Consider the following 114758-nt stretch of genomic DNA (forward strand, 5'->3'; position numbering starts at 1 on the left):
CAGGCGGGTACGGGGTGCGGGTGCCCGGCAGCGGGGTGGCCAGGACGGTTAGTGGCTCTGCCTGGCTGCCGACATGGTGATTGCCCAGGCCAGCGTGCGCTTCCGCGACGCCATCGAGCACGCGCTGTGCTTCGGCTGGGTCGACAGCAAGGCCGTGAGGCGCGACCGCGACAGCTGCTACCTGAAGTTCCACCAGCGCAGCCCCAGGAGCAGCTGGGGGCGGGCCAGCAGGCGCTGACCCGCTTCTCGGCCTTCCCCTCGTCCTCACCACGACTCATCCTGCTGTGGATGTCCAGCGCAAAGAAGCTGGAGACACGTCAGCGCCGGATCACCAGGACCGTCGAGCTGGCGGCACACAGCATCCGCGCCAACCACCCCAGCCATAGGTCGTGAGGCGGTGTCATCCCAGCGTGCGTTGTGCCATCCTGGCTCACGTGGATCGGGCTGAGGCGAACGACGTCGTAGGGGCCTGGAGCTGTGTCAGCCAGGAGCGACAGAATTCGGCGGCGCTTGCATCGCGTGAGACAGGCTGTCACCGTTCTAGCGCGGCTCACATCGCCATAACGCATATACCCGTCGTCCTCCCCCGCCTCCCCCGCGCCCTGGTGTCCGTCACGCCGGGGCGGGACCGCCGTGTCACTTGCCGAGCTCCTCGCTGGCGATGGCACGGTGTCCGTCAAGGGCAGGACGCTATCGTCCCTGCCGCACTCTGGTGCCGTGTTCCTAGCGGCTGCCTGCTGGAGCCTGGGCCTGAGCCGTGACTTCTTCCCGCGTAGTTCCAACGAAAAAAGGGCCGCCGCCCGGCTGGCGGTGGCCCTGGTGGTCGGGGTGGCGGGATTTGAACCCACGACCTCTTCGTCCCGAACGAAGCGCGCTACCAAGCTGCGCCACACCCCGAGTGCGGCGGGGACAACTATAGCGGTGCGCCTGGTACGGACGGAAATCAGGTGTCCTGAGTGCTCGGTCACGTGATCTGGCTGTGGGGCCGGGGCGGGCTGGTGGTCGTCTCTATCCGGTGCCCAGCCCCACTGCTGCCGACCTGGCACGGCAGCCCGGCTGCTGCCGCACGCCGTCGGCCGCTCACCGCGTTCGCAGTCGGTGAATTATCTGGGGTGGGCCTGGTTTTCCTCTGGCGGCTGTGGCTAGCGTGTGCTCACGCCAGTGCAGCCCACTGGCAGACCACTGACGCAAAGGAACCACGATGTCGGTTACCCCCTCGCTGAACTCGCCACTGACACCTCTGTCGGCTGCGGCTCAGATGCAGGTTGCCGCTTCCTGCGTCATGTGTTGTCCGTGCGCGTCGTGTATGTGAGGTGCCTGTCCGCCGGAGCGGGTGCGGGATAGCGCTGCTGCGCGCCCCTGCCAGGTACGCCCGAAGGCGTGCCCGAGCCCAGGGTGGGACAGGGCGATGTCATCTACGGCGTCCTTCGCGCGCGGCCTCCTGCTTCTAGCCGTCACACTCTGCTCTGGCTAGCAGAGCAAGGAGGACGGGCCTGCGCCTGCGGGCGGGACTCAGCCGGATGCGGCTCCTACCGCTTACCAGAGTGACTGTCGTGCATCCGGCTGGCCTTCTTGCGGGACGAAGGAGCCGAGGGCGCCACAGCCGCCCAGGGCGCCAGACGTGCCTACGTCCCTGCGACGCCGACCTGCTCCGCCTCCTCCCTGCACGTCTCTGCTGCCTGCCCAGCCCGGGACCTTACCCACACCACGCGTCACTGTATTCACCACCAGAAAGGAACCACTATGTCCACGCTCTTCCTTGTCGAGCTCACGCCCTCGTCGGCCCCGGCTGGAAGCGACGGCTCGGCCCAGACCCGCCCGGACGTCTCCGGGCTGCTCAGCCGCCTCTCCCAGGAGGCTCCCGCCCACTCGGTGGAGCTGATCGAGGCCCAGGTGACCGCCGACCTGGCCACTGTCTTCGTCATCCTGGAGGCCGAGGACGCTGCGTCCGCGGCTGCTGCCGCTGCCACCCTGCCCGCCACCGCCTCCGAGCCCGCCCAGGTCCGCCTGGTGGGCGCCGAGCTGGACCAGGTCAAGGCCTCCCGGCCGGAGGCAGGCTACCTGGTGGAATGGGACATCCCGGCAGGTATCGACATGGACACCTACCTCACCCGCAAGGCGGAGAAGTCGCCCCTGTACGCCCAGGTGCCGGAGGTCAGCTTCCTGCGCACCTACGTGCGTGAGGACATGGAGAAGTGCCTGTGCCTCTACAACGCTCCGGACGAGGACGCCGTCCGTCGGGCACGTGATGCCGTATCCACCCCGATTGACCGCCTGCACGCCCTAGAGAAGGTTGAGCCCTGACATGACAGCCGCCACCTCTGCTACAGCCACCGTGTCCGCTCCTGCTGACACGGCCTGCTCCGCTCCCACCCCCGGTTCCCCTCTCTGGGCCACGGGCACCGACACCGGGCAGGAGGCTCTGCGCGACGCCGCCGCTCCCTTTGTCCGTGAGGCGGCGGCCCTGGCCAGCCAGGTCGACTCCGGCCAGGCCAGCCCCCGCCCCCTGCTCAGCAGACTGGGCGAGGCGGGGCTGCTTGACCTGGGAGTCCAGGAGCTCCTTGGCGAGGACCCCAGGGCTGCCGACGTGCGCGCACCCGCCTGGCTCATTGCCGCCCTGGCGAGGGAGTGCATGTCGACCGCCTTCGGCCTGTGGGCGCACCGCATGGTCCTGGACTACCTCGCCAGAGGCGTGCGCAGCCAGGCCACGCAGACGGTGCTCGGCGAGCTGCGTGCTGGCAGGCGTCTGGGCAGCACGGCGATGGCCTCCGGTCTCAAGTGGCTGGCGGGGGTGGGGGACCTGGCCGTCCGGGCGGTGCCGGACGGCCAGGGGTGGCGGCTCACCGGGTTTATTCCCTGGGCCTCCAACCTGTGTGACGACTCCGTCGTGGTCCTGCCTGCCAGCACCCCCCAGGGCACGGTTGTGGTCTGGGTGGAGGCCCGGGCGCTGGAAGTCCGACCCGTGACCGGACTTCTCGCCCTCAACGCCACGGCCTCAGGCACGATCCGCCTGCACGACGTCGCGGTGGGTCCCAGCCAGGTGGTCAGCACCGAGCTGGCCAGTCTGGCTCAGGGCTTCAAGCCGACAATGCTCATCCTCCAGTCCGCCTTCTGCCTGGGCCTGGCGCAGCGCTCCCTGGAGGAGGCCCGCAGCACCCAGGACCGGAGCGCCAACACGGTCTTCCACGAGGACGTCGCCATACTGGCCCACGAGCTGCAGCGGTTCTGTGAGCGCTGGGAGGCAGCGGCTGCCGACACCGGCAGTGCCAGCATGGCCGAGGTCCTGCGGCTGCGCCTGGAGGCAGCCTCCCTGGCAGGTCGGGCCACCCGGCTGGAGGCCACCCTGGCGGGCGGGCGCGGCTACCAGGAGAGGACCGACGCCTCACGCCGCTTCCGTGAGGCCGCCTTCCTCCCCGTCCAGTCTCCCTCGGAAGGACACCTGCGGTGGGAACTGTCCTCGCTCGCCTGAGACGCGCCCGGGTCCGCTACGGCGACGTGGACGCGCTGAACGACGTCAGCCTCGATCTTGCCGCAGGACGCCAGCTGGCGGTCCTGGGACCCAGTGGTGCGGGGAAGTCGACGCTGCTGCGGCTGCTCACCCGGGAGCTGGCCCCCGACTCAGGCAGCATCGAGTGGTCCTCCTCAGGCCTGCGTGAGGGGGTCGTGCGCCAGCAGCCCCTGTTGTTCGACTGGCTGACGATCAGGGAGAACGTCGCCCTGGGGCAGCAGTTCCGAGCCAACCACGTGGACCAGGACCTGGTGGGAGAGCTGATGGACCTGCTGGGGATAACCCCGGTGGCGCACTCCTACCCGGACCAGGTCTCGGGTGGCCAGGCCCAGCGGGCCTCCTTCGCCCGGGCGCTGGCCATCCGTCCCGACCTACTCATCCTGGACGAGCCCTTCAGCGCGCTCGACCCGGCTGCGCGCGCCGACCTCCAGCTGTGGCTGCGCCGAGAGCTGACCGGGCGGGGTCTCAGCAGCGTCCTGGTCACCCATGACCTGGACGAGGCCCTTGTGCTGGCTGACGACATCGTCATGATCGCCGCCGGGCGGGTGACGCGCCGCTGGGCCAACCCGGAGCCCGCCGCCGACCAGGCGGCGGCCCTGCACCACCCGCTGCGGCGCAGCCTGCGCGAGGCCTACGCCTGCCTCGCCCCAGCGACCCAGGACCAGGAGGACCCGAGGACCGCCCAGGCCACCAAGGACCGGGCCGGGGGTCAGGCTGAGGACCAGGCCGGGACGGCTGCGGGCCGGACTGCGGAGAACCACCGTGCGGCGCCGTGACCTGCTGGGAACCGCCGGGCACCTGGCCTCGCTCGGCGTGGTGGCTTCCCTGGCGGGCCGGGGCGCGTGGCAGGCGGCAGGCGCGCCCGGAGACGGCGGTCAGGGACTGCTGGGCCGTCCTCTGAGAGTGGGGTACCTGCCCGTCACCGACGCCGCCGCACTGCTGGTGGCTCACCATCGGGGCCTGTGGGAGGCCGCCGGGGTTGCCTCGGCCCCGCCGGTGCTCTTCCGATCCTGGGACGCCGTGGGCCAGGCGCTCGTCGTCGGTGAGGTGGACGTGGTCCATATGCTGCTGCCCATGGCCCTGCAGCTGCGGCTGGCCCAGGAGGCCCCGGTCCGCGTGGTGGCCTGGGGACACACCAACGGCTCGGCGATGGTGACCTCCACCTCCGTCACCGAGACTGCCCGGCTGGCGGGTCGCAGGCTGGCCGTGCCCTACTGGTGGTCGATCCACTCCGTCCTCTCCCAGCACCTGGTCGCCGCCTGCGGCCTGCGTCCCGTCATCGGGGTCTCACCGGGGCCGCAGGAGGTCGAGCTGGTGGTCATGCCTCCGGCGGAGATGGTCTCCGCCCTGGCCAGCGGGTCGATTGCGGGCATGACGGTGGCTGACCCCTTCGGTGCCGTCGCCGAGCTGGAAGGGGCCGGCCGGGTCCACCGTCTCCTGGGTGACGTGTGGCGTGACCACGCCTGCTGCGGCGTCGTCGTGCGCCAGGAGCTTATCGACACCGCTCCGGACGCGGTCCATGCCCTTCTTGACGGCCTCGTCATGGCACAGGACTGGCTGGAGGCCCACCGCCAGGAGGCCGCCGAGTTGCTGACAGGAGGCGGGTGGCTGCCCCAGTCCCAGACCGCCGTCGCCCGGGCGCTGCAACGCCCTGAGCCCGGTGGGGTGAGTCACCCGGACTGGCACGGGGAGCGTCTGGGCTTCTCCGCCTTTCCGCACCCGTCCTGCACTGAGCAGCTGGTGAGGCTGCTGGGCGACACGGCCGTGGACGGTGACCGCTCCTTCCTTGAGCGTCTGGACCCCGTGCAGGCCCACGACCTTGTTGTCGACGACCGGTTCGTGCGCGCGGCTCTGGAACGTGCCGGGCGCACGGTGCCACCGCGCCGTGAGGAGGTGTCACTATGAGCGTGCTCGCCAGGTCAGGTCGGCGGGTGGGAGCCTGGCGCCCGGTGCTGCCAGCCCTGGGTGTGCTGGCAGCCGTCAGCCTGTGGTGGCTGCTCACCGACGTCCTGCTCGTCAGTCGGCCCCTGGTGGCACAGTTCTCACCTGTGCGCACCCCGGCCGGACTGGGGGAGCTGGCCGGGGACGGCGCGCTCCTGGACGCGGCCTCGGCCAGCGTCTTCAGGCTGGTGGGAGGGCTGACCCTGGCAGTGGTCGTGGGTACCCTCGCGGGACTGGTCACCGGCTCCTGGCGCAGCCTGGACCGTGCCGCCTCGCCCGTGCTGCTGTTCCTGCGGATGGTCTCCCCGCTGTCCTGGGCGCCGGTGGTCATCATCGCCCTGGGCGTCGGCGACCGTCCAGTCGTGGCGCTCGTGGCCGCGGCTGCGGTGTGGCCGGTTCTCAGCGGTGTCGCCGACGGCGTGCGACGCGTGGACCCGGGCCACCTCGCTGTGGCCCGCTCCCTGGGGGCGACGCGTGGGGAGACGCTGCACCGCGTGGTCTGGCCCACCATACGGCCCGCGCTGCTGGCCGGGGTCCGCCAGGCCCTGGGGATCGCCTGGGTAGTCCTGGTTCCCGCCGAGATGCTGGGAGTCAGCAGCGGTCTGGGCTACCAGATCATGAACGCCAAGGACCAGCTCGCCTACCACCACGTCACTGCCCTCATCCTAGTAATCGGGAGCCTGGGCTACCTCGTTGACACCGTTGCCCGCTGGGCGCTGTCCACCCGACGCGATAGACAGGAGAAGAGATGAATCTGGTCGTGGTCTCTGCCGGCCACTCGCCCGCCTCCGGGACGAGCCGCCTGGGGAGGCTCGTGGCCCGCACGGTGTCCGAGTGCGGAGGAGCTGCCGTGGCTGCCGACCATGTCGAGCTGCGTGGCTTCGCCGGGGAGGTGGCCCAGGCCCTGGTCACTGGTACCCTTACCGCCCCGGTGCAGCGGGCCGTGGAGGCGGTAGGAGGCGCCGACGGCGTCGTCCTGCTCACGCCGACGGTCAATGCCTCCTTCTCCGGGCTACTCAAGTCCTTTCTTGACGTGCTCCCGCGCGATGCCCTGCGGGGCGTCCCGGTGCTGGTGGGGGCCACGGGAGGCACGACGCGCCACACCCTGGTGGTGGACCAGAGCCTGCGGCCCATGCTGGCCAGCCTGCGGGCGGTGGTGCTGCCCACTGCCCTGTTTGTCACGGCCGACCAGTGGCAGGGGCAGCAGCCGGGTGCTGAGCTGCTGGCGCGAGTAGTCTCCGCCGCCGAGGAGCTGGTCCGCTTCCAGGCCGTGGCCCGCCAGCCGGTGTTCTCTTGAGACGGCGCACGTCCTTGCCCCGGCCCTTGTCCCGGCCGCCCGCGTGTGGTTGACTGCAGATGTGGCTGGTGACACTCTTCCAGGTGGCTTCCTTACCCGCGACCCCCTGCCCTTGGAGGGACGTACCGTACTTGTCACGGGGGTAAGCCGCCGTCGCGGTATCGGGCACGCCATCGCCTGCCGCGCGGCCGCCTACGGGGCCAGCGTCGTGGCGCACCACTACGCGCCCCACGACGCGGCCCAGCCCTGGGGAGCCGACGACATCGGTGCCGTCATGGACTCTGTGCGCTCCCACCTGAGGCCAGGGGCGGTCCTGGTTGACGTGCCGGGTGACCTGGCAGTCCCCGGCGAGCCCCAGCGGGTCTTCGACACGGCGCTGCGGGCCCGGGGAAAGGTGGACGCCCTGGTGTGCAACCAGGCGATGAGCGGGCCGGACGGGGCGCTGGGGGCACTAACGGAGGAGGTCCTGGACGCCCACTGGGCGGTGGACGCCCGCGCCTCCCTCCTGCTGGCCCAGGCTTTTGCCACCCAGCCGGGCCTGGGGGCTGCGCCCCGTGCCCGGGCGCAGCCCGGCACTGGTGCGGGCACTGCCTGCGGACCTGCCGATCCGGCTGGGCCCGGAGGTGCTTCGGGTGGCAGCGGGAGCGCGACCTCAGCCGAGGGGAGCTCCTGGCGTGGTGGCGCCATCGTCTTCCTTACCTCCGGGCAGGGCCTGGGACCCATGCCTGGGGAGGTGGCTTACGCCGCGGCCAAGGCGGCCCTGGCCGGCGTCACCCTCACCGTTGCCGACCAGCTCGCCGACCAGCATATCCGGGTCAACACGGTCAACCCCGGTCCGGTAGACAGCGGCTACGCCACGCGGGAGGACATGGCGCAGACAGCACCGATGTTTCCCTTCGGCCGTTGGGGCGAGCCCGATGATGCTGCCCGGCTCATCACCTGGCTGCTGACTGACGAGGCACGGTGGGTGACAGGTCAGGTCATCAGCTCTGAGGGCGGGTTCGCACGCTGGCGGCACTGACACCGCAAGCCCGGCCTGCTGCGCCTGGGCACTTCCCGTCTGAGGAGCAGTGCCACCAGGAGCGGAGCCGCCTGGCCTAGGGCCCGGGATCTGCTGACTGGAGCGGGGCTGGGTCAGTCGGCTGGGCGCAGGGTCAGCAGCGTGGCCTGCGGCGGGCAGGCCAGGCGTACCGGCGTGTACGGGCTGGTTCCCAGGCCTGCGCAGACGTGCAGGTACATGCCTGACGGCCGTGGTGAGCCTGCCTGCCCCTGCGACGCTGCTGCGGTGACCCGGGGCGAGGATGTCCGCCCCGCCTGCCCTGTCTGCCACCAGGACAGGCCGGAGGCACGGCTCCTGTCCAGGTCGCAGTTGGTGACCAGCGCCCCGTAGCCGGGTACGCACAGCTGGCCTCCGTGGGTGTGGCCTGCTAGGGCCAGGCTGACGCCGTCAGCCTCCATCGCCTCCAGCACCCTGCGGTAGGGGGCGTGGAGGAGGCCCAGGCGCAGCCTGCGTCCCCAGGTGTCGGTGAGGGGCACGGGCGGGTCCCCCGGGGAGCCCACCGGGTGCGCGGACGGTGCGGGTGCCGGGAAGACGTCGCGATCCACGTGGGGGTCGTCCACGCCCACGAGTTCGATGCCGTACCCGCCCACGTGCAGCAGGCCGCGCCGGTTTGTCAGGTCCACCCAGCCGCCACAGGACTGGAGGTCGCGGACCTTCTCCCACGGCAGCGCGTCCGGGTCGCTCCCGGGCCGGTCCGCGGTGCGCGGGTCGTGACGCAGGTAGCGGGTCGGGAGCTTGAAGACTGTGCTGCGGTAGTCGTGATCGCCCATGACAAAGGCTCCGGGCAGTCTCAGGAAGGGCTCCAGGGCACGTGAGAGCGGCTCCAGGCCGGAGGCCAGGGACAGGTTGTCACCTGTATTGACCACGACGTCAGGCGAGAGACGGGCCAGGCCTCGCACCCAGGACACCAGGGCCTCGGTATGGGCTGTCAGGTGCAGGTCAGACAGATGCAGGATCGTCACAGGCGGCTGCCCCGGTGCCAGGACCGGGACCTCCAGGCGGCGCAGGACAGGACGTCGCGCCTCCAGCAGGCTGTAGGCCAGGACCCCGCCGCCCAGGGCGAGAGTCCCGCCGATAGCGCGTACCGCCGTCCGCAGGGGAGAGCCGGGGGCCACGGATCAGCCGGCCAGGTTGACTGAGGGGAAGTCCTGCACCGGCTCGCCGTCCAGGGCGGCCTCCATGTAACCCTTCCAGATCGGGATGGCCAGCGTGGAGCCGTAGATCGTGCCGTAGAAGCGTCCGCCGATGTACTGGTTGTTCAGGGTCCGGTAGCCGTCAGAGTGGCCCACCCAGGTGGCGGTTGACAGCTGGGGCGTGAAGCCCACGAACCAGACGTTGTCGTTGTTGTCGGTGGTACCGGTCTTTCCGGCCGTAGGCCGCCCGGAGAGCTTGGCTGTCTGGGCGGTTCCCCCCGACTGAGAGGTGGCAGTCAGGGTCTGGGCGGTCTTGTCGGCGGCGGTGGCGTCCATGACCTGGTTGCAGTCGGCGCTGGGCACTGCCATCTCAGCCCCGTCAGTGTCCAGGATCGAGTCGATGGCGATCGGCTTGCAGTAGACGCCGTGCGCGGCGAAGGTTGCGAAGGCGTTGGCCATGGCCAGAGGAGGAGTCTCCTGGGACCCCAGCACGATGGAGGGTCGCGGCTCCATGGGGGACCCGTCAGTCTTGGTCACTCCCAGGGAGGCTGCCAGGTCCGTCACCGCGCAGACGTCCATCTGGTTGAGCATCTCCGCGTAACCGACGTTGATGGAGTGCTTGGTGGAGTCAATGACGTTGTGGGAGCCGTCCAGCCCGGAGTCCACGTTCTTGGGGGTCCAGCTGTCCGCCAGCTCGGGGGCGCAGGAGATGTTCCACGAGCTGGCGGAGAACATCCGCGGCTTGGTGTTGAGGGTCGTGTAGCCGGACCTGCCCTCCTGGTACCACTGGGCCAGGATGAAGGCCTTGAAGGAGGATCCTGGCTGGAACCCGGAGACTCCCCCCTCTGCCGACTGCACGCCTCCGTGCTGGGAGTCCGCCGCGAAGACCACCTGGGTCGCCTCCGTGTCGCTCTCGCTAGGGTCACCGAAGTTCGTGTTCTGCGCCATGGACACGATCCGGCCGGTTCCCGGCTCGACGGAGACGACCGCCGTCTTGGCCTGGGAGGGGTCCCCGGTGGGGATGACGCCCTGGATGGAGTCGTAGGCGGCGTCCTGCTTGGCCCGGTCCAGCGTGGTGGTGATGGTCAGCCCACCGCGCAGCAGCAGCTGGCGGCGCGCGGCCTGGTCCTCGCCGTAGAGGTCCGAGCCGAGGATCTCGTTGACCACGTAGGTGCAGAAGTAGGCGGCGTTGCCCGCCGCCCCGCAGCCGGCGACGTCGTCGGTCACGTCAAGCATGTCCTCGACGCTGGTGGCGTTGGCCTCGTCGTACTCCTCCTGGGTGATGAACTCCTCCTCCAGCATCTTGTTGAGCACCCACTCCATACGGTTCTTGGCCACGTCCGGCTTGGTGACCGGGTCATAGACGCTGGGCGCGTTGGTCAGACCTGCCATGAGGGCGGCCTCGGCCAGGGTCATCTCCTTGGCCGAGTGGGAGAAGTAGTGCTGGGCCGAGGCCTCCACCCCGTAGGTGGAGGGACTGAACGCTGCAATGTTGAGGTAGCCCTCAAGGATCTGCTGCTTGGAGTACTTCTGCTCCAGGCTCAGGGCGTACTTGATCTCGCGCAGCTTGCGGGGGATGGTGCCCTCCGTCGCCTCCTGGATCAGCGCGGGGTCGTCCTCCTGGATGCCGGCCTCGACCAGGACGTTGCGCACATACTGCTGGGTGAGGGTGGAACCACCCTGGGTGGCGTCAGACTGGGCGTTGGACACCAGCGCGCGCACGATTCCGGTGGGGTCCACCCCCGTGTGCTGGTAGAAGCGCTGGTCCTCCACGGCCACGATCGCGTTCTGCAGGTTGACGGAGACGTCCTCCAGGGGGACCACGATACGGTTCTCCGCGTAGAACTGGGCGATATCGCTGCCGTCAGCAGCCTTGATGACGGAGACCTCGCTGGGCTCCTGGACGTTGAAGTCGCTGGGAAGCTCGTCGAACAGCTGGGCCGCGGCACTGGTCAGCGCCGAGGACGCCCCGACCAGGGGGGCCGCAAATCCCGCGGTGAGGATGCCGCCTGCGCTGGAGAAGAGCAGAAGCACCAGGAGCATCGACACGGCCTGGGCCGGGCTCAGTGATCGGCTGCGCACGGAGGACTTCGACATGCCTCCAGCCTACGTGGAAGAGCGCCGCTTGTGCGGGGCGGTCCAGGTGCTGTTCACCCAGAGGGGCAATGAGGGGCGATATTGCCGTGGTGAGCGGTGTCTCACCACGGCAAGTGGCGGCCACCCTGTCCTTGCTCCCTGCCCCGACGGGCGTCGGCACCCATCCTCCCCTGGCCGGCCGGGGGCCGCCTGCCCGTGCCCGCCAGGCGTCGGCGCCTATGGTGGTCTCGCTGTCAGAGGAATCGAGGGTGGGGACGCTGGTGTGCGGGTAGGGGGTGCTCCCGGTGCTGGGCGTTTGGTGCCCCGGAATGGCCTGGGTTGCGTCTGCCGGGGTGGCGTGGAGGGCGCGACGGCGGCCCGGGACGTGCGCGATCGGCGCAGCGGCGCCTGTATCCAGGTGTGGCGCCAAGGGCGAGCCGTCCCCGGCACGCACCTGGGTGCAGGTGCAGTCGCGGTGTCGATGAAGAGGTCTCTGGGCGGAAGCCTTCCGCTGTCGGGTTCCTGTCGAAAAGAAGGCTGACAGGAGGCTGGGCGGGGCGGGGTGGGGTGCTCGGGGCGTCGAGCGAGGCAGGGGCGAGACGGTTTTGCGTGTGACGCTCGGTTGTCATACCGTAACAGTTGTGATGTGGTTGACACCGAGGTCAGTTGCAACTGATTGCACAGGTGACTGGGGGAGTTATGTCAGTAGATGACCAGACCTGGGCCACGCGGGCGGCGTGCACGGCGATCGACCCCGATCGCCTTTTTGGCAAGGGCGCGGAGCAGCGTGACATCAGGTCGGTGTGCTTCTCCTGCCCCGTGCGGATGGAGTGCCTGGCCGAGGCTCTGAACTCCGGGTCCAGCTTTGGTGTCTGGGGAGGGCTGACGGAGCGGGAGCGCCGGGCGCTCCTGCGTCGCTTCCCCGAGGTGGACGACTGGGGCCTGTGGCTGCAGCGTGAGGACGACGACCTTGTTGCCGAGATCCACGCCCGGCGTGCGCCGCGTATCCTGACGCGGGTGCGCTGTGCCTCCTAAGTCCCTGCCTCGCAGGTCTCCAGGGCTTGCGGCCGGTCTGACCCTGCCCTCCCTGCCATTGTTTCCGCCATTGTCTCCTCCCCGGGGTTCCGTCCGTGCCGTGCCTCCCTGGTTGTAGTGTTGTGGCGGGGGGCTGCTCGCGCCTAGGCTGGGAGCCATGACTGCCACGACCTGGGAATATGCCACAGTGCCGCTCATTACCCACGCGACCAAGCAGATCCTCGACCAGTGGGGCGCTGACGGGTGGGAGCTCGTCCAGGTGGTTCCGGGGCCTGCGGGCTCGGACAACCTGGTTGCCTACCTCAAGCGCGCGACCTCCTGAGCGGCTTGTGCCGGGCGGACCCGGGCTGGTGCAGCCGGGACGCCGGAGCCAAGGCGCCCTCGGTTGCGCGGCGCCGAGGTGCGCCCTGGCTGCTCAGCGGGCGCGACGGCGCAGCCGGTCGATGTCAAGCAGGGTGACGGCGCGCCCCTCCAGGCGGATCCACCCGCGGGAGACGAACTCGGCCAGGGACTTGTTGACGGTTTCGCGCGAGGCACCCACGAGCTGGGCCAGTTCCTCCTGGGTGAGGTCGTGAGGCACGTGGATGCCGTCCTCCGTGTTGGAGCCGAACCGGTCGGCCAGGTCGAGCAGGGCCTTGGCGACGCGGCCGGGCACGTCGGAGAAGACGAGGTCTGCCAGGGCGGTGTTGGTGCGGCGTAGGCGCTGGGCGAGCGAGCGCAGCATGTCCTTGGCCAGCTGGGGGTGGGACTCCACGAAGTCCATGAGCTGGTTATGGTCCAGGGTGAGCAGCTCGGTGGGCGCCACGGCGCTGGCGGTGGTGGAGCGCGGTCCTGGGTCAAACAGGGTGAGCTCGCCGACGATCTCACCCGGGCCGAGCACGGCGAGAAGGTTCTCGCGCCCGTCCACGCTGGCGTGACCGAGCTTTACCTTGCCTGAGAGCAGGATGTAGAGGCGGTCGCCTGCGTCGCCCTCGTTGAACAGGGTCTCGCCACGGCGCAGGGTGGTCTGCGTCATCATGGCGCGCAGTTCCTCCTGCTCTTGCGGAGCCAGTCCCTCGAAGAGAGGGATCCTTGCGATGATGTTGTCTTCCACGGGGTCCTCCTGGTGGTGCTGGGGCTGGCCTCCCGTGAGACGGGAGCCCTCGGGTCTATCCTGCCACGGGCTTGTGACCTGAGGCACGCCGTCGAGCATTGTAGTCTGTGCGTGTCGCACGTCAAGCGGGATATCGTGTCTGCACCCACGATTGTGCCGGAGATTGTGACTGAGGGCGTAGGCTGCGTGTCGGCGCCACCAGGGTCCGGGGTCCTGGGGCAGGAGCCGGGAACGCTGTCAGGAACGAGGAGCAGGGAGGAGCCCGGGTGCTGACGGAGGCTGCGGTGTCGCGAACGACTTCACGGGACCGCGCGGCGGCGGTGGACGAGGAGCTGGGTCGTGTCTACCCGCAGGCGCGTTGCTCCCTGGACCACGACGGGCCCTTCCAGCTGCTGGTGGCCACGGTGCTGTCCGCCCAGACGACTGACGCCCGCGTCAACACGGTCACTCCGGCCCTGTTTCGGCGCTGTCCTGACGCGGCCGCCCTGGCCGGCTCCCGGCGTGAGGAGCTGGAGGACCTGCTGCGCCCCCTGGGGTTCCAGCGGGCCAAGGCGGGGCACCTGCTGGGGCTCGGGGCCGGCCTGTGCGAGCGGTTTGGGGGAGAGGTGCCTCGTGACCGTGAGGCCCTGATGTCCCTGCCCGGTGTCGGGCGCAAGACAGCCAACGTCGTCCTGGGCAACGCCTTCGGCGTCCCTGCGATTACGGTAGACACCCACGTCGGCCGCCTGTCGCGTCGGCTGGGGTGGACGACGTCGAAGAACCCGCTTCGGGTGGAGAAGGATATTGCTGACCTGTGGGAGCCGACGCGGTGGACCGACGGCTGCCATCGCCTCATCGCACACGGCCGGTCCGTGTGCGCCGCCCGCTTGCCGCGCTGCTCGGAGTGCGTGCTGCTGGAGGCGGGTCTGTGCCCGCAGGTGGGCGTGTGACTCGGCAGTGGGCAGCGGCCTGCCACCACCCTTGTGCCCGCAGTCACCCTCGCACCCGCAGCTCGGATATGCCCCTGGCTGCCTACTGGGTGCGCCTCAGGCGTGCTCGGACAAAAAGGGCAGCAGCACCCTGACCAGGTCCTCGGGGGCCTCCTCCTGGGGGAAGTGCCCCACGCCGCGGATCGTAACTTGCTGGAGGCGGCCGGCCACCCGGTGGGTGTCCCGGGCGTAGGCCTGGGCGGGCTGGACCGGGTCGAGCTCGCCCTGGACGGACAGGACCGGCACGTCTACCGGCTGTCCCAGGGTGGTGGCCTCGGCGCGTGAGACAAGGAGGCGGCGTGCGGGCTGCAGTGCGGTGTGCGCGGCGCCAGGGCGGGCCATGAGCTGGGCGTAGTAGTCGGCCGCCTGGCCCAGGGCGTCGCGGGTCGCGGGGGCGGCCCAGGAGCGCAGGAGCCGCTCCATCCTGGCTGGCGTGCTCAGGCGGCGCTCCGCCAGGCCACGGACCTGCAGCCCCAGGTACTGCAGCGAGCGGCCGGAGACGGCACGGCCGCGCAGGGAGCGTGTTGCCAGGGGGTGGGGGGCGCCCACCGGCACGATGGCTGCGGTCAGGTCCGGTGCCAGCCGGGGCAGCGTCCATGCGGCCTGGCCTCCTAGCCCCGAGCCGACGACGACGACCCGCTCGTGGCCCAGGCTGCGTACGACCCCCGCCAGGTCGGTGCCGAGGGTGGCCAGGTCGTAGTCCGAGGGCGGCCGGTCGGAGCCGCCGAAGCCGCGCAGGTCCACGGCGGCCACACGGTGCCCCTCCCGGGCCAGGGCGGGCAGGACGTGGCGCCAGGTCCACCAGCACTCGGGGAAGCCGTGGACCAGCAGGACCAGCGTCCCTGCTGCGCCGGTCGTGGTCTCCGGCCCGGCCAGGGCGGCGTGGAAGCGGGTGCCGCCCGCGGTGAGGTCGCGGTGGGTCCAGGGGCCGGGGCGGTTGACGATGACAGGCACTCCGGAAGCCTACTGGTACGGCGGGGCTCGCGGGAGCCGCCAGAGTCCCGTCCCTGCTTTCCGAGGAGTGGTTCTGAGGTGGTAGTCACATGATCGTCATCGACGCTTGTGGGCCCGATTGTCTGATGATGCAGTCTCGTGACAACAGGCTGCCGACCTGGTGGCTGCAGGACTGGTTTGAGCGGCTGCTGGCTGGCCTGACCGGGCGCGTTGGCACCACGAGCGGAAGGGGCTCCGTGAGCACCTCCTGACGAGTCGGACCCCGGTGGAGGCGCCGGGGTCCAGGGGCGTAGCGGCTACGGGACAGTGCCGGGGCAGGGCGTTCCCGCAGGGGCGGAACCCTCCACGGGGGGTGCTTCTCCTGTGGGGACTGCTGGCCCGTCGGGCTACGGCATCATGCCGGGAACCCACCGCGCGGCGGTGCCGGAGGGTGTGGCGCAGAAGGAGCCCCCTGAGGTCTGGGAGCGGGCGGTGGCCGCCTTCCAGGCGTGGATGAGACGCCGGCCCGGGCTGGTGCGCGCGCTGGCGCGTCTGACCCGGGTGATCCAGGTGGTGACACTGGTGCTGCTGGTGGCGGCGCTGCTCCTGGTGCCGCGTCTGGCCGTCGCGATGGTGCCTGCGGTCTTCATGATGGGCTGCCTGCTGGTCATGGGGCTGCTGGCACGCACCCGGACGGTGGGCGTGCGCCTGCTGTCCCTGGTGCTGGGGCTGAGCACCGCCTGGGCGCTGGTGGTGGCGCTGGCCACCCGGGAGGTGGCGCAGGCCGTGGGCCTCACGGTCCAGGACGACGGGGCCAGGATCGCTCTGGCCGCCTTTGTGGAGGAGCCGGGCAAGCTGGTGCCCCTGCTCGTGGTCGCGCTCGTGGCGCCAGGGTGGGTGCGTCGCCTGGCGGCGGTGGACTGGGGCCTTCTGGGGTTCGCGGCCGGTGCGGGTTTCACGGCGGCTGAGGATGCGGTACGCCGCCTGGCGCCTCCGACCCTCCTGGAGCAGGTCGTCGGGGAGCAGCGGCTGGAGTACTCGCTCAACCCGTGGACGGCGGGCTCCTCACCGTCCCGGAGTCGGGGCTGCTCGGCTACGTGCTGGGCCCGGAGCTGGACCCGGGAACGGGACCGATGGCGGTGGGCCACCAGGTGTGGACAATGGGCGTGGCCATGGCTGTGGGCTTGGGGCTGGTGCTGTGGCGGACCCGAAGGCCGTGGTGGCGGGTCCTGGCGTGGGTGCTGCCTGCGGCGGTCCTGGCGCTGGCCATGGTGGACCACGCGGGCTACAACGCTGCGGTCCAGTGGCTGGACTGGACTGAAGAGGGCTCCGGCATGCCAGGCTGGATCGGCTGGCTGTGGCTGAGGACCGGCCGGGGACATGCCCAGGTGACGCTCAGCGTGGTCCTGCTGGTGGTGTGCCTGCTGGTGGACGCCTACCGCCGCCACCAGGCGGGTGCGGCGGGGACCACGGTGGCATGGGCGCCCCGGGTGGTGGTACCGCCCATGGGGGGCGTGCCCGCCCTGGTGCGGCTTCCGGTCCAGTCGCTGGTCGCGCTGGCGGCCTTCTCCTGGAGCGACCTTGTGCTGGTGCGCTCCGCCTACGGGGCGGTGGGGCTCACGCGCAGGTAGCGCATGGCTGAGGGGCGGGCCACGGCCAACCAGGTGCGCGGGGTGCGCGGTGACGCCATGGCCGCCACGGTGCCCGGCCGCGAGCCGCTGGCCCGCAACGTCTTCCGCGTGGTGGCCCTGGTGGTGGGGGCCACCGTGGTGCTGGGGTGCCTGTGGCAGGGCACTACGGTGGCCCGTGAGATCGGGGCCTCGCTGCGTAGTGCCGGCGACTGGTTCTTCTTTGCCGGACTGCTGGAGGTCCTGGGGGACTTCTGGGACGGGCTGGGGCCGGGAGGGCAGATCCTGCTGACAGCCGTCGCGGTGGGTCTGCTGGGCATGGCGGGCATGTCGCTGGCCCTGGCCCTGGGGGTGACCGGCGTGGCCACGTGGGCGATGTCCCACGGCCGGGGCCTGTCCGCCTTTGTGCGCGACCCGATGGAGGCCACCCGCTCCTACGCGCGCGCCTTCACCCTGGAGCAGCTGGCTCTGGACGCCCTGGACTTTGGCCTGACCTTCATGCCGGGCTCGGCGCTGAGCGCGGGCACGCGCAGCGCGGCACGCAGCCTGGCCTCATCGCGCGCCGCAATGGCCAGGGCGGAGGACCTGGGGGAGATGTTCACCCACTTCCAGCGCCACGCCGAGCTGGACGCGACCCTGCGCGCCGCCCAGGTCAGGCTGGGCTCCATAATGCCGCCGGGGTACACCGCGAGGGACTTCGGGAAGAAGAATCTCAAGGACTCAGTTAAGCAGTTGAAGGACGCGGGCTACACCGATGAACAGATCACGGCTCTGAAAGACGCGGTGAGGGACGTACGGAATCTGCGTGGGGCGCGCAACCGGGCGGCGGAGTACGTGGGCGAGCGTGGTGGGGAGCAGGTCCTCACCCGTGAGGGCTACTACATCCCGCAGTCCTTCCGCTCCACCGGCCCCCACCAGGCAGGGCCTGGTAACTATGCCGTAGACAGCATGGCCGTCTCGCCCTTGGGTGACCATATCGTCATCCCTGAGATCAAGGGTGGTAGCGCCACCGTGAGCACCAAGCCGGTTCAGACTCTTCATGAGGGCTATGCCTCCCAGGCCACTCCGCCCTACGTGCGCGACCGCATGCTGCGCGACCAGCGGATGGTTCAGTTCTTCCGCGACAACCCTGCCCTGTGGGAGTCGGTCAAGATGCGGTGAGGCTGCCTGGCAGGTTGCGCAGTCCAGCCGCAAGAACAGTCAGGACAGAGTGAGACGGGCACAGGGCTGGTGGGCCAGAAGGGGAGTGTGGTTGTGGTGGAGATGAGGGTGCTGCCTGTGGTGTGGGTCCGGGCGTGGACCGAGCTGGAGTGGCCGGTGTCGTGGGAGACGGCGTTCGCGGTGCGTGACCGCCTGGGCTGGGAGACCAAGCCTCACGATGGTGAGATGTTTTGGACTGAATTGTCGGTTGGTGACGAGGGTGGTGTGATCTCTAACTTCCACGGCCGGGTTGATGATGTGACTATCCCGTTGACGACGCGGGTGGTACGTGGGCAGGAGGACGAGCACACCGCCCCGAGGGCGTGGGCTGCCTACCGGGCCTACGTGGAGGCGCTGACGGGCTTGTACGGCCCGGGGAGGCAGACGGCTGACCGAGGGATTGCGAAGACGGAGTGGGTGCTGTCTAATCGGGTGACTCTCAATGTGGGCGCGCTTCCGGGGGTGCTGACCGCTGAGGTGGAGTCGCCTGAGCTGACTGCGCTTGGTGAGTATGAGGAGTACTACATTGAGAAGTATGGGGAGGACGCCTGGTTCAACGGGTGAGCGCCTCTCAGCGCCCGGGAAGGATCTCCACGAACCGTGAGAAGCGGGCGTAGTAGTCGTCCTGCAGGGAGCGGAACGTGCCGTGCAGGAATCCTGGCTCCTCCTCGTAGCGGCTCAGGCCACGGTAGTAGAATGCTTTCTTCTCCTCCAGCACGATGAACGGCATGACTCCGTGGCGCAGGCACTGCTGGAACATCAGCACCCGCCCCACCCGGCCGTTGCCGTCCTGGAAGGGGTGGATCGACTCAAAGTGGTAGTGGAACGCAGCAATGTCCTCAAAGGACATCTGTGACGGCGTGCGGGCCAGCAGGTCCTGGACTGCGGTCTCCACCTGCTCTGGCGGCGTCGTGTCCTGCCCGCCGACCACGTTGGCCTGGCGCTTCCAGTCGCCCACAGCGAAGGACTGGCGACGGGCGTCCGCCGTGCCACGCTTGAGGATGCGGTGGTAGTCCTTCATCGTCTCGGCGGTGACTGGCTCGTCCACCCGGCCCAGCATCTCGTCAAACAGGTCGAAGCTGTTGACCGTCTCGACCACATCATCGACCGGAACGCCGTCTCCTGTGATCGTACGGGTCTCGTAGATGTAGCGGGTCTGCTCCTGGTCGAGTCGGCTACCCTCGATCCGGTTGGTGTTGTAGGCCATGAGCACCTGGGTCAGGTGGTACAGCCCGCCCTTCATCCGCGTGCGACGCTGGTCCAGGAGCGTACGCCGGAACTGAGACGCGTCGATGGCGTACTCCTCCTCGCGCACGGTGGCTCCTTCCTCCGCAGCGGCCTGTGGCTGAGCCTCATCCTACGACCCACACGCCAGGGCAGGCTCCGCCAGGCCCTCTCAGGCCATGGCCAGGCTCAGGGCGACATAGGCCGCCGTGCCACCCACCAGGGACAGGGCGATCGACCTGCGCCACAGGTGCAGCACCGCGGTCCCAGCGATCCCCACGGCCGCAGGTACCCACGTGGCAGGCTCCAGGGTGACCCCCTCAAGGGTGTAGGCCACGAGCACCACCATGACGCCCAGGGGCATCGCCCGTGACAGGAAGTCCAGCAGGGCGCTGTTCCCCCGCCCGCGCAGCAGCACAAAAGGCAGGATCCGGCAGCCAAAGGTGATGACCGCGACCACGAGGACAGCCACGGCGACCTGCGTGGTGCTCAGCACTGCGCTCCCTCCTGCCGGGTGTCCCGCTGGCTGCGGGCCGGGTCGTCGCGGGAGTCGCCGTGGGAGTCGCCCTGGGAGTCACCGTGGGAGTCGCCGCAAGAGTCGGCGTGGCGGCCGCCCCTGGGGCCTGGCTGGCCGCGTCCGTTCTTTCGACCAGGCCGTGGGCCACGGCGCCGCCAGGCGAACAGGGCCACCAGGCCCGCCGCCAGCACCGTCAGGGCCACCAGCAGTGCTGCGGACCCGCCCACGAGCAGGCCCGTGCCGCCCGCCAGCATCCCCAGGCACAGGACAGCCACGTCCGGGTGCGTCCTCCAGTTCTCGATGGCCAGCACCACGAACAGCGCCGTCAGGACGAAGCCCAGCAGCCCGATGCGCTCCCCGACCACGGCGGCCAGCCCCGTTCCGGCCAGGGCGCCCGCTGTCGTACCGGCCGTCCAGGCGGCGTGACTGAGGGCCTGGACGGTCAGGACGTAGCGTCCGCTCATGAGGCGGTGGTCCTTGGAGGCCAGCAGCGCGTAGACCTCGTCGGTGATGGCGTGGACCGAGTACAGGCGGGCGGCCAGGCGGCCTCGGACCCGCTCTAGGGGGAAGCCCAGACCGTAGAAGACGTGCCTGCCGGAGACGAAGACGGTGGACACCGCGATAGTGGCTAGCGGCTCCCCCGCACCAGCCAGCGGCACCAGCAGCATCTGCATGGTCCCGGAGTAGATGAGGAGGCTCCACAGCGGCGCCCACCACCAGGACAGCCCCTGGGCGACGAGCAGCACGCCTGCTGCCAGCCCTAGCGTCACGTAGCCGACGACGACAGGCACCGCGTCGCGGGCCGCAGCACGGGTGCTGGTGGGCGGCTGACCCGGTGTCTCGGGTCCCGGCGCTACCGAGGAGGCCGGGTCGTCACGTGCGGGCAGGTCGGTCACCGCTCAGAGGCCGGTCAGTCGTCAGTCGGTTGCCGGTCGGTCGTGGAGTCACGGTCGGGCTCGTGCGGCGCGGTGCGCTCGCGTCGCCCCGCGCGCCTGGCCGAGTCGGAAACGACCCCCACCATGACCATGAGCAGCCCCATGAGGACGAAGCGCCCGGTCAGCCCGTCGGCCATGACGTAGGAGGTCAGGGCCTCACCCAGCGAGGAGTGGGCCTGTAGCCGCTCGACGGTGGGGCCGACAAGTGAGGCCACCGCTGCGGGTGCCACAAGGAAGGGCAGGCCGAAGAAAAGGCCGAGGCCTCCGACCACGTAGGTTCCCAGTGAGGAGCGGTGCGCCATGAACAGGGCCACGACGAAGGCCGCCGCACCGCAGACCAGCTCGGTGGCACCCCTGACGCTGACCGAGTCGGGCCACACGGAGGCGTCCCCGCCGGTCATGAGGACGGCGCCGTCGTGCACCAGGAACCAGGCCAGTGGGAGCAGCGCCACGGCGACCAGCACCCCGGTCCAGTGGGAGGCGGTCCGGGAGCCCGGGCGCCGGGCGGCACGGCTCTCCTCCCGGGGCGTCTCCCTCCTGTGGGAGCCGCGGGAGCGTGACCGCCGGGAGGAGGCAGGGGGCGCAGAGGCTGCGGAGTCCGGCGTACCCGTGGACGTGGCGGCCGACAGGGGGCTGGGCGGCACGTCCGCAGCCGTGGTGTCTGGGGAGGCGGTGTCCGGCGCGGTCGTCGTGGACACTGCGGTCACCGAGCCGGACGGGACTGAGGCGGTGGCGGGTGGCTCAGCGGGTGAGGCCGTGGGGAGCCCTGCGGCCGAGGGCTCTGCCGCAGGGGGTTCTGCGGAGGAGCTCGTCAGGGAGGAGGCCTGACGGTCCGGCCCGCTCCGGGGGGCCTCCGGGGCCCCGGGAGCGGGAACCTGGTGCCCGGGGTGGTCGGCGGCCCCGTCCTGGCGGTCCGGGGACTTCAGGGACTCCGCGGGCTCCGCAGGCTCCGGGGACAAGGACGTCCCCGGCAGGTCGCGCAGAAGGCTCGCCGCAGCCGCAGACTCCTCCAGCCTGGCCGGGGCTGGGTCCGTGTCGGCTGACGGGGAAGGCGGCTGGGAGCCCCGGTCGATCGGCTGAGGGTCGGTCGTGTCCCTGCCGTCCTTGCTTGGCTGGTAGGTGCTGGGCGACCGCGGGCGGTGCGCCCTCACCGGGCTGGGGGTCCAGCGACAGCAGGGCGCGTCGTCGAACCGCAGTGTCCTCAAGGGCGGCCTCACCCGTCGGGGGCTGGTAGCGCCGTAGGCGGGGTGCATTCGGTCTGGTTGCGGGTGGCGTGGCAGGGGACGGGGACTGCTCGGGGGTGCCAGCGGCACGCGGGGGCGGGCCGTCGGTACTGGTCGCCGATAGCCTCTCTGGCACCTCCTGGGCACCCGCCCGAGTCTCTGCGGCCTGTGCTGCTGGGGTGTCGGGCAGTGCGGCGGATGCCTGGGCTGGCGGGGCGGTATCAGACGCTGCGTCCGGAGTCGCAGGTGCATCCTCGGCAGAAGCGGCGGTGCCGGGCGTGCGGCTTTCTCCTGGGCTGCCGCTGGCGGTCGCAGTAGCGGTGGCAGCACCCGTGGAGGTGGTGGACAGGGTGGCGGTCGGCTGCGCCTCCTCGCGGTCCTGCTGGGAGCTCTCGCCGCCCTGCCGCTCACCGCTCTGCTGCTCCTTGACGCTCTCAGCGGGCGCGACGGCAGGACCGCTGGTGGCAGGGGCGGCACCGGGAGCGGCAGGGGTGTTACTGCCCGAGTCGTCACCGGTGCCGGGCGTGTCAGTGCCGGAGGCGGTGGCACTGTCTCGGCCGGACAGCTCCTCCAGGTGCCGACGCACCTCCGCCTCGGTGATCGGCTTGCCGATGTCGCTGGGCAGCTCTGTGATGGGCTCAAGCTCTGGTGGAGTAGCAGTGGAGGGCTTGGGCAAGGGCAGGAGAGGGGCGTCAAGCCCTGGTTGGTCATCCTTGGCAGCCTCAGGCGGGGTGGGGCTGCTCTGGGGCTGCGGCTGGGTCTGCGACGCGTCGCCAGCCTGGGGCACGTCGGCCTGCGCAGGTGCCTCAGCCCGGGCAGGAGCGGTGTCGGCTGACGGAGCGGACCCGGACGACGCAGGTGTCCCGTCAGTGGCTGGGGAAGGCGTGGCTGGGGAAGGCTCGGAGGCGGCAAGGGTGTCGGAGGCTGCGGAAGGATCGGAGACCGGGGAAAAGGTGGGGGGTGCGGAGGAGTCGGGAGTCGCGGTGGAGGCAAGCATCGTGGAGGCGATGGCAACGTCCTGCGCCAGGTCGGGGGTGCTGGCAGTCAGGGAGGACTCCTCGGCCTGCTTCCTGGCCTGGTCCCCGGCCGACCGGGCCCGTGCCGGAGGCGCCAGGACGTCCTGGTGAGGTGGCACCTGGCCGTCGTCGTCCGGCTCGGGTGTGAGCCGGGGGTCTGCCGGGCTCGGGACGTCGTCGGGACGGCGGGAACTGTCGGTGCTCACGAGGACCTCCTTGCTGCTGGCACACGGTAACGGTCCGGGGGCCTGCGGGGGAGCAGGCGTGCCGGTGCTGGGTGGGCCGTACTGTCTGGGGCATACCGTACTCGCGGGTGGCTCGCGGGTACTGTGCGCTGCCTGCCCGCGTAACTGCCCTGCTCCCGTGCGCCGCTGCGGCCTGGTTGCGCTGCGGTGTGGTGGCACCGCGCGTCGCCTGCCTGCCACAGCCTGACCCTTCCTGCTCGTCTGCCTGACCTGCCTGGTCACCCGCCCCGTTGCTCGCGCAGTCCCTGCCAGTAGTCCAGGTGCTGGCGGATGCTGCGCTCGTGCCCGTGGTCGGTGGGCTCGTAGAGCTGCTGACGCTGCTGGCGCGGCGGGAGGGCCTGGGGCATGTAGTCGGCTCCGGAGAAGCCGTCCTCGGCGTCAGGGTCGTACTGGTAGCCCTCGCCGTAGCCGAGCTCCTTCATGAGACGGGCGGGGCCAGCGAGCCGGTCTGGCGGGCCAGGGCCGTGGCCCGCCCCAGCCCCCGGTAGACCGCTACGGACTTCGGGGCGGTAGCCAGGTAGACCACGGCCTGGGCGACAGCCAGCTCACCCTCGGGGGACCCCAGCCGCTCGTAGGCGTCCCAGGCGGCCAGGGCGGTCGTGAGGGCACCGGGGTCGGCCAGCCCGACGTCCTCGCTGGCGAAGCGCACCAGGCGCCGCGCCACGTACAGCGGGTCCTCCCCGCCCGCCAGCATGCGGGCCAGCCAGTACAGGGCGGCGTCGGGGTCGGAGCCGCGCATGGACTTGTGCAGGGCCGAGATAAGGTTGTAGTGCTCCTCGCTGGACTTGTCGTACAGGGGCGCCCTGGAGGCGACGACGGCGGTCAGTTCCTCGACGTCGAGGACACCCGTCCTGCCGGTTCCAGGCCCGTCGGCGTTCGTCCCGGGACTGCCGGGCTGGCCTGCGGGCTCGGGCTCACTGGTGCCGTCCACAGTGTCCGGGCTGGCGGCGGGTCCTGGTGGGGCGGTCGCGGCGAGCACCTGCTCCACCATGCCCAGCAGGTAGCGGCCGTCGCCATCGGCCATGGACAGCAATGCCGCCCGGGCTGCGGGAGTCAGCGGCAGCGGCCCTCCGGTCAGGGACTCGGCGCGCCCCAGCAGGAGCTCCAGCGCGGGCTCGTCCAGGCGCCGCAGGACCAGGACCTGGCAGCGTGACAGCAGCGCCCCGTTGAGCTCGAAGCTGGGATTCTCCGTGGTGGCCCCCACCAGCACCACGGTCCCGTCCTCCACGTAGGGGAGGAACGAGTCCTGCTGGGCGCGGTTGAACCGGTGGACCTCATCGACGAAGAGCAGAGTCCCCTGGCCGTGCTGGCGGCGGCGGGTGGCCGCCGTGAACACCTTGCGCAGGTCCGCGACCCCGCAGAACGTCGCTGACAGCGGCTCGAAGGCCAGGTCGGCGCGCTCGGCCAGAAGGCGGGCGACCGTGGTCTTGCCGCAGCCGGGAGGCCCCCACAGGATGGTTGAGGACAGGCTGCCCGCCTCCAGCATCCTGCCCAGGGGTGCGTCGGGGGCCAGGAGGTGGTCCTGTCCGACGACGTCCTCCAGGCACTGGGGGCGGAGCCGGTCCGCCAGTGGCTGGGGGGCGGTGCGAGGCGACTTGGCTGGGTGCCTGCTCGCACCTGGTTGCGGCCCGGCGGGGCGGCCGGAACCAACGTCGGACTTCTTCGCAGTGGTGGCGTCCGGCTCGGCGACGTGCGGCGCGGCGTCGAAGAGGGACGGAGGCTCCATAGCGGTCATACCACCAGCCTAGGTCGCAGGTGGGTGGTCCTGGCCGGGTGGTCGCTCGGGGTGGAGGGGCTTCCTTTCGGGTGCGCCTCGCCCCATCCTGGTGTGGTACCGGGAGACGGGAGTAGCCCGAGAGTTCGTCAGGGGCTGGACGTGCTGGCGTGTCGTCCGCGTGAGGGGGACACTACGAGTCCGGGGGGCAGCGGCTGGGGGACTGGAGGCTCAGGCTCCGTCCGTGTGTGCCCATGCCCTAGCCGTGCAGGAATGTCGTGCAGGAAGAGGGAAGACGGTGACCTTCACACCTACGGCCACGTCCACGGCGACGTCCGCGGCGACGTCCACGGCGACACTGCCGACGCCGTCCCAGGTCTCTGTCACCGGTCCGTGCGACCCTCCTGTGGCAGGCTCTGCCGAGCTGCGTGCCTACTGGGTGGAGCCCGACACCCTGGCCTGGCCCGTGTCGCTGCTGCCACGGGGTACGGGGCGCGAGGACGTTGTGGACGACGACGGCAGTCCTAGTGCCGGGGCGGGACTGTCGCTAAGCCTCGTGGTGGCCTCCCGGGGCGGCGCGCGGGTGGTCAGTGGCGCGGTGCGCGGCACCGACGGCCTGCCTGACCCGGTGGTCCTGCCGCTGAGGGTCGCGGGGGACCTGCCCCGCAGGGTCCTGGAGAACCGTCCCAACCTGGAGGGCTACATCGCCCTGACCCTGGTGGACGACGAGGGCGCTTCCAGGCTTGAGGAGGCTGCTGTTCGGGAGGCCCTGACCGGGCAGCTCCTCGTGGTGCAGCGGGTGCAGGTCCCTGCCGGTAATGCCAGTACTAGCGCTAGCGGCTCCAGCAGCTCCAGCAGAACCGGAAGCGGCTCCAGCAGAACCGGAAGCAGCTCCGGCAGCGGCGGCTTCGACAGCGCCGAAGAGGTTTCTAGCCTCGGTGAGGAGGCCGCAGGCCCCCCAGGTCCTGGCGAGGGCGTCGTCGACGCAGTCACCGGTGTCCAGACAGCCATCGTCCTCGACCACCTCTACGCCGACGCCGCCCGGCGCGCCGAGCTGGGCGTCTCCTTCTCCCAGGGGCGCCCCTCCTTCTCCCTGTGGGCGCCCACCGCTAAGTCGGTGACCCTCCTCAGCTGGCCGACCGGCGACCCCACCGGCTCTGTGCCCCAGGTAGCCGGGCCAGCGGTGCGTACCCCCGCCGAGCGGGGTGAGGACGGGTGCTGGCGCGTGCCTAACCGCGACGCCGCGATCCCGGCTGGCAGCCAGTACCTGTGGGAGGTGGAGGTCTACGTCCCCGTGACCGGGCGGGTGGAGACCAACCTGGTGACCGACCCCTACTCCGTCGCCCTGACCGTGGACTCCGCCAGGTCTGTGGCCGCTGACCTGTCCGACCCCCGGCTGGCCCCCCGCCGGTGGACCGATGCCCCCGCGCCGGTGGTGCCCAATGACGCCTCCCGCAGCATCTACGAGCTGCACGTGCGCGACTTCTCCGCCGCAGACACCACTGTCCCGGCCAGCAGGCGCGGAACCTACAAGGCCTTCACCCTTCCCGACTCCGCTGGCATGAGGCACCTGAGCAGGCTGGCCCGCGCCGGGCTGAGCACCGTCCACCTCTTGCCCGTTTTTGACATTGCCACGATCCCGGAGCGGCGCACCGGGCAGGCAGTCCCCGACGTCCCCGTTCACGCCGGCCCCGCCTCCACCGACCAGCAGGCCGCGATCACCGCCGTCGCCGACACCGACGCCTACAACTGGGGCTACGACCCCTTCCACTGGATGGTCCCGGAGGGCTCCTACGCCACGGACGGGCACCAGGACGGGGGTGCGCGCACGGTCGAGTTCCGGGAGATGGTCGGCGCGCTGCACGCCGTGGGACTGCAGGTGGTGCTTGACCAGGTCTACAACCACACCTCGGCCTCGGGGCAGGCGCCCACCAGCGTCCTGGACAAGGTGGTGCCGGGGTACTACCACCGCCTGGATGCCGTCGGGAAGGTCACCACCTCCACCTGCTGCGCCAATACCGCCACCGAGAACGCCATGGCGGAGCGGCTCATGGTCGACTCCGTCCTGTGGTGGGCCAGGCACTACAGGGTGGACGGGTTCCGCTTCGACCTCATGGGCCACCACTCCCGCGACACCATGGTGCGGCTGCGTGAGGCGCTGGACCGCCTCACCCTGGCTGACGACGGCGTGGACGGGCGTGCCCTCTACCTCTACGGTGAGGGGTGGAGCTTCGGGGAGGTTGCCAGCAACGCCCTGTTCACCCAGGCCAGTCAGGGCCAGCTGGACGGCACCGGGATCGGCACCTTCAACGATCGCCTGCGCGACGCGGTCCACGGGGGCAGCCCCTTCGACGTCGACCACCGTGCCCGCCAGGGGTTCGGCAGCGGGCTTGTCACCGACCCCAACGGGCACGACCACCGCAGCCCGGCCGAGCAGGCAGCGGACCTCGCCTACCGCACCGACCTGGTCAGGCTGGGGCTGGCGGGCAACCTGAGGACCTACGGGCTGACCACCGCGGAGGGGGCGGTCAGGCGGGGCGAGGAGCTGGGGTTCAACGGGTCGGTAGCGGCCTACGCCAGCGCCCCGCAGGAGAGCGTCAGCTACGTGGAGGCCCATGACAACGAGACGCTCTACGACCTGCTGGCCTACAAGCTGCCGCGCAGGACGACCATGGCCGACCGGGTACGCATGCACATCCTCTGCCTGGCCACGGTGACCCTGGGGCAGTCGCCCGCCTTCTGGGCGGCCGGTACCGAGCTGCTGCGCTCGAAGTCCCTGGACCGGGACTCCTACAACTCCGGGGACTGGTTCAACGCGGTGGACTGGACCGGGCGGGACAACGGCTTTGGCCGGGGGCTGCCGCCTGGGGAGCGCAACCGTGAGCGCTGGGGGGTGCAGTCCGAGCTGCTGGGTGAGCCGTCCCTGGTCCCCTCACCTGCCTATATCGCCACGGCGCGCGACCAGGCCCTGGATCTGCTGCGCCTGCGCGCCTCCACCCCCCTGTTCTGGCTGGGGGACCCCGGCCTGGTCCGCGAGCGGGTCAGCTTCCCGGGGGCGGGGCCGGGGGCGCTTCCCGGCGTGGTTGCCATGCTTATTGACGATCTTATTGACGATACTGGCTCTCACGGCTCCAGCGGCTTCCAGGACATCGACCCTGCGCTGGACGGGGTCCTGGTGGTGTTCAACGCCTCGGCAGCCAGGGTCGCCCAGCCGCTGCCCGCCCTGGCGGGGCGTGACTTCCGGCTCTCCCGCATCCAGGAGGAGGGCGCGGACGGGGTGGTCCGCACGACTCGCTTCGACCCGGTCTCAGGCACGGTGAGCGTCCCGGCGCGCACGGTGGCGGTGCTGACCCAGGCTCAGGTGTGAGTGTGGGGTGGCAGTGCCCTGCGTGGCGTGAGCAGCCGCCTGACGTGGAGGACTTCAGCAGTGTCCTGGGTGCCAACTACAAGCAGGACGGTGTCTCTCTCGTGCAGGACTACGCGCGCGTGCTCTCCAGGGTTGTACATTGCTCTTGGGCGCAACGAGCCCCCAGGCAGCGAGGACCAGCAGGCGCTGGATGACCTGAGCAGCCAGATAGCGGCTCTTGCGGAGAAGGAGGAGGGCCGTGGCATCCAGGACTGACCATATGAAGCAGTTCATGCTCATCTATGACCGTGACCGTGACGAGCTCATCCACCAGGAGTTCGGCCAGGACGTCGATGCTGCGACCACCGCGTACCGGGCCGCCGAGATCGAGTACCACGACCAGCCGCAGATGAACATCGTGCTGGTGGGGGCTGACTCCCTGGAGACCGTCAAGGTCACCCACAGCACCTACTTCCCCGGAGCCAGGAAGAGGATGCTCGACCAGATCCGCCAGCTCAGCACCCTCTGACACCTGATTCCTCTGATACCTGATTACTGAGCGGTCCTGTCACGTGGGGCGCCCTGCTGCCCGTCTGGGTGGTAGGAGCCTGCTTGCTTACGCAGTGGGCGGTACCACCCGGTACGGCTCAGGCGGTGCCGCGCCGCTTGCCGACGACGTCAACAGCCACGGCCACCAGCAGCACCAGGCCCTTGATCGCCTGCTGCCAGGCGGAGTCCACCGCCATGATGGACAGCCCCATGTTGAGCACCCCCATGATGAGGGCGCCGATGATTGCCCCCGAGACCCGGCCGACCCCTCCGCTGACGGCCGCCCCGCCGATGTAGGCCGCGGCGATGGCGTCCATCTCGTAGAGGTTGCCTGCCGTTGACACCGCCGCCCCGGCCCGTGAGGTGGTCACGACCGCTGCCAGCGCCGCCAGGAACCCCATGTTGACGAAGACCAGGAAGTCGACGCGCCGCGTGCTGATCCCGCTGAGCCGGGCGGCCTTGAGGTTGCCACCCACGGCGTAGACGTGGCGTCCCAGCACTGTGTGGTTCATGACGAAGGAGTAGACCAGCACCACGACCCCCACGATGACCAGGACGGTGGGCGTGCCCCCGGCTGAGTAGGCCAGCAGCGCGGTGAGGAGGCCGACCGCCACGGTGAGCACGGCCAGGCGCACAGCCAGTGTCCTGACCGGCTCGACATCGCGCCCCGCCTCCCGGCTGCGCCGTCGGGCGCGCAGCCGGGAGTAGATGAACCCAGCCACGGCCAGCACGCCGATGAGGATCGTTACCCCGTCAAAGTTCCTGAGGTAGCCCAGCCACGGCGGCAGGGAGCCGTTGGCGATCGCCACCAGGCCCGGCGGCAGGCCGGAGACGGTGCGCTGGACCAGGACCACGGTCAGGCCCCGGAAGATGAGCATCCCCGCCAGGGTCACGATAAAGGCCGGGACTCCTACGAAGGCAACCCAGAACCCCTGCCAGCACCCGATGAGCAGGCCCAGGGCGACGGCGGCCAGCACCGCCGCCGGCCACGGCACGCCCGCACTGACCACCAGTAGGCCGATGACGCCGCCGATGAACCCCACCTGGGAGCCCACGGACAGGTCGATGTGGCGGGCGATGATGACCATGACCATGCCCACGGCCAGGATCATGACGTAGGCGTTCTGCTGGATGAGGCTGGCCACGTTGTTGGGGGAGAGCAGCAGCCCGTCCGTCAGCACCTGGAAGAAGGCGATGATGGCGACCAGGGCGGCGAGGATCCCGTACTGGCGCAGGTTGTGTCCCAGGTATGCTCCCACGGTGCTCATCGCGTCTCCTTGCGCTGGGTGGTGGTCCCTGTGGCGGTCCCTGTGGGGGTGGTGGCTCCGGGGCTGGTGGTCTCGGCGGTCATGAGCCGCATGAGGCCCTCCTGGTCCGCCTGGGCCCGGGGCAGCTGCCCGGTGACACGGCCCTGGCTCATGGCGTAGATGCGGTCGCAGGTCCCCAGCAGCTCGGGCAGCTCGGAGGAGATGACCAGGACAGCCTTGCCCGCCTGCGCTAGCTCGTTGATGATCTGGTAGATCTCATACTTGGCGCCGACGTCGATGCCCCGGGTCGGCTCGTCGAGGATGAGGACGTCGGGGTCAGTGAGCATCCAGCGGGCCAGGACCACCTTCTGCTGGTTCCCGCCGGACAGGGAGCCCACCGGGTCCTCCAGGGAGCCCGTCTTGATCCGCAGGCTGGTGCGGTACTCCTCAGCCACCTTCCGCTCCCTGCCGGAGTCGACGACGCCGTGGCGCGACACCCGGCCCAGGGCCGCTGCCGTGGTGTTGGTCTTGACGTCCTGGATGAGGTTGAGACCCAGGTCCTTGCGGTCCTCAGGGACGTAGGCCAGCCCGTGGCGGATGGCAGCCGCCACGGTGGAGGTGGACACGGGCCTGCCCTCCTTGAGCACGGTCCCGGAGATCCTCGTCCCCCAGGAGCGGCCGAACAGGCTCATGGCCAGCTCGGTGCGTCCGGCCCCCATGAGCCCAGCCAGCCCGACGACCTCTCCCCGGGCCAGGGTCAGCGCGGCGCCGTTGACGACCGTGCGGGAGGGGTCGGCGGGGTGGTGGACGGTCCAGTCACGTACCTCCAGGAGGGGCGCGTCCGCGCGGGGGCGCGGCACAGCGCTCCCGCTGCCGTCCCCGCTGCCACCGGGGCCTGAGCCCTGAGCGGCGGGGTCGGCCTGGGCAGTGGTACCTGTCTGGGCGAGGCCGGTGCTGCCCCGGGGGCGGGTGCGCTCGGGGTAGCGGCTGGACAGAGGACGGCCCACCATGAGGCGGATGATCTCCTCCTCGTCGATGCCTCCCGGTCCCTCCAGGGGCGCGGTCCGCACAGTGCGCCCGTCGCGGATGACGGTGGCGCGCTGCGCGACCCGGCTCACCTCCCCGAGCTTGTGGGAGATCAGTACCATCGTCATCCCCTGGTCGCGCAGCCCTGTCATGAGCCCGAGCAGGTGGGCGGAGTCCTCGTCGTTGAGCGCCGCGGTGGGCTCGTCCAGGATGAGCAGGCGCACCTGCCTGGACAGGGCCTTGGCGATCTCGACAAGCTGCTGGCTGCCCACGCCGAGGTCGCCGACCCGCGTGCGGGGCGGGACCGACAGCCCCACCTGCTCCAGCAGGGCTGCGGCGGCCTGGCTGGTGGCCTCCCAGTCGATGACGCCGTGGCGGGCGCGCTCATGACCCAGGAAGATGTTCTCTGCCACGGACAGGTGGGGGCTCAGGGCCAGCTCCTGGTGGATGATGACGATTCCGGCCGACTCGGAGTCGCGCACGGAACGGAACTGGCGCACCTGGCCGTCGTAGACGATGTCGCCGTCGTAGGTGCCCCGCGGCCACACCCCCGACAGGACGTTCATGAGCGTGGACTTTCCCGCCCCGTTCTCCCCGCACACGGCGTGGATCTCGGCGCGGCGCACCTCAAGGCTGACGTCGTCAAGCGCCTTGCGAGCGCCGAAGGACTTGGTGATATGGCGCATCTGGAGGATGGTCTCAGCAGTCATGACAGGCTCCTTCCTGGGTGCCTGCCCGGGCGGCCGCCGACCCGGCGGCGGCGTGGCGCCGGCGGTTCACAGCCCCACCTCCTCGGCGGTGTAGTAGCCGGAGTCGACGAGTACCTCGGTCACGTTGTCGGCGTCCACGGCCACCGGGTCCAGCAGGTAGGAGGGGACCACGGTGACGCCGTTGTCGTAGGAGCTGGTGTCGTTGACCTCTACCGTGGACCCGGTGGCGACCTGGTCCACCATGACGGCGCAGCGCTCGCCCAGCAGCCGGGTGTCCTTGAAGATGGTCATGGACTGGCGCCCGGAGACGATGCGGGCGACGTTGGCCTGGTCGGCGTCCTGGCCGGTCAGCACCGGCCAGTCAGCCTCCCCGTAGCCCGCCCCGCCCAGGGCCTGGCTCACTCCCAGGGCGATGGCGTCGTTGGGGCACAGGACCACCTCTACGCGGGTGGTGGTGCTGTAGAAGGAGTTGAGCCGGTTCTCCATCTCCGACTGGGCGGTGGTGTTGGACCAGGCCTGGATACCGATGGACTGCCAGGCCTCCACCGAGGAGGGCATCTTGCCCGAGGGGCAGACCAGCTGGCCGGAGCGGATGTAGGGGTCCAGCTCGTCCCAGGCGCCCTCGAAGAAGAACCGGGCGTTGTTGTCGTCCGGACTGCCGGCGAAGGGCTCGAAGTTGAAGGGGCCCTGGCCGTCGTCGAGCCCCAGGGCCTCGATGATGTAGCGGCCCTGCATGGCGCCGACGTTGTAGTTGTCGAAGGTGACGTAGTAGTCCACCGACTCGGTGTCACGGATGAGGCGGTCGTAGGCGATGACGGTCACGCCCAGGCTCGCTGCCGAGGTCAGGACCGGGCTCAGCGCGGAGCCGTCGATCGCCCCGACGACGACAGCGGCGGGGGCCTTGTTGACCATGGTCTGGATCTGGGAGCTCTGCTGCTCCACCTTGTTGTCGGCAAACTGCAGCTCGACGGTGTAGCCCTTCTCCTCCAGGAGCGTCTTGAGGTTGGCACCGTCGCGGCTCCACCGCTCCAGGTTCTTGGTCGGCATCGAGATGCCGATGAGGGCGCCCTGACCACCTGCTGCGTCGCCGCCGTAGCCTGCCGTGCGCTCGGCGGTGCAGGCAGCCAGCGTGGGCAGGCCGGGCAGCGCCAGCAGGCCCAGTGTCGCGGCGCAGGTTGCCAGGAGCGTCCTGCGGGTGGTGCCGGGTGAGGCCTGCCGGGCACGGTACGGCGGGCGGGATGTGGTGGTGGGGACTGTCGTCGTGCTGGCAGGGGGTGGTCTGTGGGTGGTGGTGCGTGGCATCGAGGCCTCCTTGCCTTGAGTGCCTGGGGCAGCGTGACAGCGGTGTCGCTCAATATGTTTTATGATAAGTCTAATTGGGGCGTGGCGCAAGGGGAGTGCAGGGTGGGGTGCGGGGAGGCCGCCGCGTGCTCGACCTACGCCCTGGAGGCCTGGCCTCGTCGCACGGCCTCCAGCGTCAGGGTGGCTACGTCGGTCACCCTCACGTCAGCGCCCTCGCTGGCCACGCCGTCAGACAGCATCGTGGTGCAGAAGGGGCAGGCGGTAGCGACCACCTGAGCCCCGGTGCCAACAGCCTCCCGGGAACGTTCCACGGCGACGCGTGTCCCGATGGTCTCCTCCATGAAGGCGCGCGCCCCGCCACCCCCGCAGCACAAGCCCCGCTCCTGGCTGCGGGGCATCTCCACGGTGGTCGCCCCGGTGGCCTGGAGGAGCTCACGGGGAGGCGAGTAGACCTGGTTGTGCCGCCCCAGGTAGCAGGCGTCATGGTAGGTGACCAGGGGCGTGGCCGCCCCGGTGCTCGCGGCCGCAGTGGTGACCTGTTCAGTGTCCTGCCCGGTGGCCCCCCCGGTTCCGGCGGCGCCTGCCGCCGCACCAGTCTGGGGTGGTGCCGGACGCAGCCGCCCCTCGCGGACCAGGCGGCTCAGCAGCTGGGTGTAGTGCAGGACCTCGTAGCGGCCCCCGACCTGCGGGTACTCCCGGGCGATCGTGTTGAAGCAGTGAGCACAGCTGACCACGATCCGCTGGGCCCCCGCCTCCCGCAGGGTCTCCACGTTCTGGGCGGCCAGCACCTGGTAGAGGATCTCGTTGCCTGCGCGACGGGCCGGGTCGCCGGTGCAGGTCTCCCCCTCACCCAGGACCGCGAAGCTGACCCCGGCGGTGTGGAGCAGCTCGGCCACGGCCCGGGTGGTCCGCCTGGCCCGGTCCTCGTAGGCGCCCGCGCAGCCCACCCAGAACAGGTAGTCCACCTCGGAGGCGTCCTCCACGTCCACACCCACCACCGGCACCTCGAAGTTCAGGCCCTTGGCCCACTCCATCCGCTTGCGCGCAGGCAGTCCCCAGGGGTTGCCCCGCGACTCCAGCCTGCGGAACATCTGGCCCAGCTCCTTGGGGAAGGCCGACTCCATGAGGACCTGCTGGCGACGCACGTCAACGACGTGGTCCACGTGCTCAATGTCCACCGGGCACTGGTCCACACAGGCCCCGCACATGGTGCACGACCACAGCACGTCCCCAGGGATGACTGCACCTGCCAGCGGGGCGGGCCGGGTCGCCACCCCTGTCTCGCTGGGTGCGGCCCTGGCCGCCAGCAGGGCGCCCAGGACGTCGCCGGTGTGGGCGGTCCCGGGCTCCAGGCCCAGACTGGTCTGGCGGGCCAGGCCGTCGCGCATCCCCGCCACGCGACCCACCAGACCGCCGGAGACCGGGCGCGAGGCCAGCGCCTCCTCGGTGACCTCGTCGGGGGCTACCCCCAGGGAGGCGGCCGCACGCAGGTAGGGGGCCGCCGCTGCGTGGTGGTCGCGCAGCGCCATGACGAAGAGCTTGGGGCTCAGCGGCTTGCCGGTGTTCCAGGCCGGGCACAGGTCCTGGCAGCGTCCGCACTCGGTACAGGTGGAGAAGTCCAGCAGCCCCTTCCACGTGAAGTCCTCGATCCGCCCCACGCCCAGGCGCAGCTCCTGGCCGGAGTCCTCGGCCGCCTCCATCGCCTCCTCAAGCTGGTCCAGCGTGTCCGCGCTCAGGGGCTGGCCGTCGACCTCTATGGGCTGGAGGGGGCCCAGGGCCTTGGAGCCGTCCGTCTCACGCCGGGCGTAGATGTTGACAAAGGCCAGGAAGCGGTGCCAGGCCACGCCCATGGAGGGCTGCAGGCCGACCACCACGAACCAGCTCATGGACAGCACCACCTTGACGGTGGCCACCACCATGACCGACGTCTCCAGCGCCGAGGTCCCCAGGGGTGTCAGGAGCGGTCCGCTCCAGGCGGTCAGGGGGAAGTGCGTCCAGGTGGCCAGGGCGCGCTGGGAGGCCTCGGGGACAGGGCCAGCAGGGCGTGCTCCAGCATGCGCAGCACGATGACGCAGGCCACCACACCGATGATCGTGGCCTCCACGAACCGTGCCTGGGAGGATGTCGAGCCGGAGAAGCGGGGGTGCGGGGGCGTCGGCCGCCCTGGGAGTCGGCCGCGTAGGGAGGGGCGGCTCGACCGGCGCGCGTCAGGCGCCAGCGCAAGACGCTCAGGCCCGTGATGCCTGCCAGGGACAGCCAGCCGATGCCCTCCGTCACCCACCCCCACCAGGCGGTGTGGCCGATCAGCGGCAGGGCGAAGGACGCCCCGCCCAGCACCTGTCCGTAGCCGCTGACCAGGGTGAGGAAGAGCAGGGGGAAAGAGACCATGACCAGCCAGTGGGCCGCCCTGATGAGGGGGCGTCCTCGGAAGGCACGGTGGTTGAGGGCAGCCGACAGCGACAGCCACATCCGTCGTCGTAGCGGTCGCAGGCGCTGGGACCCGACCGGGCGGCCCACTGCCATCCGGGCCGCAATAGTGAAGCAGGCGCGCGCGAAAACCGTGGTACCGACTACCGTGGCGAGGACGACGATGACGGCACACACGACCTGGACGGTGCTCATGCGTGGTGTCCTCCTCGGGTGGGCGGGTGCTGACGGCAGCGGGAGGCCGCGCGGTAGGGGTTCCTGCCCCTGCTGGGGTGGTTGCCGGGGCTGGTGCCGCGTCAGGCCGACGACGCTGGTGACAGCCTACTCGGCGGGCGGGGAGCGCCTCGCGTGGGGCGAGTGCTTGCGTGAGGAGCACCACTGGTGGGCGGGGCGGTCATGGTCGGCGACAGCGGCGTCGGCTCCCGATGACGGCCCGCCCCCTGGGAGTGCTGGGCACCCCTGTGACGGCCAGGCCCCTTGACCTGGAGGGCTTCTCCCTGTTGCCTGTGCCTGGAGAGCCGGTGAAGGCCTGCCCGCCCGGCTCTTTGGAGCTCAGCCAGCACTGCCACCGTGCCCGGCCACCGACCCAGAGACCAGAACCAGCGACCCACGACCCCAGGAGCAGCCGATGGCATCACGATCAGCACGCCGCAAGTCCACGCCCAGGGGCGGCGTGCGCCGCAGGCCCTCCTCCCGGGGCGCCGCGCCTACCGCGCAGTTGACGCGTGTCACCCCCAGGCGTCTGGAGCGCGCTGTGGCCTCCCTCCACCTCCCCTACTCCCTGACCCCCGACAAGGAGGTCAGGGTCATGGCGGACTCCGGGGTCGTCAGCCTGGTGGCAGAGGCGAGCATGCTGAAGGTGGGGGCGTGGTGGCTCCCGCAGGCCCCGCTGAGCCTGGAGGTGCCGCTGGTGGTCGTTGCCAACGGCTGGAATCTCCGCCGGGGTGTGCCGGTGGCGGGTGTGACCGAGGTGGGTACCGGCGGGGCGCTGCTCATGACCGCCAGCGCGGTGGTTCCCGTGGGTGCGGGTCTGAGCGACGCCCAGCTCCTCCACGTGGTGGAGGACGCCACCGAGGACTGTGTGGGCTTTCTCAGTCACCTGGAGGAGGTGTTTCCGCAGACGCGCTTCAACGCGATGGCTGCCTCCGTGGGCCTTCTTGACCAGGAGCGCGACGCCGTCAGGCTCTCCCCGGAGGAGTCTGCCCACCAGGCCCGCGAGCTGGTGGAGCGGGCCAGGGCGGCGGCCGACTCTGACCTGGACCGCGCGGGCACCCTGCTGGTCGGAGCCATGGAGCACGCCGGCCGTGCTGGCCTGACCGCCCGGGACATAGGGGCCGACGAGCTCCTCGTCCAGCTGCTGGAGCGCTCGGTGAGAGACCGCAAGCCGGAGGAGGGGCGCCAGGCCGCCGTCGGCCGGAGGCTGCTGGAGGGGCTGCGTTCCGGTGGTGCGTCCCACGGTGCGTCATCTGGCGGCGCGTCGCCTGACGGCGCCGAGGCAGACGGTGCCGCCCCTGGCCACGGACCAGGTGGGGGCGCCCACAGCGGTGCTGACGGTGCGCGCCCGGAGGACGACGACCAGGGGGCGGGGCCGCACTGGGCTGTGACCATCGCCCGTGTCAGCGCCGTCTTGTCCGCAGCGGGCCGCAAGGTCGCTCACGACGACGCCGGAGTCCGGGAGCCCGGTCCGCAGGGCGGCCAGGTCCAGGAGGCCCAGGAGCAGGGTTCCCAGGCCGACTCGGGGAGCAGCCTGGTGGTCGAGGTCGGCGAGCACCAGGTCCAGGTCAGCCTGGAGGGAGACGACCTGGTGGTGCGCAGCCGCTGGGACGCCTCCGTGACAGGGCCGGTGGGTGAGGCTCTCCTGGAGCGCGCGCTCATGGTTGCTGCCGGGTGGAACGGGGCTGGGCAGGTCCTGGGGGCTCGCGTCGTCGCACCACAGGACGGCGCCGCGCTGGCGGACGACACTGCTGGAGGCGGGCTGGTCGTGGAGGGCTACGTGCGCTGGTGCGTTGCCTCCGGGGCCAGCGACAGCCAGCTGTCCCACATGCTGGAGGCGGCCCTGGTCGAGGTGGACTACCTGGCCCGATTCTGCGACCAGCACGTCACGACCCCGGAGACGGAGCACGAGGCAGACAGGCAGGCGGCGGGGCAGGACTGAGAGCCGGGCTGAGGCAGCGGGCGGGCTCGCCCGCCCGGTCGTTGGCCGGTCGTTGATGGGCCGGTCGTTGGGAGGGACTGGTGTGGCAGGGATAGCCGCTGGTTCAGGCCATGAGGTCTCAGGCCGTGGATGTCCTAGGCCTCGAGCGCCCGCTGCCCCTTGAGCGGGTCAACTGTCTTGCCGCCGTACCACTTGGCTGCCTGGCGCAGGCTCAGCTCGCGCACCAGGGTGGCGGCTGCACCGGAGATGACGGCGAAGGCGACGACCTCCGCCAGCCGGTAGTCCAGCAGCCGGTCGTCCTCCTGCGGGGCGGGCTTGCCGGTGGCTGCCCGCCAGCCGACGGAGATCAGCCTGTCCACGACAAAGCCTGAGGCGAGGGTGGCGACCGCGGCGGTCGCCCGCCACGCGATGTCGGTGGAGCGGGTCGTCGTGCTCTTCCTGGCCATGGGGTCCTCCTTAGGCGGCTGGCGGTGGGTCGGCAGCGGGCCGGTCTTGTCGTGTCCGATCATGCCCCAACGCGGGCCGACCGCGCACCGTCACGCACCGACAGCCGGACCGTCCCGCGACACATGCTCGCCAAGCCGTACCCGCCGGTCCTACCGGGAGGCGGTCCCCGGACCGGGGGTGGGCAGCGGCGGCATCGGTACCCAGCGTCCGTCTGTCCCGAGGCGCCACGGCCACTGCCGTGGCGTGGGCACCACCCGGCCCTGACGCACCAGGAGGCCGCCGGTCATAATCGAGACGTCCTGGACGACGTCGAGCATCGGGTCGCACTCCTTCTCGAAGGGGACGAGGCACTGGGTGAGGACCGCAAGGTCCCAGGAGGCAGGCGGCTCCACCTGGAGCACCCGGGCCACCTCGCGCCGGTCCATGACCATGGTGGGGCGCGCCAGGCTGAGGGCGGGACGAGTGGGCAGGGCGTCGATGAAGAAGGCGAGGGTGGAGACGGTGGGGTGGGTGCGGCGGCCGTGGTGGCCGTGACTGCCCTAGGGGCCGCCGCCCGGGGTCCCTGTCTCTGAGCAGATGCTGGGTGACGTACCCAGGGCTGTGCCTGGTCTGCTGGGAGCACGGGGCCTCCTCTCGCGGCTAGCTCACGGTGGGCTTGGGTGACGGGTCTGGGTCAGGGCAGGCGGGCTCGCTGGGCGGGTCCAGGTGGTGCGCCCGCTCTGCTACCTGCGCTCTGCTACCTGGCGGCGGCCCGGCCGCCTGGCTCAGGTCGGGCCGCCGGACGGGGCCACTGTAACCACAGCGTGACAGCCCGCAAGCACGGGAGGGTGGAAAGTGACCTGTCTCGCTGCTTGCAGCCGTCTTCTGACCGAGTTTGACACGGTTTCTACAACTGAACTGAGCAGGGGAGATGCTGGAGGGGTGGGGAGAAGCCACGGCATTCTGCCGCCAGGGTGACCTGCGGTGCCCTCCCGGTGTGGAGAGTGGAGTAACTGGAGGCGACCGGAGTTGTGGGAATCCTCAGATTTCATTTTAGTCTCCCAGGTTCCCTTCCCTGGTGCCAGGTGGGTCGGTAGCGTGCGCCGGGCACAGGTTCCGTGAGCCGACTTGAGGAGACATCGTGAAGTTCGGCATGGGCGTGTCCACCCTGGGGACGCTGACGAGGCAGACCTCGACCTCCAACGAGGACCTTGGCGGCCTGGTCAAGGAGCTGGTCGCCTCCGCCGAGCCCCTGGAGGGGCGGTTCAACGGGGTGGCTCGGGCCTCCTTCGACCAGTTCAAGAGCCGTACCGACGAGGTGGCCGCCGAGCTCAACAGCGCCCTGAGCGGCATCCTGGAGGGTATCGCGGGGATGGACACGGCCTTTGTCCAGGGGGAGCAGGACATGGCGGAGTCCACCCGTGCGGCGGAGTCCTCCGTCAGTTTTGACGCAGCACGGTTCGGCGGCCGCTAGCCGCAGGAGGGCGCGTGCGGTGCGGACCTGTGGCGGTCCACCACCAGCGGGGCCCAGACCGGGAGCCACTGGAAGCGATCAGGGACTGACGGACAACCAGAAAGGGATATGTCATGGCAAACAACACGGAGCAGCGCTCCTACGACACCGGGGCCTCCCAGGAGGCGCAGTCCAACTTTGAGCGAGTGGCCTCCCGTCTGGAGGCTCTCATCGGGCAGCGCGACGCCGACGTCAAGGCCGCGATGGCCCAGTACCAGGCCGACGGGGTGTCGGAGGAGTACCGGGGCAAGGAGCAGCGGTGGAGCTCGGCGGCCGGTGAGGTGCGCGGGATCATCACCACGATCCGCACCTCCCTCCAGACCACGGACGACGGGGCGCAGGCTGCGATCCAGCGCGCCAAGCAGTCCGTGGACAACATGGGCTGAGGGTGCTGGGCCGTGAGCTCCTGGGACATCGACCCCACCACGGTCTCCTCCATCCTGAACTCGGAGAAGGACCTGGCGGAGAACGACCTCACCGACGCGCTCAACGACGTCTCCACCGAGGCGGACAGTGCGATGGACACCTGCCTGGCGGCGACCACCCTCAACCCCGGGGGTGAGGCGCAGCTGGTGGCCTCCGCGATTTACGACTGGTTCTCCATGCACCAGGAGGAGCTGACGGGACTGGGAACCACCGTCGTGAACGTGACAACCAACACGGCTGACGCGGTGCAGTCCTACCTGGACCACGATGAGGACTCCGCGCTGGAGTTCCAGCGCGCCGCCACGTAGCGAGGGCGGAAGGCGGCGCGCGTAGCCGCAGCAGTGCCTGCTGACCAGGCGCCTGACCATGGGATGGCTGACAGAGGAGACGGAGGGGCGTCGTGGCTGCGGCACCGTTTGACGAGACGAGGATCCCGTGTCTGGAGTTTGACGTGGAGTCGCTGGACACGGCTGCGAGCAACCTTGAGACGAGGGCGGGTGACCTGCGGGCGGCGGGGGAGTCGGTCAAGTCCACGTGGGCGGGGATGCAGGTGTGCTACAGGGCTCCTGAGCAGGAGGTCTTGTACGCGGCGATGGACCCGGTGGCTGAGGACTCCGACACCCTGGCCACGGGTATCGAGTCGGTGGCCTCGGCGCTGTCCACCTTCGCTGACACGGTGTCGTCGCTGAGGACCCGGGCTCGGGCGCTCAAGGAGGACGTGCTGGCGTTCAAGGAGGAGATCGCGGGGGACCCGGAGTGGGACCACGACCAGGACCTGGTCAGCAGGAACAACGGGTTCATTGAGCGGGCCTCGGTGATCCAGGCGGACATGTGGGAGGCCGAGCGCGAGTGCGCCAACTCGATCCGGGCGCTGGACGGGCTGGCTGCCTACCAGGTGGACTCCGGGGCTGGGGGTGAGCTGGCCTACGGGTACTCGGCGGAGGACATGAAGGGTGCTGAGGGGCTGCCGTGGGGTGAGCGGGTGGACCGCCAGGACGGCTGCCTGAGGTCGGCTGGGACGGCGGTCAAGCGTTTCGTGTGGGACGGCCTGGTGGTGGACGGGATCGGCGGGTCGCTTGAGGCCCAGGCCAGCCTGGTGGGTGTCGAGCTCGGCGGGGAGGAGGGGTTCTTCAGCTTCAGTGGTGACACCGCCAGGCAGACCTGGCAGGGTCTGGCGGGCCTGGTAGGGGCGACGTGGGACCAGGACGGGGGCCTCAGCTTCCAGAGGGGGACCGCGGCTGAGGCCTGGAAGGAGGTGGGCAAGGGTCTGGTGGCGTGGGACATGTGGGGGCAGGATCCCGCCCGTGCGGCGGGCAGCGTGGTGCCTGACCTCGCAGTGGTGGTGGCTTTCGGTGCTGCGGGTGCGGCTGCTCGTGGTGGCGGGACTGTCGTGCGCGGGGCTGGTGGTCTGGGCAGGGTGTCGCGGGCGGCGCGGGCTGCTGTGGTGGCCCAGCGGGTCGCGGACTTCATGGACCCGGTGGGCACCGCGCTCAGCAAGGGGGCGAGCAGGGTCGCGGGCCTGGTGGCGACCCAGTTCGACTTCAGCGGGCTGGGTGAGGTCATGGACCGTGTCCGTGGCCGGGGCGGGTCCCAGGCCCCGGAGGTGCCTGGCCCGCACTCGGTGGACGCGGGGCCTGGGCGCGCGGGTGACCTGCCGGAGGTGGGTGGCTCGCGTGGTCACGGCCCCCACGGCGGGGACGCCGGGGGCGGGACCGGTGGCCGGGGCCAGGAGCTGCCCGGCCAGGAGGTGCCTGTCGGCAAGGGGGCTCAGGAGCCGTCTGCCTCCCACGGTGGTGGCCGGAGCGGCCAGGCCGACGGCGGGGAGGCCCCCTCCACCGCAGCGGTGACGCGGACGGTGCTGGTGCTCCTGGGGCTGGCGCGCGGGGCCGCCACGCGGACGGCGCTGACGGTGATGCTGCTGAGGCGGGCGCCCCCTCTGGGCGCCACCGTGCTGACGGCGACGCGGGTGGTGCCCACGGATCTGACCCTGCTGGTCACCCTGCTGGTCGTGGTGACAGCGCCGACGCGCAGGCCCCGGCCCGCAACCGCGCCGACACCGAGGGTGCTGAGGCGGGCGCCCCGTCTGGGCGCCACCGTGGTGACGGTGACAGTGGTGGTGCTGAGGGCTCTGGCCGTGCTGGTCACGACCGTGGTGAGGGTGCTGAGGCGGGTGCCCCGGCCCGCAGTCGTGCTGACGGCGACGCGGGTGGTGCCCACGGATCTGACTCTGCTGGTCATCCTGCTGGTCGTGGTGACAGCGCCGACGCGCAGGCCCCGGCCCGCAGCCGTGGCGACGGTGACCCTGCTGAGCCTGGTGCGCGGGGTCGCCACGAGGCTGACGCTGACGGTGCCGCTGAGGCGGGCGCCCCGGCCCGCCACCGTGCTGACAGTGACGGTGGTGAGGCGGGTGCCCCGTCTGGGCGCCACAGGGCTGATGGTGACCCTGCTGAGGCGGGTGCCCCCTCTGGCCGCCACAGGGCTGATGGTGATGGTGCTGGGGCCTCTGGTCGTGCTGGTCACGGCCGTGGTGAGGGCGCCGATGGTGAGTCCTCGGCCCGCCACGCGGCTGACGGTGCTGACGGTGCCGGTGGTCGTGGTGACGGCTCTGGTGGCTCCGGCCATGGTGGTGGCGGGGACGGCCCGTCCGAGCGTGGCAGCAGTGGCGCGGACGGTGACGGTGATGGTGGCTCCTCGGGTGATCGGTCTGTGGCCCAGCGGCTTGAGGAGCGTCGGCAGGAGGCTGACCAGGACGCGTTCAACCAGGAGCACCGGCCCCGGGTGGAGAGCACGGTGGAGGTCGGCAAGGGCAGTGACCTGGCTCCCCGTCACGACGAGCCGTTCGGGCGGGGTGTGGAGCTGGAGCCCAGCACCTGCTACCAGGTGGAGGGGCGGGGCAGCTTCTACACTGATGGGTCTGGTGTGGTGGTGCACGTGGAGGCGCACTCGGCGGTGGAGCGTCGTGGGTGGTGGGACATCCGTAGTCCTATGAACCCGGACCTGAGGGACCCTCTTCCGAGTGCGACCTACACGGTGGACGGGAGGTTCCACTACACCACGGACGAGTGGGGGCGCACGGTGCGCATCCAGGTGGACGGGCTGGACGAGGTCTCGGAGACTTACGACTCCTCCCGGGCGCGTAGGCGTATCGGCAACTACGGTGGTGACGGCTTTGACGGGGGCATCTGATTGCTCACCGGTTTGGTGGGGGCCGGAGGACATCAACGTGGTGCCTATGCGCAGAACCCTCAACCAGGGGACTGAGGGGATGTACCCGTACAGTTACAAGAAGCTCGAGGACGACATCGCCGCCAGCCAGGGAGCCTACGAGAACATCGACATCCGGATCGAGTACGACGGGCCACCAGGGGTGGAGCCGGGGACCTCGCTGAGCGGGGTGCCCCAGGCAGGCCGGGTGCCTGTGAAGTTTGAGGTCTACGCGACTGATGTGAAGGGTAGGCCGGTTGAGATTGACCCGTTTGTCAACAAGTGAGTGCTGCTAGGAGGGGTGTATGTCGTTTGACTGGCGTGCTGCGAGTGCGGGTGAGCTGCTGTCTCGTGTTGAGGAGGGGACGGCTGAGTGGCTGCGGGCTGAGGGCGGTGATGGCGTCCAGGTCCGGGTCCTGGGGATAGGTTTTCGCCAGTCCATCAGGATCGTGATGACGCGTGGTGGTGAGGAGGTGAGTGTGTTCATGCCTGACGAGATCGTCTCCGTCATAAGCGACCTGCGTGAGAAGCAGGTGGTTGCTGGGTGGGGTGCGTGGACGTGGTGTCGGCTGTGGATGGTGGCGGGGGAGTGGGTGCTGCACCAGGAGTGTGACTGGATGCGCGAGCCGGTGCTCGAGGGGCCTGCTGGTGGGCGTCCCCTCCGGGTATCTGTGCCCTGGAGCTGGAGCTCTACCCCGGGATGCGGAGAACATCCCCGGGTGGATGGCGGAGGGTGTGGCGGCCAACGAGAGACGGAAGGCTGCCAACGCCCGTCGTCGTGAGGCCAGGCGCGCCAAGAAGGAGAAGGAGCGTGAGCGCCAGGCAGCCAAGGCCCAGGCCGCTGAGGCCGCTTCGCAGGAGGCTGCCCAGTCCGCCGTCCAGGATGCTGCCCGGGGTGTGCCCGGTGCCGGGCAGGCCGGGGAGCCGTCCGGGGGCGAGCCGGAGTAAAGGGGGATGCTGCTGTGCGTTCGCGTGACATGGGTCCGGAGGAGGCGTTCGCCAGGGCTGAGGAGCTGCTGGCGAAGTGGCTGCGTGAGGAGGGGGGCTCCTGTCTTGAGATCGAGACTATTGGCATCGGGCTCGTCCAGCACGGCACGATGTGGATGACTGTTGACGGGGAGACCAGGAGTGTCCAGCCGGAGTCCAGCGAGACGGGGTTTGCTGTGGACCACCTGCGTGAGAAGCAGGTGGTTGCTGGGTGGGGTGCGTGGACGTGGTGCCGGCTGTGGATGGTGGCGGGGGAGTGGGTGCTGCACCAGGAGTGTGACTGGATGCGCGAGCCGGTGTTCGAGCGGCCCTCGATTGGTGAGGATGAGTACTCGATTGAGCTGGACCTCTATCCCCGGGATGCGGAGAACATTCCTGTGTGGCTGGCAGAGCGGGTGGCGGCCAACGAGAGACGGAAGGCCGCTAACGCGCGTCGTCGCGAGGCCAGGAGAGCCCGGAAGGAGAGGGAGCGCCAGGCGGCCCAGGCCCAGGCCGCTGAGGCCACCGACCAGCAGGGCGGGTGGGAGACCACCTAGGCCATTAGTTTTTCTTCGCGCCAGGAAATAGACCGTGACAAGACAGAGAACAACCAGAAAGGACAGCCGTGACCCAGCACCCGGACCACCCCGCTGCGTCTGACTCCGCAGCGGCCAGCAGCCCGCAGCACCCGCCGCAGGAGGAGGCGGACATGGTTCTCCTGGAGGTGGAGCCCGGCGTGGCCGTGCTCGTGGCGCAGGCGGTGCCGCAAGGCTGGACGGTCGAGGTCTTCGGCCTGGGGAGCACTCTGCCCGCCAGATCGTCCAGGCCCTGGACGACGCCGTGGGCGGGGCAGGCCTGGTGGCCCCGGGGGCCTCCACCCAGGGGCTGGTCCGGCTCTCACCAGAGACGCTTGCCAGCCTCGCCGCCATGCCCGCCCGGGCACAGGGTGGCAGCCTAGGAGGCCTCGACCAGGCGCGCGCTCAGGCGAGCCCGCAGACGAGCGGGGACGCCCTCCGGGTCTGCTGGCTGCCTGCGGGCAGCGCGCAGGCAGCCGACCTGCTCCAGGGACTCGGCCGCGCCCAGCCGCTGCTGAGGCTCAGCGCCCACATGACCTTCATCGTGCAGGCTCTTGAGGAGGGCACGGGCCTGGTGCGCTCCGCGTTTGAGACCCGCTACGAGGACCACTGGCCCGCGATCAGCGACATGCGTGAGACCCTCCTGGGGATCATTGCCCGCTCCCGTGAGACCGGGGTCATCCCCAGGCTGTCCACCGTCGGCGCCATCGCCCCGGACAGAGTGGTCAACGACGAGCATGCCTTCTTTGCCCGCCGCGTCTACAAGCACCGGGAGCACCTGGACACTTACAGTGCCGCCCGCTGGGAGTACCTGAGGGGCAACATCGAGCAGATAGTTGCCGACTACCAGGGCTATCTCACGATGGAGACCATCGACAGCGGGAGGTGGATACTGAGCCCGGGCAGGTTCGCCACGATGACCAGCCGGCCTCCTGACATCGAGAAGACCATGACCTACCAGTCCGTCAACATGCCGGCCAGGTATCAGGAGAAGCTAGGCCACGTGGCCGAGGTCCTCACGATGATCGACGCCCAGCGCCACCTGTGCGCGGAGGTCACCGGTCGGTCCTGGCCCCCGCACGCCCCCGAGCAGCTGGGCGGCGCCACCTTTGATGAGACGGTTGCGGCGATGAGGCGCCACGTGGACCGCCTGCGCGGCAGGTCCGCGGAGGAGCCGCTGGCCGTGGCACCGGCGCTCCAGGTGGTCGGGCAGGAGGTGCCCGGCCAGGCCCTGGCAGCGCTGCGCTGGCTGCTGCCCGCCCCGGAGCCCCTCGTCGCCCTGGCCGAGGTGGACCGGGGAAGCCTGACCGGAGCGGCCCAGGGCCTGCGGCCTGGCCCCGACGGGGGACCGGCGGCGCAGGCGAGCACCTACCTGGGCGTCACCTCCACCCGACTCTTCCTCTCCTCGGTGCCTGCGCTGGTGGAGGAGGGCAGGATCGAGCTCAGCCTCCCTCTTGCCGACCTGCGCTACGTCCGGTTCAGGATGGTGGATCGCAGGGCCGTCATGGACATCACCATGAAGGAGGAGGACCTCAGCATCGGCTTCGCACAGTCGGCTGTCTCCTCCGGCTTCACCACCGGTCTCGCCCACCGGGTGGCGGACATCCTGATGACGGCGGCGAGCATCCCCGAGGAGGAGCAGCGCAGTGACCCGCTGTTCACCAGGGCAACCAGCCGTGAGCACCGGGAGTGACGCTCCCGGTCGTGGCGGCACCCGCGAGTGACCTGCCGTGAACGGCGGGAATGACGGGCCGGGCGGCAGGCCCGGCCCGGCTGATCGAGCTGATGAGGAACCCGAGGAAAGACCATCATGACTCAGAACCCTCAACATCCCCACGACCCTGAGGCGTCAGGACCCCAGGAGCCCGGGACCGCAGGTTACGGGGCGGCTTATGGCGACACTGCTGGGCAGCAGCCCGCCTACCCGGGCGGCTACGGCGCCGTAGCGCCGTCGGTACAGGGAGATAGCGGCGGCTTTGCACCACCGTCAGTGCAAGCGAGCGGCTACGGTGCCCCTCCTGCGGGGCTGCCTCCCGGCATGGGGCCGACGTCGACTCCCGGCGGTGGGGGCATGGGCTTCCAGCCCTCGTCCCTCCCGCTGTACCTCCGTGTCCAGGTGGGGCCAGCATGGCGGTGGGCGTGGTCGCGGGTGTCGAGTAATCCCGCTGTCTTTGGCGGTGGTCCGCTGTTCCTGGTGGTTTTCTACCTCCTGATGGCGGCTTGCGTCTTTCCGCTGAGCACGGTGGTGGAGAACGCGTCAGATACTGTGGCCTGGGTTCTCCTGGTGCCGCTTTTCGCGGTGCTGCTGGCATTCCTGCTGGGGATTATGACCGTCACGGTAGGCGCGTACCACGCGTGCCTGGTCGCGGCTCGCGGGGGAGCGTGCGCGGCTGCGGGACTTCCTGGTCTTCCCCAACCGCTGGCGTACCGTGGCCGTCTATCTTGTTGCCACTGTTCTTACTCTTGCCGGGTTACTGGTTATCATCGGTACGCCGATCGTGGCCTACTTCTGCCTCTTTGCGATCTTTGTCTCCCTGGACCAGGGGACGCCCGTGTTCCGGTCTATCTCGCGATCCTTCTCGATGATGCGTCACGGCGCGAGTGGCGACATGGTGCCCCTGTTCCTGGTGATTCTGGTTCAAAATATGGTCGGCGCCTTTACTACAATTGGTAGTATTTTCACTGTTCCCGTGGGGATTCTCATGGCCGCCTACGCCTACGTGCGCCTGAGCGCGTCCAGCCCCGGCCAGCCCGCGTACGGCCAGCCGGGCCACTGGCAGGAGGGCTCCTGATGACTGTCACTAGTGAGGTCGTGGACGGCGTTCCGGTCGTGCGTGCCAGGAGCCTGCAGGAGTGGCGCGACTGGCTGGAGGAGAACGGTCGGCGCACCTCGAGGGTCTGGCTCATCGTCTACAAGAAGGGCGCCTCCCAGGCCAGCGTGCGCTTCCGTGACGCCGTCGAGCACGCGCTGTGCTTCGGCTGGGTCGACAGCAAGGCCGTGAGGCGCGACCGCGACAGCTGCTACCTGAAGTTCCACCAGCGCAGCCCCAGGAGCAGCTGGGGGCGGGCCAGCCGGGAGCGTGCCGAGCGCCTGACCAGGGCTGGGTACATGCGCCCGGAGGGCCAGAAGGTCATCGACGAGGCGAAGGCCTCCGGGAGGTGGGACGAGCACGCCGACGCCCAGAACCTGGTCGTCCCCGAGGACCTGCGGGCCGCGCTGGAGGCGGACAAGCAGGCGCTGGCCCGCTTCTCGGCCTTCCCCCCGTCCTCACGACGACTCATCCTGCAGTGGATATCCAGCGCAAAGAAGCCGGAGACACGTCAGCGCCGGATCACCAGGACCGTCGAGCTGGCGGCACACAACATCCGCGCCAACCACCCCAGCCATAGGTCGTGAGGCGGTGTCATCCCAGCGTGCGTTGTGCCATCCTGGCTCACGTGGATCGGGCTGAGGCGAACGACGTCGTAGGGGCCTGGAGCTGTGTCAGCCAGGAGCGACAGAATTCGGCGGCGCTTGCATCGCGTGAGACAGGCTGTCACCGTTCTAGCGCGGCTCACATCGCCATAACGCATATACCCGTCGTCCTCCCTCCGCCTCCCCCGCGCCCTGGTGTCCGTCACGCCGGGGCGGGACCGCCGACCTCTGAGCTCACATGCCAGGACAGGCGGGACGTATCCGGGAGATATTTCTGCGTTACCCGCCGGTGCTGCCTCTGGCTTGTAGGCTTGGGGACACAGGTTCCCAAGCGCCGCGGCAGAGGCGGTTTGAGCCCGGTGCGCCCGGGCGGATAGGAGATCTCATGCCCGAGTGGTCCTTTGAAGCCCAGATGGAGGCTGTTGACAGCCTGCAGACCCACCTGGCCGAGTTTATGCGCTCCGCAGGCGTGAGCGAGGTGGTGGTCGAGGTCCAGTGCGTGGGCACGCGAGCCGCCGCCCGCACCCGCGCTCTGCGCCCAGGAGGCGACTGGGAGGAGAACGTGGTCCCTGGCCCGATCGTGGAGGAGTCAGTGCGCCTGCGCTCGCCCATGGCCCGCCCCGGAGGAGGCGCGTGGACATGGGCGTCGCTGACCATGAGCAGCCGTGACTACCAGCTGGCCTCCGACTTCGACTACGACCACCAGCCCCAGCTCACCCCCCCGTCACCGCGGACGACTGTGCCGAGGAGCTGCGTCTCTTCCCCCGTGACCCCCGGGCCACCCCCGACTGGCTGGCTCAGGGACGGCGTTGACAGTCTGGCCCAGGAGCGACGTTCTGACACAGGGGCCTGGTCCAGGGGCGACGCTGGCGGTCCCCGACCGTAGCGCATGATGGGGGTCACCCGGTTGCCGCCAGGTGACCCCCGAGGCTGGCGGCTCAGATGAACTATCTGCCGAGGGTCTCAGGCGGACTCGGGCGGCCGGGTAGTTCCCTCCGCTTTGTCCAGGCTGCGATCCCATCGTGTCGTGTCGACAATACACAGCCCAGATCCAGGGTGTAGAAGGCGTCGGTATCTCCTGGTACTCTCCCGGAAACGGGCTTAGGGATCACCAGCCCGCCGTGTCGATGATGGCGCTCTCGCCACGATATCCTCAAGGCAGGCCTGTGCAGCCTGTCGGAAACGACCTCGGCCCTAAGAGACGGCTGGAGGCTGCTCTCGGCATGTGCGAACAGCTCCTGGACCAGGTGCCGGTCAAGGGCTTCAAGATCGACCCTGGTGGAGGAGGGAACTGGGATGACGTCTCTATCAAGGAGCTCTGCGAGCGCGTCGGTTGCAGGTTGGTGATCTCCCGGGATGTATCTCAGGCAGCCAAGCGCCATATCAGAGACAATATGGGTGCGTTGAAGCTTGTCAAGGACCGCCGTAACAGGCTGGCGCACGGCTCGCTGTCCTTTGTCGAGTGCTGTGGGGAAACCGTGACAGTCGGTGAGCTCAAGGAGGTTGCCGACGCGGTCAGTGACTACCTGCGAGAAGCCGTCGGCTGCTTCGATAGCTTCATCGCGCGTGAGATCGTAGGCAAGAGGAGACGGGAAAGAAGACGGGAGGTGCGAGTTTCGTGAGAAAGGAGGTCGGCACCCTCTCGATCCGTGCTGTTGATCTGTTCTGTGGAGTCGGTGGACTCACCCACGGCCTCGCCCGGGCTGGCATAGACGTCGTAGCCGGGATCGATATTGATCCCGCATGCAGGTATCCCTATGAGGCTAACAATGAGGCGAGGTTCGTTGAAGGCGACGTGAATGACCTTGAGGCGTCAGAGGTAGAGCGGCTCGTCGGTGGAGCTGATGTCAGCCTGATTGCCGGGTGCGCGCCCTGCCAGCCGTTCTCGACATACAGCCGCTCTGGCCGCAGCAAGAGGCGCGGTAGCGACTGGCAGCTTGTTGAGACGTTTGGCAGGCTGGTGCGAGAGGTCCAGCCTGACCTCGTGACGATGGAGAATGTGCCGCAGCTGCTGGACCATCCGGTATTTAGCCGGTTCGTGGAGGACCTGAGTGGCTACTCGGTCGGGTGGTCCGTAGTCCAGGCCGCTCGTATTGGTGTCCCGCAGACAAGAAAGCGTCTTGTCCTGGTCGCCTCACGACTCGGCGACGTCGGCCTTCCCCTCTCGCAGGAGGGGAAGGAAGCAAGGACTGTGCGTCAGGCTATCGGGGGACTCCGCCCCATCAGGGCTGGCGAGTCGGACCCCGAGGACCGGCTGCACGTAGCCTCTCGGCTGAGCAGGGTGAACCTGGAGCGGATACGTCATTCGAAGCCGGGGGGGACGTGGCGTGACTGGCCCGAGGACCTCCGAGCCGCGTGTCACCGCAAGACCAGTGGTGCGACCTACCCGAGCGTGTACGGACGCATGTCCTGGGATGAGGCGAGTCCGACCATCACTACTCAGTGCTTCGGATACGGCAACGGGCGTTTCGGGCATCCCGAGCAGGATCGGGCCATCTCACTTCGCGAGGCCGCGATCTTGCAGACCTTCCCGCCGAAGTACAAGTTTGTGCGGCCCGATGAGCCTGTCCGGTTCAACGTCCTGGGCCGCCTCATAGGTAACGCTGTTCCCGTGCGCCTGGGAGAGGCGGTGGGGCAGACGCTGGTGGCGCATGCCGCACAGTTCACTCGTCCAAACCACGCCGTGGAGGCGCACTGAGGGCGGCTGCGTCAGCGAGGGGCTCGTATGGCGTCAGGCTGGGAGCGGAACCGTGGCACGCGGCTTAACGACCGGGCGGCACATCAAGGTCCGTTCGTAAGCACCAGGTGTCTCACGGCTCACAGCTAGTAGCCCGCGATGCCCTAGCCCAGGGGGTAGCCGAGATCGGCGCCGTCGGGCAGCGGGGTGATGCTGGCAAACCTGCGGGCGGCCTGCACCCCGGTAGTCAGGCTGCACTCCGGGCTGCCCGCCAGGGCCAGCAGTGCCTCCTCGGTCAGGTCGGCTCCCTGGCTAACAGCACGGCGCAGGGCGTGCCTGCGGCAGGTGTCGAAGGCCTCCTCGACGTCACGGGCCAGGGCGCGTGCCTCCTGCCTCGGTCTGTGGTGGATCCGAAAGTCGTGCGCCATGTCCATCAGCTTCTGCAGGACAGGCCCGGGAATGTCCGGGACGCGTGCGAGGACCTCACGGACACCTTCCACGGTCATCAGCGGGTCCGCGGCCAGCGGGTCATCGGCGGGAGGCTCCTCAGGGCCAAGGCCGGGGCCAGTGCCGGGGCCGCCGCCAAAGAAGAACTCGTTGACGACCTCGTCCGTCAGTGCCCGCAGGCGCGCCTCCCTCTCATCGGTGGGAGGCTTTCTAGGGCTGAGGTCCACCCCGAAGAAGTAGTCGGAGAAGGAGTCGTCAGCGTACTGCTGCAGGCACTCATCACCCGCTGCCAGCATCTCCAGTCCGCTCAGCTCGACACCAGCGTCGTCGGTGTCAGGTTCCCACCACTGCTGCCCGTCGTAGAGCGCGGCAACAGTCCACCACTGGACGTGCCGGGTCTGTCTGTCCTGTGGTCTCCAAGGCAGGAGCCGGGCAGCCCACTCCGGCAGGCCCCGGCGCGGGTCCTCCTCGCCGGAGTAGCCGAAGGACACGTCCCGGTCGAAGCCCGCCAGCAGTGCCCGGCCACCAGTGAGCTGGATCAACTGCGCCCAGGAGCCGCCGCCGTCACTGTAGTACCACCCGTGGGGCTGCGCTCCGGTGTAGTGCGGAGGGACCAGCACGGTGTCCCCAGGCTCCCCGGTGTCCCCGGCGCGGGGGCCGCCGACCCTGTTGAGGGAGGCGTTCATGAGGGCTGCGTCCACCGCGATATGGCGGGTCATGGTCTCGACGTCGGGCAGGTCGCGGGTTCTCAGGCCAGGGCTGCTGGAGGCGTCGGTGCTCACCCCTCCAACCGTAGCAAGACGTGCCGCTGTCGCGGACGCCACCCCTACCACCCGCTACCATGGTCCCTGCGACAGGGGGAGCGCCCTGTCACCGACTAGTGGAGCGCATGGGGTTGCTTCCTAGACGGGGTCATGTCATACTCTGTCTGCCGCTGCATTACGGTGCGGAGCGGAAGTAGACGCCGGGCGCCTGTGAGGTCATAGGGCCCGGCGTTCGCGCTACCTGGTGGGCTGTATCGTCTCCAGCCGGACGGAAGCAGCCAGCAGGTTCCAGTTTGTGGTTTTCCCTGTCCTCGCGTCGCCGTAAGCACCAAGAACCTGGTCAGGTACCCACAGATGCGGTTCTTCATCACCGTAGGCGTGCTGCAGGCTGAAGCGTGTGGAGATCATCCCGCTTTGACGAGCGATAGCGACAGTGGCTTGATCCTTGTCGTCCTGCTTCCGTTGCCTGTGCTCAAGCACCAACCTCCCGACATCGTAGTCACAGGCAAGAATTGTCACTAGCGTCATGAGCGCCTGCTGGCGTGCCTGCTCTTCGTGAGCACCATGCACCAAGGGAGAGGCGAGGACAATCAGATGGCGGGCAGAGGAGGAGCCGATGACGCGACACGCCTCTTTCCTGACGTGGGGCACGGAGTCCCGCCAGTGGAGCTTGGGTCCTCGCGCGAGTTTCTTCAGGGGGCTGATCGGGTCCGGGAGGGCGTCGTCATGAAGATAGGCGCCGAGCAAGTACATCGACTCGGGTACACCTGTGCGACGGATGCTCTCATCGCCGTAAGCCGTCACCGTCACGGATGAACAATAGCCGAACGGGCGGTGTTCTTCAGCGTCTGCGTCTCCAAGCCAGAACAGCCTGCCTACACCCACCACACGGCCCCGCCACCACCCGCTACCATGGACCCTGCGACAGGGGAGCGCCCCGCCGCCAGGCAGCCCGGGTCCGGCCAGCGTGCCAACCACCACGGCCAGCCCGGCCCCGTCAGCGGCAGCGGCGCTGAGAGTGCGGGCACCCGCAGACCCTCGAACCTGCTCCGGCTAGCACCGGCGAAGGAAGTCGAGACATCTCCCTGGGCAGTGCGCGCAGCACCGTGGCCAGCGTGCCGCCTGCCCAGGCCCTCCGGACCACCATCCTGGAGGCACAGCCATGACAACCATGACAACAACACAGACACCCCAGAGCAGCCGACTCCGGCCGTGCGCTCACACCCAGCCGTGCAGCCGTTCCCAGGTGCGCACTGGCCCCCGGCTGCTGGTTCCGCAGCCACTGACCCGGCTGGGGCCGGGACGCTCCCGTTACCGCCTCAGCCCCGCCCCCACCTGCGCCGCCCGCCTCAGCCCCACCCCTTCCCGCCGCAGCCTTCTCACCGCCGGGGGCGCCGGGGCGCTGGCGGCCACGCTGTCGGCCGCCCTGGCCGCCTGCTCAGGCGGGGACCCCGGCGGCGCAGCCTCCGGCAGCACCGTCACCGTGGTCACCCACGACTCCTTCAGCCTCTCCGAGGACCTCCTCGCCGCCTTCGAGGCCGACACCGGCTACACGCTGACCACCCTGCCCTCCGGTGACACCGGCGAGCTGGTCAACCGGCTTGTTCTCACCAAGGACGCCCCCCTGGGCGACGCCGTCTACGGCATCGACAACACCTACGCCTCCCGCGCCCTGGCCGAGGGCGTCATCGACACCACCGCCGTCCCCGCCCTGCCCCGGGGGCCGACGGCTACGTCGTCGAGGACACCCCTGCCCTGGCCCCCGTCGACGTCGGCGACGTCTGCCTCAACATCGACACCGCCTACTTCGCCGACCGCGACCTCGCTGCACCGAGCACCTTTGAGGACCTCGCCGACAGCGACTACGCCCCCCTCCTGGTGGCCATCGACCCCTCCACCTCCTCCACCGGCCTGGCCTGGATGCTGGCCACCGTCGGCCACTTCGGCACCGGTGCCGGCTCCGGCTTCGCCAGCTACTGGAAGACGCTGGTCGAGGGCGGGACCCGCATCGACGCCGGGTGGTCCGACGCCTACTACACCGACTTCACCGCAGGCGGCGGCCAGGGCTCCTACCCGGTCGTGGTGTCCTACTCCTCCTCGCCCGCCTACACCCTCACCGACGACGGCTCGGCCACCACCACCGCGGCCCTGCCTGCCACCGCCTTCCGCCAGGTGGAGTACGCCGGGGTGCTCACCGGGGCCGCCAACCCGGAAGGAGGCCGGGCCTTCGTGGAGTGGATGCTCTCCCGGGCGGTCCAGGAGGACATCCCCGGCCAGATGTACATGTACCCCGTGGATGCCGAGGCCTCCCTGCCCCCCGAGCTGGAGTCCTTCGGGCCGCTGGCTCCCGACCCCGTCACTGTCAGCCCCCAGGACATCACCGCCCACCGGGAGGAGTGGCTGAGCGCCTGGAGCGGGGCTGTCGGCGCGTGAGCCCGGCAGCAGGCGGGGTGCCCGAGCGCCCGGGGAACAGCGAGCCCGGCAGCCTTGCCCCGGTCACGCGACGGGGCGGGCACGGGTGCACCGGTGGGCACGGGCGTACCGGTGAGCCCGGGCACCCCAGGTCCGGCGGTCACGTCGGCCGGGCAGGAGCGCCCCTGTCCCGGGCCGGCCCGCCCGGCCCGAGGCCCAGCTGGGCGGAGCGCCTGGGCTGGACCCTGGCGCTCGCCCTGCCTCTGGGCCTGCTCGCCCTCCTGTTCGCCTGGCCGGTGGCCACCCTGGTGGCGCGCGGCCTGGCCCCGAGGGCGTGCCTGACCCCGGTGGTGTCGCCGAGGTCCTTACCCGGGAGCGCACCTGGCGGGTCCTGCGACAGACCCTGGTCCAGGCCGCCCTGGCCACCACCGCCTGCGTGGTCCTGGGCGTGCCCGGGGCGCTGGTCCTCTACCGACGCCGCTTCCCCGGGCGGGGCCTGCTGCGCGCCGTGGTCACCGTCCCCTTCGTGCTGCCCACCGTCGTGGTGGGCACCGCCTTCCACGCGCTGGTCACCACCGGCGGCCCCCTGGAGGCGCTGGGCCTGGACGGGACGACGACGGCGGTGGTCGCCGCCCTGGCCTTCTTCAACTACGGCCTGGTGGTACGCACTGTGGGCACCATGTGGTCCCGGCTGGACCCCCGCGCCGTGGAGGCCGCCCGGGCGCTGGGGGCCTCACCGGCCCGTGCCCTGGCTACCGTCACCCTGCCCGCCCTGGCTCCTGCCGTGGCCTCCTCCGCCTCGCTGACCTTCCTGTTCAGCGCCACTGCCTACGGGGTGGTCCTGGTGCTGGGCGGCCCGAGCACGGGCACCGTCGAGACCGAGATCTATGTGCTCACCACCCAGTACCTCGACCTGCGGGCGGCGGCCGTCCTGTCCATGCTCCAGCTCGGTGTCGTCGCTGCGGCCCTGTGGGTGGCCGAGCGTGCCCGACGGGCCACCCAGGTGCGCCTGCGCACGCGTACCGAGGTGAGGCCCACCCGCCTGAGCCCTGCCGACCTGCCCGCCCTCCTGGTCACCGCTGCCACCGTCGCCGGGTTGCTGGTGGCCCCCATGGCGGTCCTGGTGACGCGCTCCCTACAGCGCGACGGCGCCTGGACCCTGGCCAACTATGCCGACCTGGCCACCACCGGGGGGCGCAACGCGTTGGTGGTCACCGTGTGGCAGGCGGCCGCAGCCTCCGTGCGGGTGGCCGTGGTCGCCGCCATCATCGCCCTGGTGGTGGGGGTGGCTGTCAGCCTGCTCCTGTCCCGACGGCCCCGGGGGCGCTGGCTCGCCCGGGCGCTGGTCGTCCTGGACGCCGTCTTCATGCTGCCTCTGGGGGTCTCCGCGGTCACCGTGGGCTTCGGCTTCCTCATCACCCTGAGCCGCCCGCCCTGTCCCTGACTCGCTCCTGGTGGGTGCTGCCCTGGCCCAGGCGGTGGTGGCCGTCCCCCTGGTGGTGCGCACTCTCCTGCCGTCCCTGCGCGCTGTCGACCCCCGCCAGCGCCAGGCCGCCGCCGCCCTGGGAGCCGGGCCGGGCCGAGTGCTGCTGAGCGTGGACGGCCCCAGGCGCTGCGCTCGGGCGGGCTGGCCGCAGGTCTGGCCCTGGCGACCTCCCTGGGCGAGTTCGGGGCGACGTCGTTCCTGGCCCGCCCCCAGGAGCCCACCTTGCCGGTGGTGGTCTACCGCCTCATCTCCAGCCCGGGGGCGCAGAACCAGGGGATGGCCCTGGCCGCCGGGGTCGTGCTCGCCGTGGGGCGGGACTGGTCATGCTGGGATGCGAGGCGCTGGCGCGCGTGGCTGAGCTGAGAGGACAGGAGCGATGACCATGACCAGGACGATCATGACCAGGAGGATCATGACCAGCATGAGTCCCGGGACCAGCAGCAACGGTACGGCCGGTACGACTAGCGGTGCGCCCGGGACCAGTGGCGCCGCCACAGGTGAGGCCGCCGGTACAGCCAGCACGGCCGGCCCGGGCGCCAGGGGCCTGTCCGTACGCGGCCTCGCCGTGACCTATGGGGGGCGCACTGCTACCGGTGCCGTCAGCGGCCTCGACCTTGACGTGGCCCCCGGGGAGGTCGTCGCGCTCCTGGGTCCCTCCGGCTGTGGCAAGTCCTCGCTGCTGCGCGCCGTGGCAGGCCTGGAGGACCTGGCCGCCGGGGAGGTCCGCTGGGACGGTGAGGACGTGGTGGGCCTGCCTGTCCACCGGCGCGGGTTCGGGCTGATGTTCCAGGACGGGCAGCTCTTTGAGCACCGCGACGTGGCCGGGAACGTCGCCTACGGGCTGAGGCGGCTCCCGCGGGGCCAACGTGCCCAGAGGGTGGAGGAGATGCTGGCGCTCGTGGGGCTGTCCGGCCTGGGGCGGCGCCGGGTGGCGACGCTGTCGGGCGGCCAGGCCCAGCGTGTGGCCCTGGCCCGCTCACTGGCCCCCTCCCCACGGCTCCTCCTGCTGGACGAGCCCCTGTCCTCCCTGGACCGTGCCCTGCGTGACCAGCTGGCCGCAGACCTGCGCTCCATCCTGCGTGCCCAGGGAACCACCGCCCTCTATGTCACCCACGACCAGGACGAGGCGATGACTGTGGCTGACCGTGTCGGTGTCATGGGTTCGGGCCGCCTCCTGCGGCTGGACACCCCCGAGAGGCTGTGGGCGCACCCGGGCAGCGACGAGGTCGCCAGGTTCCTCGGCTTCGGGCCGTTCCTGGCCGCGGGGGCGGGGGGCGGGTCCTGCCTCGCCCTGGCGCCCGGGGCGCTGCGGGCACAGGAGTCCGGGGAGACTCTGAGGGTCTCACCAGGCACAGGCTCCGGGCAGGTCGGTGCCGGGGAGTCGGCAGCCACCGGGAAGGCAGGGGAGCAGACGGGAGCACCGGGTCTGAGGACGCAGCCGCCGGTCAGGCTGGTCGGCGCCACCCTGGGCTCGAGGGTGCGCCGGGGCAGGTGGGAGGTGGAGGTCCTCCTCGGGCCCGGCCAGGTGGTCACTCTGGGTGCCGACCGGTTCGTGACCACGGGGCGCGAGCGGGTTGCCGTCGTGGCCAGGGCTGCCAGTCAGCCAGGTGAGCCGGTGATCGCGCTGCTCGACCTGACAAGGACCGCGCTCCTGCCTCGGTACGCAGGGGGCGGGGAGCCGGCCTCATGACGGTGGGCCTGGCGGTGGACGCCGCGATCCTGTGCGAGGGGCGGGGACGTGGGCGGCTGCCGGACTGTGACGGGCAGGCGGGTCAGTGAGAGGTAAGTGAGAGGTAGCAGCATCCCGTAGCCTTGTGCCGGTGGGTGCTGCCGGGACACGGCGGCCCCGCCTCTGGCCACCTGTCCACCACCGCCCGTCTCTCTTCTGCCTTTCCGTTCTGTCTTCTCCGTCTTTCTCGTCTTTTGCCTGTCGTCACCTTCCCAGCGCAAGGAGGCAGTTGTGCCCACCTATGCCCACTACCGCAGCCAGCTGGAGGCGCTGACTGAGCGCCTGCGGGTCTACCTGGACCGCCTGGAGGCGCGCGCTCGCGAGTACACCGCCCAGGCCGCCTCCGTGACCGCCGGGCTCCAGGTGAGCGACCCCGGGGCCGCACAGGAGCACCGTGCAGAGGTCCGTCGCACCGTCATGTACCTCCACACCAAGGCGCAGCGCACCTTCGACCAGCATCTTGCTCCCTTTGGCAGGATCGACGACGACCACCTCACCCCGCAGGAGCGCGCTGCCCTGGAGAACCTCCTGGAGACGGCCAGGGCTATGGTGGGCGACTTTCGGACCCGGCTGGAGCGTGTCGTGGACGGGGCGCCCACCCGGTCCCGGCCAGGCCTGGAGGACCAGGCTACCGACCAGATCCCGGCGTACCAGCCCCCTGAACAGCCCCGGCAGGACCTTGCTCAGCAGGACCTGCCCCACCGCGACGTGCCCCAGTCCGGGTCGGGGTGGGACAGGGCGGTCGAGGACTGGAGGCTGGCCCAGGCCTCCTTCACCTGTCAGCGGTGCGGCACCCGCGTGCCTCTTCCCGAGCTCTACCACGTGGCGGTCTACCTCACCTGCCCGGGTTGCGGCTCCCGGGTCGTCTTCCAGCCCTCCCCCGCCATGCAGGCGGCACCGGAGTGGGCGGAGGAGCTGGCGCAGGAGCAGGCTGCCCCGCAGAGACGCCGCTATGAGGAGCAGACCGCCCAGGAGTCGGCCCCGGGGATGAGGCTGGTCCACGACGTGTACTACCGGCTGGCCTGGTTCCACGCGCTCTCCAGCATGCTGCCCTTCTACGCCAGGACCAGGAGGCAGGCTTTCCTGGGCGAGCTGGGCTCCTGCTACCAGCCGCAGAGCAGCCCGCAGAGTTCCCGCTACGCCGAGATGGAGTACGTCAACATCATCGGCTCCTTCGGGGACTACGCAGCCGTGCTCCGCCAGCAGGGGCTCGCCGCTCACCTGGAGCTGCTGCTCGCTGTGGTGCGCTCGGTCATGCGCCCCGGGGACGCCCTGGCTCACAGCGTGCTGGAGGGCACCTACACCGAGGCCGCCTACCAGCAGCGTGCCGACGCGGCCCTGCGGCTGCCCGACGCCCTGCCGCGTTGACCGGCGTGACCGGAGGCTGACCCGCCCCTGTCCTGGACCTGCCCGACGACCCCTCCGAGAGGACTCCACCATGTCCGGATACAGCGCCGAGAGCTACTACCGCCTGGACCTGCCCCACGGCTTCAGCCGTCCCATGAACGTGGGGATACCGGGGGAGGAGATGGTCCACCTGCACTATCCGCAGGTGCCCGCGAACCTGCCCCCGGGCGCTGCCGAGTACGCTCAGGCCTGGTGGCAGACCTGGAGCCCCCTGCTCGACGGGCACATCGACGTCGCCCGTGCCGCTGAGGCGGGCAACATCCCCCAGGCCGAGCAGCTGCTCTACAACTGGGAGCAGTCCGTCCTGCGGGCCAGTGCCGACGCGCACCAGATGGGTGACTTCCAGGGAGGGCGCACCCTGGTGATCGGCTCCGACGAGATCGAGGGACGCTTTGCCGACGTCGTCGACGCGCTGCGGGAGTTCATGCGGGTCCGTGCTGCTGGTGGGGACGACTCGGAGGCTGTCGGTACCGCCCACCTGGCTATCGGTGACCTCCACATCGACCTCAACCGCTTCGTGGCGCTCTTCCTGGCCAGCCCTACCGTCACGGTGACCGCCCAGGTCGAGGAGGCGGATCCGGCCGACCTGGCCGCAGAGGCGGAGCCGGTCGGCCAGCTCGACGCGTCCAGGCGCGTGCCCAGCGACGTACCGGACGCTTTCAATGACACGCCCTGGGACACGCCCTGGGACACGCCCCGGGGCACGCCCCGGGACATTGCCGCTGACATCGAGTTCTGAGACGCCTGGCCCGTCCCGGAGCGGACGGGCCGCCCGCGTTGTGATGAGGCTTCCAGCAAGCTGGCGGACACTGGGCGACGGACCTGGCCGGACCCGGCTAGGCTCGGCAGCCGAGGCCGCCTGGCCAGGCGGGCGGTCCGTGACGCCCTGGCACCGCCGTTCCAGGGCGGACCTGCACGGCACGGGAGACGCGACGCGGGGACCAGACAGGAAGGAGCTCTCTGAGCCGATGGCAGCATTCCAGGTTGACCTGCGCGGGATGGTGGACCTCCTCTCGCGCAACCTCTACTCGGGCCCCCGTGTCTATGTCCGCGAGCTGCTCCAGAACACGGTGGACGCCATCGCGGCCCGGCGCGCCCTGGACCCGGGCTGCCCCGCCGAGGTCACCCTCACTGTCGCCGACGGAGGCCTGACCTGCCACGACACCGGTGTCGGGCTGACGCTGGAGGAGGCCGGAGAACTCCTGTCAACCATCGGTACCTCCTCCAAGCGTGACGAGCTGGGGCTGGCGCGTGGCGACTACCTGGGCCAGTTCGGTATCGGCATGCTGTCGTGCTTTATGGTCTCCAGCGAGATCCTGGTGCGCTCCCGGTCCGCCCGTGCCCCGGACAGCCCCACTGTGACCTGGACGGGCAGCACCGACGGGACCTACGAGGTGCGCGCCCTGGACCCTGGCGACCCCACCAGCCTGGACCATCCGGGCACCAGCGTCACGCTGACCGGCCTGCCCGGCGAGCCGTGGCTGGAGTCGGCCACGGTGCGTGCCCTGGTGGACGAGTTCGGCTCCCTGCTCCCGGTCGAGGTCCAGGTACGCAGTGGTGGGGGGACCCTCACCCGCCACGCCCGCCAGGCCGCCCCGTGGGAACTGACCCGCCAGGAGCAGGAGGACTGGTGCCGTGAGCACCTGGGGGTCGACCCCTTCGACGTCATCGATCTGAAGGTGCCTGCCGCCGGGCTGCGTGGGATCGCGGTAGTGGTGACTGCGGCCCACCCCACGGCCGGCGCCCACCACACCGCCTATGTCAGGCGCATGCTCGTCTCGCGCCACGCGGAGGGGCTGGCCCCGGAGTGGGCCTACTTCGTGCGGGTGGTGGCCGATGCCTCCCACCTGCGCCTGACCGCCTCGCGCGAGCAGCTCGTGGACGACGACCTGCGCTGCCACACCCAAGAGGCAGTCGGCCAGGCGGTGCGCGCCTGGCTGGAGCGCCTGGCGCGTACCGACCCCGGGGGCTTCGCCGAGTTCATGGCCGCCCACGCCGTGGGGCTGCGCAGCGTCGCCGTCAGCGACGGCGCCATGCTGGAGCTGGTGGTGTCCTACGCGCCGATGGAGACGACCCTGGGGCCGAGGACTCTCTCCCAGCTGGCCTCCAGCGGGCAGAGAGTCCGGTTTACCCGGACCGTGGACCAGTACCGGGCGCTGGCGGACGTAGCCGCTGCCCAGGGCATCGTCCTGGTCAACGCGGGCTACGCCTATGAGGAGGAGGTCGTCTCCGCCTTCCTGGCCCGCGCCGACCTCCTGGGTGCCAGGGCGGACATCGCGCTGGTGGACCCCGGCGAGCTGCTGGAGGCCTTCACCCCCTGCTCCCCGGCGGAGGAGGCGCAGGCCCTCGACGTCCTCGTGCTCGCTTCCCAGGCAATCGACCCCCAGGACTGCGAGGTGGTCATGCGCCGCTTCGAGCCGACCAGCCTGCCGGCCCTCTACCTGCCCGACCCTGACCTGGCCGGCCTTGTGGCCGTGCGCGTCTCCCACCCGGCGGCCTCCGGCGTGTGGTCGCAGGTCCTGGGTGTGGCTGACCCGCTCGCAGGCACCCGCGTGCCCCGCCTCGTCCTCAACCGGGCCAACCCGCTGATCGTCCGGCTGGTGACAGCAGGGGCGGATGACGCCGTCGTCGTGCAGATGCTGCGCGGCCTCTATATCCAGTGCCTCCTCCAGGGCAGGCAGACCCTGGGACCCAGGGAGCGCTCGTGGGCCGCCGAGACGCTCGGTGCCCTGCTGGACGCAGCCCTGCCGGGGCCGCAGCCATGACGCCGCGACGCCGCCGCTCCTGACGCCGCCTCCTGCGCTCCTGACCGGAAGGAACCACCCATGACCACACGTGAAGACATCCGTGAGCGCCTCGCCTACGCCGACGCCCTGAGACGCGACCCCCGGGCCTCCGCGCTGGTCGCCGAGGCCGTCACCTGGGCAGACGCCCTGGGCGAGGAGGATCTTCAGGTCGTGGCGCGCCTGGCTCTGACCGACGGCTACCTGCACGGCAACGAGGAGTGGAAGGCGCTGGAACCCTTTGTGCGCAACCTCGCGCGCTACCAGGAGCGCCCGGACCTGTTCGACGCCGACCAGGCCCGCAGGCTGCGTCGGCACTTCACGCGGGTGGTTGCCGTGGCCGCCGCCAACCCGAAGGTGGCCAAGGGGCAGGTGCGCCAGCTGGAGGCCAGCCTGGAGGAGCTCTACCGCAGCGAGGGCGCCTCCATGCACGTGGTCCACGGTGTGCGGGCCACGGTGGCCGGATTGCTGGGACTGGAGGAGGAGGCCGCTGAGGAGCTAGCCGCGTGGAGGGCCACGCCCCGTGACGACAGCTCTGACTGCGAGGGCTGCGACCCCGCGCGCCAGGTGGCCTTCGCCTACCGGACGGAGAGGTGGGAGCTGGCGGTCGCCACAGCGGTGCCTGTGCTGCGCGGGGAGGTCGGCTGCGGTCTCCAGGCCCGCACGGTGCAGTCACGAGTGCTCCTGCCCCTGCTGGCCTCCGGGCGCCCCGGGGCGGCCTGGAACACCCACCTACGCTCCTACCGAGGGCTGCGGCGGGATCCGGGTGCCCTGCTGGCCGTGGGACATCATCTGGAGTACCTGGCGCTGGCAGGCAGGTGGGAGCGGGGTATGGAGGTCCTGCGTCGGCACGTGGGCTGGCTGGACCAGGCGGAGTCGGCCCACGTGCTGCTGGCCGCCCTGTGCGGGATGAGCCTGGTGCTCAGGGAGGTCGAGCGCGCCGGGGCCGGGGAGGAGGCACTGGGTGTGGTCGTGCCCGCTGAGGCCCTGTGGTGCCCCCACCCGGCCATGGGGACGGGCACCCCCGTGTCCCAGGCCTACGCCGGGCTGTCCGCCTGGGCCCGTCGGCTGGCGGCAGCCTACGATCGTCGCAACGGCAACACGACAGTCTCCGACCACCTGGAGCGCAGCCTCATCCGTGCCCCTCTCACCGAGGGTGCCGCTGACGGTCATGCTGACCGTCACGCTTATGGGGGCGGCGCTGACAGCGGCACTGTGGGCGGGGCTGACGGCCGTACAGCGGGGAGGCTGGGGAGTCCGGGGAGCCTCGGCCTGCTGCGGGTGCCCGAGCCCCTGCCTGAGCCCGCACCCACCGACCTGTCGCCCGTCGAGGCCGGCGACGACGCTGATGTCGCCTCCGCCCTAGGGATCATCCCTCCCGGCTCGGGACAGGAGGCGGCGCTCGGCACCCCGGCGCCCGGCACTACGGATGTGGCCGCCTCCCGTGGGCCGCAGCCCGTGCAGGCCCGGGGGGACGAGCCCGGGGAGGAGTCGGCAGAGCAGGGTCAGCCCCTCCCGCCGACGGACCTGGCTCCTCCGGAGCCGGTGCGCGACGGCCAGGACGCCGTGCGCCGCTATGCCGAGCTGCGCAGGGTCGTGGGCTCCTCCTCCCTGGACCACTGGTTCGTGGTGGACCAGGTCGCCACCCGCGACCTCCTGCCCCCCGACCTGGTCGTGGAGGGGCTGGAGGCGCAGACAGGGCTGCTGCGGGCGGCAGCCCTGACCTGCCGTGGGGACATGGACGAGGCCGTCACGCAGCGCCTGCGGGTGCGCTCCCGGCTCCAGGCGGACTACGGGCCGCTGGGGGCCTGCTACATCGACCTGCTGAACCTGGACAACGAGATCACCGCTGACAGCATCGCCGATCGGGACCAGGCCGGTGAGCGTGAACAGCGCCTGGAGCGGGCCACGCGGCTGACCAGCCGGATCGCGGCGACGGTCGAGAGGCTCACCGGTGGTGGTTCGCGCACCAGTGGCAGACACGCTGCCCCAGGCGGTCCCTCTCCCGTCGGTGCCGTGGAGGAGCACGGGCACACAGGGCCGGGAAGCCCAGGCAGGGGCAGTGCGGGCGACCTCCTGGTGCTGGCTGCCGACGCCCTCATGGCGGGCGCCTCGGTCCTGACGGACCTGGAGGCCCGGGAGGAGGCGCTGCACGCCTTGGAGGCGGCTGCCGTCGCGGCCGCAGCGCTACCTGCTGACCGCCACGCCGAGAGGATCGAGGACATCCTGGACATGGCCCGTGCGGAGGTGCTGGCCGAGTGCGGCGACGCCGACACCGGAGGACGGCTGGCGGAGGAGGTCCTGCGCCGTCATGAGCGGGTCTCCCCGGTGCTGGCTGTTCGGGGACGGCGCACCCTGGGGGTCGCCGCGATGCGGACGGGGCGGCTCCCCGAGGCGGTCACGCACTTCCGTGAGCAGACCAGCGTCATGATGTCTGCCGGGATCGCCATGTACACGGTGACCTCCCTGCTGTCGCTGGGGACGGCGCTAGGTGCCTGTGAGCGCTACCTGGAGAGCGCCGAGGTCCTGGAGACGGCCTTGTCCCTGGCTGACAGGGCCGGTGCAGGCAGCCTGGTGGCCTATCTGCACCGGGAGCTGGCCCAGACGACTACGGCGCTGGGCGAGTACCACGACGTGGTGGACCACTCTCTGGCAGCCGCACAGGTCCTAGAGGCTCAGGGGCGGCAGGCAGCGGCTGGCGAGCACCTCGCCTGCGCGGCCGCGGCCGCCGCGAGCACCGGTGACAGCACCTGGGCGGCAGCCCTGTTCCAGCGGGCCGCCGCCACCAAGGACTCCAGCACAGACTCGGAGCGGGCAGAGCGGGGCAGGCTCCTGCGTCGGGCGGCGCGGGCGCTGGTGGACGACAGCCCCCTGTCCACGGCCCGCTCCCGCCTGGAGGAGGCCCTCGCCCTCATGCAGGAGGCCAGGGGGCTTGTTGAGGACGTGCCTGACACCGTCGGATACCCCGCCGCCTGGGAGCTGGGCGACTGGCACGACGACATGGCGTGGATCCTGTGGCGCACCGGTGAGAGCGGCCCTGCCCTGGAGCACTGCGAGAAGGCCTTCTCCGGCTACATGGTCTCCCACGACCGTGAGTCGGCCGCCCGGCCGCTGTGCCTTCTCGCCCGCCTGCACGCCCAGCGTGGCGAGAAGGGGGAGGCCCTGGCTGCGTGCGCGCGGGTGCGTGATCTCCTGGCTCACCCCCGCTGGGACGGTCACGACGCCCTGGGGCTCGTGGACAGTATCGAGGCCAGTCTGGGCTGAGCCTGTCGGTTCGCCACCTGAGAATATGGGGCCTGCCGGGGCTGGTCGGGGGATGATTGACTCCTGAGCACGACCGAGCCCCATCTTGACCCAGGAGGCGCACATGGGCCTGGCAGTATCCCACCGATTTACTGACGACGACCTTCCTGTGGAAGCAGGTCGTTACCGCCTGGTCGCCTCAGGGAGCTGCCCGTGGTGCCGCCGGGTGCTCATCGCCCGTCGCCTGCTGGGGCTGACAGAGGCGATCCCGGTGTCGTGGACCTACGGCAGAGGTGAGGACGGCTACTGGGAGCTGACCGGCCCGGACGGCGCCCCCGGGGAGGACCCTGTCCTGGGCGCTCGGTCGCTGGCGGAGGTCTATGCCACCACCCCCGGCTACGAGCCGCCTCCCACGGTCCCCGCCCTGGTGGACACCACGACCGGGCAGGTCGTCAGCGACGACTCCGGCTCCCTCCTGTTCGACCTGGCCACAGCCTGGTGGGACCTGCACCGCGACGGCGCCCCCGACCTCTACCCCCTGGGGCGGCGCAACTCCACCGACGCCTGGGACCGGTGGGTCGGTGAGCACGTCAACCGAGGGCACGCCGTGGCCACCCACTCCCAGGACGAGGCGGCGGCGGCCGAGGCCGCCAACGGGGTCCTGGTGGCCTTCGACGTCATCGACACCCTGCTGGCCCGGGCAACAGGGATGGAGGCCTCCCGGGAGGCTGGGCTGACTATGCTGGACGGCCCGCCCCTGTCCTCGCTGGTCTCCATCGGCCAGTTCCTGTGCGGGGACGCCCCCACGGGCAGTGACATCCGCCTGTTCACCACGGTGCAGGACTACGAGTACCGCGGACGGCAGGGCTACCCGGACGGGGAGGCCCCGCCGATCTCCTTCTGGCCTGCCCTGGCCCGCTGGTTCCGGGCGCTGGAGGGACGTGCCGGATGGGTCGGCCCTGAGGAGCGCAGCGCCCTGGGACTGTGAGGCAGCTGGGCTGGGGCTCTGTCCCTAGAGTCCCTGGCCGCCGTATGCGGGGAACACATTCACGTTCAGGGGGGATTAGCTCTGCCCCTGAGTCCCTGACCGCCGTCCTGGTTCCCGCCCTCTTCCTGTTCTTCTTGCGCCTCCCTCCTGCGCTATTCGCCCCGCCTTGGTCTTCCGTGGCTCGCCAGGGCGGTCGTCAGGTCGCTCGTTGGGGCGATCGCCCCTGTGACAGGCTCGCTGCTCCTGCTGAGATGGTGGGCGGACCCCGGCAGGCGGGGGCGGGAAGGAAGAGCAGCAGTGAGCAGGAGCACACGTCATCGCGAGTCCGGTCAGGCGACTGTGGAGTACGTCGGGGCTGTTCTCATCGTGGTCGCGCTGCTCCTGGCGGTGGTTATCGCCGTCTCCCCGGCAGCCCGCCAGATCGGCTGCGAGCTGGTCTCCACGGTGAGCCGGGCGGTGGGAGGCCCGGAGCTGGAGTGCGGGGAGGCCAGCACCGAGGCCGAGGAGACCCACGAGCCGGATGGGCCGTGCAAGCTCTCTGAGTCGTCACGCAGCAGAAGCGTGAGCGTGTCGGTGTTCGCGACCGCTGACGGGACCGGGACGATCACGGTGGTGGAGATGAGCGACGGGACCTACCAGGTCTCCGCCACCAACACGGCCAACATCTCTATCGGGGAGGGCAAGGGAACTGACTACGGCCTTGAGGTGACGGTTGACGGCAACACCTACGGGGGTGGTGCCAGCGCTGGTATCGGTGCGGGGCTGAAGGGGGAGGCTACCGCGACCTACACCGTCAACTCCGCTGAGGAGGCCGAGCAGCTGCGGGCCTACCTGCAGCAGGCGGAGGAGGAGCAGGCTGTCTCGGCCGTCTCTGGTGTGGGCGGTTTTCTGTACTCCGCCTACAACTACGTCACGGACAGGAACGGTGCTCGCAGCTACACCCCGCCGGAGCCGACCTCCGTCACCTACGCCGGCGGGGTGACCACGAGTGCCAGTACCAGTGCCACCGGTGGTTCCACGCACGTGGAGGCGGGCGTCAACCAGGCCAACATGCTGGGAGTCACCACCTCCCCCGGCGACGGGACGACGACCGTGTACTACAGTGCCAAGGTGGACGGCTCGGTCCAGGGGAACAACGGCGTGCCCGGTGTCAACCAGAGCGAGGGAGAGGCCTCCGGTGAGCAGGAGGCGGTCGTGGCGGTCACCTTTGACAAGGACGGGGAGCCGATCGAGACCTCGATGCAGCTGATGTACGCAGGGAACGCGGAGGCGTCGGCAACAAACCCCTTCGGCGACGACTGGACCACGGCTCCGGCCTCCGGTGGACGCATCTATGAGGCGACGATCGACCTGACCGGTCCGGACGCCGAGCAGGGCTGGGCGCTGGCCCGGGCGGTGGGGGCCGCGGGAGCGTCCTCCAACCCCATCGGGGCGCACTTCGCCCTGGCCGACTACATTGCCCAGGCGAGGGAGAACGGGACCGTCACCGCGCAGGACGTGGAGACTGAGGGACAGACCGACTTCGGGCTCAGTGCGAACTTCAAGCCGGGCGGGATCGGCTTCGGCTTCGGGTACTCTGACGAGAGCTCCTCCACCACGTACTCTAACGGCCGGTACCTGGAGGGTGACGAGTGGCTGCCGTGGGAAGGGTGCGAGTGACCATGACGACTGTGACGAGCCTGATGACGGCTGTGGCGACTATGGGGAGGCGCGCTCTGCCACGTCGGCCCAGGGGCGGCCCCCTGGCTCTCCCGCGTCGCTCGGCCCTGGCCCTGCCAGGTGCGCTGCTGGTGGCGGGCCAGGCGGGGTGCGCCCGGCAGGACGCGGAGCAGCAGGAGGGGGACCAGCAGGCGGCTGCGGCGACAGCGACCCCGGTGGAGTGGCGCAACCCCAATGAGGTGCGGCTGGAGCCGGAGTACGCGTCGCGGAATATTAAGCAGGTGACCCAGGAGGGGCAGGCCGTGACCCAGGACGGTCTCACCCTCACCGCCCCCGAGGGAACTACTGTGGAGAAGGGGGAGTCCAGCGGCGGCCAGGAGCAGACGACCATCCTCTTCCCTGACCTGGAGGGGGACCCCTCACCCGACGTCCACACCTTCTACGCCCCGGACCTGGGGCGCTCCCTGCTGGCGGAGAGCCAGTACCAGGAGATCTCCCTGCTGGCGGTCCAGCGCGGCACTAACCCGTACGTGGTCCGTAGCCGTGAGCAGTGGCCGGGTACGGAGGAGGCCTACTACATGACCTGGTACCACGTGGACACCCAGCGGGGATGGACCTCGCAGAGCCCTGGTGAGTGCGCGTCCCTGTGGATCAGTGACGGGGCTACGGGGATGTGGGCGGTGCTGGCGGTGGCCGGACCGGGGCAGCTGCTGTCCGGGTCCAGCCCGGTCATGGACACCCTTCTTAGCGCGAGGATCGGGGAGTGAGCAGATGAGCGGTGGTCGTGTCCGGTGGGGCAACGTCGTGGTGACGGGGCTCGTGGGCGTGGTCGTCTACCTGGTGGTGTTCGTGGCGCTGGCTGTGGCGCGTCCGGCCGGGGAGGCCCTGGGCCTGTTCGACGCGGGGCCGCTGAGGCCGTTCTACCTCGTTGAGGTGCTGCGTGCCGCTGTGGTGAGCCTGGTGGGGCTCGTGGCGCTGCGCAACAGGCAGGAGGGGCGCGGGCGAGGCAGGGACGGCGTCCCGGTCCCCGGCCCCTGGGACCCCGTAGGAGTGTCCGAGGGCGCCGCCCCGTCCTTCTTCCTGGTCCACGCGCTGCTCTATGCGGCGATAGCGGTCGTCGTCATCTGTGGCGGTGATCTCGTGCTGTCGGGCCTGAGTGCTGACACGCTTCTGGAGGCTGCGGCGCTGGTCGCGGGTAGTCTGCTGGCCGTCCCCCTGGTACGGGGGCTGGGAGCGCGCCGCGTGTGACCGGCGGTGTCCTCCACCCCTAGGAGACAAGAACGTCATAGGACAACAGAAAATCTTGTTGTCCTATGACGTTCTTGGTGTCATTCTTGGTGCCAGGCCTCGCGGTGCCCAGTCCCCGACTGGCTGCCCGGTGGGCCTGAGCCCGCCCCGGTCAGCCCTTGCGCGCAGCCCGCGGCCGCCCTAGCCGAGGGTGACGAAGACCTTGTCGTCAAGCATCCCCGGCTGGACCGCCAGCACGCCGTCCTGGGCCGAGTCGGAGGGCACGGCGATGGCCTCGTTCCCGGTGACGCTGCCGCCGCTGTACAGGGTGGTCAGGGTGTCGATCGCGTCCGGGGCCACGGCCAGCGTGTCGAGGGTGGTCATCGTCGTCCCGTCGGCGGAGACATAGTTGACGGTGGACATGGGAGTGCCCCCGTTCGGGTCGTCTCCCAGGTAGGTGATGGTGTAGTTGACCAGAATGTACTGGTAGCCCTCAGGAGGCGCCTCGTTGAACGGGTTCTCCGCCATCACGGTGTCGGTGGCGTCGAGTTCCACTGAGTTCACGACCACCTTCCACTCGCTGTTGCTGATCTCAGTGCCTAGGGGGAGCGGGTCCTCCCGGGTCCCGGGCTGGTCTGCTGCGGAGGAGCCCTGCTGGTCAGCGCCCGTGTCGCTGTCGGAGTCGGAGGTGGTGTCGGAGGCGGCCTCGGCGTCGGAGCCTGGGGAGGAGGTGGTCACCGGCCCGCCGTCGAGCGCCTCGCCCAGGCTGCCGGCGGCCAGCCCCAGGAACACCACCGCGCCGACAGCTGTCCCCACGATGGACAGGACAATGGCGACAATTGCCTGCCAGAGGGTCTCTCCCCTGCGGAACAGGGCCACAAGTCCGAGGACGAACGACACGGGGAGCAGCACCCAGCCGATAATGAGCGCCCCCGGGACGCAGGCAAAGATGAACCCGACGACCGCGCAGACCAGGGCAATGATTCCAATTGTATTGCGCCGCTTTTGCGCGGGCGCGTAAGGGGGTGTTCCGGGAGGGGATCCAGGGGCGCTAAAAGGTGTTCCCTGGGGTGTCCCGGAGGCAGGTTCCCCGGGTGTGCCGGGAGCCGCTGCGGGGAGGCGTTAAAAGGCGAGCCAGCAGGTGTGGGAGGGTCGGGATAGTGGTTGGGGATTGTCATGGGTACTCCTATTTCGTGTGACAGGGATGGCGTGGAGGAACGCCGCCCGCCATCGTACCCATTTTTCTCTGAGGCTCTATATTCTTGTCTATATCGTGATTTCGGGTCCTGCTATCAAAGGAGTGGCATCAGGGACAGTGGGGTGGTGTGGTGTCGTGCCAGGTGCGGTGGCTCCAGGCGTGCCGCGCCACTGCCGTCTGCGAGCTGCTGCGACCCTGCCTGGACACCCTTGGCACGCTCCGACGGGCAGGCTTAGGCCCGGGCGGCCAGAACCGGGTTGTACAGGAGCCGGTTGGGAGAGGTGGGGCACTCATGGCCGACGTCCATCGGGGCGATGCGCCCGCTAGCACGCAGGTCCTCCAGGCGCACCACCACGCGGTCGCGCAGCCGCCACGGGTCGATCGTGTTGAGGTAGATCTTGGTGCCGCCCTCGAAGCCCGCCAGGGTGGAGACCCGCCACTTCAGGGTCACGTGCCAGGGCATGGGCTGGTCGACGTCGGCGGGCTTGTGGTGCCACTCCTCGTTGCAGGGCACGTGCACGCCGGTGGCTGCGTGCAGGGCGTGGACCAGGTCGGACACGGCGTCGACCTCCTGGGTGCCCATGAGCCAGGGCTCGGTGGTGGGGGAGGTGGAGTACACCTCCAGGGTGGGGTAGCGGTGCCCGAAGCCGGCGAAGGCCACCGCGTGCTCGTTGCTGGCCACCAGCAGGCCCCGGTAGGCGGCGTAGTCCACCGCCATCTCGTTGTACAGGTTGGGGTTGGCCCGCACCCGGGTCAGCTCCAGCTCGGAGCTGACACCGCGCTCATCAATGCTCACCAGCTGCTTGTGCAGGTGGTCAAAGCTCGCTCCCGCCGGGCGCAGCCAGTTCTGGAACACCGCGACGTAGCGCACCCACCGGTTGGCCGCGTACAGGTCCCGCATGGAGTCCACCGCCAGGCGCGTGTAGGCGCGGTGCTCCTCTACGCTCAGCGTGCCTGAGCTGGCCAGGCCGGAGGTGTCCACGGCGTCGTCGGTGTAGTGGCGCCGGGCGATAATGACGTCGTGGCCCCCGGCGAAGAAGCCGATCATGTGCCGCATCCGCTCGGCGTCGCCCATCGTCTCCCACTGGGTGGTAGTACCTCCCGCCGCCCGCAGCTTGGCGCGCAGCACCCCCATGACGTGCTCGCGGCCCACCGGGTCAGCCAGGTAGGTGCCCATGCGCTCCCGGGCGGCCTCGGGGATCTCGTAGCCGTGGTTGGCGTGCCAGTAGTCGTAGGAGAGGATCTCAAAGAGGTTGGGCACGCGGCGGAACTCCGCCACGGTGTCGTCCAGCTGGGAGGCCAGAAGGGCGTCGTGCTGGACGAAGCCACCGGCGGGGTCGCGCACCACGCGCGACTTCTCCGGCGGGGTGTCCGTATAGCGCCGTGAGCAGAAGGCGCAGGCCCGGGTGCGGTCGGCGTCGGTGAGAGGACGGACCTTGTCCACCGGCTGGGAGATCGGACGATTGCCCCGGCCGGGTACTGTCCACACCTGCGTGCCGGTGAAGGGGCTGATCTGCTTGACGGTGCCGTCGGCCATGCGGGTCAGGGGCTCGGGTGCGGGGGAGTACGGCGTCAGCATGGGCACCATTGTGACGCCTCGGACCGACGGGGGCAGGTCGGCCGCTCTCTGTGGTGGGGTTGTATGGAGCTGCACATCTTCAGGGTCTGGTTTGGTGGTGTGGGGCGGGTGGGTTGGCGGGATTGCGCGGCTGGTGGCTGGTCTGGTGGGCTGGGCGGCCGGTCTGGTGGGGTGAAGATGTGCAGCCCGCCAGTCCCGCCGGCCCCGCCAGCCAGCCGGTGGCCGCAGCGTGGTCCAGAGGGCCTGTGCAGCCCCTGGCCCTGGGCGGGGATGTGCTCAGGAGGTAACCACTGTCGGGACGATGACGGCAGTTATGAGCGCAGCGTCGACCGCCTCAACGGCGCGCGACACGGCGTCCCCGGCCGGGTCCCCCTTGGCCAGCTCGGTGATCCTGCGCTTGAGGTCCCGCCCGCTCATGCCGGTGTGCTGGCGGGGCAGGACCGTTGACGTGTGGCCCAGGCCCTGGAGGACAGCCAGCAGCGTGCGGTCGGCCTGGGTGGGGACTACCTGGCCGTGCAGCACGGCGTAGAGGCGCTGGCGCAGAGCCTGCTCCGGTCCGGGGTTGAGTGTGGGGTAGATGGTCTGCATCCCCAGGAAGCCTCCCTTGGCCACTGAGATGGTGCCGGCCGAGGCCAGTGAGCTCACAATGCCGGGGCGAGGGTCAAGCCGTGTCCACGACATGAGGGAGGACACCCGCTTGCCGTCCTTGGCGGGCAGGGCCGCCAGGGCGTGGTCCATGGCAGGGTGGCCGGTGGGCGTGGTGTCCAGGAGGCGGAAGCGGGGATCCGTGCCCCCTTCGACCGTGAGCCGCTGGTGGAGGGCGAGGTCAGCCAGGAGGGCACCTCGCAGCCCGTAGTCTTCGTTTCCTCCCCACACCTCGGGGGTCCCGGAGTCCTTGGTCAGCAGCAGGAACAGCTCTTCGCAGATCAGCATGAGCCCAGCCTATGGAGGGCGGGGAGGACAGTGCTCGCCCAGAAGGAGGGTTGTGCGCGCGCCCGTCCTCCTCCGGCGGGAGGAGTGAAGGAAGCGTGGTACGGCGGCTGGTCCCTTGGGTGTCAGCGGTCTCGAACATCTCGGCCACGGCCCGGGCGCAGTCCCGGCGAGACGCAGCCCTGTCAGGCCCCTGTCAGGACGGCCTCGGGTTGTTGATGACGGCCTCGAACAGGGCCACCCCGGTGGTCAGGTCCCGCAGGCGCATGACGTAGGGGCGATCCACACGGAACTCGGTGGTCGGTCCCAGGTCGGGTACGGCGCTCACCCCGACATCGACCTCGCTGGCCCCTGCGGCCACGGTCCCGTCCTCGCGCACAATGAGCCGCACCTGCTGGCGGTAGGCGTTGACCCCGAGCCCTGGGCCGATGCGTCCCATCGGGGCGATGTCGGCCCCCAGCCCCTCCAGCACCGGCATGATGTCCACACCACTGTCACCGGTCTCCAGGTCGATGCGCGGCATCACCAGGCTCACCTCGGGGTGGAGCCCCTCCTCCTCCGCCTCGTCCAGGAGGGCGGAGGCCTGGGACCACGTCTCCTTCGGCAGGTCACCCGGGAGAGTGCCCTTCTGTGGCAGCACCACGTCCAGGGCGAAGTCCTGGGAGTAGGGTACGCGCAGCACCTTCCAGGTCACCGGCTCGTCCTCTCCCTCAGTCCTGCCCCCAGTCTTCCCCTCGGTGCACGCCATGGTGCTGGTCTGGCGCATCATCGGGACGCTGGTCACGGATCCGTCAGCGCAGGTGAAGTCCTCGTCCCGGGTCTCGGACTCGTCGAACAGCTCGCGCCACCGTGCGGCGAACAGCACCACGTTCTGTAGTGCGACCTTGAGGTTCACCGTCACCTCCAGCGCGGAGGAGTCAATAAGCCCCGCCGTGTTCTTGCTGACCCACTGATCCAGGATGTCCTGGGCGGCGGCGGCATCCGCGCGCCGCAGGTCCGTGGTGAACCAGCGGTGGACCTCGTCGACGAACTCCTGGCTCACCTCGGTGGGCTCGTCGTGGTCGACGATGAGGAGCTGGTCGGCCACGTGTACCAGCGGCTCCTCCGGGGCCTCGTCACCGGGGTCGAAGCCGGAGACGTCGCCGTCGTCAGTGTCGTGTGCCAGCAGGCAGCTGCGGATCGCCGACCAGGTGGTGCTGCGTTCCTTCTCGCTGTCAGCACCCAGGAGGGTGTTGAGCCCCTGGGCGTCGGGGTCCGTCGCCCCCAGCGAGGCCGTGGCCAGGCTCAGGGCCAGGGACACCGGGCTGGCCAGGGCGTTGGCGTGGGCATCGTCATCCAGCTGGGTGGCCAGGAGGGCGGCTCCCAGGGTGTCGCAGGCGGTGACCGCGGCCTTCAGGTCCGGGGCATCGGTGAGGCTGAGCTCGGTGCGCGCCACCTTGCTGGTCAGCTCGGTACCCCGGATGCCGCCCAGGGATCCGCACCCGGCCAGGCCCGCGACCGCCGCCAGGAGCAGCGCTCCCCGGCGGCTCAGCCCGTGCGGGAACCCGCCCGAGGACGACGGCGCCCCGCAGGCGAGCCCGGGGCGGCCAGCCGCAGTGGGCTGGCCAGCGGGGTCCGTTGGATCTACTGGGCGCCTCGGGTGGGCAGAGTCTGCCGGGCGGGCAGGGACAGGAGTCATGTCACGATTCTGCAAGAGCCGAGTGGCTGCTGGAGCGAGACCTTCTGGTCTGGGCGCTGACGAGCGGAGCAGTGAGCGGGCCGGACGTGCCCGGGCACGGCCTCACCCGATCCCCGACACCAGCCTGGAGATGCGCTTGAGGCTCACCTTCCGGGCGGTGCCCAGGGTCTGGGCGAACAGGCTGACCCGCAGCTCCTCGACCATCCAGCGGGCCTCCTCCAGCACCGCCTGACGCTGCGGGTCCGCGGGCAGGGACGCCGCCCGGGTGCGGGCCTGCTCCACGACGTCCAAGGCCTGGCTCACCTGGAAGGCCAGGGCCGCGTCCTGGGAGGCGGCCGAGGGCGAGGACGCCGCCCGCTCCACCCGCATCGCCAGCGCCTTCAGGTAACGGGGCAGGTGGGCCAGCTGGCTGGCTGGGGTGGCGGTGACGAACCTGTCACCGGTCAGCCCGGCCGCCTGGCTGCGCACCTCCTGCAGCGTGGACAGCAGCGACAGGGAGGTGTGCCGCGCCACTACCCGCTCCACCTCCTGGGCCGCGCTCACAGCCTGCGCCACCTGCGAGGCCACCCGGTGGACCTCGTCCTCCAGCTCCTCGCGCGCCACGGCGACCAGCCGCTCAAACACCGCCCGCTCGTGCACCTGGGCCAGCGGCGTCCCCGAGGACTCCTCCCAGCGCCCGGCTACCAGACGTGCCGCCGCCAGCTGGACGTCGGCCACGAGGGCCTCGGTGGAGGGGTAGGGGCTGGCGGCCAGGACCAGGGACTGGGTGGCGTCCCACCGGCTGGTCACCCGCCCGGTGGGCAGTGCCGTGCGCGCCAGGGCCAGGGCGGTGACCCCGGCGCCGTGGGCGCCCGCCTGCGCGGCGGCGTCGGGCAGGACCCGCAGGTCTGCGGCTCGGTGTCCGCGCGCTACCAGCGCCGGGTACCCACGCACCACCAGGCCCGCCCGGCCGGTGGACTCCACCGTGCCCGGGATCGTCGAGGCCTGCGGCCCCTCCAGCCCGGGCACGCCCTGCGGCCAGTCCGTGAGCCCCTCACGCTCGGCCAGTCCCGAGGTCAGGGGGTCGGCTGCTGGCGCGAGGGTGGTGGCTAGTGGGCTCGCGGGACCGGTCGCTACGGCAGCCTCAGTGGTGGCAGTCGAGGTGCTGGCATCAGAGGCAGAGGTTGCTGTGGATTCAGTGGCTGCGGTGCCAGGCCCCAGGGCCGTCTGCGCGCCAGCGGTCCCCGGTCGCCAGCACCCCGACGACCACGCCCCTTCCGGGGGCGCCCAGAGCCCCGGGCGCCCCGGGCACCTTTGGCCCCTCCGGAGCCCGGGCCCGCCCCGGCGCGCTGACGGGCGCGGGCCTCGGCCATGGCCTGGGCCACCGCCCCGCGCACCACGGAGCGCACTGCCGCCTCGGTGCTTCTGGACAGCTCCTTCTGCAGGGCCACCAGGTCCTTGCCCTGCCCCAGGACCTCGTCGCGGTCGTCCAGCACCACGAAGGTCATGCGCAGGTGGTCGGGCAGCCGCTCGTGCGCCTCCTGCCAGTCGTCCCGGGTAAGAGCGACCTCCCGCAGGTCGGCGACGACCTCGGTAAACGCCTCCTGGAAGGACGTCCCCGGCGCGCTGGCACCCTCCGGTGCCGGGAACCGGCGGGACACCTCAGCCCACACCTGGGCACCGACGTCCGGGGCGGGCACCAGCTGTCGGCGCACCCGCTTGGGCAGGGCGCGGATCGTGGCTACGCACAGCTCGGGCCGCAGCCCCGGGACCAGCCAGTCGAATCCCTGCGGCCCCAGCCGCCCCAGGACCTCCACCGGCACCTGCACGCTGACCCCGTCGGCCTCGCTACCGGGGTCGAAGGCGTAGTCCAGGGGCAGCGTCAGGTCATCCTGGACCCAGGTGTCGGGGTAGCCGGACATGTCATGGTCGTCCCGATCGCCGGGCAGCAGCAGCTCGCGGGTGAAGTCCAGCAGGTCCGGTTCCAGGCGCCGCTGGTCCTTCCACCAGGCGTCGAAGGCCGCTGCTGAGGTCACCTCCTGTGGCACGCGCTCGTCGTAGAAGTCGTAGAGCACCTCGTCGTCGGCCAGTAGCCCGTGGACACGGCGCCGCTGCTCCAGCCCGCGCAGGTCCTCGACCAGCTCCCGGTTGCGCTCCACGAAGGCGTGGCGGGCGTGCCAGCCGCCCTCCACCAGGCCGCAGCGCAGGAACATCTCCCGGGCCAGCTCCCGGGCCTGCCGGGTTCCCACCGAGACCAGGGTGGCCGGACGGTCGGCTGCCAGGGTCATCCCGTAAAGCATGGTGCGCTGGTGGACCATGGCCGCGCCACGCCGGGTGGACCAGTACGCATCCCCGTAGACCCGGCGCAGCAGCCCGGCACGGTCGGCGGCCTCCTCCACCCAGTCGGGCTCCACCCTGGCCACGGTGCGGGCGAACAACCGGGAGGTCTCCACCAGCTCGGCGGTCATGACCCAGTCGTAGGTCTTGCGCCGCAGCCCGGAGCCGGGCCAGATGGTGAAGCGGGTGCCCCGGGCGCCGGAGTACTCCCGACGGCGCTCGTCCCACCCGCCCACGTTGGACAGCAGCCCCACTAGCAGCGAGCGGTGGACAGCCTCGGCGTCGGGGGTGTCCGCGCTGCGACCCAGGGCGACCACGGCGGCAGCCACGTCCCCGTGGGGCGCCTGGGAGCCGTGGTGTCCACGCTCCAGCGCGTCCCCCGCCGCCCGGATCGCCGTGGGCGTAGGCAGCTCCACGGGGGCGGCGTCCAGCCCCAGGGGACGGGCCAGCTGGCGCAGCTGGGCGTGGACGTCCTGCCACTCGCGCACCCGCAGGTAGTGGAGGAACTCGGCGCGGCACATGCGGCGGAAGGCTGAGCCGGACAGCTCGCGTGCCTGGGTGCGCAGGTAGCGCCACAGGTTGAGGTAGGTGAGGAAGTCGCTGGTGGGGTCGGCGAAGCGCCGGTGCGCGGCGTCGGAGGCCTCCTGCTTGTCCGCCGGGCGCTCGCGGACGTCCTGGATGGACAGGGCGGCCACGATGACCATGACCTCCCCGGCGCACCCGCGCTCCCCGGCCTCCAGGAGCATGCGGCCCAGGCGAGGGTCGATAGGCAGGCGGGCCAGGCGGCGCCCCACCGAGGTCAGCCGGGGGCCCTGGGCCGCATCGGAGGCAGGGACAGCGCCCCTGCCGCTGCCGGGTGCGTGAGGAGGGGCAGTGCGCCTGCGGGCGCTCTCGCCCGCGTCGTCGGGTACGACGGCCCCGATCTCGGTGAGCAGCTGGAGGCCGTCGCGGACCTGCCTGGGGTCAGGGGCGTCGAGGAAGGGGAAGTCCTGGACCGAGCCCAGTCCCAGGGCCGCCATCTGCAGGATGACGCTGGCCAGGGAGGTGCGTAGGATCTCCGGCTCGGTGTAGCGCGGGCGGGCGTCGTAGTCCTCGCGGGAGTACAGGCGCACGGCGATGCCGTCGGCCAGGCGCCCGCACCTGCCTGAGCGCTGGTCGGCGCTGGCCTGGCTGACCGGCTCGATGGGCAGGCGCTGTACCTTGGTGCGGTTGGAGTAGCGGGAGATGCGGGCCACGCCCGGGTCGACGACGTAGCGGATGCCGGGGACGGTCAGGGAGGTCTCGGCCACGTTGGTGGCCAGGACGACCCGCTGGCAGGAGTGGGCCTCGAAGACCCGGTGCTGCTCGGCCGCGCTCAGGCGGGAGTACAGGGGGACGACCTCCACGGCCCCGGGCGTGCGGGCCCGCCCGTCGGGGGTGTAGCGCGGACCCAGGTGGTCGATGAGGGCCGCCTCGGTGTCGCGGATGTCGCGCTCCCCGGCCAGGAACACCAGGATGTCGCCCGGGGGCTCAGCCATGAGCTCGTCAACGGCGTCGAGGATCCCGGTGACCTGGTCGCGGTCCTCCTCCCGGGTACGCTGACCGCCTCCGGAGCGGGCAGCGCGCGAGCCGGGGCGACCTCCTCCCCGGGAGCCGGTGCCGCCCACCCGGCCCTGACCGGGCGACGAGGAGCGCACTGCCTCTCGGTGAGCGCGGGCGGCGGCCCGCACGGCCGGGTCCGGGGAGGTCAGGGCGTCCAGCTCGGCCTCGGTCAGCTCTCCCGGCCCCGCAGTAGGTGTCCCGCGCGGGGCGTGGGTCCCGGCAGGGGCGGGGGAGGCCCCGGCGAGGTCCCCGGAGCCCCCGGTACCCGAGGCATTCTCAGGCACGGAGTCGTGGTCCTCGGTCACGCCCTCGGTCACGTCCTCGGCTGTCAGGGGGCGGTAGCGGACCTCGACCGGGTAGGTGCGCCCCGACACCTCAATGACCGGGACGCGCTCCGTGGCTGACTGGTTGCCTGACTGGCTGTCCCTGCCCCTGTCTGAGCGTCCGTCCGTGGTCGGCTGGCTGCCTGCTCCGGTGGCGTCGGTGGTGCTGGTGTCGGCGGTGCCGCTGGAGCCGGGGCGCGTGGTGGTCACGGGCAGGTAGCGGGCGAAGTGCTGGGCGAAGCGTGCGGAGTCGATGGTGGCGGAGGTGATGATGACCTTGAGGGCGGGGCGGCTGGGCAGCAGCCGGGCCAGGTAGCCCAGGATGAAGTCGATGTTGAGGCTGCGCTCGTGGGCCTCGTCCACGATGATGGTGTCGTAGCGCTCCAGCATGGGGTCGGACTGGATCTCCGCCAGGAGGATGCCGTCGGTCATGAGCTTGACCAGGGTGGTGGGACCGGTCTCCTCGGTGAATCGGACCTGGTAGCCGACCACGCCGTCACGTCCAATGGGTGTGCTCAGCTCGGTGGCGATCCGCTCGGCCACAGAGCGGGCGGCGATGCGGCGCGGCTGGGTGTGGCCGATCATCCCGGTCACGCCCCGGCCCAGCTCCAGGCAGATCTTGGGCAGCTGGGTGGTCTTGCCCGAGCCGGTCTCCCCGGCGACGACGACGACCTGGTGGTCGCGCACGGCTGCGGCAATCTCCTTGCGGCGGGCGCTGACCGGCAGCTCCTCAGGGTAGACGAGGGCGGGGACGCTGGCGGCGCGCGCGGCGAGCTGGTCGGGGGTGAAGCCTGGCCAGGGGCGGTGGGGGCCGGAGGACCTGGCGGAGCCGCGCCCGCGGCGGCGGCCTGACCTGTTCGGGCGGCCAGGCCTGCGGCCCGGCTGTCCGGCGCCTGGCTGCCCGACGGCTCCGCTGCCCGGTCGGTCACCATGGCCCCGTGGCTGTGCTGTCTCCTGAGCCTGCCGACCAGTCCGGCCCTGCCGACCCGGTGCCGTGCGGTGCGGCGTGTCCTCTCCCTGTGCCATAGGAGGCCATTGTCGCTCACTCACGGCTCGTGTGTTGTCAGCCGGGGTCTCCCACCGAGTCAGGCGAGACCCCATTTTTCATGAATGTTTCTCGTGTTGTCAGTGTGGTGGCTGAGGTTCTCAGTGAGCTGCAGTGAGCTCGTCAGTGTAGAAAGTGAGGCCCTCAGTGGATTACAGTGAGGCCGTCAGTGTAGAAAGTGAGGCCCTCAGTGGACGACAGTGAGGCCGTCAGTGTAGAAAGTGAGGCCCTCAGTGGACGACACTGAGCCTGTGACTGATGAGGAGCTGACTGAGCGGGTCGCCCAGGTGCGGGCGCACGGCAGCGATGACGCCCGCACCGAGGTCAAGTCGGCCGCTGGCGGGCTGCCCAAGAGCCTGTGGGAGACGGTGTCGGCCTTCGCGAACACTGACGGTGGCACCATCATCCTCGGTCTGGACGAGCGCGAGGGCTTCGCACCCGCTGAGGGGTTTGACGCGGACAGGATCATGGACGCGCTCGTGGCAGGCCTGCAGCAGGACCCGAAGGTCAGGCCGGTCCAGGAAGGGGCGTATCGCATTGAGCGCGCTGTTGTCGACGGTGCCCCCGTTGTCGTCCTGGAGGTGGACTCCCTGCGTGAGTATCCTGGTGCCCACCTGCCCTGCCACGTTGTCGCCCGGGGGGTCGCGCAGGGGAGCTACAAGCGGGTGGATGACCAGGACCGGCGCCTGACCACCTACGAGATCTACATGCTCCAGACCTCCCGCCAGCCGCAGGGGACCGACCGGGCGGTCGTCCCCGGTGCTGCCCTTGAAGACCTGTCACCAGAGCTGGTGCAGCGCATGCTGGCTCGGCTCCGGGCCACCGGCTCCCACGCGCTGGACGGCCTGGCGGGTGACGACGTCCGGGGCGCCCTGAGACGCCTGGGCGCGCTGGGCGTCGACGACGCCCCGACCCTGGCCGGGTTCCTCTGCCTGGCCACCTACCCCCAGCAGCGCCTTTCGAAGTTGACGGTTGACGTCGCCGTCCACCCTGAGACCACCAAGTCGCACCGTGGCGACATCAGGTTCGTGGACCGCAGGACCTGTGACGGGCACCTTCCCGTGGCGGTTGAGGACGCGGTCAACGCCGTGGCGCGCCACCTGGGGCGCAGTCGCCGGGTAGAGGGCATGGCCGGGGTGGACGTCCTGGAGATCCCCGAGGAGGTGCTGCGGGAGGCGATCACCAACGCGGTCACCCACCGCGACTACAGCCGGGACGCCCTGGGGCGCCAGGTCGCCGTTGACGTCTACCCCGACCGGGTAGAGGTCATCAGCCCAGGTGGCTTCTACGGGACCCGGACCGCGCAGAACGTCGGAGAAGGACGTTCCGACTCCCGTAACCCGGACCTGGCCCGCCTGCTCACGCTGGTGCCTCGCGCAGACGGTGCCGGGGTGCTGTGCGAGAACCAGGGCTCCGGAGTACCGCGCATGATCGCGGCCATGCGTGACAGCGGCCTTCCGGCCCCCGACTACTCCGGGTCCGACCTGGGTCAGGTGGTGGTCCGGCTCAGCCGGTTCGGGCTGCTTGACGAAAAGGTAGCCGCCTGGCTGGACACGCTGCCTGGCGCGCCCTTCTCCAGCCGCGAGAAGGCCGCCCTGGCCCTGGCCCGCCGTGACGGGCACGTGAGCGTCACGGACCTGCGCGGCACTCTTGGACATGACTCTGACGACGCCCGCCAGCTGCTGGCTGCCCTGGCGAAGAGAGGGTCCCTTGCCGGCCTGGGGGACGGCCCCTACGTTGTGGCGCCCGGCGACCAGGAGGCCGTACCCGGCTACACGTCCCCGGGGGATGCCTCCCACCCGGCGGCCGTTGACCGGGAGGCAGAGGAGGCCGGCACGCCCAGGGTGACCGGCGTGCGAGCCGAGGTCCTGTCCCTGCTTGACGCGGACCAGCCCAGGACCGTCCACGACCTTGCCCAGCAGACCGGCAAGACCCCGGGGACGCTCAGACCCGTGCTCAGGAAGCTCGTGGCTGACGGGCACGCCGTGGCCACTGCCCCGCCGACCAGCCGCAGGCGCGCCTACCTGCGTGCCGGGGGTATGACCTGACGCGGTCGGGTATGACGCCAGCCGCTGGTCTGGTGCCTGCGGCTGGCAGCCTGCGCCCCAGGAGCGAACGGCACGCTCACCTTTCTCCGTGCTTATGCGGATCAGCGGAATGACACCGTTTCGCCAGACTGGGTGGAAGGGCCTGGAAGGCTCCCATGTGCAACGAGATCCTTGATGCACATGGGAGTGCCGTACGTCGGTCACACCCTAGGCCGAGATCCGCGGAATCGCGCGGTCCTCGTCTCTTGTCCGAAAAGGTGAGCGTGCAACCGGTCCCGCGGCCAGCCCCCACTGGCCCGCGATCGCACCGCCAGGCGGGCGTGTCAAAGACCTCAGCTGGTGAGCCTCGGGTCGCTGCCGTCCAGGACGGTGCCGAAGTCGCAGTCCTCCTCAACGCGACGGTGGCAGGCGGCGGCGGTCCCGGCGTCAAGGCCGAAGCCCCCTGGGCGCCCGGTCCCACGTGCCGCGCGCCACCTGCGCCACCCGGGTCACCAGGCGCAGGACCTCGCCCCGGGCCAGCCCCCAGTCCATGTCAAGCAGTTGCTCCAGGCTGCGCCCGGCCGAGCGCGAAGCCGTGCTCCAGCCACTCTGACGCGTAGGAGAACTGTCGTATCCGGGCTGAGACCAGCAGGTCCAGGGACCCGACGCGCCGGATTGCTCCGTCCTCCCCGGTCCGGCAGACCTCCAGGTGCTCCACGCTTCCTTCGGTTCCTCCTGTCGGAGCAGGCCGTGGCGGGTCATGGCGCTGGGGCCGACGCACCTTGCGGCCGGGGACCGGCCTACACCACCTCCAGCACTGTCTGGACAAGCTCGTCGTAGGAGGTGGACGCGGCCAGCCGGGTCACCACCTCCTTGTCGAGGAGGGCGTGGACCAGGTTGTCGAACACGTCGCCGAAGGTGGTGCGACTGTCCTCGGACAGGCACAGCAGGGCGACCAGCCTCACGGGGGTCCCGTCCCAGTCCACGGGCTGACGTGCCAGGCACACCATGACGGCGGACCTGGCCGCCGTCATCTCGATGGTGTGGGGGAGGGCCGCCCCGGAGGCAAAGGCCGTGCTTGACAGCCGCTCACGCTCCATGACCTGCTCCAGGAACCCCTCGCCCGCCGCCGCACGGGAGACCAGGGCCTGTGCCATGACCGGAAGCACGTCGTCTCGCTGGCCCCCGCCCTCGACCCGCAGAAACAGGCTCGGGTCCATGACAGCAGCCAGCCAGGAGGCCACCTCAAGGCGCCTGCGCCCAGCAGCGACGTCGGCGACCGCGGAGCGGACCCGCTCCAGGTCCTCATGAGAGGGCAGGACCCCGGTGCGTACCACGGCGGGCCTGGGCTGGCGTCGTCGGGGGCGTGCCGAAAGCCGGGAGAACGGTCGGGCCGTGCCAGCGACAACCACCAGGTCGGTGCCTCTTCCGCGCACGGTCCTGGACGCCCCGACCGGCCACCCGGCCCCGGAGCCGTCGTTCCCGGCGTCGGTACTGCCGGCACCTGCCTCGTCTGCCCCGTCCACCTCATCCAGGTCAGCCACCACTCGTCCCACCCTGCCTCTGCCTGCCAGAACCCCCTCCACCGCCTGGCGGAAGACGTCCCCGGCGTCGTAGTAGCGGGGGAGGACCAGCGTGACATCCACCTGGTCGTCATGCTCGTGCATGGACAGCAGTCGTCCGCCCACGTGGAAGGCGAGGAACCCGATCTCGTCCTCAGCCACCTCCACCCCTGTACTGCGCTCAACCTGCTGGGCGATGAACACGGCGAGCTCGTGGACCAGCGGGTGGGTGTTCTTCACCGACTGCCCGGCAGGGACCGGGACCGCCGTGTGCTGGCAGGCGCGGTCGACCAGGCGGCGCACGTGCAGGGCGAGGAAGGAGATGAACCGCTCGTCGCTGAGGTCGATGAGGTAGTTGTCATTGACCCTGCTCACGATGTCGGAGACGAGCCTGACGTAGCGGGGCTCCAGGAACGCCTGCACCTCAGGCCGGGGGCGCCCCTCGGGGTGGGCGGGTGCCGCCTTCTCCAGGAGGAGCAGAGCCAGGTAGGTGATCTCCTGGTCGGGCAGGTGAATGCCGAACTGCTCCTCCACGAGCGTGGCCACCGCCTGGGACATGGGGCGCAGCACCGCCTGGCCGCTGGCACCGGACAGCCAGGTGATCGTGTGGCCGGCGCGTACGCGCTCCACCATGACGGCGATGTGGGCCACGAGCTCGTCGGCCGTGCGGTCGTTGACCACCAGGTCGACGTCGCCCAGCACCGAGATCATCCGCTGTCTCAGACCGGGCAGGGTGGGCTCGTCCAGCTGGCGGGCCACTTCCTCAACGTCGATGACCTGACGGCGGCTGGCCGCCGCCTTGGTGAGGAGGCCGCGCATGAGGCGGCGCTGGGCTACCTCCTCGCCCTCCATGCGCACCGTCTCACCGGTGCGGGTGATGCGCAGGCCGGAGTGGGCCAGGAGCACCCGGGCGCGGGTCAGGTCGGACTCGATGGTGGACTCCGAGACGCAGAGCTCCTCCGCCAGCCCGAACACGCTGAGGCCGCTACTGGTGGTCATGAGCAGACGCAGCAGGTGGGCGAGCCGCTCGACGGGCCCGTCACCTGGACGGGGGGCGCGCCGCCCCGTGGCTCCCGCGCGCTCCCAGGCCTCGGTGTCCAGGCTGTAGCCCGCTCTGGTGGAGGTCACGACGTTGCCGTAGCGGCGGTTGGCGGCAGAGACGTAGTTGCGCACGGTGCGTGTGGACACACCTAGGCGGCGCGCGATCCGGGCCGCAGGCACGCGGAGGCCGGGAGAGTCCTCCAGGATGGGGATGATGTCGTTGAACCGTGCCACGGGCCTCGCTACCCCCTCAGCTGCTCCTCCACCCAGGCCAGCACAGCCGGGTAGCTCACGGCATCAAGGTCGCTGACATCGACCTCCAGCGTCTGCCCGAGCGTGAAGGAGGAGTAGCCGCGCTCGGCACAGCGGCGGGCTAGTTCTTCCCGGGACACCAGCGCGTCGGCCTCGGTCCGGTCGAACAGGACCTGCCCCGGACGGTAGGAGGTCAGCAGATGGCCCGGATGCCGGGAGGTCTCTAGGTCGCGGTGCCGTTGGCGCTCGTAGAGGACGTCGGTGTCGGCCACGAGACGTACGGTCAGGGGGGTGAACCCGTGCTGGCAGCACAGGCGTGACAGCAGGTCGTGCTGCCTGGTGCTGAAAGGGTAGTCGGAGACCACCACACGGCTGTGGCCCATGGCCGCCCCCAGAGCCCGCTCGTACTCCTTCAGCGCCTCCCGGTCCAGCAAGGCCTTCTCCTGCGGCCCGGAGAAGCCTAGGCGGTCCCACAGGCCCTCCTTGACCTGGTCCAGCGACACCTGCTGGCAGCGCTCGCCCGGGGCCAGGACATGGTCCTCCAGGTGGCGCAGGACCAGGCGGGCCATCCAGCTCTTGCCGGTGCCCGGGGGGCCTGCCACGAGGATAAGCGTGCCCCCGGCCTGGCTGGCCTCACTGCGGCTCACGGGTCTCACCCAGGAACAGGCTGATCTTGCGGGCGACGATATCGCGGACGACGTCGTTGCACGGCTCGATGTTGCGGCGAAGGGAGGTGCTGACCTCGGTGGCTGCGAACTGCTCCTGGGCCTGGCGGGTCCAGCCCACGAGGAGCTCGGTGCCGACGTTGAACTTGCGCACCCCGTTGGCGCTTAGGGAGGGGTAGTCGGCCTCGTCCACGCCGGTACCGCCGTGGATGACCAGGGGGAGGTCCACAGCCTGGTGGATCCGGGAGAGAAGGTCGAGGTCGATGTCGGTGGTGGAGCGGAACTGGCCGTGACTGGTGCCGATGCTCACGGCCAGGGCGTCGGCGTCCACCTGCTCCAGGAACCACACGGCCTCCTGGGGCTGGGTGCGCAGGCCCCCGGTGCTGCTCACCCCCTCCTCGGTCCCGCCGATGGTGCCGATCTCTACCTCCACGGAGACGCCGCGGCTGCGGGCGTAGTCGATGACGCGGCGCGAGGTGGCCACGTTGCGGCTCACGGCCATGAGGGAGCCGTCGAACATGACCGAGGAGTAGCCCGCCTCCACGGCGTCGCGGATATCGGTCAGGCTGGTGGCGTGATCGAGGTGGAGGGCGACGTCGACGACCTCGTCCTCCGCCATGGAGCGGCATACGGCCACCAGGTTGCGCATGCCGACGTACCGGGCGGTGCCCGGAGAGGTCTGGACGATGACCGGGGCGCCGAGGTCGCGGGCTGCCCGGATGATAGGTGGCACCATCTCCAGGCTGTGGGCGTTGAACGCGCCGACCATATAGCCCACGGCGGCCGCCTCGGCCAGCATCGGGGTCATGGATACGTACATGGGGGTCCTTTCACGAGGGTCTCAGGTACGACGGCTCCCTGCGGGCTGCTTCCCGGGTGGGAGCCGCCTGCCACCTGCTGACGGTGCCGGGCGGCGCTCTCACCGATGCGCGGTCAGTGCCGGGCTGGTGCCGGGTCAGTACTGTGAGCGCATGACGCGCTTGGACAGGGCCGTCAGGTCGTCGAGCCTGGAGCTCCAGTGCCGGACGCCGTCGTCGTCCTTGGCAGCGGCGGCCTGACGGAGCATGTTGTTGTACAGGGTGAGCAGCCCGCGGTAGGCGGGGCCGAACTGCTCGTGCAAGGCCATGGAGGCCTCGTAGTGGGCGATAGCAGCCTCGGTGTCCCCCAGCTCGGCGCAGGCGGCACCCAGTTCGTTGAGGACGGTGACGCGCTGGTCGGTCCCGCCGGTGCCGACTGCCTGGGCCGGTCCTGTCGGCACCTGGCCCTGCCCGGCCGGTGCCTGGGACAGGGCACTTGTCTCCGGTGCTGGGCCGACTCCTGCCCCACCCAGCGCCACCAGCTGGTCGGTCAGCGAGGCGATGGTGGTTCGCAGCTCGGCCTCGCGCTGTGGTGGGACCGGCAGCGACGGGGCTGCTGCGGCACTGGCGGCGCTGGTGGCGTTGGCGGCGTTGGCGGCGCTGGTAGCGCTGGCAGCACTGCCTTCTTCACCGGGCGTCACGGCTCCGTGGTTCTCCAGGCTCCCACGGCTCCCGCGGCCCTTGCGCCCCCACGACCTCTTTCCCAGTCTCATGGCCTCCTCCTCTCAGAAGGCCCGCATGATCGGGCCGATGACGTAGGCGAAGACCAGCCCCGCCGTGATGGTGTCGACGTCGGTGGCGGACAGGTTGGGGAAGCCCAGGTTGAGGAAGGTGGTCACCAGGAGGGCGGGCAGGAGGGTGATGAACAGCCCGTGGACGACCCCGCCCACTAGCGCCCCTCGCCTGCCGCCCACCGCGTTGCCGAAGATCCCCGCCGTGCCTCCGGCGAAGAAGTTGGTGAGCATGCCCGGCACGATGACGGCGAAGCCGAGGGCGGGCAGGGCGAGCATGGCGATGACGGTGCCCAGGGTCGTAGTGATGAAGCCGACCACGACAGCGTTGGGTGCGTAGGGGAACAGGACCGGGCAGTCCAGAGCCGGCCGGGAGTCAGGCACCAGCCTCATGGAGATGCCCCGGAAGGCGGGGACAATCTCTCCCAGCAGGAGGCGCACCCCGGCCATGAGGACGTAGACGCCCACGACGAACTGCACCGCCTGGATGAAGGCGTGCACCATGTGGTTCATGTCCCCGGTTTGGTCGGCCACGGGATCCGCCCCGGCGAAGGCGGCGGTGACAAGGTAGAGCGGCACCATAACCACCGCCAGGGACATGTAGGTGTCCTGGAGGAACTCCAGGGAGCGGGGTAGCGTGACCTCCTCGGTGGAGGGCTGTCTGTCTGTGCCCCGCCTGCGCACCAGCCAGGCTACCCCGGCCTCGACCAGGTAGCCGATGGTGCAGAAGTGCCCCAGGGCGATGGCGTCGTTGCCGGTGATCCTGCGCACGATCGGCTGGGCGGCGGCGGGCATGCCCACGGCGAAGACCCCACCCACCAGGCTGGCTGCGGCGATGAGCCAGGCTCCGTGCAGCCCGGCAGCGTGTCCCAGGACCACGGTCATGGTGGCCATCCACAGTAGGGCCTGCCCGGTGAGGAAGATGTACTTCCACGGGGTGAGGCGGGCCAGGAGGATGTTGACCACGAAGATCCCCAGGAAGGTCAGGGCGATCTGGCCGCCCAGCTGGAGGTTGTTGGTGGCGTAGCCGTTAACCGCTTCGATGCTGGGCACCACGCCGGTCATGTTGAAGGCTGCCTGGAACACGGTACCGAAGTAGGTCAGGGTGTCCACCAGGATCGCCGAGCCGGCGGCCAGGACGTAGAAGCCCAGAAGGGTCTTGAAGGTGCCGACGACGGTGGCACCTACGCCCTTGCCCTGAAGGACCAGGCCGAGCATCGCGATGAGGGCGATGACGATCCCGGCCTGGGTCAAGATGTTGGAGATGACCCAGCCCAGGGCGCTCATGGCTGGGGCTCCTGGGTCATGGAGGGCGAGGTGGCCGACGTGCTGGTCTCGGGAAGAGCCGCCCCAGGCCCGCTACCCGGTGACGTGCGAGCGTCCTGGTCACGGTGTCCGTCCCGCAACCCTGTGACAAACGCTGTGACGACAGGGACGAGCCGGTCGCGGATCTCCTCCTTGTCCACGACGTTGTGAAGGAACACGAGGGTGATCGAGGGGTCAGGACCGTGCTTGTCGATCATAGGCCGGAAGTTCTCCGCCGAGACGATGATGTCGGCCTGGATACCGGGCAGGGCGGAGATCCCGTCGTGGTGGAGGCTGGCGGGCAGGTCGGCCTGGCGGAGGACCTCCTCGGCCTCCATCTGGCAGGCGAGGCTGGAGCCTAGGCCGGCCCCGCAGACGAAGTAGATGTCGGGCTTCCTGGGTGTGTCGGCCGTGCGGGCGGAACGTGCCATGTCAGGTACTCCTTTGTCGGTGGCTGCCGGTGTCTGTCGGTGACGTGGTGGATGCGCCGTGCCCGTGGCGGAGTGCCCGCTGGAGCTCGGTGACGGTTCTCGCTGCAACCAGGAGCCTCAGCCGTGTGACGTCGGTGACCAGGGACACGAACTGCTGCAGGGCGGCCAGGTGGGAGGCGCTGTCTACAGCCGCCAGACAGAACACGAGGGACACCGGGTCGTTGTCCTCATGGCCGAAGGTCACAGGGTCTGACAGGGTGAGCAGGCTCATGGCCTGTCGGTAGACCTCGCCGTCGGGGCGCGCGTGGGCCAGGGCTGTGTGGGGAGCCAGGACGATATAGGGGCCGTACGTCTCCACGGAGCGGATCATGGAGCGGACGTAGGCACGTGAGACGGAGCCGTCGGACACCAGTGGCTCGGCGGCGAGCGTGATGGCCTGGCGCCAGTCGTTGACCCGCTGGCGGATGACGACACGGTCGTCGGTGATGAGGTCGGTCAGTGCACTGTCCATGGCTTGGCTCCATGACGCGGACAGAGGCCGTGCCCGGTGATTGTGCTCGGCAGCATGTGCTCGGCTCCTGGCCCGCGTGGCTCGTGGTTGATGCACTGCGAGTATCCGCGCCCGCGTCTGAGGCGGGCCAGCACGTCTCCTTCCGCCTCAGGGCGTGCAGGCGGAAGATGGGCGGGACCGGCTGGTCCAGGGACCTGGCAGGCAGCAGCCGCGAGACCATGGCCGCTGCGCGTGCTCCTCTCGCTGCCCGGACTTTCTCACGAGCTCTGGTTGAATGTCGTGCATGAGTCGTTACCTTCATGGCCTGGGATGGGGTGTGGTCGCGCTCGCGGCAGCCGTGGCGCTGGTGAGCCTGCGTCCTCCTCTGACCATGCAGCCCTTTGTCGCCCAGGTCGTGGCGCTGCGCACCTTCATGACGCTCGGGTGGGGGCTCCTGGGCCTCCTCCTGCTGGCCACCTCTGTCCTGCGACGCAGGCTGGCCCGGTCCCGGGCTGGGCGTGCGTCCTCCTCGTCGCGTGCCGGACTGCGCACCGGTGCCCTCGGGCTGGTCCTTGTCCTCGTCGCCCTCGCCCACGGTGGCGTCCTCCTAGGGCGCGGCATGTCCCTGGGACCTCTTGAAACCTCTGATACCTCCTCGGACACCCCCTCGGACAAGGCTGCTTTCACCGTCATGTCCCTTAACACCGAGAGGGAGGACGCGCCCGTCCAGGCCGTGGCCGAGACCGCCCGGGCCGTGCAGGCCGACGTCGTCGTCCTGCCGGAGACGACAGCCGCCTACGGCGAGGAGCTGGCAGGGCTGCTGCGGGGCGCGGCTGGGGAGCTGACGGTCTACACCGCAGTCAGCCCGCCCTACGGGTGGAACGACGAGGACGGCGACGGTGCCGACGACGACTCCGGGGCGCATCACGGCATCGACCCGGTGCGCGCTACGACGGTCCTCGTCTCCGAGCGCCTGGGGGGCTACCGGCAGACGGAGGGGGTGGCGGGTGCGGGGCGCGGAATGGTCGTGCTGGAGCCCGTGGACGGGTCAGGGCCTGTCATCACCGGGGTGCACACCTACCCGCCGGTGCCGGGGCTCATGGGGGAGTGGAGGTCCTCGCTGACCACGGTGGCTGGCCTGTGCCAGGACCCGCCCGAGGGGCTGGTCATGGTCGGTGACTTCAACGCCACCCGCGACCACGCCCTGCTGCGTGACCTGCACGCCTGCGCGAGCGCGGGGGAGCAGGCGGGTGTCGGTGGCCTGGCGACCTGGCCCACCCACACCGGGACCAGGCTCCTGGGGGCAACCATTGACCACGTCCTCGTGGACGCCTCCGCCTGGGTGGGGCAGTCAGGCGAGGTCCTCACGCTGCCCCAGACGGACCACCGGGCAGTGGTGGTCCGTCTGGGCAAGGCCTAGACACGGGTAAGGCCGAGACGACGATGACAGGGCGGGGCTGACAGGGCGGGAGCCAGGGCCACCCGGGGTCCGCAGGGTGACCGTATCCGCTCACCTGGGTGCGGCTCAGCGCAGGTGTCGTGTCACCCATTCAGTACCCAGCCGAGCCACCTCCGCCTGGGCCTCCTGCGGGTGGTCCTTGCGTACCTGCACCAGCTGGCTGCCGTCCTTCAGGAGCGGGAAGCCCTTCTGGGCGTCTGCCGCGGTATCGGGCATCTCGTGGGTCAGCGCCCCGTAGATCATAAGGACCGGCCACGGAACCTCCGCCATGGTGGTGTGGGGCTCCTGCATGGAGAAGTCGGCGAGGGTCTCCTTGCTCAGCACGTTCCACTGGCGCGGGTTCGGGTTGTCGTCCACCAGCCGGGTCAGGCCGTGGCGGGCGAGCTCGTCGAGCTGGTGGGGGGAGAAGACCTGCTCCCACAGGACTGACTGGGGGCCGACCACGGCCCCTACCAGGACGGCGGTGCGTACCTGCTCGGGCCGGGCCAGGAGAGCGGCGGTCGCGCCGAAGCCGTTGGCGTGGATGGCCTGGCGGGTGTAGCCGCGCTCGGCCAGCCAGCCGGACACCGCCCTGAGGTCCTCGGCCTCGTTGGCCAGGGTGATGACGTCGTCGTCGGACTCGCCCAGTCCGGAGAAGTCGATGCTGAGGGTGGCCATGCCCGCCTTCTGGTAGCTGGCCGAGACCAGGTCCAGGCGCCCCTGCTCTCCGTGCCGGTCCGCGAGGAAGTCGTGGGCCAGCAGCACCACGCCCTCCCGGCGGGTCGGCACGCCCGTGCCGCTCTCGCCGTCCTGCGGCGGGGTGCCGTCGGGGCGGACGAAGGAGCCCACCAGGGTGACACCGCGCGGGGTGTCGATACGCACCATGCTCATGCGTACAAGCTTAGGCTAGAAGTTGGCGCGGGTCACCAGGTCGCGGAGGGCGCCCAGGGGAATTGCGCTTCCAGCGTGAGCCTGTAGCTGTGCCCGTGGTCCTGGGGTTCGTCTACCCTTGGGCTGTTCCATCTAGAGTGGCTGAGAGACCTGGCTCCGTGACGCCGCAGCAACCCCCTCCGGGTGCTTCCGCCAGGACCGATGGAGGGCCGCACCATGGACCGAGTGGACCGAGTGGACCAGTACGACGCAGACCTGGTTCCCGTGACCGGGCCGCCCCTGCCTGCAGCGGGGCCTGTCGCGCCCCAGCGGGCTGCGTCCCCGGGTGCCGCTGGTGCCGCGCTGGCCCCGGCGGGGCTGCCCTCGCTGTCCCTGGAGCTCTTCCCTCCCCGCCCCGGTGTCCATGCCTCGCAGACGTGGGGAGCGCTGGACCGGCTGCTGGGGGTGCTCCCCGACTTCGTCTCAGTCACCTACCGGCCGACCTTCGCGCCCGACCCTGACGGCGGCCCCGGGGTGCGTGCGGTGCGGGAGCACAACCCGGCTGAGGACGTCATCACCCACGTGCTGGCCACCAGCCGGGTGCCGCTCATGGCCCACCTGACCTGTATCGGCTACCGCAGGCGCGACGTGGTGGAGATTGTGCGCCTCTTCCTGGGCCTGGGGGTGCGCCGCTTCCTGGCGCTGCGGGGCGACCCGCCGCGCGGGACCAGGGCGAGCGACGTCCCCGGTGAGCTGCGCTACGCCAGCGACCTGGTGCGCGTGATCCGCGAGGTCGAGGACGAGTACTTCGGTGACGGCGCCCGGCACCTGCAGGTGGCCGTGGCTGCCTACCCTGCCTGCGAGGACCTGGAGGCTGAGGTGGAGGTCCTGGCCGCCAAGCAGGAGGCGGGTGCCGACCTGGCCATGACCCAGGTCTTCTACGACGCGCAGGACTACCTGTCGCTGTCGCGTGCCGCTTCCTACAGCGGGGTGGTCATGCCTGTCCTTCCCGGCATCATCCCTCTGACAGACCTGCGCCGCCTGACCCGCCTGGAGTCGCTGACCGGTGTGCAGGTCCCGGCCGACCTGAGTGCCACCCTACGGCGGGCCGAGGGCGCCCAGGCTGTGGCGGCGGGGATCGACGCCACCCTGCGCCTGGCCACCCAGGTGCTCGACGGAGGTGCCCCCGGGGTGCACCTCTACACATTCAACCGGACCCGGCCCGCGCTGGACGTGGTCTCCCACCTGCGTCTGGGAGGGATCTTCCGGGGGCAGGAGCCCGACCGGGAGACCCAGCACGAGGTGGACCTGGCCTACCTCAACGCCACTCCCGGCGGGGACCGGCGTCCCTCTGTCTGGTAGGGGTCTGGTAGGGAGGGGGCTGGTGGGCGGGTAGAGCCAGGTCGTAGTGTAGGGAGGACCGTGGGGGCGAGACATATATGAGCGTATGAGCGCAGGCTGTCTTCGCGTCACGGAGGCGGCACCGGAGTGGTCCGGCGGGGCTGCCGGAGGTAATGATATTGCGGTGTTACCGTGGCAGGGCGGTTGGCGCTCGTGTCACGTCATTAAGATGACAAGGAGATTCTCATGTTCTCTGTCCTCCGGGTGACCTCGTTGGTCGTGGCTAGCCTTGTCCTCGGCGCCTGTAGCGTGTTCCTGCTGTGTGCCGGGGCTGCCCTCGTCGCTCTTGCCGCTGATGCGTCGGTGTCGATCCCGTGGGTGTACACGGTGTGGCCTACCGAGGTGAACGGCTTGCCGGCGCTGAGCTTTGTCCCCCACGTCCGGGGTGCTGCCGGGCTGTCAGTCCTTGTCGCGGCTGCCTATGTCCTCTACCGAGTCCGTACCGCGCGCCCGCGCTGAGCCGCCCCATCGGCCGTCCATCGCTGTCCACCGTCCGGACGGTGTGTGGTGATCGGCGCGGCTGGGGTAGGGTTGGCCCGGTCCACCTAGGCCCGGTCCGGGCCTTCTATCCAGAGCGGCTGAGAGACGTGGCTCGGTGACGCCGCAGCAACCCGCCCCGGCAGGGTGCTTCCGCCACGACCGATGGAGAGGCGATGCTGCTCAGGCTACCCAGCACCGATGTCACGGGTGTGTTCGCGCTGCGGACCACCCCTGCCCCCGGTGGTCGAATGCCCGGGGCGGCGAGGACCTGACGCCGCCACGTCCCGGATACCCGGAAGCAGGAGAGCAGCCCCCAGCAGTGTCCAACGGTGACAGACAGTGCCCGAGGCGGTGCCGTTGCCCCAGCCTGAGCGCTGTGCTGGCCTGCGCCGTGCACCGGTTCCGTGGAGACCACTCCCGGCGGTTCCAGGGCGGCATGCCTACCGACATGCTTCCTGCGCCACCTGACCGGGCCGCTGTCCTCGTCGCCTGCCCGCTACCGGGCGTCGCCCACCGCATCCTCGTTCGTACCCTGCCCTGCAAGGAGACCCCCATGAGCGCCTCTGACACCCAGCTCACCGCACCTGCCCCGCTCCCCGCGGCCACCATCCTGGGCTACCCGCGCATCGGCCCCGACCGCGAGCTCAAGCGTGCCGTCGAGTCCTACTGGAAAGGGGCTGCCACCGCTGCGGACCTGCGCGAGGCCACCGCCAGCCTGCGCCAGGCCACCCGCGCCCGCCTGGTCGCCCTGGGCCTGGACGCCGCCTCCGCCGTCCCGGCTGACTCCACCCTCTACGACCAGGTCCTCGACGTCACCGCCGCCCTGGGCGCGGTCCCAGCCCGCTTCCGCGACCTGTGCGACGAGCACGGCGGCCTGGACCTGGACGGCTACTTCACGCTGGCCCGGGGGGAGGGGGACCGCCCGGCCCTGGAGATGACCAAGTGGCTGGACTCCAACTACCACTACCTGGTCCCCGAGATCGACCAGGACACCCCCATCAGCTACGTCGGCTCGGCTGCCGCTGGCACGGCCAGCCCCGCTGACCAGGTGCGTGATGCCGTGGCCGCGGGCACCCTCCCGCGCCCGGTGGTGGTGGGCCCAGTCACCTACCTGCTGCTGGCCAAGCCTAGCGACGACGCCGCCCCCGGTTTTACCCCCCTGGACCGCCTGGGCGACGTCATTGACGCCTACGGCCACCTCCTCATGGACCTGCATGAGGCTGGTGCCCAGTGGGTCCAGCTCGATGAGCCGGCCCTGGCCAGCGACTCCTGGGCCGTGGGGCGCGCTCGGGTCCTGGAGGCGGTGCGTGACGCCTACACCTGGCTGGGGGCGGTTGTGGAGCGGCCCCGCCTGCTCGTGGCCGGCTCCTACGGGTCTTTGGGCGACGCCCTGCCCGTCCTGGGGGCTACGCCCGTGGATGCCGTCGGCCTGGACCTGGTGGCGGGCGGCCTGCCCCACGACCAGGACCTGGCCGCCCTGGCGGGCAAGTCGGTGGCGGCCGGGGTGGTCTCCGGGCGCAACATCTGGCGCACCGACCTGGACGCCGCCCTGACTGCCCTGGAGCGGCTGCGTGATGCCCTGCCCCCGGGCACGCCGGTGACCGTGACCACCTCCACCTCGCTGCTGCACGTGCCCCACGACGTCGAGCGGGAGACCGCCCTTGACCCGCAGGTGCGCTCCTGGCTGGCCTTCGCCGACCAGAAGGTGGGTGAGGTGCAGGTGCTTGCCCGGGGGCTGGCACAGGGGCGTGAGGCGGTGGCCGCCGAGCTGGCCGAGGACGCCCGTCTGCGGGCTGAGCGTGCCGCCCACCCGGGGGTCAGCCGGCCGGAGGTCCGTCAGGCGGTAGCTGCGGTCACCGAGGCGGACCGCACCCGCGCCCCCTACGCCGAGCGTCAGGTAGCCCAGCAGGCGCGTCTGGGGCTGCCCGTCCTGCCCACGACCACCATCGGCTCCTTCCCCCAGACCTCCCAGATCCGCCGGGCGCGTGCCGCCTACCGGCGCGGCGAGCTCGACCAGGCCGCCTACGAGGAGGCGATGCGCGCCGAGATCGCCTCAGTGGTGCGTCTCCAGGAGGAGATCGGCCTGGACGTCCTGGTCCACGGTGAGGCCGAGCGCAACGACATGGTCCAGTACTTCGCCGAGCTCCTGGACGGTTTTGCCACCACCGAGCACGGGTGGGTCCAGTCCTACGGGTCACGCTGCACCCGTCCCTCCGTCCTGTGGGGCGACGTGGTACGCCCCGCGCCGATGACGGTGGCCTGGTCCTCCTACGCGCAGTCGCTGACTGACAGGCCTCTCAAGGGCATGCTTACCGGCCCGGTCACCATCATGGCCTGGTCCTTCGTGCGCGACGACGTGCCGCGCGCTCAGGTGGCCGACCAGCTCGGCCTGGCCCTGCGTGCCGAGGTGGCCGACCTGGAGGCGGCCGGGATCGGGGTCGTCCAGGTCGACGAGCCGGCCATCCGCGAGACCCTGCCCCTGCGTCGCGCCGATCGGGAGGAGTACCTGGCCTGGTCGGTGGGGTCCTTCCGCCTGGCCACCGGCGGGGCCGCCCCGGCCACCCAGGTCCACACCCACCTGTGCTACTCGGAGTTCGACGTCGTCATCGACGCCGTGGACCACCTGGACGCCGACGTCACCTCCATCGAGGCCTCGCGCTCGCGCATGGACATCCTGCCCGCGGTGGCCGAGCACGGCTTTGAACGCCAGCTGGGACCGGGCGTGTGGGACATCCACTCCCCGCGCGTGCCCAGCACCCAGGAGTGCGTGGAGCTGCTGGAGCGCGCGGTGGCGGCCCTGGGGGCGCAGCGGCTATGGGCTAACCCGGACTGTGGTCTCAAGACCCGCGGCTATGAGGAGGTGCAGGCCTCCCTGCGCAACCTGGTCCAGGCGGCCGCGCAGGTTCGAGCCGCGGAGCAGGCGAAGGACTTCTGAGGTAGGAGGGGCCGTTTGGGCGGTCTTATAGGGGCGTGTGGCTGACCTGTCCCAGGGCGGGTCAGCCACACCTGCCAGGCTCCGGCTCACGCGCGCGGCGGCAGGGTGACGGCCCGGGCTGCCTCCACGGCGCGGCGCACCATCTCCTGGTCGGTACGCTGCGGCTCCCCCGGGCCGATACCCGGTTGGGGGCAGCGCATGTGCACCTCCCGTACCCCGGTCGCTGCCACCAGGGAGCCAAGGCCCTCCGGGCCGATACCCAGCCCGCCGGAGGCTGCGATGACAGTGGGGCCGTCGCTGGTTGCCAGCCCGGCGATCATGGCAGAGGCCTCCTCCGGGGAGTCGGAGGCGCCAGAAGTGAGGACGTAGTCCACGCCCAGGCCGCCCAGGTCGCCGTAGGCCTCCACCGTGTCCCGGCACTGGTCGAAGGCCCGGTGGAAGGTGACGGGGGCGCCGTCCGCCATGGACACCAGCAGCCGCACCAGCCCACGGTCCACAGCGCCGTCGTCAGTGAGCGCCCCGACGACGAAGCCCAGCTCGACGGCAGGTGGCAGGTGCGTGCCCGCACCCGCCACCACCTGGGGCCGGGTGAACTCCCCCATCTCCCGCGCCAGGGCGGCGATGCGTCGCACGTCAGCGATCATGGCCCGTCCCTCGTCGGAGTTGTAGACGTAGGGGCCTCCGCGCGGCCTGATGAGGACGCGCAGTCCGAAGGGCGCTGACTGCGCCGTCTGTGCCCAGTGCGCTCCCAGGCGTGTGCGGCGCTCCTCGACCTGCTCCGCCGCGGCGAAGATGGCGGCCTCCACGGTGCCGATTGACGGTGTGGTACCGGAGGCGGTGAGGTTCTCCCCGAGCTCTGCCCGGTCGGCCCCGACTCTTGCGGAGATGCGAACCCCCTCCACGTCCTCCACGCAGGTCTCCAGGACCAGGTGGCCCGGTCGGCGCCAGAAGGGAGGAGATGACGGTCGTCGTGCCGGGTGCTGGCGCAGTGACGGCGCCGACCTGGAGAGCCGCGTTGCATTCATAGGGTTGAGTCTGACATGTAACGAAGAATAAGGAAACTGGGGTGTCGGGTGGTGTTGGCTGCGGACCGCGGCAGCGGAGCGCGGCCATAGGCTGGCTGGTACGCGTGGACCCGTTGGCGCTGGGACGATCCGGTCCCTAGACGTCAGCGACGTCCTCGTAGGACTTGGGGTCCTCGATAGGCTCCAGGTGGGCGGAGACCCGCAGGATGGGGTCGGCCGCGACGAGATCATCGATGAGCCGCTCGGTGAGGTCGTGGCCCTGCTTGACGTTCCAGGCTGCGGGGACCAGCACGTGCAGGTCCATGAAGCGCCGCGAGCCCGCCTCGCGCACTCGCACCGCGTGGAAGTCGATGGTGCCCGGCTGACGGTAGCGCTCCAGCACGTTATCCACCCTCGCCAGCGTCTGCGCGGACGGGGCCGCGTCCATGAGCCCGGCCACCGACTCCCTGACCAGGGCGAGCCCGGTGCGCATGATGTTGAGGCCCGCCAGCAGGGCCACGACGGCGTCGAGGACCGGGGCGCGGAAGACGGCGACCAGGCCCACCCCGAGCAGGACGGCCGCCGAGGTAGTGACGTCGGTGGCTAGGTGCCTGGCGTCGGCAACCAGGGCCGCAGAGCGCTCCTGACGGCCCTTGCGGTACAGGACCCAGGCCACGGCCCCGTTGACGAGGGAGGCCGCGACGCAGACAACCAGCCCCGTTCCCAGCTGCTCGGGCATGCGGGGGGAGACCAGCCGCTCCACTGCGGAGACGACGATGAGGGCGGAGGCGGCGAAGATCATGACGCCCTCGACAGCAGCTGAGAAGTACTCGGCCTTGGAGTGGCCGAACTGGTGGTCGTCGTCGGCCGGGCGGACTGCGATCCGCAGGACGACAAGCGTCGTGACGGCGGCGACAAGGTTGACCACGGACTCCGCCGCGTCGGAGAGCAGACCCACGGACCCGGTTAGCCAGGCGGCCATACCTTTGAGGGTGATGGTCGTGACCGCGGCGCCGACCGACAGCCAGGCGTAGGGGCTGAGGTCCTTCGGCGGAGCGTAGCGAGGTGGGCGCACGCCGCGATCCTCCCGGCTCACCCACGCCGACCGCAACCAGGGTTTCGGGAAGCCGTAAGCAGCCTGGAGGATCCCCAGCGGCGACTACGCTGACGCTGACCTGCGCCAGCCAGGCGTGCGCCGACTAGACTAGGTGGCTGACGGCGTGGAGGAGGAGCCTGCTGAGCCTGCTGAGCCTGCTGAGGAGGGGCCGAAGAGCCTGTCCTTGACGGCATCGGCTACCTTGTCCGTCACGGCTTCCCCCTGAGCACGGACCGCCTGGCTGACCCGGGCGGAGGCGGTGTCGATCTTCTGACGGACGAAGGGCTGCTCGGCCACCCGGGCCGCCGCGGCCTTGATGCGCTCGTACTGGGCACGTCCCGCCCGTGCCCCCAGGACGTAGCCGACGCCCATTCCGATGGCGAAGGGGATCTTTGTGGCCATGCGTGCCTCCTGGGCTCGTTGTGGCTGGACAGGTGCCGACTGGCCGCCTGTGTCCGCCGGGGGGCGGGCCAGCTGCTCGGGTGGGTGGGCGCCTCCTGTGCGCCCTGCCCCAGCCTACCGCGTCGCACCTGCTCCCACCGGGTGGCAGGCAGTGCCAGGCGAGGGCAGCCGAGCCTTTGTAAGGTAAGTTAACCTTTGCTATACAAGGGAATTTATCATTTCTACCATAGTGCTATGAGCGCTTTTGAGATGCTGGCACCCGGTAGGCGCGGTGAGCACGACCTGGAGGGCGCGGCCGCGTCGAACCAGGTGTCGCAGGCCTCGCAGCTCGCCTCGCGCCTCAACTGGCTGCGTGCCGGGGTGCTGGGGGCCAACGACGGCATCGTGTCGGTGGCCGGGCTCGTTGTCGGGGTCGCTGCCGCCAACCCGGGCGCGACCCGGGTGATCCTCACGGCGGCGGTCGCCGGCGTCCTGGCTGGCGCGGTCTCCATGGCGGCCGGGGAGTACGTGTCGGTATCGACCCAGGCTGACACCGAGCGGGCTGAGGTCGGCCGGATCCGGGCAGGGCTGGCCCACGACCCCGACGCGGGTCTGGCTGACCTGGCCTCCCGGTACCAGGACAGGGGGCTGAGCGCGGCCACGGCCCTCCAGGTGGCCCGCGAGCTGACCGCCCACGACGCCGTCGCCGCCCACCTGGAGGCGGGCCCGGGCCTGCGGGAGGACGACTACACCAGCCCCTGGGCGGCAGCGGCGGCGTCGGCGGTGGCCTTCGTCCTGGGGGCGGCCCTCCCGGTGCTGACGATCCTGGTGGTCCCGTCCCCGCTCGACGTGCCCCTCACCATGGCGGCAGTGCTGGCGGGCCTGGCGTTGACCGGCTGGGTCTCGGCCCTGCTGGGGCACGCCCCGGCGGGACGCGCTGTGGTGCGGGTCGTGGCTGGCGGGGCGCTGGCCATGGGGGTGACCTGGGGGATCGGCAGCCTCGTCGGCACAGCGGTGTGAGCCTTCCCGGCGCCCACAGCCGTGGGTCGACTGCCTGTGCCGGGCGTCTCCTGCAGGCGTTTCCGGGGGCCTCTCCCCCCGGGAGCGTGCGTCTCAGCGCCCGTCCACCAGCTCGGGAGGCAGCCGCCTGGCCAGGTCGTAGCCGTCGGCCCCCACGACAACGGGGACGTCGGCCTCCGCGAGGGTGCGCGACTCGGGGCTGATCCCCATCTGGGGGACGGCCAGGCCGCCAGCGAGCACCTGCTGCGCCGGGGTCAGCTTCCTGATGGCCACGGCCCGGACGCGCTCGGAGTGGTGCCGGGCCGCCTCGCCGTAGATGAGCGGGTCGTGCTGGCCGTCGTCGCCCACCAGCAGCCAGGACACCTCCGGCAGGTCGATCATGAGGCGACGCAGCTCGGTGCGCTTGTGCTCGATACCTGAGCGGAACCAGCCGGTGTTGGTGGGTCCCCAGTCCGTCATGAGCTTGGGTCCGTCAGGGAACCCGTGGCGCTGGAAGAAGGATCGCAGCGTAGGCAGCACGTTCCACGCACCGGTGGACAGGTACATCACCGGCGTTCCTGGGTGGCTGGCCTGGATCCGGGTGTAGAGCTCGGCCATCCCGGGGACGGGCTCGCGGGAGGAGGTGTATTTCACCAGCTGGTTCCATGCGGCCACCAGGACGCGGGGCACGTGGCTGACCATGGCCGTGTCATCGATGTCGGAGACGATCCCCAGCCGGGGGCCGGGCGGGACGACGAGCACCCTGGCGCGCACAGTCCCGGCTCCCGCCGCGTCGATCTCGACCGTGTGCCAGCCCGGCTCCAGGTCGTGGCCGCGCACGACGACGTCGACGTAGCCGCCGCGGTCCGCCCGGGTGCGCACGCTGGTTCCCCCGGCACGTACCGTGACCGGCAGGTAGGGGACGGGGGCGTCGATGAACAGGCGCCACCCGCGCTGGGCCTCCATGAGGCTGGTGACGGCCATGTCACGGGCCTGGGCCGCAGTGGTCGGCAGGGTCTCGGGCAGGGAGCTGAGCAGCGGCCCCTCGCTGGGCGCGTCCTTGGGACGCATGACCATGCGGGCCAGGACCCGCACCATGGAGGTTCCTGCGGAGCCGGAGGTGGTGCCGTAGCCGTCGTAGGGGATGACGCGGGGGTGCCATCCCTGTGCCTGAGCACGGGGATCAGGTCGCGGTGGAACTGGTCCTCGACAGCGCGGGGACGGCGGAGAAAGGCACAGGCACAAGGGGCATCCTAGGGGCAGACTGATTCTCCTGACTCCTGGGGGAAGAACTCCGCGTCAGTGCCACGGTGCCGACGGCTCAGTACCTGACCAGAGACGAGCCACAGGACGGCACCACTTCCCAGCGCCCACCAGGTGTAGCTCGAGCCCACCAGCTTGGCCCAGGCGGGCCAGTCCTGCTCCACGTGGTTCTGCTCGGGGAACCACCAGTGCGCCGCCAGGAAGAACACGACGGCTCCTGCGACGGATGCGGCCAGCAGGCCCGCGGAGCGCCACCGCCAGGCGGCTGCTACCAGCGACACGAGTGCCGGCAGCGCCCACACCCAGTGGTGCGACCAGGAGATCGGGGAGACGAGCAGCCCCAGCACCATGGTCACGCTCAGCTGGAGGGTCACGACCAGGCCCCGGGTCGGCGCCAGTAGCAGCGTGGTAGCCGTCGGCGCTGCTGGCGCGCCCGCTGACGCTGCTGGACTACCCGCCGGTGCCAGGGCGTCCAGGCGGCGGCACAGCAGCCAGGCGCCCAGGACGGCCAGGGTCGTGCCCAGCGCCCAGGCGGGGGTCCACAGCGACTCGGGCAGCGACCGGGCGATAGCCCCCTGGATGTTCTGGTTGCCGGAGAAGTCGCGGAACCCGGCCCGGCCGGTATCCCACATGGCCCAGGTGAAGAAGTCCCAGGTCTCCTCGGGGCTGGCCAGGGCCGCCAGCAGGGTCGCCCCGGCTGCGGAGGCCACCATGGTCGCGGCGCTGCGCCACTGCCTGCCCGCCAGGAAGACCAGGACGGCCACCGCCGGGGTCAGCTTGACTGCTGCGGCCAGCCCGCTGAGCACTCCGCGCCAGCGCGACTCCTCGGGCAGGACCAGCACGTCCACGGCGACCAGTGCCATGAGCACGGCGTTGACCTGCCCGTACTCCATGGTCTTGGGGAAGGGCTCCAGGACCATGACGGCCAGCAGTCCCAGCCACGGGGCCAGGCTGCGCGCCTCCCGGGCGGACAGGGCGTGCGGGAGCCAGGCATCACCTGGTGGGTCGGTGCCCGGTGCCCGGGAGGAGGGGGTCACAGGCGGGGAGGGGGAGGTCCTCCCGGCGGTGGACGGTCTCGCAGGGTGTGCAGGACGGCCCAGGCGGTCACCGCGGCACACGCAGGTGTTGCGGCTACGAGCAGGGCGGTGGCCCACTCGTAGGTGAGACCGGTCAGCGGGACGAGGAGCCACGCGGCCAGGGGGGTGTAGGTGAAGGGCCACAGCTGTTGACCGGGGTTGGCGTACCAGCGGTAGAGGTCGCCGCCGTCCTGCCACTGCTCGACGGCGGCGTAGTAGACGTAGGAGTCCAGCTTGAAGACCCATGAGCCCGCGTCGGTCAGGGAGACGTAGGCGGCGACCAGGAGGGCCAGTCGCCCTACCTCCTCGGTCAGGGGCGAGCCGAGGGCCCGGTGCCGGAGGCGCCGGGCCACCCGCACGGTCGCTGCCTCTGCTGCGGGTGCCGTCGCCTGCCTCCTCCTGCGCACCCGAGGAGTCTAGGGCATCGCCTTGCCCGGTCTGCGCAGTGGGCAGGACGACGCCGCTGCCGGCCCTCCTGTCACTGCCCCTCCAGGGTGCTGCGGGTACGTGCTCCTCGTAGCACCCTGGTGCCCGCCACCGCGGCTGCCACGGCGGCCCAGGCGCAGGCTGCCATGACCAGGTAGCCGCCGCGTGACCCGGCCGCGTCGATGACGCTGCCAGCAAGCAGGGCACCTAGGGAGACGCCGATGTTGAGCGCGGTACTGACCCAGGCCAGGCCCTCGGTCAGCTGGGAGGCAGCTACAGTCACCTGGATGATGTTGTTGCCGTTGACGACCGTAGGGGCGATGGCCGTCCCCGTGAGGACCATGAGCACGCTCAGGACGACGAGGTTGGGTGCCAGGGCGAAGGTGGAGGAGCCCACGGCCAGCGCGACCACTCCCAGGAGGAGCCGGGTCCGCAGCGGCCAGCCCCAGGAGCGGGAGCCGTAGGCGAGGGCGGCGGTCAGGGAGCCCACCCCCCAGGCGGCCAGGATGACCCCTGAGGCGGAGGCGTGCCCCTGCTCGGTGGCGAAGGCGACGGCGGCCACGTCGTTGGCGCCGAACATCGCGCCGGACAGGAGAAAGACGGCGATGACCACGATGACGGCCCCGTGACGCAGCACGCTGTGGTGCGCGGCGCCTCCTGGGGTCGCTGCGCGCCCCGGCCTGCCGTGGGCAGCGGGCTCGGTGGCACGCTGGGACAGGAACCACGAGCCGCCGCCGACCTGCAGGAGCAGGGCCGCCAGCCATCCCGAGGTCACCGGCAGGACGGGGGCGGTGCACAGGGCAGTGGCCAGGACCGGCCCGATGATAAAGGTGACCTCGTCCAGGGCGGCCTCCAGGGAGAAGGCGGTGTGGGTCTCCTGGGGGGTGCGCAGGATGCCCGTCCACCGGGCCCGCACCAGGGATCCCATGGACCCGGCGAGGGCGCCGGCCAGGACGGCCAGGGCGACCAGGACAGCCAGGGGCGCCCGTGCCCCGGTAGCTGCAGCCAGCCCGGCCAGTCCGGCTGCTGAGCCCAGGACGGCGGGCAGCATGACCCGTGACTGCCCGTAGGCGTCCACCAGCCGTGCCAGCAGCGGCGAGCCCAGGGCCACGGCCACGATGTTTGCCGCACTGACGAGGCCGGCGGCGGTGTAGGAGCCGTAGGCGTCCTGGACGGCCAGGATGGTGGAGATTCCCGTCATGGACACGGGGAAGCGGGCTACCAGGCCCGCAGCGGAGAAGGCTGCGGCACCCGGGTAGGCAAGGATCCTGGAGTAGGAGGTGGTCATCTGGGGCAGGAGGTAGTCATGAGGTCACCGCTGAGCTCGAGTGAGGTCACTGCCAGGGGACCCGGCCCAAATGTGTGGTGTCAGCGCTGGGTGGTCTCGGAGGAGGCCCGCGACAGGGTGAAGCCCTGGCCCGTGACCTGGCTCCAGCACTCGATGCCCTCCTCGGAGGAGGTGCAGGCAAAGGTGTCGTTCTTCGCCGAGGCGCCGTACTGGAGGCTGGCGCCCGTGCTGGCGAAGTCCTCCCCGCAGGACCCGCTGGCCTCGCCCTCGACGCCGACGGAGGCGGTGAACGGCTCGCTGGAGCCGCTGCAGGAGGAGTCGTTGCCCACGAAGTCGTGGTCGTTGATCGTGCAGGACACGGAGTCCTCCCCCAGCAAGCAGCTGATGTTCCCGCTGGGCGTGGTGAAGACGCTCATCTCCAGGGCGTCGTCAGGAGCGGGGGCGCTCAGGTCCGGGGACGGTGTGGCGCTGGGGGTGGAGGAGGCCGAGGCGGTCGCGCTGAGGGACGCCGAGGGCGCGGCCTGTGTGGCCTGCTGCGCCGGGGCGGTGGGCTGCGAGCCCTGGGCGCCGGTGGAGGAGTCGTTCTCCCCGCCGGTCAGGATCCAGGTCATGACGAAGACCAGCAGGGCCGCGACGATGGCGGCGAGAATCCACAGGAAACGTCCAGAGGGACTGTCGGAGGCGGTCTCCTCGGCCTCTGCCGTCCCCACGCCGAAGACCGTCGCCTCCGCCGCCTCGGCGCCCGGTGTACCCCCCGGGCGGGCGGAGGTCGCGGCGTAGCCGGCTGCGGCCGTGGTCTGCCTGGGCCGACGAGGCGGAGCGGGCTGGTAGGGCTGCCCAGGCTGTCCGACAGCAGCCGGGGCGCCGGTCCCCAGGGCTGCGGGGCGGGCGGAGGCGGCGGCGACCGCCTGCGTGGGCGCCTCGGCTTCCGGCCGGGCGGGGGCGTGTGCCGTAGGGACGGCGGGTGCGGGGAGGTGGGCGAGTACGCGGGTATCGGCTGCTGGGCGGCCGTGTAGGGCGGAGGCTGCTGCGGTGAGGCGGCGGAGAAGGCTGAGGTCTGGGAGGCCTGGGAGGTCTGGTAGGGCGAACGTGGCACCGGCTGTGGCCGGGTGGCCTCAGGGTCGGAGGTCGGCTGGGAGGGGATAGCCTGCGTAGCCTGGAGGTGCGGGTCGGGGGAGGCTGCAGGACCTGAGGCCTGGGTGCTGGGAGCGCTCCCGGTGCCCGGGGCGACTACTGAGGGAGCGGCTGAGGGGCTGCCCTGCCCTCCTGCCTCCCCCGGGCTGCTTGCGCCTGCGCTGCCTACGGTACGGGCGATGGTGTGGCCTGCGGTGCTCGGCGTCGCGACGGGGGAGGTCGCTGCGGGGGAGGCCTGGGGAGGCTGAGGCAGGACCTGCGTGGAGGCGGTCACGGTCCCGCCTGCCATCCCGCTGGCACGGGCGGCGAGAGCGGCGTCGACAGCGGGGTCGTCCAGTGTGCCCAGCCACTCCAGCAGCGCGGGGTAGGTCCGCGGATTGGCTGCGATGTAGGGACGCAGGTCGGGGTAGTTCTGCGCCAGCTGGTGCAGGGTCTCCAGAGGTGCGTTGGGGTCTTGCGCGCGAGCGGTCAGCTCGTCCTTGGCCTGAGGCATCCTGGGTCCTTCGCTGGTTCGGGGTACAGGGCGTACCGGGCTCCTGGTGCGGCGTGCGCCGGGAAACGACGTCCTGGGGCGGTGAGGGAGCGCTGCGCTGGGGCGGCTCCCCGGTATTGTCGCACCCGGACCGTTATACGGTGACCCAAGGAGCGCCCCGGCGCAAGACCTCACCCTTTGTGATCTCACCTCCGAGAAAGGGAGCTGATGGCTGATCCCAGCGATCCCAACCGTGCCGTCCCGGCCTGGGCCGCCGGAGTCGTGGCTGGTGCGGCGACCGACGTCGGGCGCCTGCGTGTCGTCAACGAGGACGGCTACCTGGCGGTCAGCCCCGCCTTCGTGGTCGTGGACGGCATGGGAGGTCACGCCGCCGGAAGGGCCGCGACCCAGGCGGCACTGGGGGTGCTGTACAGCCTGGCTGGCAGGAGAGTCACCCGTGTCGAGGAGGTGCTGCGGGCTGTGGCTGCTGCCCAGGAGGCGATCGTGGACATCCCCTCACACGCGGCCTTCCTCCCCGGGGCCACGGTGGCGGGGGCGGTGCTGGCCGACCTGGAGGAGCCTCCTGCCGGGCAGAGCGCCCCCGACGGCCGGACTCACCTGCCGGAGCCCGTGGCAGCGGGGAGTCCTGCGGGAGCGGGCACGCGTCTGACCTGGCTCGTCTTCAACATCGGGGACGCCCGCACCTACCTGTTGCGCGACGGCGTGCTCAGCCAGCTGACCCGGGACCACTCACAGGTCCAGGACCTTATTGACAGCGGCTACCTCACCCCAGAGGACGCCCGCGTGGACCCCCGGCGCAACATCGTCACGCGGGCCCTGGGCGGAGGCATTGCCGACTCTGCCGTCCCCGACCTGTGCACCGTCCCCGTGGAGGCCGGGGACCGTGTCCTGGTCTGCTCCGACGGGCTGAGCGACGAGCTGGACGACGACTCCCTGGCCGTGGTCCTCACGGCGGGCTTCCCCCGCAACGCACGGCGGACCTGCTGGTCGCGGCCTCCCTGGAGGAGGGTGGGCACGACAACACCACCGCAGTGGTGGTCGATATCGTTGATGTCGCCGACGGCGGTCGTGCCCGCGGCGCTGCTGGCGCTGCCGGTGCTACCGGTGCCGCAGCCGCAGGTTCTTGACGGGAGGTGCCCGGGAGGGCAAGGATGCCGCCGGGGTCCTGCGACCCGCCCGGGCGCGTGGACCCCGACGAGCCGGGAGCGTGACGCGGCCCGTGAGTAATGGCAGCAGCCGACGGTGAGGGAGCGCAGGCACGTGGTAGCAGCAGGGCTAGACCCCCGGTACGGCGAGGCGACCAGGGCGGTGGGCGGCGACCCTACCCGGGGCCGTCCTCGTGCCGGTCGGCGACGCCGGTGGCCCGTCGTCCTCCTCGTGCTGCTCCTGGTCCTGGGAGGTGCCGGGGTCGCTGCCGAGCACTACGCCCGGGGTCGGGTGGAGACTGAGGTGCGTGACGCGCTGCCGGGCCTGAGCCAGGACGCCAAGGTCACCACGGAGGGGATCGTGCTGCTCCAGGCCGCTCAGATGTCGTTGAGGAGCCTGGACGTCACGGCTTCCAGCCTGGCCCTGGAGAGCGCAGGGGGCGCTGGGGCCGGGGGCGTGGCAGTGAGGGCCAGGGCGAGGACCAGGGCGAGGACCTCAGCCTGGCCGACCTGAGCGTCTCGATGAGGCAGGTCGGGCTGCGCGCCCCGGTCACGGCTGCCAGCGTCGACATCTCGGCCACAGTTCCCTGGGAGCAGGTGGGTGCCGCGATGGAGGAGGCCTCCTTCCCGGGGGTCTCCTCGGACCTCTTCTCGGGCACTGACGTCGCTGTGACCGCCGACCAGGTCGGCACCTCGGCCCAGGACCCGGGCTCCGCCACGGCGAGCGCCTCGATACTAGGGCAGGAGGTGGAGATCGGGCTCGTTCCCGCCGTCGGTGAGGACGGGGGACTGGCGCTTGACATCACCTCGGTCTCCCTGGGTGGTTCCCAGGAGGAGACGGGCACTGGTCTGGGGGCGGTCGGCGACCTGGCTGCCTCCCTGGCCCTGGAAGGGTCCCAGGTCGAGGTCCCGGCCGAGCTCCTGCCCGGCGGGCTGGGCCTGTCGGGGGCGATCGTGGCCCCGGAGGGGCTGCGCGTCCGCCTTGAGGGCGAGGACGTGGCGCTGTCACAGATGTGACCGAGCGCGCGCGTGGGGTGTCGCACTGTGCCCGGCGGTGTCGGGACGTGCCTGCGTGTGGCACGCTGGGGGCGCCCTGCCCGGGCGGCGGCTCCTGCCTGGTGCCTGCCGCGTGCTGGTGGGGCCTGGTCCTGCGGGCGCTCCTGCGCTGCGAGGACCAGCAGGCGCCGGTCGTGCGGGGCCTGCGGCAGCACGCGACCGGGCAACCGACCAGACGCTGAGCACACAGGAGAGCCATGAGCACGCAGCCTGACCAGACAGGTCCCGCAGACCTGCGTCAGGGCTACCCGGCCCAGCGCCAGCCGACGGCCGGTACCGGTGGTACGGCAGGCGCGGCCGCCCCGAGCCAGGCCCCGTCGGCTAGGCCCGAGGCGGATGTGGGATACCCCGTCGGCCCTGCTGCCCCACCGGGCGCTCGGACGCCTACCGCCCAGCAGGCTCCCGGGACGGTGGCCCCGCCCGTGCCTGCTCCCGCCTCCCCGCCTGCTCCCCGGACCGCGCCTGCTCCCGCTCAGGGGGCGGAGCTGTGACCCCGCCTACCCGCTCCCGGGTGCCCCAGCACGCAGGCGCCTCCTCCCACTCCCAGGGTTCCAGGGGGGTCACGGAGGCTGACATCCAGCGTGCCGGGACGCTGCTGGACCGTGTCGCCCGGATCTTCTCCCAGCGCGTCGTCGGGCAGGACCAGCTGCGCACCGTCCTGGTCACCACCCTGGTCTCGGGCGGCCACGTGCTGCTGGAGTCCGTGCCCGGTCTGGCCAAGACCACGGCCGCCCAGACCCTGGCCTCAGCGGTGTCGGGCTCCTTCCGCCGCATCCAGTGCACCCCCGACCTCATGCCCAACGACATCGTGGGCACCCAGATCCTCAACTACGCCACCGGCGAGATGACCACCCAGCTGGGGCCCGTCCACGCCAACATCGTCCTGCTGGACGAGATCAACCGCTCCAGCGCCAAGACACAGTCGGCGATGCTGGAGGCCATGCAGGAGCGGCAGACCTCCATCGGCGGCGTCGTCTACCCCCTCCCGCAGCCCTTCATGGTGCTGGCCACGCAGAACCCCATTGAGGAGGAAGGCACCTACGTCCTGCCCGAGGCCCAGATGGACCGCTTCCTCGTGAAGGAGGTCCTGACCTACCCGCGTCCCACCGAGGAGGTCGACGTCCTCGACCGGATCAGCGACGGTTCCTTCGACAGGCCGGTTGTCGAGGCACCGATCTCCACCGATGACGTCGAGTGGCTCCAGGCCACGGCAGAGCACGTCTACGTGGACCCGGTCATCAAGCAGTACATCGTCGCCCTGGTCAACACTTCCCGCGGGGGCGGCCCCCGCCCGGTGACTGGCCTGGACGCCCAGGTGCGGGTGGGCGCCTCGCCGCGCGGGGGCATCGCGCTCATGAAGGTGGCCCAGGCGATCGCCCTGCAGGAGGGGCGCGGCTACGTCATCCCCGACGACGTGCGCCTGCTGCGCCACGCCGTGCTGCGCCACCGCCTGGTGCTGACCTACGACGCCCTGGCGGACGCGGTGGCCCCCGAGTCGATCATCGACGCGATCTTCGCAGCCGTTCCCACGCCGTGAGCCCCGTGACGACCGTGCAGCAGGAGACGCAGGAGGCAGCCCCTGGGCAGGACCCGGGGCCTGCGCAGCCCTTCTCCCAGCCCCGTTCGCCCAGTCAGGGGGGTCGGGCGCAGCGCCTGCGCGCCGCCCTGTCCCTGCCGACCCTGCGGCGGGCCACGGGGATGCTTGACGGGCGCCACAAGTCGGTGTTCCTGGGGCAGGGGCAGGACTTTGACGACATGTCCTTCTACCGTCCCGGCGACGACGTCTCCGACATCGACTGGAAGTCCTCGGCGCGGGTCGGCTACCCGGTTATCAAGCGCTACCAGCGGGAGTCCTCCGTGCCGCTGGTGCTGGCGGTGGACACTGGGCGGACCATGGCCGCCCAGACCCCCCACGGGGACGACAAGCGCGACCTGGTCCTGGGGGTCGCTGAGGTCTTCTCCTACCTGGCCCGTATGCGAGGCGACCCGGTGGGCCTGGTCGCGGGCGACTCCAGGCGCATGGTCTCGCGCCCGGCACGCTCGGGCGCCAAGCACGCGCAGACGCTGCTGGCCCTCCTGTCACGGGCACTGTGGTCCCTGGACGCCGAGCAAGGCGCCGGGCGAGATACCGGGTGGGATGCCGGGAGGAAGGAGGCCGTGGCACGGGGCTCCTCCCGCCCGCGGTCTTCGGGGGCGCCGGGTCTGGCTGCCGACGCCCCGGCCTCCAGCCTGCCAGTGGTCCTGGAGCGGGTCTCCCGCTGGCACCGGCGCCGCAGCCTGGTGGTGCTTGTCACTGACACCGCTCACCCCGGCGAGGACTGCACGGTCTGGCTGCGCCGCCTTCCCGCCCAGCACGAGCTGGTGGTGGTCCAGGTCGAGGATGACGACCCGCTGCGTGAGGGAGCTGGTCGGGCGCACGACGTCGACTCGGTGGCCGAGCTGCCTGCCTTCCTGCGTTCGGACCCCCGCGTGGCCGCGGAGGTCGGCCAGGCTGCTCTGGCCCGCCGCCAGGCTGCGGCCTCCCTGCTGGAGCAGCGCCACATCGAGTCGGGCGTGGTGGACTCCGGGCAGACTCTCATCGACTCGGTGGCCGAGCTGCTCATGCGGGAGCGGGCGGCCGTGGCCCGGGGGAGGAGGTAGCCGTGGAGGCTGTCCCCCCCGTCCTCATGCCGGCGTGGGTGGCGCTGGTAGCGGCACTAGGCGCCGCCGCCGTGGCTATCTGGCTGCTGCGCACCTTCCTGGTCACACGCCGCGACCTGTCCCTGGAGGTCGGAGACATCCCCATGGCTGCCGACGAGCGGCAGCGCTGGGGCGACCAGCTGACGACGATCACCTCCCGCTGGGAGGCCGGGGAGCTGGACCTGCGTGGGCTGCACCTGGAGCTGGCGTCCCTGGTGCGCGGCTTCGCCCAGGCCCGCTCCGGGCAGGAGGTGACCACGGCGACGGTCACCGAGATCCTGGACATGGCTGACACGAGCGGCCCCCGCTCCGTCATGGACAGGCTGCGCCGTGCCCGCCGGGAGGGACGTCCCGTGGACACCAACCCCCTGGGCTACGTGGGCGAGCTCCTGGCAGTGTGGGAGCAGCCCTCCTTCGACCGGGAGCCTGAGGCGGCCGCCCAGGAGGCCATCGACAGGGCGGGGTGGGTGGTCTCCCAGTGGTGATGCCATGGCTGTTCTGGCTGCTGCTCGTCGTGGCGGCGGCTGTAGCGGTGCTGGCGGCGGTCAGGCCGGGCGGGACCGGCCGCCGCAGGGAGGCGGAGCCGCCGCGACGGGTGGCTAACTCTGCGGGCATGTTTCTCCTGCCCCGGGTTCGCTCCCGCGTGCGCCAGCAGCGCTGGCTCCACGCCGGGGCAGGGCTGCTGGTCCTGATCGCGCTCCTGGCCGCAGCGGGGGTCTCGGCCCGTCCGGTCTCCGAGGTGGAGCGCTCTGACCGTCTGGCCAACCGCGACATCGTCCTGTGCCTGGACGTGTCCACCTCAATGATCACTATCGACGCCTCTGTGCTGGAGACCTTCTCCGAGCTGCTGGACTCTTTTGACGGGGAGCGCGTCGCCCTGGTGGCCTGGAACTCCACGGCCCAGACGATCGTGCCGCTCACTGACGACTACGACCTCCTGGGCCGCCAGATGGAGGACCTGGCCGACGTGCTGGACATCGACCCGGCCAACCCCACCTCCCGGCAGGTCACCGCCTACGAGGACGCGCTCAGCGGCACCATGAGCTACTCGGTGGTGGGCTCCTCCCTGGCCGGCGACGGCCTGGCCTCGTGCGCCATGGCCTTCGACAATCAGGGCTGGAGCGCTCCCGCTCGGTCGTCCTCGCCACCGATAACCTCATCATCGACCCCGACGGGGAGCAGATCTACAGCCTGGCGGACTCCGTCCAGGTCCTGGGGAGCGCTCCATCCGGTTGTTCTCTGTCTACGGGACCGATCCGGACCAGTACGACCTGTGGGTCACCGAGAAGACGCCGGAGGAGGCGCGTGGGGAGCTGGCGACGCTGACGCAGGACAGCGGCGGCCGCTTCTACGACGTCGAGGACTCCGGTACCGGGGGCGACATCGTCAGGCAGCTGGAGGAGACCCAGGTCGCCGAGCTGGCCGGGGGCGTGGAGACGCGCCGTACCGACACCCCCGAGCACCTGGCTGCCGTCCTAGGTGCGGCTGTGGTGGTTGTCCTGGTCCTGGCGGCGTGGAGGCGACTGTGACCCTTCTGCCGATGCTTCCCTGGCCTGTCCTGGCCCTGGCGGCGGTCCTGGTCGTGCTGCTGCTGTGGCTGGCGCGCGCCCGGCTGGACGGCGCCCGCGCCGAGCCTGCCGCCTACCGCTCCTGGTGGAGGCGGGTGGCGCTGGCCTGCCTGGTGGTCCTCATCCTGGTCGGCCCGGCGCTGCGTAGCACGGAGTCCGTCAGCGTCTCCAACGTGGAGGTCTACCTGCTGGTGGACCGTACCGGCTCCATGGCGGCGGAGGACTGGGCGGGACCAGCCCCCGACGGCGTGGCCAGCCCCGCTGCCACTCGCCTGGACGGTGTCAGGGCCGACCTGGCCGCTGTGCGCGAGGCCCATCCCTCTGCCCGCTACTCGATCCTGGCCCTGGACTCCGCCGCCGCCGTCGAGCTTCCGCTGAGCAACGACGTGGACGCGGTAGACGCCTGGGTGGGGTCGCTGACCCAGGAGGTCACCGACCGCTCTACCGGGTCCTCCCTGGATACCGCCCTGCCGCTGCTGGGCCAGACCCTGTCGCGCTCCTACGAGGAGGACCCTGACGCGATCCGCCTGGTCTATGTCCTGTCCGACGGCGAGGACACCGACGGCGGAAAGGGTGCCCAGGAGGCGGCCGAGGGCGGGTGGACGTGGCAGTCCCTGGCCGGGGTGGTGGACGGCGGGGCTGTCCTGGGGTACGGGACTGCCGAGGGCGGCCCTATGCGCTCCTACGACGGTACTGCCGCGACGGGCGAGCACACCGACGCGGACTACATCATGGAGGACGACGGTGGCCAGCCCGCTGTCTCGGTCATCGACGAGGAGCGGCTGGGCTCGGTGGCGACCTCCCTCGGGCTGGACTACCTCCACCGGACCGGGGGCAGTCAGGACGACCCGACGCAGGCCTTTACCGACATCGACCTGGAGGCGGTCGTGTCCGACGGGCAGGCCTCGGGCCGGGCCAGGCGCTACGTGGTGTGGCCGCTGGCCCTGGCCGCCAGCCTCCTGCTCGTGTGGGAGGCTGGCGATCTGGTGCGCGCCGACCGTCGGCTGCGTGCCCTGACCGCGGGGAGGACAGGGACGTGAGGATCCGACGGAGGGCAGGGGCCGACGGCCCCGGCAGGCGGGACGGGCAGCGGCAGGAGGGGCCGGAGGACCCGGCGCGTCGCACGGCTCGCCTGCGTCGCCGTCGTCGGCTGCTGCTGGTGGGGGCGCTGCCCGCCACCGCCCTGGTGGTGCTGACGGCGTGGTGCCTGGCGGTGTTCGGTCTCACGCTGGCGGCCGGGCGGGCCTACACGGACGGCGACTATGAGACGGCCTCCTCCCGCTACCGCCAGGTGGCTGCGCTCAACCCCTGGCTGGAGCAGTGGCGCGTGCACTACAACATCGGTACCGCCCTGTACTCCGCCGGGGATCTCACGGGCGCCCAGGGGCTCCTGGAGACGGCCCTGGAGGAGGTGCCGCAGGAGGAGTCCATTGATCCCGAGACCGGCTACAAGCCCGCCGACTCCCCGGAGTGCCGAGTGCGCTACAACCTGGCCCTCACCCACCTGGCTCTAGCCGCCCAGGCCCAGGATGAGGGCGGGACGCAGGCCTTTGAGGAGCACGTGGGCGCTGCGGCCCGGGCTGCCGGGGAGTGTGAGGTGCCCTCGCCACAGTCCGCTGACGACCCCAGCCAGGATCCCAGCGCCTCCCCTCTGGCACCCCTCCGGGACCCGGGGACGGCCGAGCCGCAGGAGCAGCCCTCCTCCGGCGGAAGCTCCGCAGCGACCCCGTCGCCGGAGCCGGGCTCCCCCACGCCGACACCTTCTGCCGAGGCCTCCCGCAGACCTCCTCCTCGGCGGGGCCCTCCCAGGAGGCCTCGGTGAGCCCCTCGGCAGACCCTGACGACGAGCGGGAGCAGCGCCTGCGCAACCGCAACCAGGGATCCCCTGAGGGAGGGGGCACCGTCGTGCCCGGGACGACCAGGACGGCTCCGACTACCGTCCCTGGTAGGTCTTGGCAGGACTTGCCAGGCCGGGCTGGGCGCTGCCAGGTCCTGGCAGGAACCTGGTGAGTGCTGGGCAGGCGTCAGCGGGTAGGCTCGGCGCGTGCCTGCCATCTCCCGGCTCTCCCGGCTTGTCGTCGCCGCTGCCGTGGTCGACTCCCTGTCTGAGCCCACGGCGCTGCTGTGTGCAGCGCGCTCCTACCCGCCCGAGCTAGCGGGACGCTTCGAGCTTCCCGGGGGCAAGGTGGAGCCGGGTGAGACCCCGACCCAGGCGCTGGTGCGTGAGCTGGCTGAGGAGGTCAGCCTCACGGTGCGCCTGGGGACTGAGCTGGTGCCGCCTGCTGGCCGGGCTGCGGCCCCACCGTGCGCGTCTCCCGCCCAGCCGTCGGCTGCTGCATATGGCGACGACGCCCCGGCCTGGCCGGTGACCGCAGGGCTGCGGATGCGGGTGTGGCTGGCCGAGCCGGCTGACCACACCGACACCGGGACGGCAGGAACGAGCCACCAGCTGCTGGAGTGGACCGCCCTGGACGTAGTGACCGGCCTCCCCTGGCTTGAGGCTGACGTCGCAATCATTGACACCCTCTTGGAGGAGCTGGGGCGCCTGCCACGACGTTTTTGATGACGTTCCTAGCCAAGCCGTCATCTTGTGGGTTAGGCTGACCTCATGCCGAAGATTACGGGGGGCTCGCTGGCCGAGCACCGCAAGCGCACACGCAGCGCTCTGTTCGAGTCGCTCTCCGAGCTCCTGAGGCAGCGCAGCTTCGACAGGATCACCCTGTCGGACGTGGCCGCCCACGCCGGTGTGGGGCGTACCGCCGTCTACAACCACTTCACGGACAAGGAGGACCTCCTCCTGGCCCTCATGGACTACGAGGCCCAGCGCTACGCCGAGGAGCTCTCCCGCGCGCTGGCGGGCACCAGGGACCCTATCGACCGCCTGCGCGTCTACGTGCGCCAGCAGGCCCTCATCAAGCCTCATTACCACTTCCCCACCACCGGCCCGCTAGCGAGCTCGGTGTCGCGCAGCGCCGCCAGTCGACTGCGGGCGCACGGCACCCTTCTGACCCAGATGCTCTCCTCCATCCTGTCCGAGGCGATGGCGCAGGGTCTCATCCCCCAGCAGGACCCAGCCCACGTCATTCCCCTTATCCACGCCACGGTCATGGGCGGGCGCCCCACCCCCTCCGACCCGCAGGAGCGCCGCGCCTACCTGGAC

Annotated in this window: 104 protein-coding genes, 1 tRNA gene, 5 pseudogenes and 2 riboswitches (1 of these 112 cut by a window edge); of the genes and pseudogenes, 65 read left to right on the forward strand and 45 right to left on the reverse strand. The window is 70.7% G+C overall.

All coding sequences use genetic code 11. The annotated features are described in order from the left end of the window. Positions 1-73 precede the first annotated feature (73 nt). Both D5R93_RS13715 and D5R93_RS13720 read left to right on the forward strand, forming a co-directional pair. A complete protein-coding gene (locus tag D5R93_RS13715; RefSeq protein WP_243107105.1) occupies positions 74-238 on the forward strand; it encodes a YdeI/OmpD-associated family protein in 165 nt (54 codons plus the stop codon). Next, positions 235-393: a YdeI/OmpD-associated family protein gene (locus D5R93_RS13720; protein ID WP_243107004.1), complete on the forward strand. Its 159-nt coding sequence runs from the start codon at positions 235-237 to the stop codon at positions 391-393. Before D5R93_RS13715 ends, D5R93_RS13720 begins: the two co-directional genes overlap by 4 nt. A gap of 427 nt (positions 394-820) precedes the next feature. Here the strand turns inward: D5R93_RS13720 and D5R93_RS01035 are convergent. Continuing rightward, positions 821-897 (reverse strand) — tRNA-Pro (locus D5R93_RS01035). Between the two features lie 846 nt (positions 898-1743). Between D5R93_RS01035 and D5R93_RS01040 the strand changes: the two genes are divergently transcribed. The 7 genes from D5R93_RS01040 to D5R93_RS01070 all read left to right on the forward strand — a co-directional run bounded on the left by D5R93_RS01040 (position 1744) and on the right by D5R93_RS01070 (position 7767). After that, positions 1744-2304 (forward strand): DUF4242 domain-containing protein, encoded by a 561-nt coding sequence (locus D5R93_RS01040; protein ID WP_120203264.1) that lies wholly within the window; start codon positions 1744-1746, stop codon positions 2302-2304. A gap of 1 nt (position 2305) precedes the next feature. Continuing rightward, positions 2306-3469, forward strand: a complete 1164-nt coding sequence (locus D5R93_RS01045; RefSeq protein ID WP_119836725.1) for an acyl-CoA dehydrogenase family protein — start codon at positions 2306-2308, stop codon at positions 3467-3469. Continuing rightward, entirely contained in the window at positions 3445-4284 is an 840-nt protein-coding gene (locus D5R93_RS01050) for an ATP-binding cassette domain-containing protein (RefSeq protein WP_119836724.1), read from the forward strand. The genes D5R93_RS01045 and D5R93_RS01050 overlap by 25 nt, the downstream gene beginning before the upstream one ends. Next, positions 4271-5413 (forward strand): ABC transporter substrate-binding protein, encoded by a 1143-nt coding sequence (locus D5R93_RS01055; protein WP_162933747.1) that lies wholly within the window; start codon positions 4271-4273, stop codon positions 5411-5413. Before D5R93_RS01050 ends, D5R93_RS01055 begins: the two co-directional genes overlap by 14 nt. Next, complete coding sequence (locus tag D5R93_RS01060; RefSeq protein ID WP_119836722.1) at positions 5410-6201, forward strand: ABC transporter permease; 792 nt, start codon at positions 5410-5412, stop codon at positions 6199-6201. Before D5R93_RS01055 ends, D5R93_RS01060 begins: the two co-directional genes overlap by 4 nt. Continuing rightward, on the forward strand, positions 6198-6746 hold the full coding sequence (locus D5R93_RS01065; RefSeq protein WP_119836721.1) for an NAD(P)H-dependent oxidoreductase: 549 nt from the start codon (positions 6198-6200) through the stop codon (positions 6744-6746). The genes D5R93_RS01060 and D5R93_RS01065 overlap by 4 nt, the downstream gene beginning before the upstream one ends. 61 nt (positions 6747-6807) lie before the next feature. Next, entirely contained in the window at positions 6808-7767 is a 960-nt protein-coding gene (locus D5R93_RS01070; RefSeq protein ID WP_243106864.1) for an SDR family oxidoreductase, read from the forward strand. A gap of 113 nt (positions 7768-7880) precedes the next feature. Here the strand turns inward: D5R93_RS01070 and D5R93_RS01075 are convergent, their stop codons facing one another. Further along, complete coding sequence (locus tag D5R93_RS01075; protein WP_205570071.1) at positions 7881-8921, reverse strand: metallophosphoesterase; 1041 nt, start codon at positions 8919-8921, stop codon at positions 7881-7883. Between the two features lie 3 nt (positions 8922-8924). Next, on the reverse strand, positions 8925-11036 hold the full coding sequence (locus D5R93_RS01080; protein WP_119836720.1) for a transglycosylase domain-containing protein: 2112 nt from the start codon (positions 11034-11036) through the stop codon (positions 8925-8927). 678 nt (positions 11037-11714) lie between these two features. Between D5R93_RS01080 and D5R93_RS01085 the strand changes: the two genes are divergently transcribed. Together D5R93_RS01085 and sp36 are read left to right on the forward strand one after the other, a co-directional pair. Beyond that, on the forward strand, positions 11715-12050 hold the full coding sequence (locus tag D5R93_RS01085; protein WP_119836719.1) for a WhiB family transcriptional regulator: 336 nt from the start codon (positions 11715-11717) through the stop codon (positions 12048-12050). Between the two features lie 157 nt (positions 12051-12207). After that, entirely contained in the window at positions 12208-12372 is a 165-nt protein-coding gene (gene sp36, locus D5R93_RS01090) for a Sp36 family protein (RefSeq protein WP_119836718.1), read from the forward strand. Between the two features lie 93 nt (positions 12373-12465). On the opposite strand, the gene D5R93_RS01095 is transcribed toward sp36, so the two are convergent. Next, on the reverse strand, positions 12466-13143 hold the full coding sequence (locus tag D5R93_RS01095; RefSeq protein WP_119836717.1) for a Crp/Fnr family transcriptional regulator: 678 nt from the start codon (positions 13141-13143) through the stop codon (positions 12466-12468). A 284-nt stretch (positions 13144-13427) separates the two neighbouring features. Here D5R93_RS01095 and nth point away from each other — a divergent pair, with 284 nt between their 5' ends. Further along, on the forward strand, positions 13428-14072 hold the full coding sequence (gene nth / locus D5R93_RS01100; protein ID WP_423243307.1) for an endonuclease III: 645 nt from the start codon (positions 13428-13430) through the stop codon (positions 14070-14072). A gap of 96 nt (positions 14073-14168) precedes the next feature. Here the strand turns inward: nth and D5R93_RS01105 are convergent, their stop codons facing one another. Beyond that, positions 14169-15065 carry an alpha/beta fold hydrolase gene (locus tag D5R93_RS01105; RefSeq protein WP_119836716.1) on the reverse strand — a complete coding sequence of 299 codons (897 nt, stop codon included), beginning with the start codon at positions 15063-15065 and terminating at the stop codon, positions 14169-14171. Positions 15066-15154: 89 nt separating this feature from the next. Here D5R93_RS01105 and D5R93_RS12995 point away from each other — a divergent pair, with 89 nt between their 5' ends. After that, positions 15155-15316, forward strand: a complete 162-nt coding sequence (locus tag D5R93_RS12995) for a hypothetical protein (protein ID WP_162933748.1) — start codon at positions 15155-15157, stop codon at positions 15314-15316. A gap of 135 nt (positions 15317-15451) precedes the next feature. Here the strand turns inward: D5R93_RS12995 and D5R93_RS13000 are convergent, their stop codons facing one another. Beyond that, the gene (locus tag D5R93_RS13000) at positions 15452-16003 is read right to left on the reverse strand and encodes a hypothetical protein (protein ID WP_162933749.1); all 552 of its coding nucleotides are present in this window, start codon (positions 16001-16003) and stop codon (positions 15452-15454) included. A gap of 90 nt (positions 16004-16093) precedes the next feature. On the opposite strand from D5R93_RS13000, the gene D5R93_RS13005 reads away from it, so the two are divergent. The 3 genes from D5R93_RS13005 to D5R93_RS01125 all read left to right on the forward strand — a co-directional run bounded on the left by D5R93_RS13005 (position 16094) and on the right by D5R93_RS01125 (position 18436). Continuing rightward, a complete protein-coding gene (locus D5R93_RS13005) occupies positions 16094-16675 on the forward strand; it encodes a hypothetical protein (RefSeq protein ID WP_162933750.1) in 582 nt (193 codons plus the stop codon). A 3-nt stretch (positions 16676-16678) separates the two neighbouring features. Further along, positions 16679-17833, forward strand: a complete 1155-nt coding sequence (locus D5R93_RS01120) for a hypothetical protein (protein ID WP_120203275.1) — start codon at positions 16679-16681, stop codon at positions 17831-17833. Between the two features lie 102 nt (positions 17834-17935). Continuing rightward, a complete protein-coding gene (locus D5R93_RS01125; RefSeq protein ID WP_162933751.1) occupies positions 17936-18436 on the forward strand; it encodes a DUF6301 family protein in 501 nt (166 codons plus the stop codon). Between the two features lie 7 nt (positions 18437-18443). On the opposite strand, the gene D5R93_RS01130 is transcribed toward D5R93_RS01125, so the two are convergent. The 6 genes and pseudogenes from D5R93_RS01130 to D5R93_RS01160 form a co-directional block, all read right to left on the reverse strand. Beyond that, entirely contained in the window at positions 18444-19187 is a 744-nt protein-coding gene (locus D5R93_RS01130) for a Fic family protein (RefSeq protein WP_243106865.1), read from the reverse strand. An 81-nt stretch (positions 19188-19268) separates the two neighbouring features. After that, positions 19269-19592 carry a branched-chain amino acid transporter permease gene (locus D5R93_RS01135; RefSeq protein WP_120203281.1) on the reverse strand — a complete coding sequence of 108 codons (324 nt, stop codon included), beginning with the start codon at positions 19590-19592 and terminating at the stop codon, positions 19269-19271. Beyond that, positions 19586-20509, reverse strand: a complete 924-nt coding sequence (locus D5R93_RS01140; RefSeq protein ID WP_423243308.1) for an AzlC family ABC transporter permease — start codon at positions 20507-20509, stop codon at positions 19586-19588. The genes D5R93_RS01135 and D5R93_RS01140 overlap by 7 nt, the downstream gene beginning before the upstream one ends. 14 nt (positions 20510-20523) lie before the next feature. Then, a complete protein-coding gene (locus D5R93_RS01145) occupies positions 20524-21255 on the reverse strand; it encodes a hypothetical protein (protein ID WP_120203284.1) in 732 nt (243 codons plus the stop codon). Between the two features lie 34 nt (positions 21256-21289). Continuing rightward, a complete protein-coding gene (locus D5R93_RS13010; protein WP_162933752.1) occupies positions 21290-22993 on the reverse strand; it encodes a hypothetical protein in 1704 nt (567 codons plus the stop codon). Positions 22994-23250: 257 nt separating this feature from the next. After that, positions 23251-24767, reverse strand: a pseudogene (locus D5R93_RS01160) (replication-associated recombination protein A). 277 nt (positions 24768-25044) lie between these two features. Between D5R93_RS01160 and pulA the strand changes: the two are divergent. The 3 genes from pulA (at position 25045) to D5R93_RS01170 (ending at position 28621) form a co-directional block, all read left to right on the forward strand. Further along, on the forward strand, positions 25045-28113 hold the full coding sequence (gene pulA / locus D5R93_RS01165; protein WP_243106866.1) for a pullulanase-type alpha-1,6-glucosidase: 3069 nt from the start codon (positions 25045-25047) through the stop codon (positions 28111-28113). A 132-nt stretch (positions 28114-28245) separates the two neighbouring features. Next, on the forward strand, positions 28246-28368 hold the full coding sequence (locus tag D5R93_RS14420; RefSeq protein ID WP_279221375.1) for a hypothetical protein: 123 nt from the start codon (positions 28246-28248) through the stop codon (positions 28366-28368). Beyond that, on the forward strand, positions 28352-28621 hold the full coding sequence (locus tag D5R93_RS01170) for a hypothetical protein (RefSeq protein WP_120203291.1): 270 nt from the start codon (positions 28352-28354) through the stop codon (positions 28619-28621). The genes D5R93_RS14420 and D5R93_RS01170 overlap by 17 nt, the downstream gene beginning before the upstream one ends. A gap of 118 nt (positions 28622-28739) precedes the next feature. Here the strand turns inward: D5R93_RS01170 and mmsB are convergent, their stop codons facing one another. The 4 genes and pseudogenes from mmsB to D5R93_RS01190 form a co-directional block, all read right to left on the reverse strand. Then, entirely contained in the window at positions 28740-29909 is a 1170-nt protein-coding gene (gene mmsB, locus D5R93_RS01175; RefSeq protein WP_119836706.1) for a multiple monosaccharide ABC transporter permease, read from the reverse strand. Beyond that, complete coding sequence (locus D5R93_RS13725; protein ID WP_243106867.1) at positions 29906-31624, reverse strand: sugar ABC transporter ATP-binding protein; 1719 nt, start codon at positions 31622-31624, stop codon at positions 29906-29908. Before D5R93_RS13725 ends, mmsB begins: the two co-directional genes overlap by 4 nt. A gap of 66 nt (positions 31625-31690) precedes the next feature. Then, positions 31691-32926 (reverse strand): substrate-binding domain-containing protein, encoded by a 1236-nt coding sequence (locus tag D5R93_RS01185; RefSeq protein WP_120203294.1) that lies wholly within the window; start codon positions 32924-32926, stop codon positions 31691-31693. Positions 32927-33060: 134 nt separating this feature from the next. Further along, positions 33061-35548, reverse strand: a pseudogene (locus D5R93_RS01190) ((Fe-S)-binding protein). Between the two features lie 433 nt (positions 35549-35981). Here D5R93_RS01190 and D5R93_RS01195 point away from each other — a divergent pair. Beyond that, entirely contained in the window at positions 35982-37508 is a 1527-nt protein-coding gene (locus D5R93_RS01195; protein ID WP_162933753.1) for a hypothetical protein, read from the forward strand. Between the two features lie 134 nt (positions 37509-37642). On the opposite strand, the gene D5R93_RS01200 is transcribed toward D5R93_RS01195, so the two are convergent. Further along, positions 37643-37954 (reverse strand): DUF4235 domain-containing protein, encoded by a 312-nt coding sequence (locus tag D5R93_RS01200; RefSeq protein ID WP_119836702.1) that lies wholly within the window; start codon positions 37952-37954, stop codon positions 37643-37645. Between the two features lie 150 nt (positions 37955-38104). Further along, complete coding sequence (locus tag D5R93_RS01205; protein ID WP_120203299.1) at positions 38105-38386, reverse strand: hypothetical protein; 282 nt, start codon at positions 38384-38386, stop codon at positions 38105-38107. A 689-nt stretch (positions 38387-39075) separates the two neighbouring features. On the opposite strand from D5R93_RS01205, the gene D5R93_RS01210 reads away from it, so the two are divergent. From D5R93_RS01210 to D5R93_RS01275, 14 genes are all read left to right on the forward strand, one after another. Then, positions 39076-39408, forward strand: a complete 333-nt coding sequence (locus D5R93_RS01210) for a WXG100 family type VII secretion target (protein WP_119836700.1) — start codon at positions 39076-39078, stop codon at positions 39406-39408. A 113-nt stretch (positions 39409-39521) separates the two neighbouring features. Next, entirely contained in the window at positions 39522-39833 is a 312-nt protein-coding gene (locus D5R93_RS01215) for a pore-forming ESAT-6 family protein (protein ID WP_119836699.1), read from the forward strand. Between the two features lie 12 nt (positions 39834-39845). Further along, positions 39846-40181, forward strand: coding sequence for a DUF6507 family protein (locus D5R93_RS01220; protein ID WP_119836698.1), 336 nt, complete (start codon positions 39846-39848; stop codon positions 40179-40181). A gap of 92 nt (positions 40182-40273) precedes the next feature. Continuing rightward, positions 40274-42862, forward strand: a complete 2589-nt coding sequence (locus D5R93_RS14425; RefSeq protein ID WP_120203301.1) for a hypothetical protein — start codon at positions 40274-40276, stop codon at positions 42860-42862. After that, a complete protein-coding gene (locus D5R93_RS01230) occupies positions 42859-43059 on the forward strand; it encodes a hypothetical protein (protein WP_120203304.1) in 201 nt (66 codons plus the stop codon). Before D5R93_RS14425 ends, D5R93_RS01230 begins: the two co-directional genes overlap by 4 nt. Positions 43060-43105: 46 nt before the next feature. Beyond that, a complete protein-coding gene (locus tag D5R93_RS01235; RefSeq protein WP_120203307.1) occupies positions 43106-43363 on the forward strand; it encodes a hypothetical protein in 258 nt (85 codons plus the stop codon). Between the two features lie 437 nt (positions 43364-43800). Beyond that, positions 43801-44025, forward strand: coding sequence for a hypothetical protein (locus D5R93_RS01240; RefSeq protein ID WP_120203310.1), 225 nt, complete (start codon positions 43801-43803; stop codon positions 44023-44025). Between the two features lie 14 nt (positions 44026-44039). Then, positions 44040-44600: a hypothetical protein gene (locus D5R93_RS01245; protein WP_162933754.1), complete on the forward strand. Its 561-nt coding sequence runs from the start codon at positions 44040-44042 to the stop codon at positions 44598-44600. A gap of 283 nt (positions 44601-44883) precedes the next feature. Further along, positions 44884-46311 (forward strand): hypothetical protein, encoded by a 1428-nt coding sequence (locus D5R93_RS01250; protein ID WP_120203315.1) that lies wholly within the window; start codon positions 44884-44886, stop codon positions 46309-46311. A 736-nt stretch (positions 46312-47047) separates the two neighbouring features. Then, positions 47048-47410 carry a hypothetical protein gene (locus D5R93_RS01255; protein ID WP_120203318.1) on the forward strand — a complete coding sequence of 121 codons (363 nt, stop codon included), beginning with the start codon at positions 47048-47050 and terminating at the stop codon, positions 47408-47410. Beyond that, entirely contained in the window at positions 47410-48015 is a 606-nt protein-coding gene (locus D5R93_RS01260) for a YdeI/OmpD-associated family protein (protein WP_120203320.1), read from the forward strand. Before D5R93_RS01255 ends, D5R93_RS01260 begins: the two co-directional genes overlap by 1 nt. A gap of 403 nt (positions 48016-48418) precedes the next feature. Beyond that, the gene (locus D5R93_RS01265; RefSeq protein ID WP_120203323.1) at positions 48419-48919 is read left to right on the forward strand and encodes a hypothetical protein; all 501 of its coding nucleotides are present in this window, start codon (positions 48419-48421) and stop codon (positions 48917-48919) included. 241 nt (positions 48920-49160) lie between these two features. Next, positions 49161-49655: an MAE_28990/MAE_18760 family HEPN-like nuclease gene (locus D5R93_RS01270; protein WP_243107006.1), complete on the forward strand. Its 495-nt coding sequence runs from the start codon at positions 49161-49163 to the stop codon at positions 49653-49655. After that, positions 49652-50731, forward strand: a complete 1080-nt coding sequence (locus D5R93_RS01275) for a DNA cytosine methyltransferase (RefSeq protein WP_119836220.1) — start codon at positions 49652-49654, stop codon at positions 50729-50731. The genes D5R93_RS01270 and D5R93_RS01275 overlap by 4 nt, the downstream gene beginning before the upstream one ends. Positions 50732-50874: 143 nt before the next feature. Here the strand turns inward: D5R93_RS01275 and D5R93_RS01280 are convergent, their stop codons facing one another. The 3 genes from D5R93_RS01280 to D5R93_RS13735 form a co-directional block, all read right to left on the reverse strand. Next, positions 50875-51939 carry a hypothetical protein gene (locus D5R93_RS01280; RefSeq protein ID WP_119836221.1) on the reverse strand — a complete coding sequence of 355 codons (1065 nt, stop codon included), beginning with the start codon at positions 51937-51939 and terminating at the stop codon, positions 50875-50877. Between the two features lie 219 nt (positions 51940-52158). Beyond that, positions 52159-52731 (reverse strand): hypothetical protein, encoded by a 573-nt coding sequence (locus D5R93_RS01285; RefSeq protein WP_162933756.1) that lies wholly within the window; start codon positions 52729-52731, stop codon positions 52159-52161. Positions 52732-53232: 501 nt separating this feature from the next. Next, positions 53233-53412 (reverse strand): hypothetical protein, encoded by a 180-nt coding sequence (locus tag D5R93_RS13735; RefSeq protein ID WP_243107106.1) that lies wholly within the window; start codon positions 53410-53412, stop codon positions 53233-53235. A gap of 300 nt (positions 53413-53712) precedes the next feature. Here D5R93_RS13735 and D5R93_RS14665 point away from each other — a divergent pair, with 300 nt between their 5' ends. From D5R93_RS14665 to D5R93_RS01340, 12 genes are all read left to right on the forward strand, one after another. Beyond that, a complete protein-coding gene (locus D5R93_RS14665; RefSeq protein ID WP_341466854.1) occupies positions 53713-54354 on the forward strand; it encodes a thiamine ABC transporter substrate-binding protein in 642 nt (213 codons plus the stop codon). Between the two features lie 313 nt (positions 54355-54667). Continuing rightward, on the forward strand, positions 54668-55777 hold the full coding sequence (locus D5R93_RS13740; RefSeq protein ID WP_243106868.1) for an ABC transporter permease: 1110 nt from the start codon (positions 54668-54670) through the stop codon (positions 55775-55777). 270 nt (positions 55778-56047) lie between these two features. Beyond that, entirely contained in the window at positions 56048-56182 is a 135-nt protein-coding gene (locus D5R93_RS14430) for a hypothetical protein (RefSeq protein WP_279221376.1), read from the forward strand. Between the two features lie 19 nt (positions 56183-56201). Then, positions 56202-57509: an ABC transporter ATP-binding protein gene (locus D5R93_RS01300; protein WP_243106869.1), complete on the forward strand. Its 1308-nt coding sequence runs from the start codon at positions 56202-56204 to the stop codon at positions 57507-57509. 270 nt (positions 57510-57779) lie between these two features. Then, positions 57780-58916 (forward strand): TFIIB-type zinc ribbon-containing protein, encoded by a 1137-nt coding sequence (locus D5R93_RS01305; RefSeq protein ID WP_120203328.1) that lies wholly within the window; start codon positions 57780-57782, stop codon positions 58914-58916. A gap of 70 nt (positions 58917-58986) precedes the next feature. Continuing rightward, positions 58987-59694 carry a DUF6620 family protein gene (locus D5R93_RS01310; RefSeq protein WP_120203330.1) on the forward strand — a complete coding sequence of 236 codons (708 nt, stop codon included), beginning with the start codon at positions 58987-58989 and terminating at the stop codon, positions 59692-59694. 229 nt (positions 59695-59923) lie between these two features. Next, positions 59924-61720, forward strand: a complete 1797-nt coding sequence (locus D5R93_RS01315) for an HSP90 family protein (protein ID WP_119836225.1) — start codon at positions 59924-59926, stop codon at positions 61718-61720. Between the two features lie 60 nt (positions 61721-61780). Continuing rightward, positions 61781-65002, forward strand: coding sequence for a hypothetical protein (locus D5R93_RS01320; RefSeq protein WP_120203333.1), 3222 nt, complete (start codon positions 61781-61783; stop codon positions 65000-65002). 103 nt (positions 65003-65105) lie between these two features. Next, positions 65106-65969 carry a glutathione S-transferase C-terminal domain-containing protein gene (locus D5R93_RS01325; protein WP_119836227.1) on the forward strand — a complete coding sequence of 288 codons (864 nt, stop codon included), beginning with the start codon at positions 65106-65108 and terminating at the stop codon, positions 65967-65969. Between the two features lie 297 nt (positions 65970-66266). Then, the gene (locus D5R93_RS01330) at positions 66267-67628 is read left to right on the forward strand and encodes a hypothetical protein (protein WP_162933757.1); all 1362 of its coding nucleotides are present in this window, start codon (positions 66267-66269) and stop codon (positions 67626-67628) included. 2 nt (positions 67629-67630) lie between these two features. Further along, a complete protein-coding gene (locus D5R93_RS01335; protein ID WP_162933758.1) occupies positions 67631-68395 on the forward strand; it encodes a hypothetical protein in 765 nt (254 codons plus the stop codon). 4 nt (positions 68396-68399) lie between these two features. Beyond that, on the forward strand, positions 68400-68876 hold the full coding sequence (locus tag D5R93_RS01340; RefSeq protein WP_119836230.1) for a hypothetical protein: 477 nt from the start codon (positions 68400-68402) through the stop codon (positions 68874-68876). 180 nt (positions 68877-69056) lie between these two features. Here the strand turns inward: D5R93_RS01340 and D5R93_RS01345 are convergent, their stop codons facing one another. From D5R93_RS01345 to D5R93_RS01370, 6 genes are all read right to left on the reverse strand, one after another. Beyond that, positions 69057-69767, reverse strand: a complete 711-nt coding sequence (locus D5R93_RS01345) for a DUF4352 domain-containing protein (RefSeq protein WP_243106870.1) — start codon at positions 69765-69767, stop codon at positions 69057-69059. 518 nt (positions 69768-70285) lie between these two features. Next, positions 70286-71632: a DUF4921 family protein gene (locus D5R93_RS01350; protein WP_120203343.1), complete on the reverse strand. Its 1347-nt coding sequence runs from the start codon at positions 71630-71632 to the stop codon at positions 70286-70288. 276 nt (positions 71633-71908) lie between these two features. Then, positions 71909-72565: a GOLPH3/VPS74 family protein gene (locus D5R93_RS01355; protein WP_120203346.1), complete on the reverse strand. Its 657-nt coding sequence runs from the start codon at positions 72563-72565 to the stop codon at positions 71909-71911. A 193-nt stretch (positions 72566-72758) separates the two neighbouring features. Then, on the reverse strand, positions 72759-74240 hold the full coding sequence (locus D5R93_RS01360; protein ID WP_120203348.1) for a serpin family protein: 1482 nt from the start codon (positions 74238-74240) through the stop codon (positions 72759-72761). 102 nt (positions 74241-74342) lie between these two features. After that, on the reverse strand, positions 74343-75440 hold the full coding sequence (locus tag D5R93_RS01365; RefSeq protein ID WP_243107007.1) for a DUF3418 domain-containing protein: 1098 nt from the start codon (positions 75438-75440) through the stop codon (positions 74343-74345). Beyond that, complete coding sequence (locus D5R93_RS01370) at positions 75353-79486, reverse strand: DUF3418 domain-containing protein (protein ID WP_243106871.1); 4134 nt, start codon at positions 79484-79486, stop codon at positions 75353-75355. Before D5R93_RS01370 ends, D5R93_RS01365 begins: the two co-directional genes overlap by 88 nt. Positions 79487-79756: 270 nt before the next feature. On the opposite strand from D5R93_RS01370, the gene D5R93_RS01380 reads away from it, so the two are divergent. Beyond that, positions 79757-81553, forward strand: coding sequence for an ATP-binding protein (locus D5R93_RS01380; RefSeq protein WP_120205700.1), 1797 nt, complete (start codon positions 79757-79759; stop codon positions 81551-81553). A 532-nt stretch (positions 81554-82085) separates the two neighbouring features. Here D5R93_RS01380 and D5R93_RS13015 read toward each other — a convergent pair. From D5R93_RS13015 to D5R93_RS01415, 8 genes are all read right to left on the reverse strand, one after another. Continuing rightward, entirely contained in the window at positions 82086-82250 is a 165-nt protein-coding gene (locus D5R93_RS13015; RefSeq protein ID WP_162933759.1) for a hypothetical protein, read from the reverse strand. A gap of 82 nt (positions 82251-82332) precedes the next feature. Further along, positions 82333-84369: a BglG family transcription antiterminator gene (locus D5R93_RS01385; protein ID WP_120203350.1), complete on the reverse strand. Its 2037-nt coding sequence runs from the start codon at positions 84367-84369 to the stop codon at positions 82333-82335. A gap of 8 nt (positions 84370-84377) precedes the next feature. Then, complete coding sequence (locus D5R93_RS01390) at positions 84378-85034, reverse strand: AAA family ATPase (RefSeq protein WP_120203353.1); 657 nt, start codon at positions 85032-85034, stop codon at positions 84378-84380. Then, positions 85021-85872, reverse strand: a complete 852-nt coding sequence (locus tag D5R93_RS01395; protein ID WP_119836236.1) for a class II fructose-bisphosphate aldolase — start codon at positions 85870-85872, stop codon at positions 85021-85023. The genes D5R93_RS01390 and D5R93_RS01395 overlap by 14 nt, the downstream gene beginning before the upstream one ends. A 135-nt stretch (positions 85873-86007) precedes the next feature. Next, positions 86008-86622 carry a tetratricopeptide repeat protein gene (locus D5R93_RS01400; RefSeq protein WP_120203355.1) on the reverse strand — a complete coding sequence of 205 codons (615 nt, stop codon included), beginning with the start codon at positions 86620-86622 and terminating at the stop codon, positions 86008-86010. 12 nt (positions 86623-86634) lie between these two features. Further along, complete coding sequence (locus tag D5R93_RS01405) at positions 86635-87927, reverse strand: PTS ascorbate transporter subunit IIC (RefSeq protein ID WP_119836238.1); 1293 nt, start codon at positions 87925-87927, stop codon at positions 86635-86637. Next, positions 87924-88376 (reverse strand): PTS sugar transporter subunit IIB, encoded by a 453-nt coding sequence (locus tag D5R93_RS01410; RefSeq protein WP_119836239.1) that lies wholly within the window; start codon positions 88374-88376, stop codon positions 87924-87926. The genes D5R93_RS01405 and D5R93_RS01410 overlap by 4 nt, the downstream gene beginning before the upstream one ends. A gap of 1 nt (position 88377) precedes the next feature. After that, complete coding sequence (locus tag D5R93_RS01415) at positions 88378-88887, reverse strand: PTS sugar transporter subunit IIA (RefSeq protein WP_119836240.1); 510 nt, start codon at positions 88885-88887, stop codon at positions 88378-88380. 283 nt (positions 88888-89170) lie between these two features. Between D5R93_RS01415 and D5R93_RS01420 the strand changes: the two genes are divergently transcribed. After that, complete coding sequence (locus tag D5R93_RS01420; protein ID WP_162933760.1) at positions 89171-90286, forward strand: endonuclease/exonuclease/phosphatase family protein; 1116 nt, start codon at positions 89171-89173, stop codon at positions 90284-90286. Positions 90287-90391: 105 nt separating this feature from the next. Here D5R93_RS01420 and D5R93_RS01425 read toward each other — a convergent pair whose 3' ends face one another. Next, a complete protein-coding gene (locus tag D5R93_RS01425; protein ID WP_119836242.1) occupies positions 90392-91195 on the reverse strand; it encodes an alpha/beta hydrolase family protein in 804 nt (267 codons plus the stop codon). A 125-nt stretch (positions 91196-91320) separates the two neighbouring features. Beyond that, positions 91321-91403: riboswitch (SAM riboswitch) on the forward strand. An 8-nt stretch (positions 91404-91411) separates the two neighbouring features. Here D5R93_RS01425 and D5R93_RS01430 point away from each other — a divergent pair. The 3 genes from D5R93_RS01430 to metE all read left to right on the forward strand — a co-directional run bounded on the left by D5R93_RS01430 (position 91412) and on the right by metE (position 95990). Next, on the forward strand, positions 91412-92536 hold the full coding sequence (locus tag D5R93_RS01430; protein WP_120205702.1) for a methylenetetrahydrofolate reductase: 1125 nt from the start codon (positions 91412-91414) through the stop codon (positions 92534-92536). Positions 92537-92761: 225 nt separating this feature from the next. Next, the gene (locus D5R93_RS01435) at positions 92762-93034 is read left to right on the forward strand and encodes a hypothetical protein (RefSeq protein WP_120203360.1); all 273 of its coding nucleotides are present in this window, start codon (positions 92762-92764) and stop codon (positions 93032-93034) included. A 103-nt stretch (positions 93035-93137) separates the two neighbouring features. Further along, positions 93138-93224, forward strand: a riboswitch (SAM riboswitch). A gap of 384 nt (positions 93225-93608) precedes the next feature. Further along, positions 93609-95990: a 5-methyltetrahydropteroyltriglutamate--homocysteine S-methyltransferase gene (gene metE / locus D5R93_RS01440; RefSeq protein WP_120205705.1), complete on the forward strand. Its 2382-nt coding sequence runs from the start codon at positions 93609-93611 to the stop codon at positions 95988-95990. A gap of 86 nt (positions 95991-96076) precedes the next feature. Here metE and D5R93_RS01445 read toward each other — a convergent pair whose 3' ends face one another. The 3 genes from D5R93_RS01445 to D5R93_RS01455 form a co-directional block, all read right to left on the reverse strand. Beyond that, positions 96077-97015, reverse strand: a complete 939-nt coding sequence (locus tag D5R93_RS01445; RefSeq protein ID WP_120203362.1) for a copper homeostasis protein CutC — start codon at positions 97013-97015, stop codon at positions 96077-96079. A gap of 136 nt (positions 97016-97151) precedes the next feature. After that, positions 97152-98069, reverse strand: coding sequence for a cation diffusion facilitator family transporter (locus D5R93_RS01450; protein ID WP_119836245.1), 918 nt, complete (start codon positions 98067-98069; stop codon positions 97152-97154). 129 nt (positions 98070-98198) lie between these two features. Then, a complete protein-coding gene (locus D5R93_RS01455; RefSeq protein WP_120203364.1) occupies positions 98199-98492 on the reverse strand; it encodes a YtxH domain-containing protein in 294 nt (97 codons plus the stop codon). 234 nt (positions 98493-98726) lie between these two features. Here D5R93_RS01455 and D5R93_RS01460 point away from each other — a divergent pair, with 234 nt between their 5' ends. After that, a complete protein-coding gene (locus D5R93_RS01460; RefSeq protein WP_205570073.1) occupies positions 98727-99491 on the forward strand; it encodes a VIT1/CCC1 transporter family protein in 765 nt (254 codons plus the stop codon). A 93-nt stretch (positions 99492-99584) separates the two neighbouring features. Here the strand turns inward: D5R93_RS01460 and D5R93_RS01465 are convergent. The 5 genes and pseudogenes from D5R93_RS01465 to D5R93_RS01480 form a co-directional block, all read right to left on the reverse strand. Then, positions 99585-100657 (reverse strand): annotated as a pseudogene (locus D5R93_RS01465) (App1 family protein). Between the two features lie 66 nt (positions 100658-100723). After that, positions 100724-101770, reverse strand: coding sequence for a glycosyltransferase 87 family protein (locus D5R93_RS01470; RefSeq protein ID WP_341466839.1), 1047 nt, complete (start codon positions 101768-101770; stop codon positions 100724-100726). After that, positions 101767-102216, reverse strand: coding sequence for a hypothetical protein (locus tag D5R93_RS14670; protein ID WP_341466840.1), 450 nt, complete (start codon positions 102214-102216; stop codon positions 101767-101769). Before D5R93_RS14670 ends, D5R93_RS01470 begins: the two co-directional genes overlap by 4 nt. Positions 102217-102287: 71 nt before the next feature. Further along, positions 102288-103523: an MFS transporter gene (locus D5R93_RS01475; RefSeq protein ID WP_120203367.1), complete on the reverse strand. Its 1236-nt coding sequence runs from the start codon at positions 103521-103523 to the stop codon at positions 102288-102290. Between the two features lie 80 nt (positions 103524-103603). Beyond that, a complete protein-coding gene (locus D5R93_RS01480) occupies positions 103604-104233 on the reverse strand; it encodes a hypothetical protein (protein WP_162933726.1) in 630 nt (209 codons plus the stop codon). A 489-nt stretch (positions 104234-104722) separates the two neighbouring features. Here D5R93_RS01480 and D5R93_RS13020 point away from each other — a divergent pair, with 489 nt between their 5' ends. Continuing rightward, complete coding sequence (locus D5R93_RS13020; RefSeq protein ID WP_162933727.1) at positions 104723-104905, forward strand: hypothetical protein; 183 nt, start codon at positions 104723-104725, stop codon at positions 104903-104905. A 107-nt stretch (positions 104906-105012) separates the two neighbouring features. Here D5R93_RS13020 and D5R93_RS14895 read toward each other — a convergent pair. Continuing rightward, a pseudogene (locus tag D5R93_RS14895) lies at positions 105013-105150 on the reverse strand (variant leucine-rich repeat-containing protein); the annotation flags it as partial. 207 nt (positions 105151-105357) lie between these two features. On the opposite strand from D5R93_RS14895, the pseudogene D5R93_RS01490 reads away from it, so the two are divergent. The 12 genes and pseudogenes from D5R93_RS01490 to D5R93_RS01550 form a co-directional block, all read left to right on the forward strand. After that, positions 105358-106277, forward strand: a pseudogene (locus tag D5R93_RS01490) (PP2C family protein-serine/threonine phosphatase). A gap of 115 nt (positions 106278-106392) precedes the next feature. Further along, positions 106393-106809, forward strand: coding sequence for a hypothetical protein (locus D5R93_RS01495; protein WP_120203372.1), 417 nt, complete (start codon positions 106393-106395; stop codon positions 106807-106809). Between the two features lie 8 nt (positions 106810-106817). After that, positions 106818-107312 (forward strand): hypothetical protein, encoded by a 495-nt coding sequence (locus D5R93_RS01500; RefSeq protein ID WP_120203374.1) that lies wholly within the window; start codon positions 106818-106820, stop codon positions 107310-107312. A 236-nt stretch (positions 107313-107548) separates the two neighbouring features. After that, complete coding sequence (locus tag D5R93_RS13025; RefSeq protein ID WP_162933761.1) at positions 107549-107842, forward strand: hypothetical protein; 294 nt, start codon at positions 107549-107551, stop codon at positions 107840-107842. Next, positions 107839-108888, forward strand: coding sequence for an AAA family ATPase (locus D5R93_RS01510; RefSeq protein WP_243106874.1), 1050 nt, complete (start codon positions 107839-107841; stop codon positions 108886-108888). Before D5R93_RS13025 ends, D5R93_RS01510 begins: the two co-directional genes overlap by 4 nt. Positions 108889-108902: 14 nt before the next feature. Beyond that, on the forward strand, positions 108903-109991 hold the full coding sequence (locus D5R93_RS01515) for a DUF58 domain-containing protein (RefSeq protein WP_396027235.1): 1089 nt from the start codon (positions 108903-108905) through the stop codon (positions 109989-109991). A 2-nt stretch (positions 109992-109993) separates the two neighbouring features. Next, a complete protein-coding gene (locus tag D5R93_RS01520) occupies positions 109994-110515 on the forward strand; it encodes an alpha-amylase (RefSeq protein WP_120203383.1) in 522 nt (173 codons plus the stop codon). Beyond that, complete coding sequence (locus D5R93_RS13745; protein WP_423243309.1) at positions 110512-112638, forward strand: vWA domain-containing protein; 2127 nt, start codon at positions 110512-110514, stop codon at positions 112636-112638. The genes D5R93_RS01520 and D5R93_RS13745 overlap by 4 nt, the downstream gene beginning before the upstream one ends. Beyond that, complete coding sequence (locus D5R93_RS01535; RefSeq protein WP_120203386.1) at positions 112635-113420, forward strand: tetratricopeptide repeat protein; 786 nt, start codon at positions 112635-112637, stop codon at positions 113418-113420. The genes D5R93_RS13745 and D5R93_RS01535 overlap by 4 nt, the downstream gene beginning before the upstream one ends. Then, positions 113417-113608, forward strand: a complete 192-nt coding sequence (locus D5R93_RS01540; RefSeq protein ID WP_120203387.1) for a hypothetical protein — start codon at positions 113417-113419, stop codon at positions 113606-113608. The genes D5R93_RS01535 and D5R93_RS01540 overlap by 4 nt, the downstream gene beginning before the upstream one ends. Before the next feature lie 34 nt (positions 113609-113642). Beyond that, the gene (locus D5R93_RS01545; RefSeq protein WP_119836257.1) at positions 113643-114161 is read left to right on the forward strand and encodes an NUDIX domain-containing protein; all 519 of its coding nucleotides are present in this window, start codon (positions 113643-113645) and stop codon (positions 114159-114161) included. A 45-nt stretch (positions 114162-114206) separates the two neighbouring features. Beyond that, positions 114207-114758 carry the 5' portion of a TetR/AcrR family transcriptional regulator gene (locus tag D5R93_RS01550; RefSeq protein WP_119836258.1) on the forward strand. The gene runs 186 nt beyond the window's last position, so the window shows 552 of its 738 coding nt (coding positions 1-552); its start codon is at positions 114207-114209; its stop codon lies off the right edge, out of view.

This window comes from Actinomyces lilanjuaniae (genome assembly GCF_003606385.1).
Classification (GTDB): Bacteria; Actinomycetota; Actinomycetes; order Actinomycetales; family Actinomycetaceae; genus Actinomyces; species Actinomyces lilanjuaniae.

Coding starts and splice junctions, on each gene's coding strand:
- D5R93_RS13715 (WP_243107105.1), top strand. CDS start 74: ATGGTGATTGCCCAGGCCAGCGTGCGCTTCCGCGACGCCATCGAGCAC.
- D5R93_RS01040 (WP_120203264.1), top strand. CDS start 1,744: ATGTCCACGCTCTTCCTTGTCGAGCTCACGCCCTCGTCGGCCCCGGCT.
- D5R93_RS01045 (WP_119836725.1), top strand. CDS start 2,306: ATGACAGCCGCCACCTCTGCTACAGCCACCGTGTCCGCTCCTGCTGAC.
- D5R93_RS01060 (WP_119836722.1), top strand. CDS start 5,410: ATGAGCGTGCTCGCCAGGTCAGGTCGGCGGGTGGGAGCCTGGCGCCCG.
- D5R93_RS01065 (WP_119836721.1), top strand. CDS start 6,198: ATGAATCTGGTCGTGGTCTCTGCCGGCCACTCGCCCGCCTCCGGGACG.
- D5R93_RS01080 (WP_119836720.1), bottom strand. CDS start 11,036: ATGTCGAAGTCCTCCGTGCGCAGCCGATCACTGAGCCCGGCCCAGGCC.
- D5R93_RS01085 (WP_119836719.1), top strand. CDS start 11,715: ATGTCAGTAGATGACCAGACCTGGGCCACGCGGGCGGCGTGCACGGCG.
- sp36 (WP_119836718.1), top strand. CDS start 12,208: ATGACTGCCACGACCTGGGAATATGCCACAGTGCCGCTCATTACCCAC.
- D5R93_RS12995 (WP_162933748.1), top strand. CDS start 15,155: ATGATCGTCATCGACGCTTGTGGGCCCGATTGTCTGATGATGCAGTCT.
- D5R93_RS01120 (WP_120203275.1), top strand. CDS start 16,679: ATGGCTGAGGGGCGGGCCACGGCCAACCAGGTGCGCGGGGTGCGCGGT.
- D5R93_RS01125 (WP_162933751.1), top strand. CDS start 17,936: ATGAGGGTGCTGCCTGTGGTGTGGGTCCGGGCGTGGACCGAGCTGGAG.
- mmsB (WP_119836706.1), bottom strand. CDS start 29,909: ATGAGCACCGTGGGAGCATACCTGGGACACAACCTGCGCCAGTACGGG.
- D5R93_RS13725 (WP_243106867.1), bottom strand. CDS start 31,624: ATGACTGCTGAGACCATCCTCCAGATGCGCCATATCACCAAGTCCTTC.
- D5R93_RS01185 (WP_120203294.1), bottom strand. CDS start 32,926: ATGCCACGCACCACCACCCACAGACCACCCCCTGCCAGCACGACGACA.
- D5R93_RS01195 (WP_162933753.1), top strand. CDS start 35,982: ATGGCATCACGATCAGCACGCCGCAAGTCCACGCCCAGGGGCGGCGTG.
- D5R93_RS01200 (WP_119836702.1), bottom strand. CDS start 37,954: ATGGCCAGGAAGAGCACGACGACCCGCTCCACCGACATCGCGTGGCGG.
- D5R93_RS01205 (WP_120203299.1), bottom strand. CDS start 38,386: ATGGTCATGGACCGGCGCGAGGTGGCCCGGGTGCTCCAGGTGGAGCCG.
- D5R93_RS01215 (WP_119836699.1), top strand. CDS start 39,522: ATGGCAAACAACACGGAGCAGCGCTCCTACGACACCGGGGCCTCCCAG.
- D5R93_RS01230 (WP_120203304.1), top strand. CDS start 42,859: ATGAACCCGGACCTGAGGGACCCTCTTCCGAGTGCGACCTACACGGTG.
- D5R93_RS01235 (WP_120203307.1), top strand. CDS start 43,106: ATGCGCAGAACCCTCAACCAGGGGACTGAGGGGATGTACCCGTACAGT.
- D5R93_RS01240 (WP_120203310.1), top strand. CDS start 43,801: ATGGCGGAGGGTGTGGCGGCCAACGAGAGACGGAAGGCTGCCAACGCC.
- D5R93_RS01260 (WP_120203320.1), top strand. CDS start 47,410: ATGACTGTCACTAGTGAGGTCGTGGACGGCGTTCCGGTCGTGCGTGCC.
- D5R93_RS01265 (WP_120203323.1), top strand. CDS start 48,419: ATGCCCGAGTGGTCCTTTGAAGCCCAGATGGAGGCTGTTGACAGCCTG.
- D5R93_RS01270 (WP_243107006.1), top strand. CDS start 49,161: ATGATGGCGCTCTCGCCACGATATCCTCAAGGCAGGCCTGTGCAGCCT.
- D5R93_RS01300 (WP_243106869.1), top strand. CDS start 56,202: ATGACCAGGACGATCATGACCAGGAGGATCATGACCAGCATGAGTCCC.
- D5R93_RS01310 (WP_120203330.1), top strand. CDS start 58,987: ATGTCCGGATACAGCGCCGAGAGCTACTACCGCCTGGACCTGCCCCAC.
- D5R93_RS01315 (WP_119836225.1), top strand. CDS start 59,924: ATGGCAGCATTCCAGGTTGACCTGCGCGGGATGGTGGACCTCCTCTCG.
- D5R93_RS01320 (WP_120203333.1), top strand. CDS start 61,781: ATGACCACACGTGAAGACATCCGTGAGCGCCTCGCCTACGCCGACGCC.
- D5R93_RS01325 (WP_119836227.1), top strand. CDS start 65,106: ATGGGCCTGGCAGTATCCCACCGATTTACTGACGACGACCTTCCTGTG.
- D5R93_RS01335 (WP_162933758.1), top strand. CDS start 67,631: ATGACGACTGTGACGAGCCTGATGACGGCTGTGGCGACTATGGGGAGG.
- D5R93_RS01340 (WP_119836230.1), top strand. CDS start 68,400: ATGAGCGGTGGTCGTGTCCGGTGGGGCAACGTCGTGGTGACGGGGCTC.
- D5R93_RS01350 (WP_120203343.1), bottom strand. CDS start 71,632: ATGCTGACGCCGTACTCCCCCGCACCCGAGCCCCTGACCCGCATGGCC.
- D5R93_RS01355 (WP_120203346.1), bottom strand. CDS start 72,565: ATGCTGATCTGCGAAGAGCTGTTCCTGCTGCTGACCAAGGACTCCGGG.
- D5R93_RS01360 (WP_120203348.1), bottom strand. CDS start 74,240: ATGACTCCTGTCCCTGCCCGCCCGGCAGACTCTGCCCACCCGAGGCGC.
- D5R93_RS01370 (WP_243106871.1), bottom strand. CDS start 79,486: ATGGCACAGGGAGAGGACACGCCGCACCGCACGGCACCGGGTCGGCAG.
- D5R93_RS01395 (WP_119836236.1), bottom strand. CDS start 85,872: ATGTACGTATCCATGACCCCGATGCTGGCCGAGGCGGCCGCCGTGGGC.
- D5R93_RS01400 (WP_120203355.1), bottom strand. CDS start 86,622: ATGAGACTGGGAAAGAGGTCGTGGGGGCGCAAGGGCCGCGGGAGCCGT.
- D5R93_RS01405 (WP_119836238.1), bottom strand. CDS start 87,927: ATGAGCGCCCTGGGCTGGGTCATCTCCAACATCTTGACCCAGGCCGGG.
- D5R93_RS01410 (WP_119836239.1), bottom strand. CDS start 88,376: ATGGCACGTTCCGCCCGCACGGCCGACACACCCAGGAAGCCCGACATC.
- D5R93_RS01415 (WP_119836240.1), bottom strand. CDS start 88,887: ATGGACAGTGCACTGACCGACCTCATCACCGACGACCGTGTCGTCATC.
- D5R93_RS01420 (WP_162933760.1), top strand. CDS start 89,171: ATGAGTCGTTACCTTCATGGCCTGGGATGGGGTGTGGTCGCGCTCGCG.
- D5R93_RS01425 (WP_119836242.1), bottom strand. CDS start 91,195: ATGAGCATGGTGCGTATCGACACCCCGCGCGGTGTCACCCTGGTGGGC.
- D5R93_RS01430 (WP_120205702.1), top strand. CDS start 91,412: ATGGACCGAGTGGACCGAGTGGACCAGTACGACGCAGACCTGGTTCCC.
- D5R93_RS01435 (WP_120203360.1), top strand. CDS start 92,762: ATGTTCTCTGTCCTCCGGGTGACCTCGTTGGTCGTGGCTAGCCTTGTC.
- metE (WP_120205705.1), top strand. CDS start 93,609: ATGAGCGCCTCTGACACCCAGCTCACCGCACCTGCCCCGCTCCCCGCG.
- D5R93_RS01445 (WP_120203362.1), bottom strand. CDS start 97,015: ATGAATGCAACGCGGCTCTCCAGGTCGGCGCCGTCACTGCGCCAGCAC.
- D5R93_RS01455 (WP_120203364.1), bottom strand. CDS start 98,492: ATGGCCACAAAGATCCCCTTCGCCATCGGAATGGGCGTCGGCTACGTC.
- D5R93_RS01460 (WP_205570073.1), top strand. CDS start 98,727: ATGAGCGCTTTTGAGATGCTGGCACCCGGTAGGCGCGGTGAGCACGAC.
- D5R93_RS01475 (WP_120203367.1), bottom strand. CDS start 103,523: ATGACCACCTCCTACTCCAGGATCCTTGCCTACCCGGGTGCCGCAGCC.
- D5R93_RS01500 (WP_120203374.1), top strand. CDS start 106,818: ATGAGGCAGGTCGGGCTGCGCGCCCCGGTCACGGCTGCCAGCGTCGAC.
- D5R93_RS13025 (WP_162933761.1), top strand. CDS start 107,549: ATGAGCACGCAGCCTGACCAGACAGGTCCCGCAGACCTGCGTCAGGGC.